Consider the following 115,343-nt stretch of genomic DNA (forward strand, 5'->3'; position numbering starts at 1 on the left):
CACCGGTTGCAAGCCAAGTTTGCGTTTCCCTTTCACTTCCATACGATAAATGCCGACGTTCTGCTTTCCGAAGTTATCCGGATCCAGCGGATCGCGCGACACCACGCAGGCTTTATCGAGATAGAATCCCCCATCGCCATCATTCAGGCGAAACAGCGGCAGAATATCAAACAGGTTGATCTCCTCACCATCAACACTGTTTTCAGCCCAAGCCGGATTGGCACGACGCTCCGGCGTAACCGGAAATTTATCCCAACGACGGATAAACTCATCAATTTGTTTTTTCACCGGCGTATTGGGCGGCAGGCCTAATGAAATGGCATGATTCTGCCACGAGCCGATGGTATTCATCGCCACGCGGGCGTCAGTAAAACCACGAATATTGTCAAACCACAGCGCTGGCGCACCGTCGCCAATACGCCCGGTCGCGTTAGCCGCCGCAGCCAGATCCGGCTCAGCGTTGACCTCTTCACTGATTTTCAGCAATTGTCCCTGGTCGTCCAGCGCCTGTAAAAAGCTGCGCAAGTCATCAAATGCCATTATTCATTCTCCTGTGCAAAATTCTGCGCCTGTCGTAATCCCTGCCAGCGACGGGCGTTGGGGTGTTCCAGACCAAACTGATCGAGCACGCGAGCCACAATGTGCTGCGTGATGTCATCAACCGTTTGCGGGTGGTTATAAAACGCAGGCATCGGCGGGACCATCGCGACGCCCATGCGCGAAAGCGCGAGCATATTTTCCAGATGAATAGTGCTAAGCGGCATTTCACGCGGAACCAGTACCAGCTGGCGCCCTTCTTTCAGCACCACATCAGCGGCGCGCCCCACCAGTCCTTCCGCATAGCCAGCACGAATACCGGCAAGGGTTTTCATACTGCAGGGGATAATGATCATGCCGTCAGTACGAAACGATCCGGAGGAGATGGTCGCCGCCTGGTCCGCCGGGTTGTGGCAATAATCGGCTAACGCTGACACATCACGGACGCTGTATGGTGTTTCCAGTTCAATGGTGGTTTTGGCCCACTTTGACAGCACCAGATGGGTTTCTACCCCCGGCATTGCCCGCAGCGCCTGCAGTAGCGACACACCAAGCGGTGCGCCGGTCGCCCCGGTCATTCCTACAATCAGTCTCATTTCGCCCTCAATTTTGTTCGTGTACGAACATTTTATTAAAATACTCCCTCGATGCATTCCGGACAAGAGCACCTCGCACAGATTGCTAAAGCAGCAATGGTTAAACTATGACGCGTTACCCGTTAAGATAGAGACTGACAGATATTCCGGAGCTCTCATGCCGTTAAGAAACACAGCCTTCCACCTTTTACGTCAGCTTTTTCAGCAGCATACGGCTCGCTGGCAACATGAATTACCGGATCTGACCAAACCGCAGTATGCGGTGATGCGCGCCATTGCCGAACAGCCCGGAATTGAACAGGTTACCCTGACCGAGGCAGCAGTCTGTACCAAGGCGACGCTTGCGGAAATGCTGAGCCGAATGGAAAAACGCGATCTGGTCAGGCGTGAGCACGACCCGGCAGATAAGCGTCGGCGGTTTGTTTATTTGACCGCGCAAGGAGAAGCGTTACTGGCCAGCGCAACCCCACTGGGAAATGACGTAGATGATGAGTTTTTGGGGCGGTTATCTGATGAAGAGCGTGAGCAGTTCACACGTCTGGTGCGTAAGATGATGGGGTAATTTATCGGATTGCGGCTATTCCTTACCCGGCCTGGACACATCGTCAAAGAAAAAGGCCAGTCCCAATGAGACTGGCCTTTCTTGATAGAACTAGTGCTTACTCGCGGAACAGCGCTTCGATATTCAGCCCCTGAGTCTGCAGAATTTCACGCAGACGACGCAGACCTTCAACCTGAATCTGGCGGACACGTTCACGAGTGAGGCCAATTTCACGGCCCACATCTTCCAGTGTCGCAGCTTCGTACCCCAGCAGACCAAAGCGACGTGCCAGCACCTCACGCTGTTTGGCGTTCAGTTCGAACAGCCATTTGACGATGCTCTGTTTCATATCATCGTCTTGCGTGGTGTCTTCCGGACCGTTTTCCTTTTCGTCGGCCAGAATATCCAGCAACGCTTTTTCGGAATCGCCACCCAGCGGGGTGTCTACCGAGGTAATACGCTCGTTGAGTCGGAGCATACGGCTGACGTCATCAACCGGTTTGTCCAGTTGTTCAGCAATCTCTTCTGCGCTCGGTTCGTGGTCCAGTTTATGCGACAACTCACGCGCGGTACGCAGATAGACGTTCAGCTCTTTTACAATGTGAATGGGCAGTCGGATCGTACGGGTTTGGTTCATAATTGCCCGTTCGATCGTCTGGCGGATCCACCAGGTTGCGTATGTTGAGAAGCGGAACCCGCGTTCCGGGTCAAACTTCTCGACTGCACGGATAAGCCCCAGATTGCCCTCTTCAATCAGGTCCAGCAATGCCAGACCACGATTGCCATAACGACGAGCAATCTTCACCACCAGACGCAGGTTACTTTCAATCATGCGACGGCGAGATGCGACATCTCCACGCAGTGCGCGACGCGCAAAATAAACTTCTTCTTCGGCTGTTAACAGTGGTGAATAACCAATCTCACCAAGGTAAAGCTGAGTCGCGTCCAACACACGCTGTGTGGCCCCCTGCGATAACAGCTCTTCTTCAGCCAGGTCGTTATCACTGGGTTCCTCTTCACTCAAGGCTTTTTCATCAAAAGCCTCTACTCCGTTCTCATCAAATTCCGCATCTTCATTTAAATCATGAACTTTCAGCGTATTCTGACTCATAAAGGTGGCTCCTACCCGTGATCCCTAACGGAACTAGCACGTGAAAGCCTGGTTCCGCCGAATTATCGCTGCGGTAAATAGCGCAGCGGGTTTACGGATTTCCCCTTGTAACGAATTTCAAAATGCAAGCGTGTTGAACTGGTTCCGGTACTACCCATGGTAGCTATTTTCTGCCCCGCCTTGATTTCTTGTTGTTCCCGGACCAGCATTGTATCGTTATGGGCGTAGGCACTCAGGTAATCATCGTTATGTTTGATGATAATAAGATTACCGTAACCACGCAGCGCGTTACCGGCATAGACGACGCGTCCATCTGCGGTCGCGACAATAGCCTGTCCTTTGCTGCCTGCAATGTCGATTCCTTTATTGCCACCTTCGGTAGCCGCAAAGTTTTCGATCACTTTGCCGTCAGTCGGCCAGCGCCAGGTAGAGATTGGCGAACTGGTTGACGTTGAGCTTGCAGTTGATTCGGTTGCGCTAACTGCCGGAGCCGTTACAGGCGCTGTGACTACAGTCCCAGCAGGCTTGTTGTTCGGCAACATTTTATTAGCACTTTGTTCACCTGAATCCTCAGAATACGTAATTGTTGGTTTCGAAGCAACAGCAACGGTGGAATTTTGTGCAGGGTTGGTCACAACTCCTTGCTGTGCTGCATCCGCCTGGGTGATGGCATTACCACCAGTAATCGGTGCGCCAGACGCGTTGCCCACTTGCAGAGTTTGACCGACATTCAGGCCATACGGGGCCGGAACGTTATTGCGTTGTGCGAGGTCACGGAAATCGTTCCCGGTGATCCAGGCAATATAGAAAAGGGTATCGCCTTTCTTAACAGTATAAGTACTGCCGCCCGTGTAGCTACCTTTCGGAATATTCCCATACTTACGATTGTATACAATACGACCGTTTTCCATCTGTACAGGTTGCTCTGCTACAGGCTGAATTTGTGTTGGCTGTGTGGTTGGCCGCTGCACCGGCTGGATCTGTGGCGTCTGCTGTACCGTCGACGTCGAGCCCATTTTTGGTGGAGGCGTAATCAGCATGCCGGAGCTGGTATTCGTTGATGCAGCGCCGTTAACCGAGCTGACCGGTGCTGGTGGATTCGAGGTATTTGAACAACCTGCCAGCCATAATGAAACCAGTGACAATGCCGCAATACGGCTAACGGTAAATTTGTGGCTTCCCGCGCTCATTTATCCCCCAGGAAAAAAATTGGTTAAAACCCATGACGTAATCACCGTGCAAGGCATCGTCACAATACGCTTACCTGTTCCAGAATATCCAGGAAAACTCCAGGTATTCACAGCCGATATCTACGCAAGCTCCCCTTTTACTAAGGGAACGAAACGTACGGCCTCCACGGTATCGATAATAAATTCGCCTCCCCGACGACGCACCCGTTTCAAAAACTGGTGCTCATCGCCCACGGGTAAGACGAGAATGCCGCCCTCATCCAACTGCATCATCAATGCGGTTGGGATCTCAGGCGGCGCAGCCGTTACAATGATAGCGTCAAACGGGGCTCGCGCCTGCCAGCCTTGCCATCCATCACCATGACGGGTCGAAACATTATGTAAATCAAGCTGCTTCAGGCGACGACGCGCCTGCCACTGCAAACTTTTAATGCGTTCAACGGAACACACATGATGCACCAGATGCGCCAGAATCGCCGTCTGGTAGCCAGAGCCAGTTCCAATTTCCAGCACCCGAGACTGCGGCGTTAACTCCAGCAGTTCGGTCATCCGCGCTACCATATAAGGCTGCGAAATCGTCTGCCCCTGACCAATCGGCAGGGCAATATTGTCCCAGGCCTTATGTTCAAACGCCTCATCAATGAATTTTTCACGCGGCACGGCGGCGAGCGCATCGAGAACAAGCTCATCTCTGATGCCCTGCGCACGTAATTGTTCAAGAAGAGTGTGTACGCGTCTGCTTACCATTGCGTGTCGACTCCCACGCTGTCTAACCAGTCAGAAACCACTTCATGTGCGCCGTATGCGGTTAAATCGACATGCAGCGGCGTGATGGAAACATAGCCTTCATCGACCGCGGCAAAATCCGTATCCGGCCCGGCGTCGCATTTTTCGCCCGGTGGCCCGATCCAGTACAGCGTATTGCCGCGCGGGTCCTGCTGTGGAATAACCAGATCCGCCGGATGACGACTGCCGCAGCGGGTGACGCGGATCCCTTTAATCTCATCCAGCGGTAAATCCGGCACGTTGATATTTAAAATGCGTCCGGTGCGCAGCGGTTCACGACTCAGCGCCCGTAAGATACGGCAGGTGACCGCCGCAGCGGTATCGTAGTGTTTATGACCATCAAGTGAAACAGCCAGCGCAGGGAACCCGAGGTGACGACCTTCCATCGCCGCCGCAACGGTACCGGAATAGATGACATCATCACCCAGATTTGGACCCGCGTTAATACCAGAAACGACAATGTCCGGACGCGGACGCATTAATGCGTTCACACCCAGATAGACGCAGTCGGTAGGCGTACCCATTTGTACGGCAATATCGCCGTTATCATAGGTAAACGTGCGAAGTGAGGACTCCAGCGTCAGCGAGTTAGACGCGCCACTGCGGTTACGATCCGGGGCAACCACTTGTACATCAGCAAACTCACGCAGCGCTTTCGCCAGCGTTTGTATACCGGGTGCGTGGACCCCATCATCGTTACTCAGCAATATACGCATAATCACCCATTGTGTTAATAAGTTCCCTTACAACACTGGTGGCGAAGCTACCTGCCGGTAGCCAGAAACGTAACTCAACGGTTACGTCATCCCACCAGTTCCAGCTTAATTGTTGTGGATACAGCAACATAGCGCGACGCGACGCGTCGACTTTCTCGCGCAATAACAGAGACTGCAGCGCGGTTTCATCAGCAACAGCGGCTTCTTCAAACGCCAGTGCGTCGCGTTGAGTTCCCCACTCACCGCAGCCCGGCAATGCCGCTGTTATCATCAATTCTTTCTCATCGACGCGACGCTGTAATTCAGTTTGTTCTTCCTGTGTGGCGACAAACCAGCTTCCGCGCCCCGATAATTGTAGCGCATCGCCGTCAACAACTTGATTAAAGTCTGTTTTTTTCAGGCGTTCACTGGCTATCTGATTAAACAACGCGCTACGGGCCGCCGACAACCAAAAACTGCGTTTATTGCGATCGCGCACCGGCGCATCGCTTTGCGCCCAGCGCAACGCTCCTTGCAGGTTGCTGCCGCCGATACCAAAACGTTGAGTGCCAAAATAGTTCGGTACGCCGCGCTCGCTAATCGCCTGCAAACGCGCTTCAACATCATTTCGCTCACTCACCTCACGCAGCACCAGCGTAAATTCGTTGCCTTTCAGCGCCCCTAAACGCAGCTTACGCTTGTGGCGCGCGTACTCCAGCACTTTACAACCTTCAAGCTCAAATTTGCTTAAATCAGGCATCGCATTGCCCGGCACGCGCGCGCACAGCCACTGTTCCGTGACCGCATGCTTATCTTTCTGCCCGGCAAAGCTGACTTCACGAGCGTGAATTTTCAGGAACTTCGCCAATGCGTCAGCGACAAAACGGGTGTTACAGCCGTTTTTCAGGATACGCACCAAAACATGCTCGCCTTCGCCATCCGGTTCAAAGCCTAAATCTTCGACGACGACAAAGTCTTCCGGGTTTGCTTTCAGGACGCCATGGCCCAGTGGTTTGCCATGGAGATACGTCAGATCTTCAAACGCAGTCATTTCGTTGCCTTAATGAGTAACGCCACCGCTTCGCAGGCAATCCCTTCCCCACGCCCGGTAAAACCGAGTTTTTCCGTGGTGGTCGCTTTCACGTTAACATCTTCCATATGGCAGCCGAGGTCTTCGGCAATAAACACACGCATTTGCGGAATGTGAGGCAGCATCTTCGGCGCCTGAGCAATAATCGTCACATCCACATTACCAAGCGTATAGCCTTTGGCCTGAATACGCCGCCAGGCTTCACGCAATAATTCACGACTATCTGCACCTTTAAAGGCCGGGTCGGTATCCGGGAAGAGTTTACCGATATCCCCCAGCGCGGCCGCGCCAAGCAGAGCATCGGTTAGCGCATGTAACGCCACATCGCCATCAGAATGCGCCAGCAATCCTTTTTCATACGGAATGCGCACACCACCAATGATAATTGGGCCAACGCCGCCAAAAGCGTGTACGTCGAAACCGTGTCCAATTCGCATTATGTCTTCTCCTGGTATACACATCATCCTTCAAGCTGCCTCGTTGCAGCGTGAAGGATAAAGTGTCTAGATAGTTCGGGTCAGATAAAATTCCGCCAGCGCCAGGTCTTCCGGGCGGGTGACTTTGATGTTGTCAGCACGTCCTTCAACCAGCTGTGGATGAAAGCCGCAATATTCCAGCGCCGAGGCTTCGTCCGTAATGGTTGCGCCTTCATTGAGCGCACGCGTCAGGCAGTCGTGCAACAGCTCGCGTGGGAAAAACTGCGGCGTCAACGCATGCCATAAATCGTTGCGATCGACCGTATGCGCTATGTCTGTTCGCCCCGGCTCCGCGCGCTTCATTGTGTCGCGTACCGGTGCGGCAAGGATCCCACCGGTACGGCTGGACTCGCTGATTGCCAGCAAACGGGCCAGATCATCCTGGTGCAGACACGGACGCGCGGCATCATGCACCAGCACCCAACGGGCCCCCCCTGCGGCTTGCAAACCGGCAAGGACAGAATCGGCACGCTCGTTGCCGCCATCCACCACGGTAATTTGCGGGTGCGCAGCAAGTGGAAGTTGGGCAAAGCGGCTGTCGCCTGGGCTGATAGCGATGACGACTCGCGTCACCCGGGGATGCGCCAGCAGCGCATCAACCGAGTGTTCGAGAATGGTTTTATTGCCTATAGAGAGGTACTGCTTAGGACACTCTGTTTGCATTCGGCGGCCAAACCCGGCAGCCGGCACCACGGCGCAAACGTCCAATAAAGTGGCTGCCATGTTAAATCCCTGGACGGTTTATCGATTGTTTTGCCCTACAGTCTGAGCGCGTTTAGACGCGTCAGGCACCAGACGATAAAAGGTTTCGCCCGGCTTAGTCATACTAAGTTCGTTGCGCGCACGCTCCTCAATAGCCTCTTGTCCGCCATTGAGATCGTCAATTTCGGCAAAAAGCTGATCGTTACGCGCTTTAAGTTTCGCGTTTGTAGCTTGCTGCGCAGCAACATCATCGTTGACGCGACTATAGTCATGTATGCCGTTCTTACCGAACCACAGCGAATACTGCAGCCAGACTAATAAAGCCAGCAACAGCAGCGTTAGTTTACCCATCCTGCCCCCTGAAAAACGGCATTAACATCCCATAATTTCCGCAGACAACTTTACATCAACGGTCGGGAATGCCGCGACAACGCGGGCAAATGTACCACATTTGCCCATTGTTACGTATACCCCGTGTAAGGAGAACATAATCTCATTGTTGGTTACGGTTTGAATTATGACCAGAGAGTGAACAACGTGGCGATTGTTAAAAAAGGGCGTTTACCTAACCCAGCAACCATAGAAATAGTGCGCCAAACATCGCCCCAACCACCAACAGGGTGCAGATAATGCTCAGCAGCAACCGTCCCTTCAATAGCGAGTGCAAAGCAATACCCGCGACAATCGCCACGGGCAGCAATGCGAGGAAAAAGGGCCAGGTATAAATGAAGAAAAACAGTGTATTAGGGCCATACATCAGACACGGGAATCCCAGCGCCAACAACCACGCGATAAAACCGACCACGGCCCCCGGTAGTGACCAGGTGGTTTCGTCGTCGGCGGCGAAGGTATCCGACTCTGTAATAGTAATGTTATGGCTGTTACGCATATCTAATCCTGTGACCGTGACTGACCGGGCATGTGAGCTCGGGTGTCTCAGGATCTGATAATATCTTCCTGCCTCAGCAGGTCTAATAATTGGGGTACCAAATTTGTTACCAATTGTTCACCATTAAGATGAATCTCTGGCGATTCAGGCGCTTCGTATACTGAATCAATTCCGGTGAAATTGCGCAACTCACCCGCCCGCGCTTTTTTATACAGCCCTTTTGGATCGCGTGCTTCACACGTTGCTAATGGCGTATCGACAAAAACCTCAATAAAACGCCCTTCGCCAACCCGCTCGCGGACCATTTTGCGCTCGGCGCGATGCGGCGAGATAAAGGCGGTCAACACCACAAGACCCGCATCCACCATCAGGTTAGCCACTTCACCAACCCGACGAATATTCTCCTTACGATCGGCATCACTAAATCCAAGATCGCTGCACAGACCGTGACGCACGTTATCGCCATCCAAAAGATAAGTACTCACCCCCAGCTTATGCAACGCTTCTTCCAGCGCCCCTGCTACCGTGGATTTACCGGAACCTGACAGCCCGGTAAACCACAGCACAACACCACGATGACCGTGGCGTTGTTCCCGCTGTTGCGGTGTAACAGGATGGGCATGCCAGACGACGTTTTCGTCATGCAGCGCCATTATTGTCCTCCCAGCAGATCGCGCGCGTCCCAGTGTGGGAAGTGGCGACGCACCAGCGCATTAAACTCCAGCTCAAACGCGCTGAACTGAGAAGCCGCCGCGTGCTCCTGAATGATTGGCTCACGTACTAACCCCGCGCCAACGGTAACGTTGGTCAGGCGGTCAATAATAATCAGCCCGCCCGTTACCGGGTTCTGTTGATAGGTATCCAGCACCAGCGGCTCATCAAAGGTGAGATTAACCAGACCGATGCCGTTTAGCGGTAGCGCTTCAACGTCACGTTGGGTAAGGTTATTAATATCGACCTGGTACTGCACGCTATCAACGCGTGCGCGGGTCTTCTTGCCTGCAACTTTGATGTCGTAACTCTGTCCAGGCGACAGTGGTTGTTCCGCCATCCAAACCACATCAATGGCAGCGCTTTGTACCGCCGGCAAAGCCTCGCCGGCATCAAGCAGCAGATCGCCCCGGCTGATGTCGATCTCATCTTTCAATACCAGGGTTATCGCTTCTCCCGCATGCGCTTCCTGCAAGTCGCCATCAAACGTGACGATCCGCGCTACGCTGGACTCAACGCCGGACGGCAGCACTTTGACGCGCTGCCCGACCTTCACGCTACCGGAGGCCAGCGTTCCGGCATAACCACGAAAATCCAGATTCGGTCGGTTCACATACTGCACCGGGAAACGCATCGGTTGCGTATCAACACTACGTTGAATCTCAACGGTTTCAAGCACTTCCAGCAGCGTCGGACCGCTGTACCACAGCATGCTGTCGCTTTGCGAAGCCACGTTGTCGCCTTCCAGCGCAGAGAGCGGCACAAACCGGATATCCAGGTTGCCCGGCAACTGTTCAGCAAAAGTAAGATAATCTTCGCGAATGCGGTTAAATGTCTCTTCGCTAAAGCCCACCAGATCCATTTTGTTGATCGCCACCACCAGATGTTTGATCCCAAGTAGCGTGGAGATAAAGCTATGACGACGAGTCTGATCCAGCACGCCTTTACGCGCATCGATCAGCAGGATCGCCAGGTCGCAGGTCGACGCACCGGTGGCCATGTTACGGGTGTACTGCTCATGACCCGGGGTATCCGCAATGATAAATTTACGCTTCTCGGTAGAGAAATAACGGTAAGCCACGTCGATGGTGATGCCCTGCTCACGCTCGGCCTGTAAGCCGTCAACCAATAACGCCAGATCGAGCTTTTCGCCCTGGGTGCCGTGACGTTTGCTGTCGTTGTGCAGCGATGAAAGCTGATCTTCGTAAATCTGACGCGTGTCATGCAGCAGGCGACCAATCAGGGTACTTTTCCCGTCATCCACGCTACCGCAGGTTAAAAAACGCAGCAGACTTTTATGTTGCTGGGCGACCATCCAGGCTTCAACGCCGCCTTCATTAGCAATTTGTTGTGCAAGTGTCGTATTCATGGCGGCTCCTTAGAAATACCCCTGACGTTTCTTCAGCTCCATGGAGCCCGCCTGGTCGCGGTCAATCACGCGGCCCTGACGTTCACTGGTGGTTGAGACCAGCATCTCTTCGATAATTTCCGGCAGCGTCTGCGCATGCGACTCCACCGCCCCCGTCAGCGGCCAGCAGCCGAGCGTGCGAAAACGTACCATGCGTTTTTTAATCACTTCCCCAGGTTGCAGATCGATTCTGTCGTCATCAATCATCATCAACATGCCGTCGCGTTCCAGCACCGGACGCTCCGCCGCCAGGTACAGCGGTACGATGTCGATGTTTTCCAGCCAGATGTACTGCCAGATATCCTGTTCGGTCCAGTTGGAGAGCGGGAATACGCGAATACTTTCACCTTTATTAATTTGTCCGTTGTAGTTGTGCCACAGTTCCGGACGCTGGTTTTTCGGGTCCCAGCGATGAAAACGATCGCGGAAAGAATAGATGCGTTCTTTAGCGCGCGATTTCTCTTCGTCACGGCGAGCGCCACCGAACGCGGCGTCAAAACCGTATTTGTTCAGCGCCTGCTTCAACCCCTCGGTTTTCATAATGTCGGTATGTTTGGCGCTACCGTGGACAAACGGGTTGATGCCCATCGCCACCCCTTCCGGGTTTTTATGCACCAGCAGTTCGCAGCCATAGGCTTTCGCCGTACGGTCACGAAATTCGTACATCTCGCTGAATTTCCAGCCGGTATCAACGTGCAGCAAAGGAAACGGCAGCGTGCCAGGATAAAACGCTTTACGCGCCAGATGCAGCATTACGCTGGAATCTTTGCCGATGGAATACATCATCACCGGATTAGAAAACTCGGCGGCCACCTCACGAATGATATGGATGCTTTCCGCTTCCAGTTGCCGCAGGTGGGTAAGTCGTTTTTGATCCATAACCGTTCCTATGTAATGCCGTTATTTTGCTAACGATGCTCAGATAACCTGACTATAGGGAGGGCAAGAGGGCGAATGAAATTACGAATTGGAATGAGTAGTTCCTCAAAGGAATAACGATCCGGAAAAGCAAATATCAAAAAGTGCTTAAGCTACCGGATTTCGGGCATTTAGGAGCAAATGAAATTGTTTTACCTCGATCACAGTTTCATACTAGCGGCTGAAAATTTCTGCTTGGTATTTAAGGACTCATTATGTTTTCCGCAACGCGCCACCTTATTGCTGCCATGGCGCTCGGCGCGTGTTTTATCCTTCCAGCACAGGCAACATCCTCCAAACCTGGAGATATCGCAAATACCCAGGCTCGATATATCGCAACGTTTTTCCCGGGCCGCGTGACGGGATCTCCGGCTGAAATGTTATCTGCTGATTATATACGTCAGCAATTCCAGCAGATGGGCTACAGCAGTGATATTCGGACGTTTAATAGCCGTTATGTTTATACCGCCAAAAATAACCGTAAAAACTGGCATAACGTAACGGGAAGCACCGTTATTGCAGCACATGAAGGTAAAGCGCCGCAGCAGATTATTATCATGGCGCATCTCGACACCTACGCTGCACAAAGCGACGCCGATTCAGATGCCAATCTGGGTGGGTTAACCCTGCAAGGTATCGACGACAACGCTGCAGGCGTTGGCGTAATGCTGGAACTGGCGGAAAAACTCAAAGACGTGCCGACGCAGTACGGCATCCGATTTATTGCCACCAGCGGCGAGGAAGAAGGCAAACTCGGCGCAGAAAACATTCTGAAACGAATGAGTGCCGCCGAGAAGAAAAACACGCTGCTGGTGATTAACCTCGATAACCTGATCGTCGGGGATAAACTCTATTTCAACAGCGGTAAGAAAACCCCGGAAGCAGTTCGAAAACTGACGCGCGACCGGGCGCTGGCTATCGCGCATAGTCGCGGCATTGTAGCCAGCACCAATCCGGGCCTGAACAAAGACTATCCGAAGGGAACAGGATGTTGTAACGATTCGGAAGTCTTCGACGACGCGGGTATTGCCGTGCTCTCCGTTGAAGCGACCAACTGGAGCCTGGGCAAGAAAGATGGCTACCAACAGCGCGCCAAAAGCGCCTCGTTCCCGGCTGGCAACAGCTGGCATGATGTGCGACTGGATAACCAGCAGCATATCGATAAAGCCTTACCGGGCCGGATAGAGCGCCGTAGCCGCGACGTGGTACGCATTATGCTGCCGCTGGTAAAAGAACTGGCGAAAGCAGATAAATCCTGAAGAAGCAGCCCGGTAATATGTAAACGTTACCGGGCTGCTAGCTGTCATCCTTCGTGCAGCCCGCACTCGCGCTTGAGCCCAAAGAACCGCGTCTCTTCTTCCGCCATTCCCGGCTCCCATTTGCGGGTGGTATGCGTATCGCCGACTGACAGATAGCCCTGGTCCCACAGCGGATGGTATTTCAGGCCGTGCTTTTGCAGATACTGGTAAACCGTACGGTTGTCCCAGTCGATAATCGGCAGCACTTTAAACACGCCACGCTGAATAGCCAACACCGGCAAATGCGCACGACTGCCGGACTGTTCGCGACGCAAACCAGCAAACCAGGTTTGCGCGTCGAGTTCCTGTAGCGCCCGGTTCATCGGCTCGACTTTGTTGATGTCATTGTATTTCTCAATGCCTTCAACGCCCTGTTCCCACAGCTTACCGTAACGTGCTTCCTGCCAGGCGGCGCTCTCTTTCGCGCGATAAACCTGGAGATTCAGCTTGAGTTTGTCCGTTAACTCGTCAATAAACTGGTAGGTTTCAGGGAACAGGTAGCCGGTATCGGTCAGGATCACCGGGATATCCGGGCGGATCTGATTCACCAGATGCAGACTCACTGCTGCCTGAATACCGAAGCTTGATGACAGCACATATTCACCTGGCAGGTTTTCCAGCGCCCACGCCACGCGATCCTCGGCACTCAGTTTTTCCAGTTCGGCGTTGGTTTCGGCCAGCGCCAGCACGCGCTCGACTTTTGGCAGGTCGTTCAACGCGTTGAGATCGAGTTTGGACATAAGTTCCTCGCTGTTTGCCTTGCCAAATGGCGCGCGTAGCAGGTCTGTAGGTCTGATAAGCGCGCCATCCGGCAATTCACATTATTCCCAGAAATCCCGCGCTGGATCGAGCACCGGGCGAATAATGCCCGCACGCACCGTAAAGTCACCGAAGCCTTCACCCGCTTCGCGCTCTTTCGCCCAGCGCCCGACAAGCTCATCGATGGAATCAAGAATTTCCGGCTCGGTGATGTTCTCGCGGAACATACGCGGAATACGTGTGCCGATACGGTTACCGCCCAGATGCAGGTTATAGCGACCCGGCGCTTTCCCCACCAGCCCCAGTTCTGCCAGCATCGCGCGACCGCAGCCGTTCGGACAACCGGTAACGCGCATCACGATATGCTCGTCGGGAATGCCGTGTTTTTCCAGAATCGCTTCCACTTTATCCGTGAACGATGGCAGGAAGCGTTCGGCTTCGGCCATCGCCAGCGGACAAGTCGGGAACGACACGCAGGCCATCGAGTTTTCACGCTGCGGTTTTACCGCATTCATCAGTCCATGATCGCGCGCCAGCTTCTCTACCTTCGTCTTCTGGCTTTCCGGTACGCCAGCGATGATCAAGTTCTGGTTGGCAGTGATGCGGAAATCGCCTTTGTGGATCTTCGCGATCTCCAGCAGCCCCGTTTTCAGCGGACGGCCTGGATAATCCAGAATACGGCCATTTTCAATAAACAACGTCAGGTGCCAGTTATTGTCGATCCCTTTCACCCAACCGATGCGATCGCCGCGGCCAGTGAACTCGTACGGGCGGATCGGCTCAAATTTGATCCCCGCGCGACGCTCAACTTCTTCCTTGAAGGTATCGACGCCGACGCGCTCAAGGGTGTATTTGGTTTTAGCGTTTTTACGGTCGGTACGGTTACCCCAATCGCGCTGAGTCGTGACCACCGCTTCTGCCACCGCCAGGGTGTGCTCCAGCGGCAGGAAGCCGAATTCGCTCGCGGTGCGGGCATAGGTTTTCTTGTTGCCGTGCTCGATTGAGAGACCGCCGCCGACCAGCAGGTTAAAGCCTACCAGCTTGCCGTTTTCGGCAATCGCCACGAAGTTCATGTCGTTGGCGTGCAGATCGATATCGTTCTGCGGCGGGATCACCACCGTGGTTTTAAACTTACGCGGCAGATAGGTCGCCCCGAGGATCGGTTCTTCATCGGTAGTAGCAACTTTTTCCTGATCGAGCCAGATCTCCGCATAGGCGCGCGTGCGCGGCAGCAGATGTTCAGAAATTTTCTTCGCCCACTCGTAGGCTTCCGCATGCAGCTGCGACTCATATGGGTTAGAGGTGCACAGCACGTTACGGTTCATGTCGTTGGCGGTCGCCAGTGCGTCCAGCCCGACCGAATGCAGCATCTGATGCACCGGCTTGACGTTCTTCTTCAGAATGCCGTGAAACTGGAAGGTCTGACGGTTAGTCAGACGGATGCTGCCGTAAATGGTGTTATCCGCGGCAAATTTGTCGATGGCTTTCCACTGGGTTGGAGTGATCACCCCGCCCGGCAAACGGCAGCGCAGTAGCATCGCGTGGCGCGGCTCCAGCTTCTGCTCGGCACGTTCGGCACGAATATCGCGGTCGTCCTGCTGGTACATACCGTGGAAACGGATCAGCAGGAAGTTATCGCCGTGGAAACCGCCGGTGAGACCGTCGTTGAGATCTTCCGCGATGGTGCCGCGCAGGAAATTACTTTCACGCTTCATGCGCTCGGCGTCAGTCAGTTTGCCTTCGACCACCAAAGGCCCTGGGTGTTTTTCGCTCATTAGTAGACATCTCGCTGATAACGGCGCTCAATGCGCAGCTCACTTAAAAATTCATCCGCCGCTTCGATATCCATTGCACCGAATTCAGCAATCACTTCCAGCAACGCCTGCTCAACGTCTTTCGCCATGCAATTGGCGTCGCCGCAGACATAAATGTGGGCACCGTCGTTAATCCAGCGCCACAGTTCCGCGCCCTGTTCGCGCAGTTTGTCTTGTACGTAGATTTTTTCTTTTTGATCGCGAGACCAGGCGAGATCGATCCGGCTCAACACGCCCTCTTTGACGTAGCGCTGCCATTCAACCTGGTAGAGGAAATCTTCGGTGAAATGCGGGTTGCCGAAGAACAACCAGTTTTTACCTTCCGCGCCATCGGCCGCACGCTGCTGCATAAAGGCGCGGAACGGTGCAATTCCCGTACCCGGGCCAATCATAATCACCGGTGTCTGCGGGTTTGCCGGCAAACGGAAGTTGTCGTTGTGTTCAATGAACACGCGAACTTCACCTTCTTCTTCCACGCGGTCGGCGAGGAAGCTGGAGGCACCGCCAGCGCGGGCGCGCCCCTCAATGTCGTAACGCACTACGCCGACAGTCACATGCACTTCACTTTCGACTTCCGCCTGGGAGGAAGCAATGGAGTACAAACGCGGGGTCAGCGGGCGCAAAAGATCAACTAACGTCTGAGCGTCCAGTTGTGCCGGGGAGAAACGCATCATATCAACGATTGGCGTGGTCGCGGCGTAATGCTGCAATTGCGTTTTATCGCCCACCAGCGGCAGCAGCGACTCACTGCGCGTCAGCGTGGCGTAGTTTTCCACGATATTTGCAGTGTTGACCGTCAGCTCGAAATGCCACTGCAACGCTTCGGCCAGAGGCAGCGTTTTGCCATTAACCGTTACCGGTTCATCGCCCTTCAGCCACAGCAGTTCAACCAGCTCTTTGACCAGCGCGGGATCGTTCTGATACCACACGCCCAGCGCGTCGCCGGGCTGATAGCGCAGACCGGAATCGCCGAGATCGATTTCGATATGGCGCACATCTTTTAGTGAGTCGCGACCGGTGATTTTCTGATTCACCGCAAGTGACGCCGCCAGCGGCGCTTCTTTGGTATATGGGCTGGTGTGAACTTCGTTTACCGCACCGCTCGCCGCAACTTGCACAGACGGTACAGCCGGCGCACGCGCTTTCAGAACCTCAACCAGACGCTCGCGCCACTGCGCGGCAGCGGCCTGGTATTCGACATCAGCATCCACCCGATCCAGCAGACGCTCACCGCCCAGTTCAGCCAGTTTACTGTCGAAATCTTTACCGGCCTGGCAGAAGAATTCATAGGAGGTATCGCCCAAACCAAACACGGCAAAAGCAGTGTTCTCAAGCTTCGGCGCTTTTTTCGAGAACAGATATTTATGCAACGCCACAGCTTCTTCCGCCGGTTCACCTTCCCCTTGCGTCGATGCCACCACGATCAGCAGTTTTTCATTGGCGATTTGTTTGAATTTATAGTCGCCAGCGTTGATCAGAGTGACATTGAGCTTCGCAGCGATAAGATCATCACGCAGGGCTTCCGCCACTCGACGCGCATTACCGGTTTGCGAGGCGGAGATAAGCGTAATACCAGGCATTTGAGCGGCAGGCGCTGGTGCCACCGCATTGCTGCCTGGCTGCTGATTCAGCACGCCCCAGAAATAGCCAGAAACCCACGCGAGCTGTGCGGGAGTGAAGTCAGTCGTGGCTGCCTGAAGGCGTGCCAGTTGCTCCGGGTTTAGCGGTAGCAAAGCGGAAGGTGAGGCCTGTGTCGTCATGCGTTGTCATGTTCCAGTAAGCAAAGCGGATTTCAGCAATAAAACCCAAACTGAAGATAAGGTTAACGGCGGGGATAGTAACAATTAAAGAAGGGATAGAAATAACAAATAACCAAATGGACTAACCTGTTTTAGTTATAGTCATTAACGACAAAAACGATTTAATAACTATATGATATTTAAAAAGTTATTAAACATTAACAGCGTAAATATAGCGTTCTGATGCTTAGCGCCCTTTTAACTAATGATAAAAATTGTACTTTACGGTACCCTACGGCGGTTTTTCGCATTCTTGAGAGTAAAAAATGTCCACCACCTTGTTTAAAGATTTCACCTTCGAAGCCGCTCATCGCCTGCCACATGTACCAGAAGGGCATAAATGTGGTCGCCTGCATGGTCACTCATTTATGGTGCGTCTTGAAATTACCGGTGAAGTCGATCCGCATACCGGTTGGATCATGGATTTTTCTGAGTTAAAAGCGGCGTTTAAGCCGACCTACGACAGACTCGATCACTATTATCTGAACGATATTCCTGGCCTAGAAAACCCAACCAGTGAAGTGCTGGCAAAATGGATTTGGGATCAGGTTAAACCGATTGTCCCTCTGCTGAGTGCCGTAATGGTGAAAGAGACCTGCACAGCGGGCTGCGTGTATCGCGGCGAGTGATTGTAGTATTACCGGATAGGGACGCATCGCGGTCTTATCCGGTCTGTAATGACCAGCAAACTGTGGCCGGGTAAGTGAAATCCCCCGGCAGAATTATCAGGCTATATTCAGATACTTATGAGTCTGCATCGACAGACGCCAGTTGCGCGCAATACAGGTTTCAATACATAAACGCGTCGCATCTTCTTTCTGACTGATTGGCTGCAAGGCAATGATGCGCGGTTTGTCGTCGCTCAACGTTGCCAACAGTTCATCCAGCGCTTCAATATCGCGAACGCGACCAACCGGATGTTTGATTTCATTCGCGCGCTCCAGCGCCTGTGACAGCACATCATAGCCGCCACGCATATTTACCTTCGGTGATACAGTCACCCAGGTATTCGGCGTACAGCGCACTTCGTGGGTACCGCTGGTTTCAATCTGGCAACTAAAGCCGTTCTTTTCCAGCAGATCAGTCAGCGGCATCAGGTCATGAATGCAGGGCTCACCACCGGTTATCACCACATGACGGGCGGTATAGCCCTGGCGCTGAATGACCGCCAGCAGATCTTCACTGCTCGCCGCCCCCCATTTATCGCTCTCTTTGGTCTTAGCCAGGATGCTGTACAGGGAAACTTCCCGATCCTCAAGCTTATCCCAGGTGTGTTTGGTATCGCACCAGGCACAGCCAACCGGGCATCCCTGTAAACGAATAAAAATGGCGGGGACGCCGGTAAAGTAACCCTCACCTTGCAGGGTCTGGAACATCTCGTTAATCGGGTACTGCATAGCGCTCTCAATATGGGGATAAACGATAATTATCGCAGATCCCCGCCAAAGTATCATGCCCCATCGATGCTTTACGAGGCGATCGCCGCGACAAAGCGCGCCGTTATCTGCTGCGGACGCGTGATAGCCCCCCCAACCACTACGGTATGGGCGCCTAATGCCAGGCATCGTGCGGCACGTTCCGGAGTATCGACGTTTCCTTCTGCCACAACAGGCACGCTGACCGCCGCCAATACCTCACGCAAAAAACCGCAGTCGTTTTCCGCCAGCACATGTCCGGCAGTGTCTGCGGTATAGCCATAGAGCGTGGTGCCGACGCAGTCAAAACCCAAACGTTCGGCTGTCGCAGCCTCGTCTACTGTGGCGATATCCGCCATCAGCAGCACAGACGGGTAGCGAGCGCGGATTTGCATAACTAATTCTTCCAGCGTTTGTCCACCAGGGCGCAGGCGCGCTGTCGCATCCAGAGCAATAATCTCCGGCTCAACGGTCATCAGCTCGTCCACTTCCTGGAGCGTGGCCGTGATAAACACATCACTGCCCGGATAATCGCGCTTGATAATCCCAATCACCGGCAGGGAGACGCTCTCTTTGATCGCGCGAATATCCACCACGCTGTTCGCACGAATACCTACCGCGCCGCCCTGCGCTGCCGCCAGCGCCATACGCGACATAATAAACGGACTGTGCAGGGGCTCATTTTCTAGCGCCTGGCAGGAGACGATTAATTTACCTTTCAGGGAATCCAGTACAGTTTTCATTACGATAAGATCTCTTCGACTTCGTTTTTAATGATGGTGACATGCGGGCCATAAATCACCTGAACACCGTTGCCGCGAATAATTACACCACGCGCTCCGGTCGCTTTCAGCGCAGCTTCATCGACCTTGCTGCTCTCTTTCACCGTCACACGTAAGCGCGTGGCGCAACAGTCCACCTCTTCCAGATTCTCTTTGCCTCCCAGCCCGGCGATGACTGCCGCTGCGCGTTCAGTTTGCGTCAGACCGGATTCAATCGGGGTTACGTTTTCACGGCCAGGCGTCAGCCAGTTAAAGCGGTTAATCAAATAGCGGAAGGTGAAGTAGTAAAGGAAGAACCACGGGATCCCCACCAAGGGGACGTACATCCAGTTGGTTTTAGCTTCCCCCTGTAGTACGCCAAAAAGTAGGAAATCGATAAGTCCACCCGAAAAGGTTTGCCCGATGGTGATATGTAAAATATGCGCCATCATAAACGCCAGACCATCGAAAAAGGCGTGAATGACGTATAACACGGGGGCGACAAACAGGAAGGAGAACTCGATAGGCTCAGTGATCCCTGTCAGGAAAGAGGTCAGCGCCGCTGACAGCAATAGTCCAGCGACAAGCTTTCTATTCTCTGGTTTTGCAGTATGGTACATCGCAAGACATGCGCCAAGCAGGCCGAACATCATTGTGATAAAGCGCCCGGACATAAAGCGCGAGGTACCCGCATAGAACTGCTGCGTATTCGGATCGGCAAGTTGGGCAAAGAAAATTCGCTGCGTACCTTCAACCAACTGGCCGTTGACGATTTCACTCCCGCCAAGCGCTGTAGTCCAGAACGGCAAATAAAAGATATGGTGTAACCCCAGTGGGCCAAGCATACGCAAGATGAAGCCGTAAAGTAATGTGCCCAGATAACCGGTCGCATCCACCAGACCACCCAGTCCAAAAATGAGTTTCTGGAAATGCGGCCAGACCACCGTCATGATGGCGCCCACGACTATCGCAGCAAGGGAGCTAATAATCGGTACAAAGCGTGAGCCGCTGAAGAAACCAAGAAACTGAGGCAGCGAGACTTTATTGAAACGGCTATGCAGCGCGCAGGTGACAAGCCCAATCACCACCCCACCAAATACGCCCGTTTCCAGCGTCTGAATACCCAACGTCATCCCCTGGCCTACGGCACCTGGATTCTCGTGTGCCAGCGTTCCGTTAAGCGTCAATAAGGCGTTGATGGTGGCATTCATCACCAGAAATGCCAGCAACGCCGCGAGCCCGGCAGTGCCTTTATCTGTCTTCGCCAGCCCCACCGCGACACCCACCGCAAAGAGCACCGACAGATTGGCAAACACAATGGAACCGGCACTGGTCATGATTGTGAAGATTGCCTGCAACCAGTCGACATCCAAAAACGGATAAGCCGTTAATGTATTTGGATTCGACAGCGCACCACCAATCCCTAACAACAATCCGGCAGCGGGCAATACCGCAATCGGCAGCATGAACGATTTGCCAAACCGTTGCGCTTTTTCAAACCATGCCCCTGATGAGGCGCCGCTAAACATTTGCATCATTTTTTCATCTCTCCCGATTAATGATGAAAATTTTTACCATATTTATTTTTAAAAATGAAAATTACCATCAAAAACCAGGAAGCCGATCATACTTTTTTAAAATGACTGGCATCTCTCCCCTGCTTTCCGCCACACTATCAGCAGAGAAACGCATTAAGGATTTTGCATGTCAGAAAATGAAAACCTGCTGCTAAGATTGCGCCAGAGCGTTGATGGATATAGCCGAACACAGCAAAAGCTGGGTGAGTTCGTGCTCAGCGATCCGGCAAAAGTTGTCTACCTGACGATTACCGAACTGGCGCGCGAAAGCGATACCAGCGAGGCAAGCGTTACGCGCCTGTGCCGTACGCTGGGGTGTAAGGGTTACAACGAATTTAAGATGGCGCTCGCGCTCGATCTCCAGCAAGAACAGCCGGTAGAGCACAGCGGTGATGAAATTGACAATGTAGTCAATGAATCCGTACAAGCGCTGCAGGACACAGCAAAATTACTCGACAGGACATTACTGGAAGCTGCCGCTCTGGCGCTACATCAGGCTCAGTCGGTACAGATTTATGGCGTGGCTGCCAGCGCCATTCTGGGGGAGTATTTACATTACAAGCTCCTGCGTCTGGGCAAACCCGCGCAACTGTTCAGCGACATGCACCGCGCAGCCATGAATGCCACTACGCTTAGCAAAAACACGCTCGTGGTAGCGATATCCAGTTCTGGCTCCACCCGCGATCTGCTGCATGTCGTAAAACTGGCGCGTAAGCAAGGCGTGCGCGTGCTGGCACTGAGTAATACGCCACGCAGTCCGCTGGCCTCGCTGAGCGATATTCAACTGGTCGCAGCCAAACCAGAAGGTCCATTGAGTGCTGGCGCGCTAAACGCCAAAGTGGGAGTAATGCTGTTGGTAGAACTGCTCACCACATCGCTGATTGCGCTGGATGAAAAGTACAGTGATGTGAGCCAGCAAACCGCCAGCGCGACCTTACCGCTACTGCTTTAAAGACATAAAAAAACCCGCCGCAGCGGGTTTTTACGTTAAGAGCTAAAGAACAGGATTAAGCCTGACCTTTGATCTCTTTACGACCGTTGTACGGTGCTTGTTCACCCAGAGCTTCTTCGATACGAATCAGCTGGTTGTACTTAGCAACGCGGTCAGAACGGCTCATAGAACCGGTTTTGATCTGGCCTGCAGCGGTACCAACAGCCAGGTCAGCGATGGTAGCGTCTTCAGTTTCGCCAGAACGGTGAGAGATGACAGCGGTGTAGCCAGCGTCTTTCGCCATTTTGATCGCAGCCAGAGTTTCGGTCAGAGAACCGATCTGGTTGAATTTGATCAGGATGGAGTTAACGATGCCTTTTTCGATGCCTTCTTTCAGGATCTTGGTGTTGGTTACGAACAGGTCGTCACCAACCAGCTGGATTTTGTCGCCCAGTACTTTAGTCTGGTATGCGAAACCATCCCAGTCAGACTCGTCCAGACCATCTTCGATGGACACGATCGGGTACTGTTTGGTCAGTTCTTCCAGGAAGTGAGTGAATTCTTCAGAGGTGAATGCTTTGTTGCCTTCGCCAGCCAGAACGTATTTACCGTCTTTGTAGAATTCAGACGCTGCACAGTCCATCGCCAGAGTGATGTCTTTGCCCAGCTCGTAGCCAGCTGCTTTAACCGCTTCAGCGATTACGGACAGAGCTTCAGCGTTGGAACCCAGGTTCGGCGCATAGCCGCCTTCGTCACCCACTGCAGTGTTCATACCTTTGGCTTTCAGAACTTTAGCCAGGTTGTGGAACACTTCAGAACCCATACGTACAGCTTCTTTCAGGGTTTTAGCGCCAACAGGCTGAATCATGAATTCCTGGATGTCGACGTTGTTGTCAGCGTGCTCACCACCGTTGATGATGTTCATCATCGGAACCGGCATGGAGTATTTGCCCGGAGTGCCGTTCAGTTCAGCGATGTGAGCATACAGCGGCAGGCCTTTAGCGGCGGCAGCAGCTTTAGCAGCAGCCAGAGAAACAGCCAGGATGGCGTTTGCACCGAAGTTGGATTTGTTTTCAGTACCGTCCAGATCGATCATGATCTTGTCGATGCCAGCCTGATCTTTAGCATCTTTACCCAGCAGAGCCTGAGCAATCGGGCCATTCACAGCTGCAACAGCTTTCAGTACGCCTTTACCCATGAAACGGGATTTGTCGCCATCGCGCAGTTCCAGTGCTTCGCGGGAACCAGTAGAAGCACCTGACGGAGCTGCTGCCATACCAACGAAACCACCTTCCAGGTGTACTTCGGCTTCAACAGTCGGGTTACCACGGGAGTCGATGATTTCACGACCGATGATTTTAACGATTTTGGACATTAGATTTTCCTCAGTACAAGTTAAACTAAAACTCCAGACAAACAATGCACCCTGAAGGGTGCATTGCCGTTCTAACTTATTTACTTCTTACTTCGCCTGACGCTTCTGATGTTCACTGGCGGCTTTCACAAAGCCGGCAAACAGCGGGTGTCCATCACGTGGCGTGGAAGTAAATTCCGGGTGGAACTGACAGGCCACGAACCACGGATGATTCGGTACCTCAATGATCTCGACCAACTGATCATCACCGGAACGGCCTGCAATACGCAGACCCGCAGCTTCAATCTGTTTCAACAGCATATTGTTGACTTCGTAGCGGTGGCGATGGCGTTCAACAATTGTCGGCGCGCCGTACAGTTGACGAACCAGGCTATCGTCGCTCAACTGACACTGCTGCGCGCCAAGGCGCATTGTGCCGCCCAGATCGCTCTTCTCGGTACGGACTTCGACGTTACCGTCTTCATCGCGCCATTCGGTAATCAGAGCTACCACCGGATACTTACAGTCTGGCACAAATTCCGTGGAGTTGGCGTTGTCCATACCCACTACGTTACGTGCAAACTCAATCAACGCAACCTGCATACCCAGGCAAATGCCCAGATAAGGAATATTGTTCTCACGCGCAAAGCGCGCTGTCGCGATTTTACCTTCAACACCACGGTAGCCGAAGCCGCCTGGGATCAGGATTGCATCAAGACCTTTCAGGATCTCAACGCCGCGCGTTTCGACATCTTGCGAATCGATCAGCTTGATGTTGACGGTGACACGATTCTTCAGACCACCGTGCTTCAGTGCCTCGATAACTGACTTATAGGCATCCGGCAGTTCAATGTACTTGCCGACCATACCGATAGTCACTTCGCCTGCCGGATTCGCTTCTTCGTAGATAACCTGTTCCCATTCTGACAGATTAGCTTCCGGACAGTTCAAGCTGAATCGTTTACAAATATAATCGTCAAGGCCCTGGGATTTCAACAGGCCCGGAATTTTATAGATGGAATCGACATCTTTCAGAGAAATCACCGCTTTTTCCGGAACGTTACAGAATAATGCAATTTTTGCACGTTCATTAGCCGGAACTGCGCGATCGGAGCGACAAATCAGGATATCTGGCTGAATACCGATAGAAAGCAACTCTTTTACCGAGTGCTGAGTCGGTTTAGTTTTGACTTCACCTGCCGCCGCCATGTACGGAACCAGCGTCAGATGCATAAACAGCGTGTGCTCGCGGCCAATTTCTACGGCCATCTGGCGAATCGCTTCAAGGAACGGCAGAGATTCGATATCCCCAACGGTTCCGCCGATTTCAACCAGAACAACATCATGACCTTCACCGCCTTCCAGAACGCGTTCTTTAATGGCATTCGTGATGTGCGGGATAACCTGAACGGTAGCGCCCAGGTAGTCGCCACGGCGTTCTTTACGCAGAACGTCGGAGTAAATACGACCCGTGGTGAAGTTGTTGCGGCGACTCATTTTAGTACGAATGAAACGCTCGTAGTGACCCAGGTCCAGGTCGGTTTCAGCGCCGTCTTCGGTAACGAACACTTCCCCGTGTTGGATTGGGCTCATAGTACCTGGATCAACGTTGATGTACGGATCCAGTTTCATCATGGTCACATTGAGGCCACGGGCTTCAAGAATGGCTGCCAGGGAGGCTGCGGCAATGCCTTTTCCCAGAGAGGATACGACCCCGCCGGTCACAAAAATATAGTTCGTTGTCATGCTGGACCTGAGAAGTTAGGGTGAAACGATGGAATTACCAAGACGGGAAAGTAGTATACCCGAACATGACGAGCGCCACAAACTTTCATTATTCCTCCTCTTCACCAGGCTCACATTAACATCGGGAGTGAGAAAATAGCCCCTTTGGGGTAAATGTTTTTGACGTAAATCAAGCGCTTGTTATTTAAAAAATCACACAAATCGCCCTTGACCGACGAAATCCCTTAGAGATCAATTTCCTGCCGTTTTACCTGTTGCCAGACTTCTTCCATAGTTTCCAGATCAACACCAGTCATTTCCAGACCTCGAGCCGCCACAATTCGTTCAACCTCACGAAAACGTCGCTCAAATTTCTCGTTCGCTTTTTGCAATGCGGTCTCTGCTTTAGTGCCTAAATGGCGCGCCATATTGACCGTGGCAAACAGCAGATCGCCCATTTCCTCCTCCAGTTTAGCCTGGTCGACAACAGCCTGCCTCGCCTCAAACATGACTTCATCGATCTCTTCGTAAACCTTGTCGACAACCGGTCCTAATGTTTTCCAGTCGAAGCCAACATTTGAGCAGCGTTTCTGGATTTTTTGTGCACGCATTAACGCCGGTAAACTACGGGGAATATCGTCGAGTGCGGAATGCTGTGCCTTCTCAGCGCGCTCTTCGGTTTTGATTTGCTCCCAACGGGTTAGCACCTCGGTGCTGTTACTGGCAGAAACATCAGCAAAAACATGCGGGTGGCGACGTTCAAGCTTATCGCTTATCGCTGCACAGATATCATCAAAGTTGAAGCGCCCTTCTTCCTGCGCCATCTGGGCATAAAATACCACCTGAAACAGCAGGTCACCCAGTTCTCCACGCAGGTCATCGAAGTCTTCACGCGCAATCGCGTCCAGCACTTCATAGGTTTCTTCGAGAGTGTAAGGGGCAATAGTGGCGAATGTCTGCTCTTTGTCCCACGGACAGCCGTTTTCCGGATCACGCAGGCGCTGCATTATACCGAGCAGCCGATCGATTTGGTTCATGTGACAATCCTGGAGATTTGAGTAACTGTAGGCCGGATAAGGCATTTATGCCGCCATCCGGCCTACGTTCGTATTAATTACCGTGCAGACGGCGTGCGTCGATCACATCCGGCACCTGGTTAAGCTTGCCGAGCACGCGTCCGAGCACCTGCAGGTTGTAGATTTCGATGGTCATATCGATGGTGGCAAGCTGTTGTTTGGTATCACTCCGGCTGGCAACGCCCAGCACGTTCACCTTCTCGTTGGCAAGAATAGTGGTGATATCACGCAACAAGCCGCTGCGATCGTTAGCCTGGACGCGAACCACCAGCGAATATCCTGCCGAGTAGCTTTCGCCCCAAACCGCGTCAACAATACGTTCCGGCGCATGCGAGCGCAGTTCATTCAGCTGTTCGCAATCCGCCCGGTGGACCGAAATACCACGTCCTTGAGTGATAAACCCGACAATTTCATCACCTGGAATCGGCTGGCAACAGCGAGCGATGTGGTGCATCAGATTACCCACCCCTTCAACCACCACGCGACCATCGTCTTTACGGCGGCTCTGCGGCGCTTGCGTTTTCTGCTGAAGCTGTTTCAGCGCGGCGGCATCCTGCTCTGCAGCGCTTGGCTTATTAAACTGCGCCTGCAGGAAGTTCACCATCTGGTTAAGGCGGATGTCGCCTCCACCAATCGCCGCCAGAAGCTCATCCAGTTCATTGAAGCTGTAGCGCGGCAGCAGGTGCTTTTCCGCTTCTTTCAGGCTAATACCTAAATGTGCCAGCTCATCGTCGAGGATCTGGCGACCCGCCAGGATATTTTTATCGCGATCCTGTTTACGGAACCAGGCGTGGATCTTCGAACGCCCACGACTGGTGGTCACGTAGCCGAGGTTAGGATTCAGCCAGTCACGGCTTGGGTTTGGCTGTTTCTGGGTGATAATTTCAATTTGATCGCCCATCTGCAGTTGGTAAGTAAACGGTACGATGCGCCCGCCAATTTTCGCGCCAATGCAACGATGGCCCACATCGCTGTGGATGTGATAAGCAAAATCGAGCGGCGTGGAGCCTGCAGGCAGATCTACAACGTCGCCTTTCGGCGTAAAGACGTAAACCCGGTCATCAAAGACCTGGCTACGGACTTCATCCAGCATTTCGCCGGAATCAGCCATCTCTTCTTGCCAGGCGATCAGTTTACGCAGCCATGCGATACGATCTTCATGACCGGAGCGTGCCGCGCCTGAGGCTGTGCCCTCTTTGTATTTCCAGTGCGCAGCAACGCCCAGTTCGGCATCTTCGTGCATCTGTTTGGTGCGGATCTGAATTTCAATGGTTTTCCCGCCCGGCCCCAGCACAACCGTATGGATTGACTGGTAGCCGTTGGGTTTCGGGTTCGCGACGTAGTCATCGAACTCATCCGGCAGATGGCGATAGTGAGTATGTACTATTCCGAGCGCGGCGTAGCAATCCTGTAAACGCTCCGCCACGATACGCACCGCGCGCACATCGAACAGTTCATCAAAGGCTAACTGTTTTTTCTGCATTTTGCGCCAGATGCTGTAGATGTGCTTCGGACGTCCGTAAACTTCGGCTTTGACGCCTTCCGTTTTCATCTCTGAGCGCAAATGACCGACGAATTCATCAATGTAGTGTTCGCGATCGATACGACGTTCATGCAGCAGCTTGGCAATACGTTTGTATTCAGCCGGGTGCAGATAACGGAAGCAGTAATCTTCCAGCTCCCATTTTAACTGCCCAATACCCAACCGGTTAGCCAGCGGGGCATAGATATTGGTGCACTCTTTTGCTGCCAGAACGCGTTCATCTTCCGGTGCGTCTTTCACTTCACGCAGATGTGCAATCCGCTCCGCCAGCTTGATGACCACACAGCGGAAATCATCCACCATAGCCAGCAGCATGCGGCGGACGTTATCGACCTGCTCGGAAGAGACTGAATCGGTATGCGTGGCTTTAAGCTGGCGTATCGCCGCCATGTCACGCACACCGTGGATAAGATGAACAATGGATTTGCCCACGCTCTCGCGCAGGATGTCTTCACTGACGACGTTGGCATCAGCCAGAGGGAAAAGCATTGCTGCGCGCAACGTGTCGATATCCATGCTCAACATAGAGAGGATTTCTACCATCTCCACGCCACGCCACAGCAGCAGCTCTGCATCCGGATGCCCCTGTGTTTGCTGCAGGCAGTACGCCCAGGTTTCGGCTAAGCGTTCACACGACTGCTGGCTGGAGATCCCCAGACTCGCGATCCATTTCTTTGGATCAAACTCACCAGCTTTATTTAAATGTGCACTTCTTACCGCAACCATCGTCCTCTCCTTAAGGGGCATGGCCTGTCGAAGTCGACAAGCCGAACCCATTGTTTTTCACACAACATTACAACCCGAAATCCAATGGGTATTAAGTTCATTACAAACGCTCAAACAGGACCATTGATTCCAGGTGTCCTGTGTGCGGGAACATATCGAGCATCGCCAGCCGCCGGATGGCATATCCCGCATTGAGCAAAGCATCGCTGTCACGAGCCAGCGTTGCCGGGTTACAGGATACATAAACAACGCGTATAGGTTCTAATTTTATAATATGTTGCATCACACCAGCAGCACCCGCACGCGCAGGATCGAGCAAAACTTTGTCGAATCCGTTTTTAGCCCAAGGCTGCCGGGTAACATCTTCCTCAAGGTTTTCATGAAAGAATGTCACATTGTGTAATCCGTTATTCAGCGCATTTTCCCGGCCTTTTTCCACCAGCGCCGGTACCCCTTCCACGCCGACCACGCTTGCAGCTCGGGTCGCCAGCGGCAGAGTAAAATTGCCCATTCCGCAGAACAGATCGAGCACACGCTCTCCCGGTTGAATATCGAGCCATTCCAACGCTCGGGCCACCATTTGCTGGTTTACCCCTTCATTGACCTGAATAAAATCACGCGGGCTGAAGGTTAACCGTAGTCCATTTGAATCATACCAGGGCGATTCTTCTGATATTGATTCCAGTATCTCGCTTTGTGGGGCCAGAAACAAAGACAGCCCCTGAGAATGCGAAAAGCATTCCAGTTTTTCTTTATCCACAGCACTTAATGGCGCCGTGTGGCGCAAAATCATCAGGGTTCCGCTCCCTGCCTGCACCAGTTCGACATGCCCAAGATGGCGTAACCCTTGTAGACTTTCCAGGCACGCCCTGATGTGGGGCAATAGCGCCTCAAGCTGGGGCACCAAAACAGGGCATTGTTTGACATCGATAATGTCGTTAGAGCCGGATTTGCGAAAACCCATCTGCAATTTTTGCTCTTTTGGCCGATAGCTCAGGCTCAAACGTGCACGGCGACGATAGCCCCACGGCGTATCAGCTATAACATCCGACACTTCACATTTCATTAAACGCGACAACGCCGCGCTTTTACTACGCTGCTGTAGCGAGATGCTGGCATGCTGTTGCTGGCAGCCACCGCACACGCCAAAATGCGGGCAACGAGGCACTTCACGCTCAGGGCTGTTGTTCAAACGTCGTTTTACTTGCGCGCGGGCGAACTGTTTTTTATCTTCGGTAATCACCACCTCGGCGCTTTCCTGAGGTAGCAATTCCGGTATGAACAACGCCTTTCCGTTATGGCGAGCAACACCCTGACCAAAAGGATCGAGGTCATTGACGGTAACGGTTATGATCTGACGCGTCGTCACGCGTCGTTTTGCAGAGTAGAATTGCGCCATCGACGAGATATGTCTCTTTTTAACAGTGTGACCCTAATTGTCCCATAACGGAACTCCATGACCAACTACAGCCTGCGCGCACGCATGATGATTCTGATCCTGGCCCCGACCGTCCTGATTGGTTTGCTGCTCAGTATCTTTTTTGTTGTGCATCGCTATAACGACTTGCAGCGTCAACTGGAAGATGCTGGCGCCAGCATCATTGAGCCACTCGCGGTCTCCAGCGAATATGGCATGAACCTGCAAAACAGGGAATCCATCGGCCAACTGATCAGCGTACTGCATCGTCGCCATTCTGATATCGTGCGGGCAATTTCTGTCTATGACGAAAATAACCGACTGTTTGTCACATCCAATTTTCATCTCGATCCGTCTGAAATGCAGCTGGCTACCGGGTCACCGTTTCCCCGTAAGCTGAGCGTCACGCGACTCGGAGATATCATGATCCTGCGCACCCCGATTATCTCGGAAAGGTATTCGCCGGATGAATCTGCCTTAAGCGACGCGAAAAATGACAAAAATATGTTGGGGTACGTGGCGCTGGAGTTAGACCTTAAGTCAGTAAGATTGCAGCAGTATAAAGAGATTTTTATCTCCAGCGTAATGATGCTGTTTTGTATCGGGATTGCGTTAATTTTTGGCTGGCGTCTGATGCGCGACGTGACCGGCCCGATTCGCAATATGGTGAATACCGTTGACCGAATACGACGAGGACAGCTCGATAGCCGCGTGGAGGGTTTCATGCTGGGCGAGCTGGATATGCTCAAAAATGGCATTAACTCGATGGCGATGTCACTTGCGGCCTACCATGAAGAGATGCAGCACAACATCGATCAGGCCACCTCTGATCTGCGCGAAACGTTGGAACAGATGGAAATCCAGAACGTCGAACTGGATCTGGCTAAAAAGCGCGCCCAGGAAGCGGCGCGTATTAAGTCTGAGTTTCTGGCTAACATGTCGCACGAGCTGCGAACCCCGCTCAATGGCGTGATTGGTTTCACCCGTCTGACACTAAAAACCGAGCTCAACACCACGCAGCGCGATCACCTGAATACGATTGAACGCTCGGCCAACAATCTGCTGGCCATCATCAATGATGTGCTCGACTTCTCCAAACTTGAGGCGGGCAAGCTGATTCTGGAAAGTATCCCATTCCCGCTGCGCAGCACACTCGATGACGTCGTCACGCTGTTAGCGCACTCATCCCACGATAAAGGGCTTGAGCTGACGCTGAATATTAAGAATGACGTACCGGACAACGTCATCGGCGATCCGCTGCGCTTACAGCAGGTGATCACTAATCTGGTCGGCAATGCCATCAAATTTACCGAAGGCGGTAATATCGATATATTGGTCGAGAAACGCGCGCTCAGTAATACAAAAGTACAAATTGAAGTGCAAATCCGCGATACCGGAATTGGTATCCCCGAGCGCGATCAGTCACGCCTGTTCCAGGCCTTCCGCCAGGCGGATGCCAGTATTTCCCGCCGCCACGGCGGTACCGGACTGGGCCTGGTCATTACGCAAAAACTGGTCAATGAAATGGGCGGAGATATTTCCTTCCACAGTCAGCCGAACCGGGGATCCACGTTCTGGTTCCATATCAGCCTCGATCTCAACCCTAACGTTCTCATTGATCGCTCAACCACGCTTTGTCTGGCCGGTAAGCGACTGGCTTACGTCGAACCTAACGCCACTGCAGCACAATGCACATTAGATATCTTGAGTGAAACGCCGCTGGAGGTGATTTACAGCCCTTCATTCTCTGGGCTGCCGAAGGATCACTACGATATTCTGTTGCTTGGCGTACCGGTCACGTTACGCGAACCGCTCACCATGCAGCATGAGCGCCTGGCAAGCGCAGCGGCGATGACCGACTTTTTGTTACTGGCCTTGCCTTGTCATGCGCAAATTAACGCCGAGAAATTGAAACAGGGCGGCGCGGCGGCGTGCCTGTTGAAACCGCTCACCTCAACCCGTTTACTGCCTGCATTGACAGAGTATTGTCAACTGAACCACAGCATAGATCCGCTGTTGTCAGACGAGAGCAAAATCGCGATGACCGTCATGGCAGTGGACGACAACCCGGCGAACCTCAAGCTTATTGGCGCACTGCTGGAGGATAAAGTGCAGCAAGTTGTGCTCTGCGACAGCGGGCACCAGGCAGTGGATCGCGCCAAACAGATGCAGTTTGATCTGATCCTGATGGATATTCAGATGCCAGACATGGACGGTATTCGCGCCTGCGAGCTGATCCACCAGCTTCCTCATCAACAACAGACGCCGGTCATTGCGGTCACCGCGCATGCTATGGCCGGGCAGAAAGAGAAGTTGCTCAGCGCCGGGATGAACGATTACCTGGCGAAGCCTATCGAGGAAGATAAGCTACATAATCTGCTGTTACGCTATAAACCCGGCGCAAGCGCAGCGCTTAGGGCGCTCGCCGTTGACCCCGTTGAGCCGATCGTCAATCCGAATACCACGCTCGACTGGCAGTTGGCATTAAGACAAGCCGCAGGTAAAAACGATCTGGCGCGGGATATGCTGCAAATGCTGCTCGATTTTCTGCCCGAGGTACGTAATAAAATTGAAGAACAGCTGGTCGGTGAAAACCCTGAAGGGCTGGTGGATATGATCCATAAGCTGCACGGTAGCTGCGGTTATAGCGGCGTTCCCCGCATGAAAAACCTGTGTCAGCTTATTGAGCAGCAATTACGTAGCGGGACCAAAGAAGAAGAGCTGGAACCTGAGTTTTTAGAGCTTCTGGATGAAATGGATAACGTTGCCCGTGAAGCAAAGCGCTTATTAGGGTAAAAATCGCCGGATGCGGAATGAGCACCGCATCCGGCCTGAAAATTCAACGTAATTGCTGCCCTGCTTTGAGCGTCGCAGCCACGTTTCGCGCTGTCATTCGGACATTCTCACTCGCGTTCTTCAACGCCTCATCCAGCGTACAAATGGTATAGATAACGCTGAAAACTGCATCCAGCCCATGCTCATGCACAACACCGACATCGGCCGTCAGGCTACCAGCAATACCAATCACCGGTTTGTTGTAACGCTTTGCAACTTTTGCCACGCCAACCGGAACCTTACCGTGAATGGTCTGGCTGTCGATGCGTCCTTCACCAGTAACCACTAAGTCCGCATCCGCAACGCAGGCGTCAAGATGTAACGCATCCGTCACTATCTCAATACCGCAGCGTAGCTGTGCGCCACAGAAGGCATACAGCGCCGCCCCCATACCACCAGCAGCACCACCGCCGGCCAGATCCAGCACGTTGACGTCCAGATCGCGAGCGATCAGCTGCGCATAGTGCGAAAGCGCCCGATCGAGGCGGGTAATCATCTCCGGCGTCGCCCCCTTTTGCGGGCCAAAAACCGCAGAAGCGCCCTCTTCACCGGTCAACGGGTTGGTGACATCGCAAGCCACTTCAATACGACACGCGGCAAGGCGCTGGTCTAACTGAGAGATATCAATCCGCGAGAGCGATTCGAGGCCAGCACCGCCATGGCCAATATCGTTATCTTGCGCATTCAGCAATTTTGCTCCCAGCGCTTGTACCATCCCCGCGCCGCCATCATTGGTGGCGCTGCCGCCAATCCCGATAATGATATGCTCAACGCCAGCGTCCAGCGCATGACGGATTAACTCCCCTGTTCCCCAGGAAGTGGTTTTCAGCGGATCGCGTAACCCCACGGGAACTTGCTCCAGCCCACTGGCGGCAGCCATTTCGATAAACGCCGAACGCTCATCACCAGATAAACCGTAAAATGCCCGAATCGTGTTGCCCAAAGGGCCGGTAACATCAACATGCACAAGGTGACCTTGTGTTGCGGCAACCATCGCTTCGACCGTTCCCTCACCGCCGTCGGCGACCGGGAGCTTCACGTAATTCGCGTCAGGCCAGATCTCACGAAATCCCATCTCAATAGCCGTTGCCACTTCAAGCGCACTCAAACTTTCCTTATAGGAATCCGGTGCAATTACTATTTTCATAAAGCATCCTTACGCATGTTGACTGTGTTAAGCATACACCAGGAGAAAAACCGCCCACCGATTGGGAGCGGTCCCAGATCACTTAGCGTACCATGCACGGACGCTTATTATCAAACGTCCAGTTAGGGATCAGATACTGCATGCCCATCGCATCATCACGCGCCCCCAGCCCATGTTGCTGATACAGCTCGTGGGCTTTCATCACCTGATCCATATCCAGCTCCACACCCAGACCCGGTTTTGCCGGTACCTGCACCATGCCGCCTTTAATCTCAAACGGCTCTTTGGTCAGGCGTTGGTTACCTTCCTGCCAGATCCAGTGGGTATCGATCGCGGTAATTTTGCCCGGAGCCGCCGCCGCAACATGCGTAAACATCGCCAGTGAAATATCAAAGTGGTTGTTAGAGTGCGAGCCCCAGGTTAACCCGAATTCATGGCACATCTGCGCCACGCGGACAGAACCCTGCATCGTCCAGAAATGCGGGTCCGCCAGCGGGATGTCCACTGACTGCAATGACAGGGTATGCCCCATCTGACGCCAGTCGGTGGCGATCATATTGGTGGCGGTCGGCAGGCCAGTGGCACGACGGAATTCCGCCATGACTTCACGACCGGAGAAGCCCTGCTCGGCGCCACAAGGATCTTCCGCATACGCCAGCGATCCTTTCAGGTACTTACCAATTTTAATCGCTTCATTTAGCGACCACGCGCCGTTCGGATCCAGCGTCACGCGGGCCTGCGGGAAACGCTTCGCCAGCGCAACGATAGATTCCGCTTCCTCTTCCCCGGCCAGCACGCCGCCTTTCAGTTTAAAGTCGTTGAAACCATACTTCTCATACGCAGCTTCCGCCAGGCGCACTACCGCATCCGGAGTCATCGCCTCTTCATGACGCAGGCGATACCAGTCGCACTTCTCATCCGGCTGACTCTGGTACGGCAGCGGCGTCGCTTTACGGTTGCCGACAAAGAACAGATAACCCAGCATTTCAACTTCGCTACGCTGTTGTCCGTCACCCAGCAGAGAGGCGACGTTAACGCCCAAATGCTGACCCAGCAGATCCAACATGGCCGCTTCGATCCCGGTAACCACATGAATAGTGGTACGTAAATCGAAGGTCTGCAAACCGCGACCGCCCGCATCACGATCGGCAAAAGTATTGCGTACCGCATTCAGCACGTTTTTGTATTCACCTAACGTTTTGCCTACCACCAGCGGGATCGCATCTTCCAGCGTTTTGCGGATTTTTTCTCCGCCGGGAATTTCACCCACGCCGGTGTGGCCGGAGTTATCTTTGATAATCACAATATTACGCGTGAAGAATGGGGCATGTGCGCCGCTCAGGTTCATCAGCATACTGTCATGACCCGCAACCGGGATCACCTGCATCGCGGTCACGACTGGGGTAGTAAATTGTGCACTCATCATTAAGTCCTTATTCAAAATTAGTGGCGGCCGAAAACGGGACGTTTACGGTCAAAAGTCCATCCGGGGATCAGATACTGCATTGGACCCGCGTCATTACGCGCACCACCGGGCAGTCTCTTGTAGGCTTCATGAGCCTTGTTAACCTGATCCCAGTCCAGCTCTACGCCCAGTCCAGGCGCGTCAGGAACAGCAATTTTCCCGTTCTTAATCTCCAGCGGATTTTTGGTCAGACGGCAATCGCCCTCCTGCCAGATCCAGTGGGTATCGATAGCCGTCGGGGTGCCCGGCGCAGCGGCGCCAACGTGGGTGAACATCGCCAGCGAAATATCAAAATGATTGTTAGAGTGGCAGCCCCAGGTCAGTCCCCAGTCATCGCATAACTGTGCCACGCGTACCGCGCCGGAAAGGGTCCAGAAGTGCGGATCGGCCAGCGGAATATCGACTGAGTTCAGCATCACCGCATGGCCCATCTCACGCCAGTTGGTGGCTATCATGTTCGTTGCTACCGGTAAACCAGTTGCACGGCGGAACTCGGCCATCACTTCGCGCCCGGAAAAGCCCTGTTCAGCGCCGCACGGATCTTCGGCGTAGGTCAGCACATCGTTCAGGCCTTTACACAGGGAGATGGCCTCATCCAGCAACCAGGCACCGTTGGGATCAACCGTAATACGCGCATCCGGGAAGCATTTTTTCAGCGCACGAGCGGTGTCGATTTCCTGCTCGCCAGGCAGTACACCGCCTTTGAGTTTGAAGTCTTTAAAACCGTAGCGATCCTGAGAAGCCTGGGCCAGACGTACCACGGCTTCGCTATTCATTGCGTGCTGGTGACGCAGGTGATACCACTCATGGTTTCCCGGCGTGCTTTCCAGATACGGTAAATCGGTCTTTGTGCGATCGCCCACGTAGAACAGATAGCCGAGCACGGTGACCGCATCGCGCTGCTTGCCCGGCCCTAAAAGTTCACAGACCGGTACGTTGAGCGCCTTGCCCAACAGGTCGAGCAGCGCCGCTTCCAGCGCTGCCACCGCGTTTACCCGTAGCTCAAACGTCCAGGCGCCTTTGCCAAAGGTGTCAAAATCAGCGGCCTGATTACCTTTGTGCACCTGCTGAACCACCTTATTCAGGCGCGCGACTTCCTGACCCAAAACAATCGGAATAGCGTCAACCAGCGTCTGATAAATCACTTCGCCGCCCGGCGCTTCACCGACGCCGGTATTGCCGGCGTTATCGGTAAGAACCACAATATTGCGGGTGAAATATGCATTGTGCGCACCGCCAATATTTAGCAGCATGCTGTCATGACCGGCCACCGGGATGACCTTCATATCGGTAATAACGGGGCTTGATTGTGTTGTCATCATCATTGTCCTGCGACAGGTTTCAGTTCGATACGTTTAATATCACCCACCAGCACCAGATAGCTCACCACCGCAATCAGCGCATGCACCCCGACATAAATCAACGCGCCATTAAACGAGCCAGTGGTCCCTACGATGTAGCCGATAGCAATTGGCGTGACGATGCCGGAGATGTTGCCAAACATGTTGAACAAACCGCCGCTCAGACCGCTGATCTCTTTAGGCGCGGTATCGGCCATCACGGCCCAGCCCAGGGCACCGATACCTTTGCCGAAGAAGGCCAGCGCCATAAAGCCGATGATCATCCACTCCACGTTGACGTAGTTACAGAACACCATCACCATCGACAGCAGCATGCCGAGTACGATTGGCGTTTTACGGGCGATATTCAGCGAACCGGTACGACGCATCAGCCAGTCGGAAATAATGCCCCCGAGCACGCCGCCTGCAAATCCGCAAATGGCCGGAACCGAAGCGACAAAACCGGCTTTCAAAATCGACATACCGCGAGCCTGCACCAGATAAACCGGGAACCAAGTGATAAAGAAGTAGGTCAGCGCGTTAATGCAGTATTGCCCGATGTAAATACCGATCATCATCCGTGAGCCCAGCAGCTGTTTGATTTGCCCCCACTTCACGCTGAACGGCACTTTAGCTTTGGCGGCCGCCTGATCCATGTTGATCAGCGCCCCGCCTTCAGCAATGTACTCCAGCTCTTTTTGGTTTACGCCCGGGTGCTGGTTTGGTTCATGAATCACCTTCAGCCAGATAAAGCTGATAACAATCCCGAGGCCGCCCATAAAGAAGAACACATGCGACCAGCCCACTTCGTGGGTCAGCCACCCCATGATTGGCGCAAAAATAACGGTGGCAAAGTACTGCGCAGAGTTAAAGATTGCGACTGCCGTGCCCCTCTCCTGTGCCGGGAACCATGCCGCAACTATCCGACTATTGCCAGGGAAGGAAGGTGCTTCAGCTAAACCGACAAGGAATCGCAACGTAAACAGCGCAACGATAATGCCGAAGCCGCTAAAGATATCGACGAAGCCCTGCAGCAGGGTAAACATGGACCAGATAAAGATGGACCAGAAATAAACACGTTTTGAACCGAAGCGGTCGAGCAACCAGCCGCCAGGGATCTGACCGATAACATAGGCCCATGAGAATGCGGAGAAGACGTACCCCATCCCGACGGCATCCAGGCCAATGTCTTTGGCCATCTCCGAACCGGCAATAGATAAAGTGGCGCGATCGCCGTAGTTAAAGGATGTGACGATAAACAACATCACCACTATCCAGTAGCGAGCGTTAGTGCGTTTTTCCGCGCTGCTCGCCGCCTGACTTAATGAACTCATTGTTGCACTCCTGAATCTTGGCTGTCGCCAGTTCATTCTGTACAGCACCTGTAGGGTGATCAGAATGAGAGGTTAGTGTGTGGCAGTTTTGGTACAGCTCAGGGCCGTTTTATTCTGACTCGCTGCCTTTCCGGGAACTGACGGGAAAAGTATATGAAGGAGTGGCTCTTACCCTCACCGTGCATGAACACAACATTAGAGAGGCAGTAAGAATTTGTTTGGGGCATAAGCCCAAAGCAGTGGAAGTTAGTTCACGTAATTGGGGTTTTATTGCCGGGTGGCGGCTTCGCCTGACCCGGCCTACGGTTCAAATGGGGGTTGTATGCCCGTACGGGCGAGAGATTATTTGAGCAAGGTTCCCCAGTTTTCTACCCAGGGGTTGGATTCGCTTTCTGGTTCAGGATGTTCGCTGGCGTCAATCAGCAACATTTCACCCACGCGCTGTGCGCTTTGCTCCTGTAACAGCGCATCAAACTGTTTGCCACCATTGCAGAAATTAACGTAGCTGCTGTCGCCCAGCGCAATGACTCCGTAATGCAGATTTGGCTGGAAACCGAGATTATCTTTGATCCCCTGAAACAGCGGCACGATGCTATCGGGCAGATCGCCCTGCCCGGTCGTTGAGGTCACCACCAGCACATATTTATCCTGATATACCTGCCAGTCGCTGAGCTCCGGATCTTCAAACACCGTGGCTTTATGACCCTGTGCCGTCAAAATTGCCTCGGCCTCTTCAGCAACCAGCAGTGCGTTTCCGTACATCGTGCCGACAAAAATTCCAATTTCCGCCATAACCGTAATCTCCTGGGACTTAAGAATCTATCTGCTCATCCTGACCTGACCGCTCGACGAACTCAACCCTTTCATTCTCAGGGAGAAGTCCACGCCAGCCAAATTGTGACAATGCCTGCATCCAGACGTCATCCAGCCCGGCGCGAATAACCAGCGGTTCGCCGGTGAAAGGATGGGTCAGCGCAAGCTGGCTGGCATGCAGCATTAATCGCTGACAACCGAAATGCTCCGCGGCGCTGCGGTTTTGCCGTAAATCACCGTGCTTGCTGTCGCCAATAATCGGATGGCGCAAGTGCGCCAGATGGCGTCTGAGCTGGTGTTTTCGACCGGTTTTAGGATCCAGCTCCACTAGTCCATAACGGGTGGTCGGATAACGTCCGGTCGCCACCGGCATTTCTACCGTTGCCAGGCCGCGATAATGGGTGACGGCAGGCTGTGGGCCTTTATCATCACGGGCAAACTTATCGGCGATCTTATCCAGCTCTTCTACCAACGGGTAATCCAGCACGGCCTCATCCATCAACCAGCCACGCACAATCGCATGATAGCGCTTGTGAATTTTATGCTCTTCAAACTGCTGGGACAGCAACCGTCCGGCTTCGCTGGATAGCCCCATCAGAAGTACGCCGGAGGTTGGTCTGTCGAGTCGATGGGCGGTAAAAACGTGCTGACCAATCTGGTCGCGCACCGTTTGCATCACCACCACTTTTTCATCCCGGTCGAGCCAACTGCGGTGAACCAACCAGCCAGATGGTTTATTGACTGCAACCAGCCATTCGTCCTGATAGAGAATCTCCAGCATCAGGCGTTATCACTGGTAAACAGCGCATCCAGCTCCTGCAATGCCGCCAGGAGAATTTCGCGTTGCGGGTGATCGGCAGCCAACGCCATTTCGTAATACGGTGCGACGGCAAAAGCCTGCGGAAGCGGCTGCGCGTTATCGAGCAGCATATGCATGCGCGGAATCAATACCCATTGCAGCCACTCAACCGGCTCCATGGTATCCATACAAAAAGGCTGCGTGCTGGTAAACAGATGCTCTGCGGGCTCATCCATCCGCCAGTGATGATGTTCACGCAGTAGCGCTTCAAGCGTGTGTAACTGCTGGCGCACACGGTCATGAGTCGTCATGAAATTAACCTCAATGATGAAAAAATCTGGCGCGAAGAATAGCACTAGTGAAGGGAAATAAAAAAAGGGAGCACTGTAAAAACAGTGCTCCCGGTTCGTTTCGCAGCATTCCAGCTACTTTTAGTGCTCCCTGCTCATCCGTGACAACTTTTCCTGTGGTCTTGCGACCGCGTTCATCCTGAACTTTTGCATCCTGCTCACATCACCCCGATATGAAAACTTCATCCTGAAGTGTCCTGGCCATCCTGACCCGCCGAACATCCTGACCGGCTCTCATTCTCCATCCTGGAGGTGTCCTTTAACGCATCCAGCGTTTTCCTCTTTGCTTCGTCCTGAAGCCTGTCCTTGCAACACCATCCTGGTGTGTCCTGCCGAAAAGCCATCATCCTGATGTTCTCTTCGTTGTACGACTCCTTGTCGACAGGTATAGAATCGCCTGTTTCGCCTTATCTTACAAGACGCTTATAGACATACCCTTAAGATTATTTTCGTATGAAAGCGGAAAATAAAACATTAACAACATGAATAATAAGGAATTAAATTTTTACCCATTCGTTAAGTCTTCACTCATTATCTGACAATGTCCTACAGGGTTTGTAAGAGATCTCTCACAAGGTTCAGAGTAAACTGGATTACAGAACTGGCTTAAGTTGAGTGAGGAATTCCGCAAGTGAGGCCGCAAGTACCGTCCGTTTACGGGTTCCCAGCGTTTCTTTGCACACTTCACCGGACAGATTGCACACCGAAATGACGTCAAGCTCATTGTCCTGTGTGGCAATAAAAAGCGTAGGAGAGAGCTTAAGGCGTTTTTGCGTAACCAAGTGGCCAATCAGGTTTTCCTGTACGCGTCTGAAGTCATCTTCAGACCAGGTTTGCAGAAGAGTAAGTTTCTCATCCGCAAATTGTGCGTGCATGTCCCCGGCAAACTGAGTGGTATAAAAAGCGTGAATGGCAGGTTGTATCACAATATCAAAAGCGCGTTCAACCGCACTGACGTTTTCTTCGCCAACAAAAGGCTGTGGTTGCCAGAAAACCGCATCGCCTGTGGAAGAAATGATACACGGAGAGGGTACGCCATACAGCTCTTCGCTGAGCGGCCAGCTGTCATTTTTCTCATGCCACGCGTCGCAATAACGCGTCGTAAAGGCTGTTAACGCCTGCGCTGTCAATTCGTCCACTGATTTCTCTCTTCACAAAAGCCAGGATACACTTGTCGCATAGTGTATCTGGTTTATGACGGTGAAACATGTCCTCTTATGAAAATCATCAGGCGCTTGACGGCCTGACTCTCGGTAAATCAACAGATTACCGGGATAATTACGATGCCAGCCTGCTTCAGGGCGTGCCACGCAGCCTGAATCGCGATCCGTTGGATTTAAAAGCTGACAATCTGCCTTTTCACGGTGCCGATATCTGGACGCTGTATGAGTTGTCATGGTTGAATGCCAACGGTTTACCACAGGTCGCGGTCGGTCATGTAGAACTGGATTACACCAGCGTCAACCTGATTGAATCGAAAAGCTTTAAGCTTTACCTGAACAGTTTTAACCAGACCCGTTTTGACTCCTGGGAAGCGGTACGCCAGACGCTGGAAAACGACCTGCGCGCCTGTGCTCAGGGCCATGTCAGCGTAGCGCTGTTCCGCCTTGACGAAATGGAAGGGCAGCCGATAGCCCACTTTAACGGCACCTGTATCGACAATCAGGATATCGTCATCGATAACTACCAGTTCAGCACTGAGTATCTGGAAAATGCCGTAAGCGGTGAAAAAGCGGTGGAAGAGACGCTGGTCAGCCATCTGCTGAAGTCCAACTGTTTAATCACCCACCAGCCAGACTGGGGCTCCATACAAATTCAGTATCGCGGACGTAAAATCGACAGAGAGAAGCTGCTGCGTTACCTGGTCTCCTTCCGCCACCATAATGAGTTTCATGAACAGTGCGTGGAACGCATTTTCAATGACATTCTGCGCTTCTGCCAGCCGGAGAAACTGAGCGTCTACGCGCGCTACACGCGACGTGGCGGCCTGGACATTAACCCATGGCGCACTAACACCGATTTCACTCCGGCAACCGGTCGTCTGGTACGTCAGTAATCTTTTTTCTCAATTTTGCGTGTCGAATTCCGCGCGCAAGGTTGTGAAAGGTCATAAGCCAGGGCTATTGTAATCAATAGAGGATGATGTCTCTCGTCCCGTAAGGAGTTTACTTGATTACACATATTAGCCCACTTGGCTCAATGGACATGTTGTCGCAGCTGGAAGTCGAATTGCTTAAACGCACGGCCAGCAGCGACCTGTATCAACTGTTTCGTAACTGTTCGCTTGCCGTTCTGAACTCCGGCAGTTTGACCGACAACAGCAAAGAGCTGCTGTCACGCTTTGAAAGTTTCGACATAAACGTGCTGCGCCGCGAACGGGGCGTGAAGCTGGAACTGATCAACCCGCCTGAAGATGCGTTTGTTGATGGACGCATTATTCGCGCGCTGCAGGCCAACCTGTTCGCCGTGCTGCGCGACATTCTGTTCGTCAATGGCCAAATCCATAACGCCGGCCGTTTTCAGCATCTGGATCTCGAAAGCTCGGTGCATATTACCAACCTGGTATTCTCGATCCTGCGTAATGCCCGCGCGCTACACGTTGGTGAAGCGCCTAATATGGTCGTCTGCTGGGGCGGTCACTCAATCAACGAAAATGAGTACCTGTACGCTCGTCGCGTCGGCACCCAGTTAGGCCTGCGCGAACTGAACATCTGCACCGGCTGCGGTCCGGGGGCGATGGAAGCGCCAATGAAAGGCGCTGCTGTCGGTCACGCCCAGCAGCGATACAAAGACAGCCGCTTTATTGGTATGACCGAACCGTCAATCATTGCCGCTGAGCCACCTAACCCGCTGGTTAACGAACTGATCATCATGCCGGACATTGAAAAACGTCTGGAAGCATTCGTACGTATCGCCCACGGTATTATCATCTTCCCGGGCGGCGTAGGGACAGCAGAAGAGCTGTTGTATCTGCTGGGGATCCTGATGAACCCGGCGAACAAAGATCAGGTGTTGCCGCTGATCCTGACCGGACCAAAAGAGAGCGCCGACTACTTCCGCGTGCTGGACGAATTTATTGTGCACACGCTGGGAGAAGACGCACGTCGCCACTATCGCATTATCATTGACGACGCTGCGGAAGTGGCGCGCCTGATGAAAAAAGCGATGCCGCTGGTGAAAGAGAACCGCCGCGACACCGGTGATGCCTATAGCTTTAACTGGTCGATTCGTATTGCACCTGATTTGCAGATGCCGTTCGAGCCGTCCCATGAAAACATGGCTAACCTGAAGCTGTACCCGGATCAGCCCGTTGAAGTACTGGCGGCCGACCTGCGCCGTGCATTCTCGGGGATTGTGGCGGGTAACGTGAAGGAAGTTGGGATCCGCGCCATTGAAGAGTTTGGCCCGTATAAAATCCACGGCGACCGCGAAATGATGCGCCGCATGGACGATCTCCTGCAGGGCTTTGTCGCACAGCATCGCATGAAGTTACCAGGCTCTGCGTATATCCCTTGCTACGAGATTAGCGCCTGACCACCTACATCCGCGAGCAGTCGCTTTTGCGGTGACAATTTTGTCCATACCGAAGCCGGGGCTGGCGCATCAGCCACCCGGCTTTTTTTAGTGATACCAGTCACATAGCTCGGAACATTATATAGATATCAGTGATTTTTCTTTAAAAATGACACGCAAGGCAAACGATTGCCTACAAAATCCAACCGTGATTTATCTTAGGAAATTATTATCAATCGCTAAATTCCTCTAAAAACAACATCTTTTGTAGCGTAACCCTCGTATCCCCGCACCTTCGCTTTCATGATATATGTCGTTAATGTTAGCCTTCGCGCCAGTAAATTCGCTTTGACTATTTTTTAACAGCTTAATGGTCCAAATTTATCCACATAAAAGGTGGATTATTGCATTTGAGATCGCGATCACTGATAGATTCATTACTTAAATGTATCTTTCCGCCCGCAAATTATTACGGCGAAAAATTACATAAAAAATCGCTCAACGAATTTTGATTTACAGTCGGGTTCTTTTTCATTGGATTGACCCAAAACCCGACTTTTTAAGCTTCCTCCAGGAGAAATAGATGGAAAACACTCAAACCAGCACTATCGTTACGGGCCAGACCCGCAGCGCATGGCGCAAGACAGACACCATGTGGATGCTGGGCCTTTACGGCACGGCGATTGGCGCGGGTGTATTGTTCCTGCCAATCAACGCAGGCGTAGGCGGTATGATTCCGCTGATCATCATGGCGATCCTTGCTTTCCCGATGACCTTCTTTGCACACCGCGGCCTGACTCGCTTTGTGCTGTCCGGTAAAAATCCGGGTGAAGACATCACTGAAGTAGTAGAAGAACACTTCGGTGTTGGCGCGGGTAAACTGATTACTCTGCTCTATTTCTTCGCTATCTACCCGATTCTGTTGGTTTACAGCGTAGCAATCACCAATACCGTGGAAAGCTTCCTGACCCACCAGTTGGCCATTACGCCGCCACCGCGCGCAATTCTGTCTCTGATCCTGATTGTCGGCATGATGACCATCGTGCGTTTCGGCGAGCAGATGATCGTGAAGGCGATGAGCATCCTGGTATTCCCGTTCGTTGCAGCCCTGATGCTGCTGGCGCTGTACCTGATCCCTCAGTGGAGCGGCGCGGTTCTGGAAACCCTGTCCTTTGACTCTGCAGCAACCACCGGCAACGGTCTGCTGTTGACCCTGTGGCTGGCAATTCCGGTAATGGTGTTCTCCTTCAACCACTCACCGATCATCTCCTCTTTCGCCGTGGCGAAACGTGAAGAATACGGTGATGAAGCTGAGAAGAAATGCTCCAAGATTCTGGCATTCGCTCACATCATGATGGTACTGACCGTTATGTTCTTCGTCTTCAGCTGCGTATTCAGCCTGACCCCGGCGGATCTGGCTGCGGCGAAAGAGCAGAACATCTCTATCCTGTCTTACCTGGCGAACCACTTTAACGCACCGATCATTGCCTGGATGGCACCGATCATCGCGATTATCGCTATCACCAAATCCTTCCTCGGCCACTACCTGGGCGCGCGTGAAGGTTTCAACGGTATGGTGATTAAGTCTCTGCGTGGTAAAGGCAAATCCATCGAAATCAACAAACTGAACAAAATCACTGCGCTGTTCATGCTGGTCACCACCTGGATTGTGGCAACGCTGAACCCGAGCATCCTCGGTATGATTGAGACCCTGGGTGGCCCAATCATCGCGATGATTCTGTTCCTGATGCCGATGTATGCCATTCAGAAAGTACCGGCAATGCGTAAGTACAGCGGCCATATCAGCAACGTCTTCGTTGTCATTATGGGCCTGATCGCTATCTCCGCTATTTTCTACTCTCTGTTCAGTTAATTCCCCTGCGCCGCTCCTTGGGGCGGCGCACCTCGATACACAATGGACGCCTCATGATTAGCGTATTCGATATTTTCAAAATCGGCATTGGCCCTTCCAGCTCCCATACTGTTGGCCCGATGAAAGCAGGCAAACAATTCACGGATGACCTGATTGCACGCGGAATTCTCACTGACGTAACCCGCGTAGTGGTTGATGTCTATGGCTCCTTGTCTCTGACGGGGAAAGGTCACCATACCGACATCGCGATTATTATGGGCCTGGCGGGTAATCTGCCGGATACCGTCGATATTGATGCCATCCCGGCCTTTATCCAGGATGTGAATACTCATGGACGTTTGCTACTGGCGGACGGCCAACATGAGGTCGAATTCCCGGTCGACAAGTGCATGAACTTCCATACGGACAATTTGTCTCTACACGAAAACGGGATGCGTATTACCGCACTGGCAGGCGAAAAAGCCATTTACAGCCAGACATACTATTCCATTGGCGGTGGGTTCATCGTTGATGAAGAACATTTTGGTTTACCGAATAACTCTCCGGTAAACGTGCCGTATCCGTATAAATCTGCGGCTGATTTACAACGTCATTGCCAGGAAACCGGCCTGTCGCTTTCCGGTCTGATGATGCAAAACGAACTGGCGCTGCACAGCAAAGAAGAGCTGGAACAACACTTTGCCAACGTTTGGGAAGTCATGCGCAGCGGCATTGAGCGCGGCATCACCACCGAAGGCGTATTGCCGGGCAAACTGCGCGTTCCTCGTCGTGCGGCGGCGCTGCGTCGTATGCTGGTTAGTAGCGATAAAACCACCACTGATCCGATGGCGGTTGTTGACTGGATCAACATGTTCGCACTGGCCGTAAATGAAGAAAACGCAGCCGGTGGACGCGTAGTCACTGCGCCAACTAACGGTGCATGCGGGATTGTTCCTGCCGTGCTGGCTTACTACGACAAGTTTATCCGCGAAGTGAACGCTAACTCGCTGGCACGCTACATGCTGGTCGCGAGCGCCATTGGTTCACTGTACAAGATGAACGCCTCTATCTCTGGCGCCGAGGTTGGCTGTCAGGGTGAAGTCGGCGTGGCCTGCTCCATGGCAGCGGCCGGTCTGGCTGAACTGCTTGGCGGTAGCCCAATGCAGGTGTGCATCGCGGCGGAAATCGGTATGGAACACAACCTGGGTCTGACCTGCGATCCGGTTGCCGGCCAGGTACAGGTACCGTGCATTGAGCGTAACGCGATTGCGTCCGTGAAAGCGGTTAACGCCGCACGTATGGCGCTGCGCCGTACCAGTGAGCCGCGCGTGTGCCTCGACAAAGTTATCGAGACCATGTACGAAACCGGTAAAGACATGAACGCCAAATACCGCGAAACCTCTCGCGGCGGTCTGGCAATGAAGATTGTCACCTGCGATTAAGTCCCCTGAAGAGGTCTCTTTTGCGAGGCCTCTTCCTGTTTTGCTGCCAACTATTCGCCTCCACCCGCCGTGAATGTTACCCTACAGACTGATTTGTTAGGGAGAACACTGTGGCCGTCCACCTGCTCATTGTCGATGCACTGAATCTTATCCGCCGCATTCACGCCGTACAGGGTTCACCCTGCGTGGAGACGTGTCAGCACGCGCTCGATCAGCTGATTGTGCACAGTCAGCCTACCCACGCCGTGGCGGTATTTGATGACGAAGCGCGCAACAGCGGCTGGCGTCATCAACGATTGCCTGACTATAAAGCCGGCCGCCCGCCGATGCCTGATGAATTGCACCAGGAAATGCCCGCCTTACGGGCCGCTTTTGAACAGCGTGGCGTCTGCTGCTGGGTGTCGAGCGGTAATGAGGCCGATGATTTAGCCGCCACACTGGCGGTAAAGGTGACTCAAGCCGGGCACCAGGCCACGATTGTCTCCACTGATAAAGGCTATTGCCAGTTGCTCTCCCCTACGCTGCGCATTCGCGACTACTTCCAGAAGCGCTGGCTGGATGCCCCATTCATTGAGAAAGAGTTCGGAGTGCTTCCGCAACAATTGCCGGACTACTGGGGACTGGCAGGAATAAGCAGCTCAAAAGTGCCCGGTGTCGCGGGCATTGGTCCGAAAAGTGCGACCCAGCTACTCGTTCAGTTTCAGCATCTGGAAGGGATTTACGCGCATCTTGATGAGGTACCGGAGAAGTGGCGCAAGAAACTGGAGATACACCACGAGATGGCGTTTCTGTGTCGTGATATCGCACGGCTGCAAACGGACTTACATATCGATGGAAACCTACAGCAGCTACGGCTAGCGCGGTAGTCTTATTGCCGGATGGCGCTGCGCTTATCCGGCCTACTTATCGTCCCCTGTAGGCCAGATAAACGCCAGGTGATTACCAGGCAGTATGGTACAGCTCGACGATATCACCAAGACTCGCTTCACGCGGGTTTCCACCGGTACAAACATCGTCTAATGCCGCTTGCGCCAGCGCAGGTATATCCTCTTTACGTACACCAACGTCGCGTAAGTGCAGGGGGATCCCTACATCGCGGTTAAGCGCAAAGACGGCATCCACTGCTGCTTTCCGCGCTTCTGTCAACGTTAATCCTTCAACCTTAACCCCCATCACCCGGGCGATATCGCGGAATTTATCTCCGGTGAATTCGGCGTTGTAGTGCATCACGTGCGGCAGCAAAATAGCATTCGCTACGCCATGCGGCGTGTTATAAAACGCACCTAACGGATGTGCCATGCCATGCACTAGCCCCAGACCGACGTTTGAAAAGCCCATCCCGGCTACGTACTGGCCCAGCGCCATTGCTTCACCTGCCTGGCTCTCACCTGCAACCGAACCGCGTAATGCCCCGGCAATAATTTCAATGGCTTTGATGTGCAGCGCATCGGTCAACGCCCACGCCGCCCGCGTGATGTATCCTTCAATAGCATGCGTCAGTGCATCCACGCCGGTCGCGGCTTTTAACGCAGCAGGCATGCCGTCCATCATGTCAGCATCGATGAACGCCACCTGTGGGATGTCATGTGGATCAACACAAACAAACTTACGCCGATTTTCTTCGTCAGTGATCACATAGTTAATGGTCACTTCTGCCGCCGTTCCCGCGGTGGTTGGGATAGCCATAACCGGCACACTCGGGCTACGCGTCGGTGATAACCCTTCAAGGCTGCGTACATCGGCAAACTCAGGGTTATTATTGATAATGCCAATCGCCTTACAGGTATCCTGCGGGGAGCCTCCGCCGATGGCAATCAGATAGTCTGCGCCACTTCGCTGAAAAACCTCCAATCCTTCCTGCACCACTGCAATGGTTGGATTAGGAATAACGCCAGCATAGATTTCCCAAGCCAGACCTGCAGCATCCATTCGGGAAGTCACCTTATCGACAACGCCGCACTGCAGCAGATTTTTATCTGTCACAATCAACGCTTTGCGATAACCGCGACGGATAACTTCATCGGTTAATGCGCCAACAGCTCCCCGGCCAAACCATGCCGTTTCGTTCAGAATCATTCTGTTCGCCATCGTATTTATCTCCTATTCTTCAATACGCAATCCATATGTTTTGAATTTTTCCAGCACAATAGCAATAGCCTCGTCGTCCAGCACTGGAACCGGATCGGTGATCGCCAGCGTACTGAGATAAAGCTGCGCCAGCACTTCCACTTCATGGGCTAACCACAGAGCTTTTTCCAGATTTTCTTCACAAGCGATCAGACCATGATGTTGCAACAGCGTCGCTTTACGGTTTTTCAACGCTACCGCAACGTGCTCTGACAGCTCTCGTGTGCCAAACGTCGCATAAGGCGCACACGGAATAGAGTTTCCCCCCGCCGCCGCAATCATGTAATGGATTGCCGGGATTGGACGATTGAGAATAGAAACAGCCGTGCAATGTACGGCGTGGTTATGAACCACCGCCTGAGCATCCGGACGTGTTTGATAGGCTGCCATATGGAACCGCCACTCGCTGGAAGGTAACTTCCCTTCTTCGTGCTGTCCCTCAGCATTGATATAGACAATGTGGGATTCAGTGAGTTTTTCATATGGAATGCCCGTCGGGGTAATTAACATCCCGTCCTGAAAGCGCACGCTTACGTTACCCGCAGTCCCCTGATTCAACCCCAGACGGGTCATTTCCAGGCAGGTATCGATAATCTGCCGTGCCAGCGTATTTCGTTCCATTACTTACCTCTCTCAGTGAGTCAAAATGCGACAACAGAACATTGCTAATACCTCGGCGCTCTGTTGAATTAGGCGGCTATTTGCTAACTATCATCATGCTGAATAAAGAGAAGGGAATTTTTAGCACTGGATTTTGTGACCTTCATCAACTAATAACACAGAATAAAAAAAAGCAGGATAAATATCATATTGTAAAAATGTCCGTTCTTAATGAAAGCATTATAAAACGGTCATTTGCGAATAATTTGTTAAAGCTGCCCGTTTTCTTCCCAACTAATTAATTCGGGCATTTACTCTGTGGGTTTTAATAACTTATTTCTCAAACGGTCATTGTTTTACAGAAATTAAAGTGATGATAATCACATAAACTCGCGCCCTGAGCATAAGTGTGACCGTCATCATATTAATAGCCGTTTTTTATTTGAAAATGAATTCATGAGTTCATTTGTGAAGGCCAATTCTGGCTGGCAGATTACCGGAACTCACCTGGATTAGCAGGTTGGTGAAATCACCCGCCTTACTCTTAAGCTGTTGAACATGCTTATGAACTGATGAGGATGCTATGGGAAACACATCAATACAAACGCAAAGTTTTCGTGCAGTAGACCGGGGGCAGACAAAAAATTATGTCATTCCCTTCGCGTTACTCTGCTCTCTGTTTTTTCTTTGGGCTGTTGCTAATAATCTTAATGACATCTTATTACCACAGTTTCAGCAAGCTTTTACACTGACTAACTTTCAAGCTGGCCTGATTCAATCTGCTTTTTATTTTGGTTATTTCATCATTCCAATCCCGGCAGGGATCCTGATGAAAAAATTAAGTTACAAAGCAGGGATTATTACCGGACTATTTTTATACGCCGTCGGCGCGGCATTATTCTGGCCCGCAGCCGAGGTAATGAATTACACCCTGTTCCTGATTGGTTTATTTATTATCGCTGCTGGTTTAGGTTGCCTTGAAACTGCAGCCAACCCGTTTGTAACGGTACTGGGCCCGGAAAGCGGCGGCCACTTCCGACTCAATCTGGCACAAACTTTTAACTCATTTGGTGCCATTATTGCGGTCGTTTTTGGGCAAAGTCTTATTTTGTCTAATGTGCCGCATCAATCTCAGGACGTACTCGATAAAATGGCTCCGGAACAACTGAGTGCCTACAAGCACAGCCTGGTTTTATCGGTACAAACCCCTTATATGATCATCGTCGCGGTCGTTTTACTGGTCGCCCTGCTGATTATGTTTACAAAATTTCCGACCCTGCAAAGTGACGACCACAGTGACAACGCTCAGAGTTCATTCTCCGCATCCCTTTCCCGTCTGGTGCGTATTCGTCACTGGCGTTGGGCTGTGCTGGCGCAATTCTGCTACGTCGGCGCGCAAACTGCCTGCTGGAGCTACCTGATCCGTTACGCTATCGAAGAGATCCCTGGCATGACCCCAGGTTTCGCCGCTAACTATCTGACCGGCACCATGGTGTGCTTTTTTATCGGTCGTTTCTCCGGCACATGGCTTATCAGCCGCTTCGCGCCGCATAAAGTGCTGGCCGCTTATGCCCTGCTCGCCATGGTCTTGTGCCTGATTTCCGCCTTCACCGGTGGTCAAATCGGCCTGTTGGCTCTGACGTTATGCAGCGCATTTATGTCGATTCAGTATCCAACCATTTTCTCTTTGGGGATCAAAAACCTGGGACAGGACACCAAATACGGCTCGTCTTTTATTGTCATGACCATTATTGGCGGCGGCATTGTGACGCCAGTAATGGGTTTTGTCAGCGACGCCGCTGGCAATATCCCTACAGCAGAACTGGTCCCAGCACTTTGCTTCGCCATCATCTTTATTTTTGCCCGCTTCCGCTCACAAACGGCAGCCAACTAAATATTTATCCGAATAACGTGAGGAATCTGTGATGAAAAAAATCAGCTTACCAAAAATTGGTATTCGCCCGGTTATTGACGGACGTCGTATGGGTGTACGTGAGTCTCTCGAAGAACAAACCATGAATATGGCTAAAGCCACCGCCACGCTGATCACGGAAAAACTTCGGCATGCCTGTGGCGCACAAATTGAATGTGTGGTTGCCGACACCTGCATCGCCGGGATGGCTGAATCTGCCGCTTGTGAAGAAAAATTCAGCAGTCAAAACGTAGGCGTGACAATTACCGTTACCCCATGCTGGTGCTACGGGAGCGAAACCATCGATATGGATCCGATGCGCCCGAAAGCTATCTGGGGCTTCAACGGCACGGAACGTCCGGGGGCCGTTTATCTGGCGGCCGCGTTGGCAGCCCACAACCAGAAAGGTCTTCCTGCGTTCTCCATTTATGGTCATGACGTACAAGACGCGGACGACACCTCGATTCCTGCTGATGTTGAAGAAAAACTGCTGCGCTTTGCCCGCGCGGGTTTAGCCGTTGCCAATATGAAAGGCAAAAGCTATCTGTCTGTCGGTGGCGTGTCTATGGGTATTGCAGGTTCTATCGTCGACCATAACTTCTTTGAATCCTGGCTGGGCATGAAGGTGCAGGCGGTGGATATGACCGAGTTGCGTCGTCGTATTGACCAGAAAATATATGATGAAACCGAGCTGGAAATGGCGCTGGCGTGGGCGGACAAAAACTTCCGCTACGGCGAGGATCAGAACGCGCAGCAATATAAACGCAATGCAGAACAGAGCCGCGCGGTGCTGAAAGAGAGTCTGCTGATGGCCATGTGCATTCGCGACATGATGCAGGGTAACCAGAAGCTGGCAGACAAAGGTCTGGTCGAAGAATCTCTGGGTTACAACGCGATTGCCGCAGGCTTTCAGGGTCAACGTCACTGGACGGATCAATATCCGAATGGTGACACCGCCGAAGCGCTGCTCAACAGCTCTTTTGACTGGAATGGGATACGTGAACCGTTTGTTGTCGCCACCGAAAATGACAGCCTGAACGGTGTAGCGATGCTGTTCGGTCATCAACTTACTGGCACGGCGCAGGTCTTTGCCGATGTGCGTACCTACTGGTCGCCAGAGGCGGTTGAACGCGTCACGGGTAAACCGCTGACCGGCCTTGCTGAGCACGGCATCATTCACCTGATTAACTCCGGATCCGCAGCGCTGGACGGCTCCTGCAAACAGCGCGACGGCGAAGGGAAACCAACCATGAAACCGCACTGGGAAATCTCGCAGAAAGAAGCGGATGATTGCCTGGCGGCAACCGAATGGTGTCCTGCTATTCACGAATACTTCCGTGGGGGCGGCTACTCTTCTCGCTTCCTGACCGAAGGCGGCGTGCCGTTCACCATGACCCGCATCAACATCATCAAGGGCCTGGGACCGGTGCTGCAAATCGCCGAAGGTTGGAGCGTGGAATTGCCGAAAGACATGCATGACCAGCTTGATGCGCGCACCAACTCCACCTGGCCGACCACCTGGTTTGCCCCGCGCTTAACCGGTAAAGGTCCATTCAGCGATGTCTATTCCGTGATGGCTAACTGGGGCGCAAACCACGGCGTACTGACGATTGGTCACGTGGGTGCGGACTTCATCACTCTTGCCGCCATGCTGCGTATCCCGGTGTGTATGCACAACGTGATCGATGAGAAAATTTACCGCCCTTCCTCCTGGGCTGCCCATGGTATGGATACTGAAGGCCAGGATTACCGCGCCTGCCAGAACTATGGCCCGCTTTATAAGCGTTAATGCGACTCAGCCCGGTGGCGCAAGCTTACCGGGCCTTACAGCAGTGGCTTTTGTAGGCCGGATACGGCTTTAACCCCATCATCCGGCAACGTTTCAGGAGTTTTTATGAAACAAGACGTTATCCTGGTCCTCGACTGTGGCGCGACCAACGTACGGGCTATCGCCGTTGACCGACAGGGAAAGATTGTCGCTCGTGCGTCGACCCCAAACGCCAGTGACATCGCTGCTGAAAACAGCACCTGGCATCAGTGGTCGCTGGAGGCCATTCTGCAACGTTTTGCCGACTGCAGTCAGCGGCTCTCTGCGCAACTGGCCGCCTGCCAGGTTCGTGCGATCGCCGTCACCACCTTTGGCGTAGACGGCGCGTTGGTTGATAAAAATGGCAAACAACTCTATCCGGTGATCAGCTGGAAATGCCCACGCACCACGGCGGTAATGGAGAATATCCACCGCTACATGTCACCGCAGCAGCTGCAGGAAATTTCCGGCGTCGGCGCGTTTAGCTTCAACACACTGTATAAACTGGTTTGGCTAAAAGAAAACCATCCGCAACTACTGGAACAGGCGCACGCCTGGCTATTCATCTCGTCGCTCATTAACCACCGTTTAACCGGCGAGTTCACTACCGATATCACCATGGCGGGCACCAGCCAGATGCTGGACATCCAGCAGCGCGATTTTAGTCATGACATCTTACAGGCAACGGGTATACCGCGTCGTCTGTTCCCACGTTTGGTTGAAGCGGGAGAACAAATAGGCGTTCTGCAACAGGAGGCCGCCAGCCTGCTTGGGCTTACGGCGGGTATTCCGGTCATATCTGCCGGACACGACACGCAGTTTGCGCTATTTGGCGCTGGAGCCCAGCCAAATGAACCGGTGCTCTCCTCCGGTACATGGGAAATTCTGATGGTGCGCAGCGCGCAGGTGGATACCTCCCAGCTTAGCCATTATGCGGGTTCAACCTGTGAACTGGATAGCCAGCCCGGACTGAATAATCCCGGTATGCAGTGGCTGGCTTCCGGTGTCCTCGAATGGGTACGCAAGTTGTTGTGGACTGCTGATACCCCATGGCAAACCCTGATTGACGAAGCCAGGGCAATCCCGGCAGGTGCCGAAGGCGTGAAGATGCACTGCGACCTGCTGGCCTGTCAAAATGCGGGCTGGCAAGGCGTCACCCTCAATACTACCCGCGGACACTTCTATCGCGCCGCGCTGGAAGGGCTGACAGAACAACTGCAGCGAAATCTGCACACGCTGGAAAAAATCGGTTACTTCCAGGCGACCGAGCTGCTTTTGGTTGGCGGGGGAAGCCGCAACGCATTGTGGAATCAGATCAAAGCGAACGTGCTCAAAATGCCGGTCAAAGTGCTGGATGATGCCGAAACCACCGTAGCGGGCGCCGCGATGTTTGCCTGGTCAGGCATCGGGGAATTTTCCTCTCCCGAACAGGCGCGCGCGCAGGTGCGGTATCAGTACCGTTACTTTTATCCGCAAACCGAATCCGAACTCACAGGAGTCGAGTAACATGCTCAAAACGATATCTCCCTTAATTTCGCCCGACCTGCTGAAGGTGCTGGCTGAAATGGGCCACGGCGATGAGATTATCTTTTCCGATGCCCACTTCCCGGCCCACAGCATGGGGCCGCAGGTTATTCGCGCTGACGGCCTGATAGTCAGCGACCTGCTGCAGGCGGTTATTCCACTCTTTGAACTGGACAGCTATGCCCCACCGCTGGTGATGATGGCCGCTGTTGAAGGAGACACCCTCGATCCTGACGTTGAGGCTCGCTACCGTCAGGCGCTTTCACTACAGACCCCTTGCCCGGACATTACGCGTATTGATCGCTACGCCTTCTATGAACGCGCACAAAAGGCGTTTGCGATCGTTATCACAGGAGAGCGGGCAAAGTACGGGAATATTCTTTTAAAAAAAGGGGTAACGCCGTAATCTCTGGTCAGAATGCCCGTCTGGTACGGGCATTCATCATATAATGAGGATCAGAACATGAAAGCGGCGCGCCAGCAGGCAATCGTAGATCTGCTTACTAACCATAAAAGCCTGACAACCGAAGCTCTGGCGTTGCAACTGAACGTCAGCAAAGAGACCATCCGCCGCGATCTCAGTGAGTTACAGACCCAGGGAAAAGTGCTACGTAATCACGGGCGGGCGAAAGTTATTCACCGGGAAAACAAGGACAGCGGCGATCCGTTTCATATGCGACTCAAAAGCCACTATGCCCACAAAGCGGATATTGCCCGCGAAGCGCTGGCATGGATCGAAGAAGGTATGGTGATAGCCTTAGACGCCAGCTCAACATGCTGGTACCTGGCGCGACAGCTACCGGACATCAACATTCACGTTTTTACCAACAGCCAGCCCATTTGCCAGGAATTGGCTAAGCGTGAACACATTCAACTCATCAGCTCCGGCGGTCGCCTTGAGCGAAAATACGGTTGCTACGTTAACTCCTCGCTCATCTCGCAGCTCAAATCTCTTGAGATTGACCTGTTTATTTTTTCCTGTGAGGGGATCGACAACGACGGTGCGCTCTGGGACTCCAATGCCACCAACGCCGACTTCAAGTCCATTCTGCTTAAGCGCTCAGCACAATCTTTATTGCTGATCGATAAAAGTAAGTTTAATCGTTCGGGGGAGGCCCGGATTGGGCATCTGGATGACGTGACGCATATCGTTTCAGATACGCCGCTGATTGAAACAATTCAGGCCGAATAAGACGTTGACGCTTCATCCGGCCTGCAATGTTAACTTATCGCTCGTCGCGACGACCACCGACGGCAGCCCACAGACGGCGCACGTGTACGGTTACTTCTTCACGATCATGGTACAGCTGACGCGCCTGAATCTGGGCATTTACGCCATGCTCGTCAAGCTGAGCCTGAATGTAAGCCAGGTTTTGCGACACCTCTTCGTAGCGTTTTTTCATCGGCAGTTTGAGGTTAAAGATCGTCTCACGACACCAGCCGTTGACCAGCCACTGCGCCATCAGGGCGGCAACCTTTGCGGGTTTCTCCACCATGTCGCACACCATCCACGAAATGTTGTTGCGGTTTGGGCGATACTTAAATCCGTCTTCACGCAGCCAGGTAACTTGCCCGGTATCCATCAGGCTTTGCGCCATCGGGCCATTATCCACGGAATAAACCCACATGTTGCGTTTAACCAACTGATAAGTCCAACCGCCAGGACACGCACCTAAATCCACCGCATACATTCCGTTAGCCAGACGCTCATCCCACTCATCGGCAGGGATAAACACGTGCAGCGCTTCTTCCAGCTTCAGCGTTGATCGGCTCGGCGCATCCGCCGGGAACTTCAGACGCGGAATCCCCATGTAGAACGGAGAGTTATTGTCAGGCCAGGAATAGCCGGTATAGCAACAGCCAGGTGCGATAAAGAAGACGTGAACCACCGGACGTTTTGGCGTTTCATACTTTGCCAGCACGCCCGCTTCGCGCAGTGCCGCACGTAGCGGTACGGTAAATTTACGGCAAAATTTCACCAGCTCTTTGCTTTCATTGGTGTCAGCAACTTCGACACGCAGATCACCACCTTTCTCCACCACGCCCTGCAACATGCCGACAATCGGCGTAATGCGGTCTTCCGGCGGCAAATATTGCAGCAACTCTCCCACCACAAACATTTGACGGGCAAAAATCAGCGAGCTAAACGGCAACTCTTTCACGAGCTTTTCGGCATCGTCCTGCTGATAACATTCGAAGATGACGTAACCCGCATTATCTTTCACCCGGGCAAACCCGAAGATTTCCCGACGTCCTGCTTTATCCGTAATTTCTGCGGCGCACTCTTTTTCAAAACCCGGGCGACACAACAGTACTACCTTATTCATGGCTAACGCCCTTACGTTTCAATCGAATAGCACCCACTAGCATCAGCGCCCAACCCACAAGGAAACTGAAGCCGCCAACGGGGGTAACAAACGCCCACAGGCGTAAATGAGAGAGCGCGAGGCAATAAAGGCTGCCGCTAAACAGCACCGTCCCTAATGCCAGAAACACGCTACTCCAGTAAAACCAAATGCTAATGCGTCGCTGCATGGCGACGGCCAGGCCAAAGATGGCCAGCGTGTGAAAAGCCTGATATTCGAGGCCTGTCTGGATCCACCCCATTTCAACGACACCGAGGGTTTTACTCAGAACATGTGCCCCAAAGGCGCCCAGCGCCACAAAGATAAAGCCACTGATGGCGGCAAAAATCAGCATAAAACGGCTGGTCATGTGAATACCCTACGTAAAATTATTGTTCATAACGAAAGCGGAATTTTTCTTGTTCCGTGGCCGCTTTCGCCAGAATCCACTGACGAAAGGCGGCTATTTTACCCAGTTCTGCCTGACTGTCATGACAAACCAGATAAAATGCGTTTTTGCTGACCAGAACATCATTAAACGGACAGACCAGACGTCCGGCTTCAATCTCGGACTGCGCCATGACGTTATTAGCCAACGCAATTCCCTGTCCATGGATAGCAGCCTGGAGCACCATGGCGCTATGGCTGAAGATGGGTCCCTGCTGTACGTTAATGTGGTTCAGGCCAAGCTGGCGCGTATAAGCCTGCCAGTCGCGGCGCGAGGCATCGTGCAACAGTGTGTGTTTTGCCAAATCTTCGGGTGTCTTTAACGGTTTATCACCGGTAAGTAATAGCGGCGAGCAGACCGGCAATAAATATTCTGCGTACAATTTTTCAACGCGCAGACCCGGCCAGTTGCCTCGTCCGTAGAAAATCGCCACATCAACATCATCAGCCAGTTTGTCTTCCTGACGGTCCACCGCCTGGATCCTGACATCGATTCCCGGATAAGCTGAATTAAAGCTAGAGAGTCTGGGCACCAGCCATTGGATCGCAAAACTGGGCAATAAACTGACGGTAAGCGCACCTTTTGCACTGCGTGCCTGAAGTTTACGCGTCGCGTCGGTTAATTGCGAAAAAATCTCTTTGATGTCGAGGAAGTAGCTTTGGCCTTCTTCCGTTAACAGTAAAGATCGATTGCGTCGACGAAACAGCTTCAGCCCCAGGAAATCCTCGAGTGACTTGATTTGATGACTTACTGCGGCCTGCGTCACAAAAAGCTCTTCTGCTGCGCGCGTAAAGCTCAAATGACGCGCTGCAGCATCAAAAACACGCAACGCATTTAAGGGTGGTAATCGTTTTGACATGACTTTTAGGCTTTGATGTTAAATCAATTTAACAATTAGCTAACAGGGTGTAACCTATTAGTTTTTTTTATCTGAGCCATTATAAATTGTCCGTTGAGGTTCTACCAGCAAATACCTATAGTGGCGGCACTTCCTGAAGCCGGAACGAAAAGTTTTATCGGAATGCGTGTTCTGGTGGGCTTTTGGCTTACGGTTGTGATGTTGTGTTGTTGTGTTTGCAATTGGTCTGCGATTCAGACCATGGTAGCAAAGCTACCCTTTTTCACTTCCTGTACATTTACCCTGTCTGTCCATAGTGATTAATGTAGCACCGCCAAATTGCGGTGCTTTTTTTTGTCAGACGCTTTGTCGATGGACGACGACCGGTTAGTTATCCAGCTCAACCATCTCTTTCACATCGGTGCGGTTAATCTGCTGTTTGTTGCCATTAGCGTCTTTATACGAAATCATCCCCGTATCATTATCGGTCTGTGGCTTACCATCAGATACAATCGTTCGACCATCGTTGGTGTGCATCACGTAATTCGAACCGGAACAGGCGCTCAGGGCAAAAGTCAGCATACAAGCAGAGATAATTGCGGCAGTCTTTTTCATCTTCTTCTCCTTAAAGCGATTTATGCTATTAAAAACACACTCCGTAACAGGCTAAATTGCTAGCCTAACGCTAATTAGCATAAGACACTACGCAGACTTTGCCAGGATATCCAGAGTATTCCGATGGTTAGCACAACCCTTGTATCAGCGCCCTTTTTGCGCCACGATCGGGTTACTGAACTGAGGAATACCATGAACGCTTTTAACCCCGCGCAGTTTCGCGCACAATTTCCCGCACTCAACGATGCAGGCGTTTATCTCGACAGCGCTGCCACAGCGCTGAAGCCGCAGGCGGTAATTGAGGCTACCCATCAGTTTTATAGCCTCAGCGCCGGGAACGTCCATCGCAGCCAGTTTACCGAAGCACAGCGCCTGACCGCTCGCTATGAAGCCGCGCGGGAAAAAGTCGCACGGCTGATTAACGCGCCGGATGACAAAACAATCGTCTGGACCCGTGGCACGACGGAAGCTATCAATATGGTTGCCCAAAGCTATGCGCGGCCGCGTTTACAACCGGGCGATGAAATTATCGTTAGCGTGGCGGAACATCATGCCAACCTCGTTCCCTGGCTAATGGTTGCGCAACAAACGGGGGCTAAGGTCGTCAGACTGCCGCTCAACGCCCAGTTCTTGCCAGACGTTGAGCGCCTCGCGCAACTCATCACCCCACGCAGCCGCATTCTGGCGCTCGGACAGATGTCGAACGTCACCGGGGGGTGTCCGGACCTGGTCCGCGCCATTACGCTCGCCCATGCGACTGGGATGGTGGTGATGGTCGATGGCGCTCAGGGGATTGTCCATTTTCCCGCCGACGTTCAGCAGTTAGATATTGATTTCTATGCGTTCTCGGGCCACAAGCTGTACGGCCCCACTGGCATTGGCGTGCTGTACGGAAAACCGGAACTGCTGAAAGCCATGTCCCCCTGGCTCGGCGGCGGTAAGATGATTAGTGAAGTCAGTTTTGACGGTTTCACCACTCAGGCTGCGCCATGGAAGCTTGAGGCCGGGACGCCTAACGTTGCTGGCGTTATCGGGCTAAGCGCAGCGCTCGAATGGCTGGATGACATTGATGCTGCACAGGCTGAAAACTGGAGCCGTGGTCTGGCGACGCTGGCAGAAGATGCGCTGGCGAAACGCCCCGGTTTTCGGTCCTTCCGCTGCCAGGACTCCAGTCTGTTATCCTTTGATTTCGCAGGTGTTCATCACAGCGACATGGTGACGTTGCTGGCCGAATATGGTATTGCGCTGCGTGCAGGACAACACTGCGCTCAGCCTCTGCTGTCAGAACTGGGCGTATCCGGGACGCTACGCGCCTCATTTGCACCTTATAATACGCAAAATGATGTGGAAGCGTTGGTCGCAGCCGTTGACCGCGCCCTGGAAATATTGGTGGATTAATGACAAGCCCTCTGTTCGCCGGACACCCGTTTGGCACAACCATAACTGAAGAGACATTGCGCAATATCTTTATCCCGCTCACCCAATGGGAAGATAAATATCGCCAGTTGATTCTGCTGGGGAAGCAGCTTCCTGCGCTTCCGGATGCGCTAAAGGCTCAGGCCAAAGAGATTGCGGGCTGCGAAAACCGCGTCTGGCTGGGGCATAGCCTTCATGAGAATGGCACTCTGCATTTCTTCGGCGATAGCGAAGGTCGCATTGTGCGCGGGCTGTTGGCCGTCTTACTCACGGCCGTCGAAGGTAAAACGGCCACCGAGTTACTGGCGCATTCGCCAATGGCATTATTTGACGAGCTGGGTTTACGCACGCAGCTCAGCGCCTCGCGTAGCCAGGGGCTGCATGCCCTGAACGAGGCGATTTTTGAGGTTGCCCGACAAATTTGAGGGTTGTTTGCCGGAGAGCGAAGTCACCATCCGGCATATCAAACTCAATGCTGACGCGCCGCTTTCGCCATCATCTTCTTCAGTGCGTGTGAAACGGCAACAAAACCAAAGGTAGCGGTCACCATCGTGGCCGCGCCAAATCCGGATGCACAATCCATACGTTTCGGCCCTTCAGCCGTCGCTTTCATCGCACATACAGAGCCATCTGCTTGCGGGTAAACCAGCGCTTCGGTCGAGAACACACAATCCACGCCCAGTTTGCCTTTGCTGTTTTTCACCACGCCAAAATCGCTTTTCAGCCGCTCACGTAGTTTGGCCGCCAGCGGATCCTGGATGGTTTTTGCCAAATCAACGACCTGTATTTGTGTCGGGTCGATCTGCCCGCCCGCACCACCGGTCGTCACCAGCGGGATTTTGTTACGCCGGCAGTAAGCGATCAGCGCCGCTTTTGGACGCACGCTATCAATCGCATCAATGACATACGAAAATCCCGCGTTCATATATTCTGCAACGTTGTCCGGCGTAACAAAATCATCGACCACGTTAACCCGGCACTCTGGGTTAATCTGGCGGATACGTTCCGCCATCACCTCAGCTTTTGCTAAACCAACGTTATCGCGTAGAGCATGGATCTGGCGGTTAGTATTGGTGACGCACACATCATCCATATCAATGAGCGTAATGGCGCCAATGCCGGTGCGCGCCAGTGCTTCCGCCGCCCAGGATCCCACGCCGCCAATCCCGACCACACAAACGTGCGATTGGGCAAACAGTTGCAGCGCATTTTCGCCATACAGACGCGCCGTACCGCCAAAACGCTGACGCCAGGCATCACTTATAACCACAGACATAACACCTCAAATTCATTAATACCGAGCAATATGACTGCCTGATGGCGGCTGCGCCTTATCAGGCCTACTTAATAATCCAGGCCGGATAAGCACAGCACTATCCGGCAATTAACCGCTGAACACGTTACCCGCACCCGGCGCGGTTTTCAGTACCCACACACGACCGTAGTGATTATACCACCCCGCACGATGTCCAGCGTCGGCTCCAATGCCCTGGTAAATATCGAAGTGTTGCCCTTTAATCGCCCCGCCCACATCCAACGCCACCATCAGGCGCAGTTCGTACTGGCCGGTAAACTTGCCGTTATTGTCCAGTAAGGGGACTTCCGCGAGTAACGTTGTGCCCGCAGGAATGATGCTGCGGTCAGAAGCCACGGATGCGCGACCAATCAGCGGTACCGCGCTGGCCCCTTTGACCGGCGCAAAAGATTGCGGTTTAAAGAAGACAAACGATGGGTTCTGCTCCAGCAGCTCACGCACTTCGGCTTCGCTGTGGGTTTCACCCCAATGACGAATGGCCTGCATCGACATATCTTCTTTTTTCACTTCACCACGGTCGATAAGTACCTTCCCGATACTGCGATAGGCGTGACCGTTTTTCCCGGAATAGCTAAAGAAGTTCAGCGGGCTGCCATCGCCAAAATCGATGTAACCACTGCCCTGAACATCCATAATGAAGTTATCCATCAGGGAGTTGCTGTACGCCAGAATATAATTGTCGCTCAGGGCACCCGCATAAATCTCGGCACGGCTGGGTAAGCGCCCACGTTTTGGCGGCATGCGATAGATAGGGTACTGAAATTCGCCCTGACGCGTATGGCGCGCCTGGATTACCGGCGTGTAGTAGCCCGTAAACTGGACGTTACCGTAGTTGTCCGCCCCTTCCATTTGCCAGGCATCGATACCAAACTGGCGCATACTGCGCGTATCGCCGCCCGCACGTAGCCATTGCTGGATAGCGTTGTAAACGTTGCTCTGGTTACCGTACAAACGTGGCGATGCGCTGCGAATTTGATTAACCTGCTCGGCGAAATCACCGGCATTAATTGGCGCACCAACCGCATCAGGCTGATTCACCAGTGAGAAAGGCTGGGTAAATTTCCCGTCTTTATACTGCTGCCCACGATCGGTGGGTTTTGAGGAACACGCGGCGAGCATCGCGACTACTACTCCCGCCAGAAGATATTTTGCCCAACGTCCTTTCATTGTTCTCGTCTTATGTTGCCTGAATGCGAGACGAAGATAACAAACCCCCGAACCTAATGAAATGCGTATACCTATCCGAACGCAAATTTTGCGCAAAAAACAATCCAGAATGCGTTGTTTTTGTTCATTTTCACCCTAAAAACGTGATCAGGGTGAAAAAAGGGTTGCATGAAATCATTAGCAGAGTATAGTGCGCATCCACGGACGCGGGGTGGAGCAGCCTGGTAGCTCGTCGGGCTCATAACCCGAAGGTCGTCAGTTCAAATCTGGCCCCCGCAACCAATTAAAATCAGAAGCAGTAACGTTACTCGATGGAAGAGTAATGACGGACGCGGGGTGGAGCAGCCTGGTAGCTCGTCGGGCTCATAACCCGAAGGTCGTCGGTTCAAATCCGGCCCCCGCAACCAATTAAAATCTGATGTAATATTTTTGCAAAGTAGTTCAAATCACAGCAAGGCGGCGACGCAGTGAATCCTTAGGAGCTTACTCCAGTAAGTGACTGAGGTGAACGAGGAAAGCCAACGCAGATGTGGTTTGAAATACGAAGCAAAAAGACGGACGCGGGGTGGAGCAGCCTGGTAGCTCGTCGGGCTCATAACCCGAAGGTCGTCGGTTCAAATCCGGCCCCCGCAACCAACACATTAAACACCTTAACGGGTGTTTTTTTGTATCTGCAATCCGTAAAAAAAGCGCTTTTCAGCGCTTTTTTGTTATCCCCTTCTCGCCAGCGTCGCCCCATCGGCAAAGTAGGCTTTAATCCCCGCCAGAATCGACTCTGCAACTTCCTGCTGGAAGGTCGCCGTTTTGAGTTTGCGCTCTTCCTCAACGTTACTGATAAACGCTGTTTCTACCAGAATGGACGGAATATCCGGCGCTTTTAGCACCGCAAACCCGGCTTGTTCAACCTGGTTCTTATGCAGATTGTTGATTTTACCAAGCTTATTTAATACCGCTTTACCAAACTTCAGGCTGTCGGCGATGGTCAGGGATTGCACCATGTCGAACATAGTATGGTCGACGTAGCGGTCGCCGCTCTTGCTAACGCCACCGATGAGATCCGAGGCGTTCTGGGTTTGCGCCAGATATTTCGCAGCGGTACTGGTTGCGCCTTTGGTCGAGAGCGCAAACACCGACGAACCGCTGGGCTGTCGACTGGTAAAGGCATCGGCGTGAATAGAGACAAACAGGTCTGCGCGCTGCTTCTGCGCTTTCGCCACGCGGACTTTAAGCGGAATGAAGATATCTTCATTTCGCGTCATAAAGACCTTCATGTTGCCCTCTTTCTCTATGAGGGCTCGCAGGCGGCGGGCAATCTGCAGCACCACATCCTTTTCACGCGTCTTGTATTTCCCCACCGCACCGGAGTCTTCTCCGCCGTGGCCTGGATCCAACATAATGACAATGGGACGATCGCGCCCCGCTTTACCCGGCTGCGGGCCACTTTGTGCAGGTGGCACCTGTTTATCCAGATCGCCCTTGTTGTAATCTTCCAGCAATGCCAGCAGCGGATCCTGGACATCCTGAGCATTTGCAGGATAGAGGTCCATCACCAGACGTTCTTTAAAGCCCGCCACCGGCGCAAGCGCAAAAAGTTGCGGCTTCACATTCTGTTTCAGCTCGAACACCATCCGCACGGTCTTTGGATCAAACTGGCCTACGCGCGCCGACTTAATATACGGATCGTCAGGACGAATCTGTGCTCCCATACCCTTGAGCACCGAGTTCAAATTAACGTCTTCAATATCCACAACCACACGCTCAGGATTACTCAGGGCAAACTGTTTGTATTTCAGCAGACGGTTAGATTCCACCGTGACGCGGGTATAGCTGGACGCAGGCCAGATACGTACGGCAACGACCTGACTCGCGGCAGCCAAACCAACCTGGCTGACGCTTAAAAGCCACATAGCACCCGCACCTTTCAGTAAACGGCGGCGACTGATTGCTGAGTTGGATCCCGACATGCTTCTCCCGAGCAAAAGAAATCTGTATTGAGTAATACGTAAAACGTCCGAATTGACCGGAAACTTTAGCGAATGACGCATAATCTGTCATCTATAAAAGGGTAAACATTCTTTTTATATTCACGGTATTACTGATAAAAATCTTCAGCATGAGTAAAAATTACGCTTGCGCACAGGACTAAAACAGAATAAAAATACACAAATTACGAATAATCATGCAATGAGGGTGTACCGTGGTGAAGGAGCGTAGAACCGAACTGGTACAGGGATTCCGCCATTCTGTTCCCTATATCAATACCCATCGGGGAAAAACGTTTGTCATTATGCTGGGCGGTGAAGCCATCGAGCATGAAAACTTTTCCAGTATCGTCAATGACATTGGTCTTCTTCATAGCCTCGGCATCCGCCTGGTCGTGGTCTATGGCGCACGCCCGCAGATTGATGCCAATCTTGCGGCGCATCATCATGAGCCGGTGTACCACAAAAACACGCGCGTCACCGATGCGAAAACGCTGGAGCTGGTCAAACAGGCTGCGGGGCTACTTCAGCTTGATATCACCGCCCGCCTGTCGATGAGCCTGAATAATACGCCGTTGCAGGGGGCGCATATCAATGTGGTCAGTGGTAATTTTATTATCTCCCAGCCGCTGGGCGTTGATGACGGCGTAGATTACTGCCATAGCGGGCGTATTCGTCGTATTGATGAAGATGCTATTCACCGCCAGCTGGACAGCGGCGCGATTGTGCTGATGGGCCCGGTCGCCGTTTCCGTCACTGGTGAGAGCTTTAATCTGACGTCAGAAGAGGTCGCCACGCAGCTGGCTATCAAACTGAAGGCAGAGAAAATGATCGGTTTTTGCTCGTCTCAGGGTGTCACCAACGATGATGGCGATATTATTTCCGAGTTGTTTCCTAACGAAGCTCAGGCTCGCGTTGAGTTGCAGGAAGAGAAAGGCGATTACAGCTCCGGTACGGTGCGTTTCCTGCGCGGAGCAGTGAAAGCCTGTCGCAGTGGCGTACGCCGCTGCCATCTGATCAGCTATCAGGAAGATGGCGCCTTGCTGCAGGAACTGTTCTCCCGTGACGGCATCGGGACGCAGATTGTAATGGAAAGCGCCGAGCAGATCCGTCGCGCTACCATTAACGATATCGGCGGGATTCTGGAGCTTATCCGCCCGCTGGAACAGCAAGGTATTCTGGTCCGCCGCTCGCGCGAACAACTGGAAATGGAGATCGACAAATTCACCATTATTCAGCGCGATAACCTGACTATCGCCTGCGCCGCTCTGTACCCTTTCCCGGAAGAGCGGATTGGTGAAATGGCATGCGTGGCTGTGCATCCCGACTACCGTAGTTCGTCCCGCGGGGAAGTGTTGCTGGAGCGGATCGCCGCGCAGGCCCGGCAAATGGGGCTGAGCAAGCTGTTCGTGCTGACCACACGCAGCATTCACTGGTTTCAGGAGCGAGGCTTCACGCCGGTGGATATCGACCTGCTGCCGGAAAGTAAAAAAGAGATGTACAACTATCAACGGCGGTCAAAAGTGCTGATGGCGGATTTAGGGTAGTGATCGTTGCCGGATACGGCATAACTGCCTTATCCGGCCAGCAAATGTTATTGATTAAACAGCGCCGACAATCCGCTGCGTCGTTCAGTGCGGGTGGCAATGGCGCCACTCAATATCCGCTCATCGGCATACAGCGACAAACGACGACGCGCGCGGGTAATGGCGGTATAGACCAGCTCGCGAGTCACCACAGGTGAATGCTGGTTGGGCAAAATCAACGCCGCGTGGTCAAACTCAGATCCCTGCGATTTATGTACGGTCATTGCCCAGGTGGTTTCATGTTCAGGCAAGCGACTGGGCTGAACCGATTTGATAGAACCGTCCGGCAGCGCAAACCATACCCTCAGACCCTGCCCACGATCGAGGGCAATGCCAATATCACCGTTAAATAATCCCAACGAACTGTCATTGCGCGCGATCATCACTGGCCTTCCCTCATACCAGCGGCTATGCGTCGCACGGTGAATTTTGCGTTTTTGCGCCATCACCTGCTCAATGCGTTCATTCAAACCACTCACGCCAAACGGACCTTCCCGCAGGGCGCACAATAGCTGATACTCATTGAAGGCCTGAATGACAGCATCCGGCTCGGCGCGCTCGCGCAATAAATCCAGATAGTGACCATAACCCGTCAGCGCTTCCTCCAGCATCGCAGAGTAATCTTCGCTGCTGTGCAGAGAGCGTTTTTCGATGTCGCTAAATCCCTGCTGGAAGACCGTTTTTATCGCGGCTTTGTCACCACGATTAATCGCTGCAGCCAACTGACCGATTCCGGAATCGCTACCGAAACGGTAGCTCTTTTGCAGCAGGCACAAACTGTCACGCAGAGCAGCCGCCTGAGTTCCCGAACCGGCCGGAATAGTGGTTTCAGTCAGACGACTAAGCTGGCGGGCACGCTCCGGGGTAAAACCATCACCGACGAAAGCACAGATATCTCCCAGTACTGCCCCCGCTTCAACAGAAGCGAGCTGGTCGCGATCGCCTAGAAATATCACCCGCCCATGTGGCGGCAGCGCATCGATAAGGCGCGACATCATCGGCAAATCGATCATAGAGGCTTCATCCACTACCAGCACGTCCAGATGCAACGGGTTTCCTGCATGATGCCGCAGGCGTTGGCTACCAGGCTGAGCCCCCAATAAGCGGTGCAACGTACTGGCGTCATCGGGAATGCGCTTCTTTTGCTCATCGGTCAGCGGCAGTTCACGCAACGCCGCGCCCAGCGAGGCGGTCAGACGTGCTGCTGCTTTTCCCGTGGGTGCCGCCAGACGAATACGACAGCGTTCACCGTCCGCCATCTGAATCAACGCCGCCAGAAGCCTCGCCACCGTTGTTGTTTTTCCGGTCCCCGGTCCGCCGGAGATAACCGATATACGGCGGGTCAGCGCTACGGCAGCAGCCACTTTTTGCCAGTCAACGCCTTCAACGGGTGGAAACAGCGCCGCCAGCGTGTGAGTCAGCCGTTGTTCATCCACCTCAATGGCGTGGTTAACTTCACCGAAAAAGCGCGCCACCGCGCGTTCGTTATGCCACATCCGGTTCAGATACAAACGATCGCCGTACAGCACCAGCGGCGTCGGCTGATCGCCACGGCTTACCGCCCCGGAGGTCAGCAGGCATTCAGTCCAGTCTTCAGGCTCTCCCGCTTCAGCGAGCCAAGCGCTTAATAGCGGATGCGCGTCCTCGCTTCGGGATAGACGCGAAAGCGGTAAGCAGACGTGCCCTTCTCCAGCTTCACGGCTGAGCAACGCCGCTGCCAGTGCAACGGCAGGGTTATCATTTCCGGCAACCGCCAGTGCAAACTGGGCATCCAGTGGCCGGAGCTGCTTTTGCTCAACGGCTTCCAGTAATCGTTTCTGGATTGTCATGACATCTCCTCCAGCGGCACACCGGCAAACAACTCGTCCATCAAGGCGATCAACTCCCCCTCTGGTCGGGTCACGAAAATTCCCTGCTGCGGATTTTCACGGTCAACACCACGCAGGAAGAGATAGATAACGCCGCCAAAATGGCGTTCATAATCGTAATCAGCAATGCGATGGCGCAAGTAGCGATGCAGCGCGAGGGTATAAAGTTGATACTGCAGGTCGTAGCGATGCGCCTGCATGGCAGAGGCCATCGCCTGCTGTGTATAGGCTGAGCTGTCTTCGCCCAGCCAGTTCGATTTGTAATCGAGCAGGTAATAACGTCCCTGATGGCGGAATACCAGGTCAATGAACCCTTTTAGCATGCCGCGCACCTGCATAAAATCAAGCGCAGGGCACCCTGCCGAGAGCGGATCGTATTGGCGGATCAACGCATCAAGTTGGCTGGCCATCAGGGGCTGCGAAATCGGCAGATAAAACTCCATCTCCACCTGTTTTTCACGCGCGGAAAGCTGACTCAGGCTCACGCCGTTCTCATTGAGAGGCGCCTGCAAAATAGCGTCCAACCATGCGGTCAAAACCGGCGTCCAGTGTGCGTCATAACCGCCCAACGCCAATTTTTCTTCGACCCAATCTGGCTCTACTGGTTGGGTAAAGTCGAGATCTTCAAACAAGCTATGCAAGAATGTACCCGGCGAAGCGCCACGCGGGAACTGATGCGGCGTGAGTCCTGATTCTTCAATAACCTCACCGACGCCTGCGGCATCGATATCCAGTCGCGGGATCAGATCCTGCGCAATACCATGTCCACGCTGTTGCAGACCGGAATAACTGGTCACGCGCCAGCTGTCGCCGGGCGTACGCTGCAGTATTTTCGCACTCAGTTCACCGCTGACGTTCTGCGCAACCTGCCAGGGTTCACCGTCAGGCTGTGCTGGCGTCTGGCAGGCAATATCATCGCAGCACAGCGCTTCAATCGCGCCACGCAGACCCGCGGCATCCATCGGTTCGCCTTTTTGCAACAGGCGGCCAAGCGCGCTCTGATGCACATCGGTATCCCCTTTTTTATCGCCCCGACGGCGCACCAACGGCGCAACGCCAAGACTGCAGTGCCATACCGAACGGGTCAGTGCGACATAGAGTAAGCGCAGATCCTCCGCCAGACGTTCCGCTTCGGCCAGCTCAACGCTCTCCGCGGCATCGCTGAGATCCAGCACCGCTTCAAAGGAGCTGCGATCGTGATAGAAAGCCTGATCCTGGACGCGGAAATTGGTGATAAACGGCAGCCAGACCAGCGGATATTCCAACCCTTTCGATTTGTGGATAGTGACGATTTTGACCAAATGCTTGTCGCTTTCGAGCCTGAGCTGCTGACTGGAGGCATTGCTGTCGGGTTCAAGAATATGCTGAGATAGCCAGCGCACCAGCGCATGCTCGCTTTCGAGTTGCGAGCCGGCTTCCTGTAACAGTTCACTGATGTGTAAAATGTCAGTCAGGCGACGTTCGCCCCCCGCCGTCGCCAGCAAGTTTTCCGCAATCTGGCGGGCCGACATCAGCGCGCGCAGCATCGGCATCACGCCGCGTTTATGCCAGATCTGACGATAGCCATCAAACTCTTCAACCACCGCATCCCAGGCATTTTCGTCGTTATTTAACGCTTCAAGATCCTGCGCATTCAGGCCCATCATTGAGCTCGCCAGCGCGCTACGCAGCGTGTTCTCACGCTCCGGCGTCATCACCGCCTGCAGTACCCACAGCAGTTCCTGCGCTTCGAGCGTTTCAAACACGCTGTCACGGTTGGAGAGATAAACAGAGGGAATGGCCAGTTGCGTCAGCGCATCACGGACCAGCGCCGCCTCCTGGCGGCTACGAACCAGTACGCTGATGTCCGAGGCGCGTACCGGCCTGGACGCTTTACTGCTGACCAGTTGCGCAGCCCCAGAATGCCCGGCCTTAAGCCAGTCGCGAATGTGCGTGGCGCACACCTGCGCCATATAGTTCTGATAGTCGCCTACGCCACAGCTTTCCCCTTCCATCAGCCACATACTCATGGCTGGCTGCGTTTCACCGTGTATAACAAACTGAAGCGACTGGTTTTTTTCTGCGAATTTGACCGGGCTGAAGGGGATTTCGCGGAACATAAAGGCGTCATTCATCTGGCTGAAAATCGTATTCACGCTATTGACCATGCCAGGAGCCGAACGCCAGTTAGTATCAAGCGTATAGTGTGCGCTGACTTCGCTACGCGCCTTCATGTAGGTAAAGATATCCGCACCACGAAACGCGTAAATGGCCTGTTTCGGATCGCCAATCAGCAGCAGCGCGGTATCCGGCTGATGTTGCCAGATCCGGCGAAAAATACGGTACTGCTGCGGGTCGGTATCCTGGAATTCATCGATCATCGCGACCGGAAAACGGGTACGAATCGCCGTTGCCAGCGCATCACCACTTTCACTGCGCAGCGCCGCATCCAGACGGCTGAGCATATCGTCAAAACCCAGCTCGCCTCGGCGGCGTTTCTCCTCGGCAACCGCCAAACGGATCTCCGCCAGCGCCCGGGTGATCACCAAATCGCGGAGAGTTAACGGTTCGCTAAGCAGTTCATCAATTGCGACAAACAGCGGGTGCTGAGGCGTTACGCCGCCCGCTTTGGTTCGCTCTTCTAAAAAGCGCTGGGAGAATTTCTCCAGCGCATCAGGCAGTTGATAGCTTTGTGTTTCTTCCTGCGCCCATGCGCTGATCTTTTCGATCCACTTGCCCTGGTTACCGCGATTAAATTTACGCCGGTCAATCCCGGAGGCCTCCAGCAGGCCATCAAGCTCATCAACGGCATCGCGCCATTGCTGCTTAATTTGATTAATACGCGCGAGAATGTGTTCGTGCCGGGTTGCCAGCGTTTCATCATCGGGCGGCGGAGCCTTAATAACCGGCGCTTCCCCTTGCAGATAGCGATCGATATCCCTTAACAGCGCCTGCGGCCCTTTCCACGTTTCAAAAATCACCTGCGCAATATCGCGGGGCAGCGGATAGCAGTGTCGACGCCAGAAATCCGCGCAGGCCTGATAACGCAGTAGTGATTCATCTTCGATCAGCTGTTGTTCAAACAGCATGCCTGATTCAAAGGCGTTGAGGCTGAGCATACGCTGGCAAAAACCATGAATGGTAAACACCGCCGCTTCATCCATCTGCCTTTCAGCCAATAGCAGCCACTGGGCTGCCTGTTTTTTATCGGCGATTTCATCTAACAGACGGGCGTATAGCGGGTTGTCAGTGGTTTCACGCAGGCAGGCAATGCGCAGTTCATGGATGTTGCTACGGATACGACCGCGCAACTCTTCAGTAGCCGCCTCGGTGAAGGTGACCACTAACAGTTCTTCGACGGTCAGCGGACGGGGAAAGGCGGCAGAGCCGCCCAGTCCAAGCAGCAAACGTAAATACAGGGCGGCGATGGTAAAGGTTTTACCGGTGCCCGCAGAGGCTTCAATCAGGCGCTCGCCCGTCAGGGGCAAGCGGAGAGGATCAAGGGACTCAGCGGCATCATTCATTCTTATCACTCATCAGGGGTAAGGTTTGCTGCAACGCGCTGACGGTCTGCCACACTTTCCAGCCTTCCGGGTGCACATATTCTGCTTTCCCGTTCTGACTGCCGGAAATCTGTGACAGTATCGCCATGCCTTGCGGCTCAACCACCGCCTGATGGAAGAAGTCGGCAAGTTTTTGCGGCGTCAGCAGTTTAATCTGAGCCACTATTTTATCACGTGAATCGAAGCGCATATTGCCGCGATCAAAATCTTTGCTTAACTGCGAGGCTTCTTCCCCCAGCGTTTGCGGCGCCTGCAGCATTTGCGCAATAATTGCCTGCTGAATTTGCGCGAACTCTTCAGGTTTCATCGCCCGCAATTTCGCTTCCGCCGTCGGGAAAAACGCTTTATAACGCTCCCAAAGGTAAGATGGTTGCTTATCGCTGCTTTGCAACAGGAACCCCATTCCCCACTGACGTCCAACGCTCATCGGGAAAGCAAATACAGCGTAGCCTAATTGCTCTTCAGTACGCAGTTGATTGTAGAACCACGGTTGAACAATCTGCCCTAACATGGCGCTATAGGCTGAACTGGTGTATTCGTCGTAGCCAGTTGGCACAAATACCGCCGCCAGCGCGGAATCCGTGCTGCTGCCCGCTTTTTCAAAGATGACGGACTGCTTCTTGTTTACAACCACATCTTTATTGCGACACCACTGTGACCCGTTAGCGCCAAGCTGTTTTTGGATATCCCGCGCCATGGTCGTCGCCTGAGCTTCGCTCATATTGCCAATGACCAGGAATTCAGGCCGCGCCCCGGTTTTCAAGGCATCGCGATAGGCCATTACCTCTTTCAGGGTGATGGAAGGCAGCAGCTTACGGCGCTCATCGCGTGAGAAGTACGGCACCTGAGAAAGCATCTGTACCGGCATAATAGCCTGATCGTAGGCTTTCCCCTTCTCTGCGGAATCCATCATCTGGGCATACCAGGATTTTGCCTGTTCCAGTTGTTCATCTGTTGAACTGTAGCTGAAATAGCCACTCAGCAGCGCCTGAAAAAGCTGCGGCAAACGTTGGGTGTAGCCGTTAGCATTTAGCATCAAACCATTATTAGCGTTGGTAGAGAAACCAATCCCCCCCACTGATGCCTGGTTGCTTAACTGATCGAGCGCAACGCCCGCCAGGTAATCGTTAAGTGCGAATAATACCTGATTGCGGGCGCTGTCCATCGCTTTCGGGTTACGCAGGATCACGCTGACATCGGCTTTCGGCTCACTGGCAAAATACTGGCTCGGCGCATACACCACGCGTAAATCCGGCTCATCAACGATCAGTTCCGGGTGAGCGTATTTTTTATCCGCCTTAATCAGCGTGAAATCATCAGGAATGTAGGGGTTCAACTCCGGTAATGACAACGCAATGCCTTGCGCTTTTTGCTGCCAGTCGGCAAAGGTTTTGTCGCTGATTTTATCTACCTGATAAGGTGCATCGACAAAGTAAGCCGTTTTATTATGCGGCTCTTTCGCGCTGATATACCAGATACGCGCATTCTGCGGCGTCATCATTGCCAGACGTTGCTCAACGGCCTTCGCATCGTATTGATCGGCAATATTCACCGCATCCAGAGTATGCTCGACGGGAACGCGGATCATGGTGTCTGCCAGCCATTCCACGTAGTCCATATCACGCGTGATGGAAGGATAACGGAAATCGAGATCCAGCACGTGCGCCAGTTCGTCAAAATAGCGTTTGTCTACGCCTTTCTCGCGTAACAGATTGAGATAGCTAAAGATTGCAGCAACAACCTCATCGCGGTTCGCAAGACCTTTGTCGGTTAACGTCGCGGAAATGGCTAACACGCCGCTATTCCCATTGACTACCGGATCGGAGTCCGCACGAATACCTTCTACCAGCCCCTGCTTTTGCAACCAGTCAGACAATGTGCCCGGGCTACGATTGCCAATCAGGTAGGTCACCAGCTCATCGGTTTTACTGCGGAATTGCGCGCTATTGTTATCAATACGAAACTCGACGCGCAGCACTTTACGCGGCATTGCCGGAACATAGTGGATGATGACGCCCTTTTGCGCGTCAGTGACTACCGGTACGGTAATTTCAGGCTTGTCGATATTTCTGTTCGGCACGCGTCCAAAGGTGTCAGCCGCTATCCGCGCCAGCTCTGGCAATGGTTTATTGCTATAAATCACCGCCTTCATCAGGTTCGCGGAGTAGTACTTTTCATGAAATTTTTGTAAAGCCTGCACCACCGGGTTGCCCGGTTTATCGCTTAATGTCTCAAGATTTCCGCCAGAGAAACGCGAGCCAGGGTGCGCCGGGTTAATGGTTTCAGCACTCACCTGCGCCATACGCATCCCGTCTCGGGTACGCGCCAGCGTCAGCTCGGAGTTAACCGCGTTACGCTCGCGATCGGCATATTTTTTATCCAGTAACGGATCGGCAATAGCGTCCGCCAGGCGATCTACCGCCCCCACCAGCGCGTCGTTTTCAACCTCAAGATAGAAAGCCGTACGATAAGGCGCGGTGCTGGCATTATGGCTGCCGCCGTGCATTTTCAGGAATTCAGACAGACTGTCCGGCTGTGGATATTTTTTCGACCCCATTAAACACATGTGTTCGAGATAATGCGCCAGCCCCTGATGATCGTCCGGATCTTCCAGTGAGCCCACGGGGACCACCAGCGCAGAAAGGGATTTCACGGCCTGCGGATCGGATACCAGCAATACGACCATACCGTTATCAAGGCGTACAGCCTGATACTGACGGGTGTCTTTATCGCTTTTACGGATGGTTTCAGCTAAAGGCTGCCAACCGGTATCTGCCTGACTTACGGGAACCCAAAGGGCGACGAACAACAGTAATGCGCTGAACCAGGTGCTGCGGGGCATTCACAAACCTCATCATTAACGTATTCACCTGTTCACTGCAAAACACGTATAAATACGTGATCTGAACAGGGCAAGACTCTGCGCTGAGCAAGTCAGCATCTTCTCTTTGTAAGAATCAGTCCGTGACAGAATGCGCATCATAGTGGAAGCCATTAAATTGCGCAATTTTTATACAACCATCATGACTGATTAAACCGAAAAATCGGTAACAGGTAGTGCTGCGACTGTAAGACAATAGTCTCCAGCGTACCTGCATCCAGTTGACGCCAAAGACGCTGATACCAGATGTCATCGCCTTCGCCACGTACCATCATGTTGCCTTCATAGGCCTGCAGAAACTTACTGCGCGCCTTTTGCAACGTTTCATCGTCATCTAACATGGCATCATTTGCGGCGTCATAACAGGTTTTTATCCATGCGCCTCCGCTTTCCGGCAATACCAGCAACGGTGATGACATGCCTTCCCGATAACCCTCAATGAGTTGCGACAGGTACAGCAGCGCCTGTTCTGCTTCCAGTGGTGGAAAACGCCATTCCCCGTCTTTACGCAGGAATAATCGGCTCTCTCCCGTACCGCCACTCGCACAATAGACAAGATGTTCCAGCCAAAGTTGCACGCCCTGCGCAATGCTGATCAAAGATGGGCGCCAGCGCAACAAACCGTCCTCTTGTACCTGCGGCAACCAACCGGTGATTTGCACGCCGTTACAGGTAAGATCGATTTCCATGCTCTGACAAGGCTGACGACAGGCGATAATGCGTTCAGCCAGCGTCTGCATCTCCTGACGCTGCGTATCCCACAGAATTTCGCCAAATGGCCCATAGGGAAGCACGCCCGCCGCACGAAAACGGCGAAACAGTCGTTCAGCGTCGTTCTCTTCAACCAGTGTATTAAGCAATTGCTGATTAAGCTGATAGCGGGTTAATCCCTCAAGGGTGAAAGGTTCCGTGTCCGGGATCTCACTCTCCTCAGAGCGGAAGTTGACCCTCAGACGCATCTGGAAAAAGGCCCGCACCGGATGAGCCCAAAATCGCTGCAGCGTTTCCAGCGTCAGTGTTTCAGGCATCTCAAAGGGAAGAGGCTGAACAAAATCCGTGTGCGCTTTTCCTGACAGGCTCGCCGCAGGTAGCCATTCCCGGGCATAGCTTTGCTGTTCCCCCGGGAGATAGTTTTGCGCGTCGAAGGGCATCCGGGTATGCAAACGAGTAATGTGCGCTTTGACCCTGGCTTCGCTTTCATCACAAGTGAGCGCTTCATCACCCGGTAAATAGTGGCTTTGCCCGATGTAGTCCAGCAACTCCTGCACCAGTACCGACGGGAAGCGTTCGCTGTTGTCCTGAATGGAGCGACCAATGTAGCTGATATAGAGCGTTTGCTGCGCTGAGATCAATGCTTCAAGGAACAGATAGCGGTCATCATCACGACGGCTGCGATCGCCCCGCATCGGTTTTTGACTCATTAAATCAAAGCCCAGCGGCGCAAGCTGGCGCGGATAAACGCCATCGTTCATACCCAGCAGGCACACCACTTTGAACGGAATGGAGCGCATCGGCATCAGCGTACAAATGTTAACGGGACCCGCCAGGAAGCGCTGGCTGATGCGTTCCTGATCAAGGCGCTGGGCCAGCTCATCACGTAACAGAGAGAGCGGTATAGCATCGCCGTACTCGGCCCCTAAACCTTCAGTGATAATAGCCTGCCACTGCTGTTCAATCAGCGTCATCGCCGCTTCGGTATCCGCGTCCGGCAGGAAGAAATCATTAAGCATGTCCCGGCATACGGGCAGCCACTCTTCCAGAGGTCGTTCCTGAGCTAACCCTCTGCGCCAGAGATTTAGCTGCATCAGCAAAGAGGCCAGATGCCCGACCAGCTCAGCAATCAAACCGCTGGACTCATCGTAAGGTAATACCGATTGCCACTCGCCCTGCGCACTTTCCATCGCGTAGCCGAGCAGCATACGCGTTAAACCAAATTGCCAGGTATGCTGACCTGTAGGCGGAAGTTCCAGTTCACGCACGTTATCGTCGTCAATTCCCCAGCGAATCCCGGATTCATTGACCCATAAGCGAAGATAGCGCAGCCCTTCTTCATCAATATTGAAACGCGCCGCCAGCACTGGAACATCCAGTAACGCCAGTACATCCTCAGAGACAAAACGGCTATCCGGCAGCGACAGCAGGCTGACAAAGGCTTGTAACACGGGATGGGACTGGCGCGCCCGACGGTCAGAAATCGCATATGGCAGGTAACGCTCGGCTGGCGCACTACCAAAGACCGATTGAATGAATGGACTGTAGCTGTCGATATCCGCCACCATCACGATAATATCGCGCGGCGTCAGCGTTGGATCCGCTTCCAGCATTGCCAGCAGGCGGTCATGAAGAACTTCCACCTCGCGCTGTGGGCTATGGCAGACATGAAAAGTCACGCTGGTATCGTTCAGATCCAGCCTTCGTTTATTGTCGCTACGGGAATATTCCTCCAGCGTAACGCCCGCCACAGCATGGTTTTCGAGTTCCAGAATATCCGATTGAATATTATGCAAAAGATTGTCAGGAGTAATGTCGACAAACGCATCCAGTTCCTGACTATTTTCCAGTTCTGCAAGCAGGTATATGTAGTCGCGCCCCAGTTTGCCCCACGAAGCCAGCATCGGGTTGCCCACGTCCTGCTCACCATCGCTTTTGAATAATCCTTCGACTTTCTCACTATCACGAAACAGCGGCAGGTGCCGTTCTTCAAAACTGTGTCGACGCTGACGTGCCACCAGCTTCGCCAGCCAGGCAGGATCTTTAATATCTCCCCAGTAGTAGCGACAAGGGTTGGTAAACAGCAGATGAATATCAATGTGCTTACCCAGCGCCTGCAGTGCCTGCAAATAAACCGGCGGCAACGCCGAAATGCCGCAAATAAATACGCGAGAAGGCAGCCCCTGGGGGCACTCGGACGCACTTTCCAGAGTCTGAATAAATCGTTGGTATAAATTGGCACGATGCCAGCGCGGCTGGCCCATTTCCTCGGTATATTCCACCAGCGCTTTCCACAACGGCGCCTGCCAGTCCTGAGACTCGCCAAGTCCTTCAACCCGTCTTCCCGCCTCCCACTGAGTCAACCAGTCAGGGCGGTAAACTAAATACTGGTCGAAAAGGTCAGCCGCGCGTGAGGAGAGCTGAAACAGCTTACGTTTATCAGTATCGTCCGTCAGATAGTGGCGCAGCAATGTAAAGTCATCGCCATCCAGCAATTGCGGTAACAGCGTCATCAACTTCCAGCTCATGCTCTGCTTGCTGAACGCGCTCTCTTTCGGGATGTCTGGTAGCACACGCACAAACATATCCCAGATAAAACTCGCGGGCAGCGGAAAATCGATGTTGGCGGCAATACTAAACTTCTGTGCAAGAGTCATTTGCAGCCACTGCGCCATGCCGGTGCTTTGAACCAGGATCATCTCAGGTTCAAAGGGGTCGTCCAGCCGCTCGCGCTCAACGATAAATTCCATTAACGCTTCAAGCACATCCAGACGATTGGAGTGGTAGACCCTTAACATAGCGACTCCTGACTACTGACGATTCGGGCAATGCAGACGCATCATCTGACCCTGCCTGCCCAAGGGTGAAGATATTTTAACGTTGATGCTGACACATCCCGCTCGCGTTGTCTGCATTCGGTTAACCTGCCAGTTCACAGGCGATGAAAACTGATACAACTGGGTTTGCTGCCAGGCGTGACGCCAGAGTTGTTGATACTGATTTCTGATGATAAAGCTGTTCATCAGTGCTCGCTGGTATCCCGACAACGCAGTAACAATCATAATCATCAGCGCCATTGCCAGCATCACTTCCGGCAGGCTAAAGCCACGCTGCCTGTTCAGGGGATCTGGCATAACGCTTGATCCTTTAGTGGACAAAAATCGCTCCAGCCATGCGCTAAAAATTCGAGGTTGCCCTCGGTGACAATACCCTGACGCCATAGCGATCCCCCTTCATGATGGGCAATGAGCAGCACGAAATTAATGCTCAGCAGTCGCAGGCAAACTACGGCATCTTGCGTGATATAGCGCCGACACTGCACGGCTTGTTGTATGCTCCAGGGCTGCATACGTCCCCATTCCATAGCAGATTGCAGCACCGCCTGGCGCTGCAAAGCCTGACTTTGCGTGGCCACTCGTGAAGCAAAACTGGCCTCCTGTCTGTTAACGCCTTGCAGCAGTAGGCTACCGAGCACCAGCAGCAACAGGACCATCCCCAGGGATGAAACGCCTCGCTCACGATTCACAGGTTAAATCCTGTCACGCTGTAGACTGCTTCGATAACCTTTTGTGGTTCGCCGTTGCTCACTCCGCGCAAACGCAGAGTAAGGAGTGGTGAATATCCGCTGAGATTCAGCCGTTCAACCTGAAATGCTTCAATCTGTATCGTGGCTGGATCGGTCATTTTCTCCCACCCTTTTCCATTACATCCAGTTGCTCCTCGCAAGGTCTCCAGCACCTTGTCCTGTAAACGAAATCCGATTACATCGGCCTCTTTCGCGGGACTGCTCTTCCAAACGCCGTTGCTGTTGGCATCCCAGCGAGCAATAACGCAGTCGCCCTTCGCCGATATCACCAACCCCTCTCCGACACAGTTTCCCCGGCAATACCCTGCCCGTTGAAGGTGCTTCGCTACGGTGTAGACCCGTTGCCATATTTCATCTTCCAGCGCTAACAGGCGTGTGTTGCGCAGAATCTCTTGCTGCAGTGCCGGTAAAAATCGTACTGAACTAAGCAGTAAAATGCTGCTAATCGCCATGGCGATTAGCACTTCCAGCAGAGAAAAACCTCGTTCGCTTACTGACATAATCTGGCCTCATCGCGCTCACAAAGCCTGATCCGCCCCCAGCCAGACACCACCACGCGCCATTCTCCTAGCGCATTTTTCAGGCGAATATGTCCGGTCCATGCCGTATTGCGCAGGCCAAAAAAGGCCAGTGAAGGGGTTATCTCTGCCATTTCAACATCGTCCCACAATGGCGTAAAAACCAAAGACGAAACAGGTCGACACGTGGTTTGCAAAGCCGCAGAGCTGACAAAACACCAGGATGTGCCATCCCGAACCACGCTGATGACATGATCTCGGTTACGCCAGTTAGCATCGTCACGCAGTTGCAGCAGGTAATCTCTTACCTGGCAGGCGGTCTGCCACAGTCGCTGTTGCTGCTGCCAGCCCTGCCAACCATACAGCCCCGATGCGCCAAGCGCCGCGATGATCAGCATCGCTATCAGGGTTTCAAGAAGCGTGTAGCCTTGTTGTTTTTTCATGCCGCCAGTATGGCGTGAGGAAAATGAATAACGAGCGGGAAATTCGGTTTCTACGGCGAGCTACGGGAAATATTTGTCGCGTTGCAGGCCGTTGCACTATTTCAGGAATCTACGCCGAAGAACGTGATTTTAGATAAAAAAAACCGACGCTTACGGGCGTCGGTTGTGTCAGCATGAAGCTGGTTAGATAGCCACCGGCGCTTTAATACCCGGGTGCGGATCGTAGCCTTCAATTTCGAAGTCTTCGAAGCGATAGTCAAAGATGGATTCAGGCTTACGTTTGATGACCAGCTTCGGCAGCGCGCGCGGTTCGCGGCTAAGCTGCAGATGCGTTTGTTCCATGTGATTGCTGTACAGATGCGTGTCGCCGCCGGTCCAGACAAAATCACCGACTTCCAGATCGCACTGCTGCGCCATCATGTGTACCAGCAAGGCGTAGCTAGCAATGTTAAACGGCAGGCCGAGGAACACATCGCACGAACGCTGATACAGCTGGCAAGAGAGCTTGCCATCCGCCACATAGAACTGGAAGAAAGCATGGCACGGCGCCAGCGCCATCTTATCCAGCTCACCAACGTTCCATGCGGAAACGATGATACGCCGAGAATCCGGGTCATTTTTGAGCTGGTTTAACACCGTAGTGATCTGGTCAATATGGCGGCCGTCGGGTGTAGGCCATGCGCGCCACTGTTTACCATAAACCGGACCTAAATTACCGTTTTCATCCGCCCATTCGTCCCAGATGGAGACATTGTTTTCATGCAGGTAGGCCACGTTAGTGTCGCCCTGCAAAAACCACAACAGCTCATGAATGATCGAGCGTAAATGGCAGCGTTTAGTCGTAACCAGCGGGAACCCTTCCTGCAGATTAAAACGCATCTGATGACCAAAAATGGAAAGCGTTCCGGTTCCGGTGCGGTCGTTTTTCTGTGTGCCTTCATCCAGCACTTTTTGCATCAGTTCTAAATACTGTTTCATGGTTCCTCAGGAAACGTGTTGCTGTGGGCTACGGCGATACGCCCAAACCATCATAATAATGCCTGCGACAATCATCGGGATTGAGAGAATCTGCCCCATGCTGATGTACTGTACCCAGGTGCCGGTAAACTGCGCATCCGGCTGGCGGAAGAATTCAACGATGATACGAAATGCGCCATAGCCAATCAGGAACAGACCGGATACCGAGCCCATTGGGCGCGGTTTGCGAATGTACAGGTTAAGAATGATAAACAGCACCACCCCTTCCAGCGCCATCTCATAAAGCTGTGAGGCGTGGCGCGGCAACGAGCCATAGGTATCAAAAATAGACTGCCATTGCGGATTAGTTTGCAGCAGTAAAATATCTTCGGTGCGAGAGCCAGGGAACAGCATGGCGTACTTGAAGTTCGGGTCAACGCGTCCCCACAGTTCACCGTTAATAAAGTTGCCCAAACGCCCTGCGCCCAGGCCAAACGGAATCAGTGGGGCAATGAAATCAGAAACCTGGAAGAACGAACGCTTGGTGCGTTTGGCGAAGATAATCATCACCAGGATCACACCGATAAGCCCACCGTGGAAGGACATCCCACCATCCCAGACACGGAACAGATACAGCGGGTTATCAAGGAATAACGGGAAGTTATAGAACAGTACATAGCCAATACGCCCACCGAGGAAAACCCCGAGGAAGCCGGCATACAATAAGTTTTCTACTTCATTTTTGGTCCAGCCACTGCCCGGACGATTAGCGCGGCGCGTCGCCAGCCACATCGCAAAAATAAAGCCCACCAGATACATCAAGCCGTACCAGTGAAGCGCGACGGGTCCGATTGAGAAAATGACCGGATCGAAATCCGGAAAATGCAGATAGCTACTGGTCATCTGTCACCACAAGTTCTTGTTATTTCGCTGAAGTCAGACAGCAATTGATAAGCGCGCCTGCATGATTCAGGCGCTCCAAAGGTGCGAATGATAGCACAAGGGGATCGCAGCGGATGCCGGGAAGATGTAAAAGATCTGTATAAGTAATCTTTACCCCCGTAATGCCTGATAGCGCTAAGCTTATCAGGCTTACAATCCTCCGCGAATCAGCCCCCCCATGCCACGGCGCTCCATAAAGGCCGCCACCTGATGGCGTACTTCTGTCGCCATCTGCGCTTCCAGGCTGCGCTGCGCCAGCGTTTGCGCCTCATCAAAATCGATGTGGCGCAGCAGATATTTAACGCGAGCCACCGAACGACCGTTCATCGACAAATGGCGAAAACCCAGGCCGATCAGAATGGCCACGCACATCGGGTCGCCCGCCATTTCACCGCACAAGCGCAAATCAATGCCGCTTCTTTCGGCTTCCTGTGCAATCATCGCCAGCGCGCGTAACATTCCCGGATGCAGACTGTCATAAATGCTGGCTACCCGCGTATTGTTACGATCGACAGCCAGAATGTACTGGGTGAGATCGTTGGTTCCGACCGAGATAAAATCGATCCGGTTTGTCAGATGCGGCAGCATGAACACCATCGACGGAACTTCCAGCATGATGCCAATGCGCGGTTTCGGGATCGCATAGCCGATCATCTCTTCCACTTCGCGTCCGGCGCGTTCAATCAAACGTCGCGCTTCGTCGACTTCATCAATGCTGGTTACCATCGGCAACAAAATGCTTAGGTTGCCGGTTGCCGCGTTGGCACGCAGCATCGCTCGAACCTGGATCAAAAAGATCTCCGGTTGATCGAGCGTGATGCGGATCCCACGCCAGCCGAGGCACGGGTTTTCTTCACTGATCGGCATGTAGGGCAGTTGCTTGTCGGCACCGACATCCAGCGTACGCAGGGTCACCGGCTTGTCGTTAAACATTTGCAGCATGCCCTGATACTGCGCAACCTGTTCTTCTTCTGAAGGAAAACCGCTTTGCAGCATGAACGGAATTTCGGTGCGATACAGGCCAATACCGTCGATCCGGCTACCCAGCTTCTCTTCATGCTCCGGGCTGAGACCCGCATTGAGCATCACCTTCACGCGCTCGCCGCTTTTTAACTGTGCAGGTTGGTTGACGTCGTCTTCCGCCAGGCGGCTCAGTTCAACTTCTTCACTGATAAGACGCTGGTATTCCTGGATCAATACCGGTTCCGGATCGACCAGCAGTTCACCGCGATAACCGTCCACCACCAACGTACGGCGATGCAACACCGACGGCTGGATATCGGCCCCCATGACGGTAGGGATACCCAGCGCGCGAACCATAATTGCCGCATGAGAGTTGGCTGCGCCATCCCGGACAACCACGCCGACTAAACGGTCCTGAGGAAGTTCCGCCACCAGCACAAAGCGTTCCGGCCAGGCATTCGGTCCCTGGACTGAATCGTCAAGATGGAACAGCAGACGCTGGCCCAGCGCGCGTAAATCACCGGCGCGCTCTTTAAGATAGTTATCGCTCAGCGCGGCGAACTGTTCGGCAAACTTTTCGATGATCGTTTTAACGGCCCATTCGGCCACCGAGCCATTATCCACTTCCGCAAATAGCTCTCGGCGCAAACGGGTATCGGAAAGCAGGTGCGAGTAGAGATCAAAGATCGCCGCCGTTTCTTTCTGCGCCCCGGCGGTAAAGCGTTTGCTGTAGCGGCGGAATTCGTTCGCCGCTTCCTCCAGCGCACCTGTGAGTCGCTCGCGCTCAAGCACCGGATCCAGCGTTGAAGCCTGATAGACCTGCTCCATCAGCGGCAGCGTCGCGTCCTGCCAGCCTTCGGCTATCGCCACGCCGGGGGCGGCAGGCAATGCACGAATGCGCGTTTGCCGATATTGACCGAACAGCGCATTTAGCTGCGATTGCGAAAGAATAGCCGCCATTTGCGTGGCGAGCGTGACGAGGAAAGACTCTTCACTTTCATCGTACTGGCGCAATTCGCGCTGCTGTACCACCAAAACGCCTAAAAGCTGGCGGCGCTGAATGATCGGTACACCTAAGAACGCCCGAAAACGCTCTTCTTTTACCGAAGGAATGTATTTAAAGCTGGGATGTTTTTGCGCATCAGCGAGGTTGATAGGTTCCGCCAGCCTGCCAACCAGGCCAACGATACCTTCATCAAACGCGAGTGCGACAGTGCGACCACGCGGTTTTTTTAGTCCCCGGGTCGCCATGAGGTAATAACAACGTCGATCGTGGTCAGCCAGATAAACCGAACAGACCTCTGTATCCATCGCAAGACAGATGTCAGTAACCAGAATATTCAGCGCTTCATTCAGACGCGGAGCACTGGCCACCTTTTCGACTATTTCGCGCAGGCGGGTGAGCATAATTTGCGTAGCTTAACCTCTTTTACGTCTGTACGCAGGTGCGCTTTGCGGCTTAGGAGTGCTCTCCTGAAGCGCCATGACAACACTTGCGAATTCTTTCATCACCCTGCGATAGACATCGCGTTTAAATGACACCACCTGTCGAACCGGATACCAGTAACTCACCCAGCGCCAGCCGTCGAACTCAGGTGTACTGCTGGTTTGCATATTAATTTCAGCATCGCTGCTGACCAATTGCAGAAGAAACCATTTTTGTTTCTGGCCGATACAAACCGGCTTCGTGTCCCAACGCACCAAACGTTTCGGTAACTTGTAACGCAACCAGTTACGAGTAGAAGCAAGGATCCGTACATCTTTACGGCTGAGCCCCACTTCTTCAAAGAGTTCCCGGTACATCGCCTGCTCTGCTGTCTCTCCTGCGTTTATCCCACCTTGCGGGAATTGCCAGGAGTGCTGACCAAATCGCCGGGCCCACATGACCTGCCCCTGGCGGTTACAAATTACTATCCCTACATTCGGGCGGTAGCCATCGTCATCAATCACCGGACTACCTCAACATAAACCTTATATACAAACGATTGTTTCACACTCCTGAGGGGCGGTAAACCACTCTGTTAAGGGTGCGATATTCTAATAACAATTGAATAACTCACAGTTAAGGGCAGAGTTATAAACAGAAGAAGGGCAACGAAGGCGATTTTATTCACCTTTTCTGTGGATATAGTTGTGAAGAAGTACGGAATTACTATGGGAAAACCCAGAACAGTCCGAATAAGACATTCGTCACAGAGTAAAAATAGTCTTCTATATTCATCAAGTTAAAACCATTCAGCGCAAATAAACGCATGGAAATGTGATATGCATCACGCACACGATCTTCAGGCTGATGAAAGATCGACCAGCGTCGGTTTTATCCACAGATTATGCCAATAAGTTAGGCACAATTTGTGTGAAAATTCGATTTTCGTCGCACGTCAAGGCTGTAAATTGAAACAGTAGTAGGGGTTTTTCACAGTTATCCCATCTTTCTGTGGATAACATGGTGTAAGATCCTGTTCATTGTCAGTGACCAGAATTGGAAAACCCGCTTCGCTGTTGCGCAACTCTGCGCAAGTGAATTTAAAAACCAATATAAATCATAGAATTGAATAAAGCATGTGGAAAAAGATAAACTCTATCCACACGGTATAAAATCATTGCTCATTTTTTCACCTAAGGGTCATCCCGATGTCAGAACTGCATCCGTTGCTTTCTCCACCTGAATCTGAAGCCCAATTGCTGAGCCAGGCGCGGCAGCTTTCAGGCTACACGTTGGGAGAGTTGGCGGCGATGGCGGGGCTCGTCACGCCAAAGGATCTTAAGCGCGATAAAGGCTGGATTGGCGTGCTACTGGAAATCTGGCTCGGCGCCAGCGCGGGCAGTAAACCGGAACAGGACTTCGCAGCGCTGGGCGTGGAGTTGAAGACAATCCCTGTGGACAATCTTGGCAGACCGCTGGAAACCACCTTTGTGTGCGTTGCGCCATTAACCGGCAATACCGGCGTCACCTGGGAAACCAGCCATGTGCGGCACAAACTTAAACGCGTCTTGTGGATCCCGGTAGAAGGCGAACGCAGCATCCCGCTGGCTGAGCGCCGCGTCGGTTCTCCCCTGCTATGGAGCCCGAGCGAAGAGGAAGACCAGCAATTGCGTCTGGACTGGGAAGAGTTAATGGACATGATTGTGCTAGGTCACGTCGAACGCATCACCGCTCGCCATGGGGAAGTACTGCAACTGCGTCCTAAGGCCGCTAACGCCCGGGCGCTTACCGAGGCCATTGGCGCCCATGGCGAACCCATCCTGACCCTGCCCCGTGGTTTTTACTTGAAAAAGAACTTCACCCGCGCATTGCTTGAGCGACATTTCTTATTCCAGGCGCAATAGCCTCCTCCGGCCTTTCACCCGCTGCGTTACGAGCCTATAATTACCGCTTCTTTTTTTTGGCAGGACTTTGTTCGATGTTATTTGCATGGATAACCGATCCTAACGCCTGGCTTGCGCTCGGTACGCTGACGCTGCTGGAGATCGTTCTTGGGATCGACAATATTATTTTCCTCTCTCTGGTTGTAGCTAAACTCCCGACAGCGCAACGCAATCATGCCCGACGTATTGGGCTTGCAGCGGCGATGATCATGCGTCTGGCACTGCTGGCCTCTATCGCCTGGGTAACGCGGCTGACAAACCCGTTATTCGAAGTGTTTGGTGAGGAGATATCCGCACGCGACCTGATCCTTCTACTGGGGGGATTGTTCCTGATCTGGAAAGCCAGTAAGGAGATCCACGAATCCATTGAAGGTGAGGAAGAGGGGCTGAAAACCCGCGTATCTTCTTTCCTGGGCGCAATTGTGCAGATCATGTTGTTAGACATTATCTTCAGCCTGGATTCCGTAATTACTGCGGTTGGCCTGTCTGACCATCTGTTTATTATGATGGCAGCGGTGGTGATTGCCGTAGGTGTGATGATGTTTGCTGCACGTCCGATTGGCGAGTTTGTCGATCGACACCCTTCGGTGAAAATGCTGGCACTCTCATTCCTGATTCTGGTCGGTTTTACGCTAATTCTGGAAAGTTTCGACGTCCACATTCCGAAAGGATATATCTATTTCGCCATGTTCTTCTCTATCGCGGTAGAGACCCTGAACCTGTGGCGTAATAAAAAAAATCCGCTCTGATAAAATTCATCGCTCCCCGCAAGGGGAGCGAATGCCCACCACACCTACCTCTTCTCACAGTTTAAGATTTTACTGCTTTCACCCTGCACAACTTCGCGTTATTACTAAACTATTGAAAGACGCAGGCCATGTGAGGATAAGCAGATGAAAAAATGGGCAGTTTTGATTTCCGCCGTAGGACTGGCTTTTGCCGTTTCCGGATGCAGCAGCGATTATGTAATGGCGACAAAAGATGGTCGAATGATCCTGACCGATGGAAAACCAGAAATTGACGATGATACCGGTCTGGTGAGCTATCACGACCAGCAGGGCAATGCGATGCAGATTAACCGCGATGATGTGTCTCAAATCATTGAACGCTGATGGTTGAGGTCAGCAGCGCGCTGGCCTTAACAATTTTACTTCCCTTTTTCTCTTCCCTCAGCCATTTTTATAATCCTTATGTCGTGATTATAAAAAGGAAACGGCTATGCAATATCACCGTATACCCCACAGCTCGCTGGAAGTCAGTACACTGGGGCTGGGCACAATGACGTTTGGTGAACAAAACAGCGAAGCCGACGCCCATGCACAGCTCGATTATGCCGTCGCTCAAGGCATAAATTTGATCGACGTTGCCGAGATGTATCCGGTTCCGCCGCGTCCTGAAACCCAGGGTCTTACTGAAACATACGTAGGTAACTGGCTTGCCAAACATGGCAGCCGTGAAAAGCTGATTGTGGCTTCTAAGGTCAGTGGACCATCACGTAACAACGACAGCGGCATTCGCCCGAATCAGGCGCTGGATCGTAAAAATATCCGTGAAGCGCTGCACGACAGCCTGAAAAGGCTGCAAACCGATTATCTGGATCTGTATCAGGTTCACTGGCCACAGCGCCCGACCAACTGCTTTGGTAAGTTAGGCTACAGTTGGACGGACTCCGCCCCGGTCGTTTCCCTGCTGGACACGCTGGATGCATTGTCAGAGTTTCAGCGTGCCGGGAAAATTCGCTACATCGGCGTGTCCAATGAAACCGCGTTTGGCGTAATGCGCTATCTGCACCTGGCGGACAAACACGATCTGCCGCGTATCGTCACCATCCAGAACCCCTACAGCCTGCTGAACCGCAGCTTTGAGGTTGGACTGGCGGAAGTGAGCCAGTATGAAGGCGTTGAACTGCTGGCATACTCTTGTCTGGGCTTCGGTACGTTAACCGGTAAATACCTGAACGGCGCGAAACCTGCCGGCGCACGCAATACGTTGTTTAGCCGCTTCACACGCTACAGCGGCGAGCAAACGCAAAAAGCCGTCGCTGCCTACGTCGATATCGCGAAACGCCATAATCTGGATCCTGCGCAAATGGCGCTGGCATTCGTGCGGCGTCAGCCGTTTGTCGCCAGCACCCTGCTGGGCGCCACGACGATGGAGCAGCTAAAAACCAACGTTGAAAGTCTACATCTGGAGTTGAGCGAAGAGGTATTGGCAGAGATTGAAGCGGTGCATCAGGTGTATACCTATCCTGCACCGTGATGATGTGTACCTGATGGCGCTGCGCTTATCCGGCCTCCATATCGTTCTTGCTGTAGGCCGATAAGACAACGCCGCCATCCGGCAATGTTACCGGCGGCGCTGCCAAATCCACAGCGCCGCAATCGCCAGCGCAAACAGCGCGCCAAACCCAATCCCAATCGCGACCGCCGGGATCCCCACCAGAACCGCCAGTGAGTAAATACCCAGCATCAGCAGCATCGCGCTGTTTTCGCCCAAGTTTTGCACCGCAATCGCATTGCCCGCACCGACGCTTTTCTTACCCCGCTCCTGCAGTAACGCATTCAGCGGCACCACAAAGAACCCACCACACACGCCGATAAGCAGCAGCAACGCGTAGGCCGGAAGCAGCGAATGTTGAAGAGAAAAAATCAGCACCACGACGCCGATCAGTATCCCCGCAGGCATACAGCGCGACACAGTTTCCAGCGTCACCAGTTTCGCAGCCGCCCCTGCGCCGACAACAATCCCGATCGCTACCATGGCATTGAGATAGGTAGGCGTGGCGTTATCGGTGATGCCGAGCGCCACCGGAACCCACAGCACCAGCAGAAAACGCAGCGTGACGCCCGCGCCCCAGAAAAGGCTGGTTCCGACCAATGAGAAACGCGTTTCACCATTGCGCCACAGTGAGGTTGCGGCACAGAAAAAACTGCGCGTCATTTTGCCCAGATGCCAGGACTGGCCTGGGCGAGCCGCGGCGAGCTTCGGAATATACACGTTAGCGACCACCGCGCCTGCATAGGCCAGTGCACAAGCAGAAAGCGCAGCAATCACGTGCCAGTCGGCCAGAACGCCGCCAGCGACGGACCCGAGCAAAATCGCAGCAATGGTGGAAGCTTCCATCAGGCCGTTGGCTTTCACCAGTTTGTCGCCGGTGGTCAGTTCACCGAGAATGCCATACTTGGCCGGTGAATACGCCGCCGCGCCAATCCCCACCAGCGTGTACCCGAGGAACGGATTAATGCCAAAGCAAATACTCGCCGCTCCCAGCAGCTTCAGGCCGTTCGCGAACATCATCACCCTGCCTTTGGCAAAGCTATCCGCCACCTGTCCAACAAAGGGCGCAAACAGAATGTAAGCGCCCACAAACACCATCTGGAGGATTGGCTGACTCCAGTCCGGATAAAATTGCTCCTTCAGCAGCGCCAGTGTAGCAAACAGCAACGCGTTATCGCCAAACGCCGACAGAAACTGCGCGGCGATCACGGACATCATCCCTTTGGACCAGATTGACGTGTTAGTGTGCACTGACTCACTCATGTTGTTTTTCCGCCTCGTCGACCCAGCTTTTCAGCGTAACAAAATCCGGCTTACCGCTGCCAAGTAATGGAAGTTGCTTCAGGTGGCGTATATCACGCGGTACGGCGAGTTCAGGTACGCCGTGCGCCCGCGCATACTGCTGTAGTTTTTCACGCGTGAGTTCGCTGTCGGTAGTGAACAGCACCAGGGCCTCACCTTTGCTGACATCGCTCTTGATCGCCGTGGCATGCATTTTGTCTGCAGACACCGCCAATGCCAGTTGCTCAACCATTTCCAGTGAGACCATCTCTCCGGCAATTTTCGCAAAACGTTTGGCGCGCCCCTGGATCTGGACAAAGCCGTTTTCATCAAAGCGCACAATGTCTCCGGTGTCGTACCAGCCGTGCTCAATCTCACCCTGCGCATTTTCTGCCGTCGGCACTTCCAGCACGCCCGGTTTTTCAACGCGCAGATAGCCGCTCATGATATTAGGACCTTTCAGTTGTAAACGCCCACCATCCTCAATGCCCGGCACGGCCAACAGTCGGGCATCCATACCAGGCAGGATACGCCCTACCGTGCCGGATTTTGCCGCCATCGGTACGTTGATCGACACCACCGGCGCACATTCCGTCACGCCATAGCCTTCAAGAACGCGCAGGCCAAATTTCTCCTGCCACAGCTGCTTTGTGCTGTCCTGCAGTTTTTCCGCTCCCGCTACCACATAGCGCAGGCGGTGGAAGTCATACGGATGCGCGAAACGCGCGTAGTTGCCGAGGAACGTTGACGTACCAAACAACACGGTGCAGTTCCGGTCATAGACCAGCTCCGGCACAATGCGGTAATGCAGCGGGCTGGGATAAAGAAACACTTCTGCGCCGGTCAGTAATGGCGTGAATAATCCCACCGTCAGGCCAAAAGAGTGGAACAGCGGCAGCGCCGACATAAAGCGGTCATCGGCGGTGAAATCGGCTATCGTTTTAATCTGCTCAACGTTCGCCAGAATGCTCTTGTGGCTGTGGACCACACCTTTCGGATGGCCTTCCGAACCAGACGTAAAGAGGATCACCGCAGCCTCTTCCGGCTGCTGCTTTACCTGTGCCAGATGCGGAGCCAGCAGATGTGAGAAGATCCACAGCTTATCGCTAAAGGTCACATCAGCTTTTAAGTCTTCCAGATAAACCCAGCGCACCTGGGTAAGCTGTTCAGGCAAGTGCCAGAGTTTGCCTTTATCGAGAAATTGTCGGGAAGTGAAGATCGTTTTGATTTCGGACGCAGTAATGGCGCTGGTCAATCCCTTCACGCCCGCGGTGTAGTTCATCATGGCCGGAATGCGTCGACGCGCAATCGCGCCAAAAATAACCGCTGCGCTGATCCCCGCATTTGGCAGCATCAGGCCGATTTTTTCGCCTTCGGCGCTATATTTCTCCAGAATACGGGCCACAAAGAGTGTCTTCGTCAGCAATTTGCGGTAGCTGTCCGGCGTAAAGTTAACATCTTCAATGCAGTTTTTGCCTGCGCCAAAACGGTATTTTGCCGCCAGTAGCGACTCGTACAGCGTTTCACGCGGGCGTACCGCCATGCGGGCTTCCATCATAATTTGATGCAGCATTTCACCGGCGATTTTACGGCGATCGCGAGCACGCGGCGCTTCCGGCATCGGCATTTGGGTCGGCGGCAAGATATGCAGTTGAATACGCGGGAAAAATCGCTGTTTAACCAGACCTTTCAGGCGGCTAAAGCGGGTAAGCTCTGCGCCCTCGATGCGTACAGGAACGACCATCGCTCCCGACTTAGCGGCAACAAACCCGGCACCATCATATATTTTCATCAACGAACCGGTGGTAGAAATACGCCCTTCCGGGAAAATAACCACCGGACGACCCTGTTCGACCAGGCGAACCAGATGCTTAATCGACATCGGTTTGGTTGGGTCTAACGGCACGAAATCAATCAGCGGGGTTAGCCAGCGCATATACCATTGCTGGCTGATCGAGGTGTAAACAGCAAAGACGGGACGAATCGGTAAAAAGAGTGCCAGCAGGATGCCGTCTATAAATGAGACATGGTTGGGAGTGATTAGAACGCGTTCTCCCTGTAGCGCGCTGACATCGCCCGTGACGCGAACGCGGAAAAGCACGCGAAACAGATTACGAAAAAGGCCAAATAGCATCTCAACTCCCTGTGCCATTAATTATATAACCATCAATGGTGGGAGAGTATACGAGTTGGAGAAGGGGCGCGACAGATTACTGGTAAATACAATCCGAAAAAAAACCTGCGCATCCGCGCAGGTCGGTGCAAGAGACAGGTACGAAGTGCGTACCGAATAATCTCACCAATCAATACCTCTGGGATCTTGATTGTGGTCGTCAGCAGCCAGATACGCCAGCGCGAAAACGCAAAGGAATGAACCCAAATGCAACGAGTTGTGTAAATTATCGGTTACTGTTACAGACAGGCTGAAAATAAAAAAAAACCTGCGCATCTGCGCAGGCTGGTGTAATTCTAGTGATCAACCCGAAAGTTGATTTCACCTATCAATACCTCTGGGATCCCAACTCTAGCAATCCGCTCCGTTCTCCCACCAGCTAACAATCGCAACAGCGCATCGCAAAGTGTAAGCAAAAATTAGCATTTCCTGTTTTTCTGTCTTGCCTCGCTCGCGCGCGCTCACATTTGCGACGTCCTGACGGGCAATCTGCTTGAACAGTCAGCCATTTTCCGTAACACTGACGGAATGTAAGCGTTTACCCACAACAGGTACTATCATGGCGACCATAAAGGATGTAGCCCGACTGGCTGGTGTATCAGTCGCCACCGTTTCTCGCGTGATCAATGACTCCCCTAAAGCCAGCGAAGCATCGCGTCTGGCCGTAACGAGTGCAATGGAATCACTCAGCTACCACCCCAATGCCAACGCGCGGGCGCTGGCACAACAATCAACAGAAACCATCGGCCTGGTGGTCGGTGATGTGTCCGATCCATTCTTTGGGGCAATGGTTAAAGCTGTCGAGCAGGTGGCCTATAACACCGGAAATTTTTTGCTGATTGGCAACGGCTACCATAACGAACAGAAGGAACGTCAAGCGATTGAACAGCTCATTCGCCACCGCTGTGCAGCACTTGTTGTCCATGCCAAAATTATCCCGGATGCTGAACTGGCTTCATTAATGAAGCAAATCCCCGGTATGGTTTTGATTAACCGAATTCTTCCGGGATTCGAACAACGCTGCGTTGCCCTCGATGACCGATTCGGCGCGTGGCTCGCTACCCGACACCTTATTCAGCAAGGCCATACGCGCATCGGTTATCTGTGTTCCAATCACACGATTTCAGATGCAGAAGATCGTCTGCAAGGCTATTACGACGCGCTGGCGGAGAGCAATATACCGGTAAGCGATCGGCTGGTGACATTCGGCGAACCGGATGAAAGCGGCGGTGAACAGGCAATGACCGAGTTGCTTGGCCGTGGCAAAAACTTCACTGCGGTAGCCTGCTACAACGACTCAATGGCGGCTGGCGCCATGGGCGTATTGAATGACAATGGCATTGATGTGCCGGGAGAAATATCGCTGATTGGCTTTGATGACGTGCTAATTTCCCGCTATGTTCGCCCACGTCTGACCACAGTACGCTATCCCATCGTGACGATGGCAACCCAGGCCGCCGAACTGGCACTCGCGCTGGCGGAGAAGCGTCCCGAGCCTGAAATTACCCACATCTTTAACCCAACTCTGGTGCGTCGCCATTCCGTTTCGACGCTGACAGAGCCAGGGAATTCAACGTCAAACGATTAACCAGGATTGCGTCATGACTACGATGTTGGACGTTTCACGACACGCAGGCGTCTCAAAAGCGACCGTTTCGCGCGTGCTGAATGGCACGGGTCAGGTAAAAGAGAGCACGCGCCAGAAAGTGTTTAAGGCCATGCAGGCACTCGATTATCGGCCCAACTTTTTAGCGCGCTCTTTGGCGAATCGCACCAGCAACAGCATTGGTCTGGTGGTTTCCACATTTGATGGCTTCTACTTTGGTCGCCTGCTGCAACAGGCTTCGCGCCAGACGGAGTCTCACGGCAAGCAGTTGATCGTCACCGACGGCCACGACACGCCGGAGCGGGAGCTGGAAGCCGTACAAATGCTGGCTGACAGGCAGTGCGACGCCATTATTCTCTATACCCGCTATATGAGTGAAAAGGCGATTTTGTCGCTGATGAACAGCATTGATATGCCCTTGCTGGTCATTAACCGGGATGTCAGTCAGGCCCGGGATCGCGCGATTTTCTTCGAACAAGAAGACGCCGCGTATCAGGCGGTTAATTATCTGATCTCGCAGGGACATCGCGATATTGCCTGCATCACCGTGCCAGGGCATACCCCTACCGGCAAATCACGTCTGATGGGGTATCGTAAAGCGCTGGAAAAAAACGGTATTCCCTGGGATCCGAGCAAGATCAAATACGGCGATTCCACGATGACACGAGGCTACGAAGCGTGTCTTGAACTGCTGGAGGAAGGGGTAAAATTCAGCGCCCTGTTCGCCTGTAACGATGACATGGCATTAGGTGCATCAAAAGCGTTACATCAGGCCGGACTGAGGATCCCAATGGACGTCTCACTGTTTGGTTTTGATGACGCACCCAGCGCCAAATGGCTGGAGCCGGGGCTGTCTACCGTTTATCTGCCGATTGATACCATGATAACTACGGCCATCGACCAGGCTATCCGGCTGGCCAACGGCGAAAGCGTGGAGCCGATCCCACCGTTTACCGGCAAACTGGTGTTGCGTGATTCAGTAACGCCCGGACCGTACTTTAAGTAATTAAATGCCGAATGGCAGGCAAGCGCCATCCGGCATTCAATCAAATAAGTTCCAGCGCTAACAGCTCATCAATAGTCTGACGACGGCGAATGAGTCGCGCCACGCCGTTATCGAACAGAACCTCCGGCAGCAGCGGGCGACTGTTGTAGTTTGACGACATTGAAGCTCCATACGCCCCGGTATCATGCAGCACAAGATAATCACCCGGCACCACCGCAGGCAGCAGACGAGTCTCCACATTTCCGCCTTCCTGCTGGGTAAACACGTCACCGGATTCACACAGCGGCCCGGCCACCACCGTCTCAATTTGCGCCGCATGATCCAGAGAACGTCCATCCCCCGGCAGCGCGGAGATATGGTGATAGCTACCGTACATGGCCGGGCGCATAAGATCGTTGAAACCCGCGTCGATCAACACAAAGTGACGACTGCCCATCTCTTTTACGCTACGCACCTGCGCCACCAACACGCCTGCTTCCGCCACCAGGAAGCGCCCGGGTTCGATCTCCAGTTTGACGGCGTGTCCCAGATGTTTAGCGATTTGATCTCGTGCGGCGCTCCACAAACCAAAGTAGTGATCGGTGTCGATCGCCTCTTCACCTTCGCGATACGGAATTGATAAACCGCCCCCCGCGGAGATCGCCTCCAGATCCTGACCAAATTCAACCACCTGGCGCACCATCGCGCCGCATACCTGCTCCAGATGCGCGTAGTCTACGCCGGAGCCGATATGCATATGAATCCCCACCAGCTTCAGCTTATAGCGCTGAATCACTTCCAGCGCCGCAGGGAGTGAGCTATACCAGATGCCGTGCTTGCTGTTTTCGCCGCCGGTATTGGTTTTTTGACTGTGCCCATGCCCAAAGCCTGGGTTTACGCGCAGCCACACGCGATGACCCGGCGAGACCTGGCCCAGTTGCTCCAGCATGTCTACCGACCCGGCATTTACCGGAATACTCAATTCATGTACCCGCGCAAGCGTCGCTTTATCAATCATATCGGCGGTAAAGACTATCTCATCTTTCCCCGGCACAAAGCCTGCCGCCAGCGCACGTTCAATCTCGCCAAGCGAGACGGAATCAACCTTCACGCCCTGCTCACGCATCAGGCGCAGAATATGAATGTTCGAACATGCCTTCTGGGCAAAACGCACCACGTCAAACTGTTTGAGTTTGGCAATCTGCGCCCGAATGATTTGCGCATCGTAAACCCATACCGGGCAGCCAAATTCTGCGGGCAGGCGTAACAGATTGTCGGCGGTCAGGTCGGTGTCTGTGCTGTTGAGTGGGCGTGGCATGCTGTGCTCCGATAGTGGCTTTTTTATGATTACGCCACAGCCCGAAAAGAATAAAAAATATCGTTTTATCGTGAGTCTATGCAAAAATGATATGGATTAGATCATTCGAGGATTAGCTATGCCCGCCGTTAACCTGCGTCACATCGAAATTTTCCACGCCATCATGACCGCAGGCAATCTGACGGAAGCCGCACGCATGCTCCACACCTCACAACCCACCGTCAGTCGGGAACTGGCAAGATTCGAAAAAGTGCTGGGGTTAACGCTGTTTGAGCGTAGCCGCGGGCGACTGCACCCAACGGTACAGGGGCTACGTCTGTTTGAAGAGGTGCAACGTTCATGGTATGGCCTGGACAGAATTGTGAGCGCCGCTGAGAGCCTGCGTGAGTTTCGCCAGGGAGAATTATCGATTGTTTGTCTGCCGGTATTCTCACAGTCCTTTTTACCGCCGCTGCTGCAGCCATTTCTCGCGCGCTATCCGCAGGTCAATATTCAGATAGTGCCGCAGGAATCGCCGCTGCTGGAAGAGTGGCTGTCGGCACAGCGCCACGATCTGGGGTTAACGGAAACGTTGCAAACGCCTGCCGGAACAAAACGCACCGAGCTGCTGGCGCTGGATGAAGTATGTGTACTGCCACAGGGGCATCCGTTGACCAAGAAAGCGGTATTAACGCCGCAGGATTTTCAGGGAGAGAACTACATCAGCTTGTCGCGGACCGACAGTTACCGCCAGCTACTGGATACCCTTTTCAACGAGCATCAGGTGAAGCGCCGTATGGTGATAGAAACCCACAGCGCCGCTTCGATTTGCGCGATGGTGCGGGCGGGTGTGGGGATCTCAGTGGTCAACCCACTCACCGCACTGGATTACGCCAGCAGCGGAGTCGTTATCCGCCGCTTCAGTATTTCAGTACCCTTTACGGTCAGTCTGATTCACCCACTTCATCGCCCCGCCTCAGCGCTGGTTGATGCTTTTACAGCACATCTGCAAGCCCATCTCCCTAGGCTTATCGATCCGCTGGAGGCTATTTTGCATCCACAGACGAAAGCATAAACGCCACCGCATCTTGCGCATGGATTGCCGCCGTGTCGAAAACCGGGAGTGGGCTTAGCTCGGCTGGAACTAACAGACCAATCTCGGTACAGCCAAAGATCACCCCTTGCGCGCCCTGTTTCGCCAACTGATCAATGACGCTCAGGTAATAGTCGCGGGAGGTTTCATTGAACTCACCGAGACACAATTCGTCGAAAATAATCTGGTTTATTCTCTGACGGTCATCAGCTTCAGGAGTAAGCGTGCTGATGCCAAATTCAGCCTGTAAGCGCCCGCGATAAAAATCCTGCTCCATGGTGTAACGCGTGCCCAGTAGCGCCACGTTGCGCATCTGCTGCTTTTGTATCGCCCGGCCCGTCGCATCGGCAATATGCAAGAACGGCACATCACAGGCAGTTTCAATCGCCTCAGCAACTTTGTGCATGGTGTTGGTACACAGCACGATCCCTTCCGCTCCGGCTTGCTGAAGTCCGATGGCGGCCTGCGCGAGGATCTCCCCAGCCCGCTGCCAGTCACCGCTTGACTGACAGGCTTCAATCTCCTGAAAATCCACGCTGTGCAACAGAATCTGCGCAGAGTGCAGACCACCCAAACGCTGTTTAATCCCTTCATTAATGAGTCGATAATAAGGAATGGTGGATTCCCAGCTCATACCACCTAACAGACCGATCGTTTTCATTATTTCCCCTTATTCGTTGTTGTTTTTTCAGTGGACCAAAGATGCGATCAACTTTCCACAACTATTAGTCAATATTTTCTTTTGATTTATTATGATATAAATTTAATGAAACGTTGTTTTATTATTTAACGGAGAGGCCGGATGTTTATTTTTCATAAAGAGACCACGCTTGAAGATCTGGGCAATGGCGTTACCCGGCGCATTCTTGCTCACGACGGTAACATGATGGCGGTTGAGGTAAACTTTGAGCAAGGTGCAATCGGCCCGATGCACAATCACCCGCACGAGCAGCTGACTTACGTGTTGTCCGGTGAGTTTGAATTTACCATCGATGACGAAAAACATATCGTTAGAGCAGGCGACACCCTGTATAAACAGCCCAATGTTATGCATGGCTGCGTCTGCTTAACACCGGGAACGCTGCTGGATACCTTTACCCCCATTCGCGAAGATTTTCTGCACGGGTAAAGTGCTAAATAAAAAAGCCGGGTATCGCTTACGCTTACCCGGCCTCCATGAGACGTCATCCGACATTCCGTCTCAACATTTACACCCCAATATCTCTTAACTTCTCGCCCGCCATTAACTTGCGTTCGATATGTTCCAGCGTGACGTTTTTGGTTTCAGGAATGAGCCAAAATGTAATCCCGATAAACGCGACGTTTAGCGCGGTGTAAAGCCAGAACGTACCGGCAGCGCCAATGCTGTCGAGCAGCGTCAGGAACGTTGCGCCAATGATCATGTTCGACACCCAGTTAGTGGTGGTGGAACAGGTAATACCGAAATCGCGGCATTTCAGCGGCTGAATTTCCGAACACAGGATCCACACGACCGGCGCGGCGCTCATTGCGTAACCTGCAATACACATCATCGTCATGCCAACCGAGAGCCAGGACAGCCCACTGGAAGCCGTGCCGTTATCAAATTGCATCAGGCAATAACCAAGCACCAGCGTCCCGATAGCCATTACGCTGAAACCAATTTTTAGCGCCGGTTTACGCCCTGCTTTGTCTACCGTAAAGACAGCGATAAAAGTAGCAAACATAAACGTTAAACCGACCACCAGTGTGGCAATCATCTGCTGCTCAGTGGTGGTAAACCCCGCCATTTTAAAAATGCGTGGCGCGTAGTACATGATAATGTTCATCCCAGTGAACTGCTGCATCGCCTGCAACAACATGCCGAGGAAAACCGCGCGACGCACGTTACGGTTAATTTTAAACAGCGCCCAACCGCCCTGCTTAAGCTTCAGGCTTTCACGAATTTCGTTCAGCTCATCGCGGGCTTTTTCTGACGTATCACGCAGCATACGCAATACTTCTTCGGCTTCGATATGGCGGCCTTTCTCCGCCAGCCAGCGCGGGCTGTTTGGCAGGAAAACAACCAGGATAATCAGTAACACCGCCGGAAGTGCCAGCACGCCCAGCATAGCGCGCCAGTTACCGCTGTAGCTGAACGCCGTATCAGATAAAAAGGCCAGCACGATCCCCAGCGTCACCATCAGTTGATACATGCTGATCATCTTGCCGCGCACGTTCTCACTGGCCATTTCGGAGAGATAGAGCGGCGCGGTGTAAGAGGCGATCCCCACCGCAACACCCAGCACCACGCGGGCAAAAATGAGCATTTCTACGCTGGACGCAAACGCCGAACCCAGAGATCCAACGACGAAAAGGATCGCGCCCGCCATCAGACTGTATTTGCGCCCCAGACGGAATGACAGCCAGCCGTTAAACAGCGCACCAATTGCCGCGCCCAGCATCATGCTGCTTACCACCCACTCCTGCAGACGGCTGGTCAGGACAAAGTGATCGGTGATAAAAGGCAATGCGCCGGCTATCACGCCAATATCCAGGCCGAATAACAACCCTGCGACGGCCGCAGAGATCGAAACAAACATATTCATACGTCGCGTATCGCGCGCAGTGCGCGGCGCTAAAGCAGCATCATTATTAATTGAGACCATTTTTTCCTGCCAGATACAGAGTAACCATGGCATTGAAAGTAAGGGATCCCTTACAGGAAGCGTCAGGCGGGAAACGGCAAAAACATGGATAAAATTGCTGCACCACATCGTTATGTGATGGATATTCCAATTTTAAAATTTATCGATAATCACTCAATTAAATTTAATTGATTGATATTAATGTATATTAAAAATAAAGGAACCATATACAGGGAAAGTAATATGGAATAATTTATAACCACAATATGGATTTTAATGATCCTAATATAAAAAAACCCTGCCAGATGGCAGGGTTTGTCGGTACAGGAAAGCTGATTAACGCGCCAGCCAGCCGCCGTCTACCGCTACGGTATAACCGTTGATGTAGTCAGAGGCGCTGGATGCCAGGAACACGACAGGCCCCATCAGGTCGCTCGGCAGCCCCCAACGACCCGCCGGGATACGATCGAGGATTTCTGCGCTACGCTGTTCATCAGCACGCAGCTGTTGAGTGTTGTTCGTCGCCATGTAACCCGGCGCAATTGCGTTAACGTTGATGTTATGTTTTGCCCACTCGTTCGCCATCAGACGGGTGACACCCATAACGCCGCTTTTAGACGCGGTGTAAGACGGTACACGGATGCCCCCCTGGAAGGAAAGCATAGAGGCGATGTTGATAATTTTGCCGCCATTACCCTGCGCGATAAAGTGCTTCGCCGCGGCCTGAGACATAAAGAACACGCTCTTAATGTTCAGGTTCATCACGTCATCCCAGTCTTTTTCGCTGAAGTCGATCGCATCGTCACGACGGATAAGCCCCGCGTTGTTGACCAGAATATCGATATGACCAAATTCCGCCACCGCGCGCTCCAGCAGCGCCGGAATGCCATCAATTTGACGCAGGTCAGCGGTCAGACTTAAAAAACGACGGCCCAGTGCGGTCACACGTTCGATGGTTTCCGTCGGTTCAACAATGTTGATACCCACGATATCGCAGCCCGCTTCAGCCAGGCCAAGCGCCATACCCTGACCCAGACCGGTGTCACAACCAGTCACAACAGCGACTTTACCTTCAAGAGAGAATGCATTCAAAATCATTGTAAATCCTTAATTTTTTATAATGCCCGCCACAGGCAGGCAAGGCTGTCGCCCGCTACTAGCGCAGATCTTTGACTGCAACATGGTCCATATCATCAAAGACCTGGTTTTCGCCGACCATGCCCCAAATGAACGTATACGCTTTTGTGCCAACACCGGAGTGAATTGACCAGCTCGGAGAAATCACCGCCTGCTCGTTATGCATCACAATATGACGCGTTTCCTGAGGCTGTCCCATCATGTGGAAGACGCAGGTATCTTCTTCCATATTGAAATAGAAATAGACTTCCATACGACGTTCATGGGTATGACACGGCATGGTGTTCCACAGGTTACCCGGCGCCAGTTCGGTCAGGCCCATGCTCAACTGGCAGGTTTCCAGCACATCTGGCACAAAGTATTTATTGATAGTACGACGGTTACTGGTGAGGTTATCGCCCAGCGTCACTGGCGCAACGTCTGCTGGCGTGACTTTTTTGGTTGGATAAGTCGTGTGGGCCGGCGCGCAGTTGTAATAAAACTTTGCCGGCTTCGCCGCATCGATGCTTGCAAAAACCACTTCTTTTGCCCCTTTCCCGACGTACAGCGCGTCACGATGGCCAATTTCATAGCACTGACCGTCAACGGTAATCGTGCCCGGGCCACCAATGTTGATCACACCCAGCTCACGACGCTCAAGGAAGTAAGTTACGCCCAGCTGTTTGCCAACTTCACCACCCACTGAGACGGTTTTGGCCACAGGCATAATGCCGCCAACAATGATGCGGTCAATGTGGCTGTAGACCATGGTGTATTCATCTGCGACAAACACTTTTTCGACCAAAAACTCATTACGCAGCCCCTGAGTGTCCAGGGTTTTCGCATGCGCACTATGGATGCTTTGTCTTACGTCCACATTTACCTCCAGTGATAAATTGACCGTGAATGCTTAAACGAATAACAAAACGCTGTTCCGTTTTATCTTATGCATTCATGATATCCCTCCCGGAATGGGTTTTCAATGATAAATAAAACGTTGTTTCACTTTTTCTGCGTCTTATTGTCAAAAGTGTAAGTGCGATCACGCCAGCGCGAATAAATAGCGAAGCCGTTTTAAATAAAATGATAAATAACAATAAGATAAGTTGAGTCATTCATTAAGAGTGGGGATAAAAATGGAAAATTCAGCCGAAATCATCGGTCGAAAAGACAACTTTTCTAACAAAGTGCGCAGTTAATCACATGAAATGAAACAACGTTTTGATAAGTTGAATGTGTTTAGAGTGTATGTTTCTGTAACTGGCCTTGCCCTCCTGCTGGAGGGCTTTTTTACAGGTGCAGCGAAACACTTAGAAAGGCGTTTAAGACGGTAAATCTAAGATCGTTAATCTCGTTCGATAGCAAGTGCCACACCCTGGCCGCCGCCGATACACAGCGTTGCCAGGCCTTTGTGCGCCCGACGTTTCACCATTTCATGAACCAGTGACACCAGAATCCGGCAGCCTGATGCGCCAATCGGGTGACCGAGCGCAATAGCTCCGCCGTTCACATTCACTCGCCGTTCATCCCACTCCAGCATTTTTCCAACGGATAACGCCTGCGCGGCGAAGGCTTCGTTAGCTTCAATAAGGTCAACATCAGCCAGTTGCCAGCCAACGCGCTCAAGGCAGCGCCGCGTCGCGTAGACCGGAGCAATCCCCATGAGCGCAGGATCGACCCCGACACTGGCAAAGGCGCGAATGCGCGCCAGTATGGGTAAATTCAGCTCCTGCGCCTTGGCTTCGCTCATCATCATCACCGCGGCAGCGCCATCATTGATAGATGACGCGTTACCCGCTGTGACCGAACCGAGTCTGTCGAAGGTAGGATCCAGGCGCGCCAGCCCTTCAGCGCTTGCATCGGTGCGCGGTTGTTCATCGGTATCCACTACCAACGATTGCCCGTTACGCTGCGTCACCACTGGCACGATTTCATCTTTGAAGCGTCCGGCGTCAATTGCCATCCGCGCCTTGTGTTGCGAATGCAGCGCGTAGGCATCCTGTAGTTCACGGCTGATGCCATATTCCCGCGCCAGATTTTCTGCGGTAACGCCCATATGGTAATCGTTGAAGGCATCCCACAGCCCGTCATGCACCAGACTGTCGACGAGTTGACTGTTACCCAGTTGCGCCCCGGTGCGACTATCAGTCAGGACATGCGGCGCGCGGCTCATATTCTCTTGCCCGCCCGCAATCACAATGTCGGCCTCGCCGCACTGGATAGCCTGAGTCGCCAGATGCAGCGCTTTCAGACCCGAACCGCAGACATCGTTTATGGTGATAGCTGAAACGGTATTGGGCAACCCACCATTGATGGCTGACTGACGCGCCGGGTTCTGCCCGGCGCCTGCGGTAAGCACCTGACCGAGGATCACTTCATCCACAGCGTGAACGTCCACGCCCGTGCGTTCCAGTAACGCCCTGACCACCATGCTGCCTAATTCAACGGCAGAGTGGCGCGCCAGCGTCCCCTGGAAGCAGCCAATCGGTGTCCTTAACGCCCCGACTATCACAACCTCTTTCATCACCACCTCAGCGCAAAATAACCTCGCAATAGTAGATGATTGTTAAAAATAGTTATCAAGGTTGTTTAAAAACGGTGATTTTTATCACAAAGGAAATTCGTATCATTTATTAGTCATCTGAACGCCACTCTGCTGTAAATGGTCGCGCAACCAACTTCCCGCCACGCCAGGCGGGGATTTCTTATTCCACAACAGATCGATAGAGATAGCCTTTGGCCAGCCGGGCAGCGTCAATTGAACCAACGGTTTTTCTGCCGCAAATTCTTCTACCAGTGCGCAAGGCAGCGCGCACCAGCCGAATCCCTGAACCGCCATACTCAGCAGCAACAAATAGTTGGGAGCAGACCATACGGGGCCGCGCGCCACGTTGGTACCGCTTTCCAGATAGGTATTCAGACGCAGCTCGCGCCAGGTGTGGAGCTGTTCCCACTGCAGTTTTTCCTGGCCCGCCAGCGGATGCGAAGCCGCAACATATAACCCCATCCATGATTGCATCGGCAGACGAGTGACCCCCATGTCGGTCGGGTAATCCTCCCGCGCTTCGATCAACCCCACCTGAGCACGTCCTTTTTGCAGCAGATCGATCACGTCTTCATCTTCGCCAATCAGACATTCAAACTCGGTATGAGGAAACTTGCGGTCAAACTGCACCATCAGTTCTTCCAGCACATCCGGGTGCAGCGTGTCTGACAACACGAAGGTCAGGCGCGCTTCCGTTTCACCCGACAATGAGATCGCCGCCTCATCAAGGCGCTCACTGGCCGTCAAAATTGCCTGCACATAGCCCAGCACCCGCTTACCTTCTTCGGTCAGCTTTGGCTGCCGGGATGAACGGTCAAACAGCGCAAAACCAAGGTCGGCTTCCAGATGCGCAACGGCTGTACTGATGGTGGACTGGCTTTTGCGTAGCCGACGGGCCGCAGCAGAAAATGAGCCGCAGGAAACGGTCTCTACAAATGCCGTTAACGCTTCAGGAGAGTAACGCATGAACTATCTACTTTATCGATGGATACTATCTTTTAGATATCACATAAAACGATAAAATTGCCACCATTCCGTTATCCAGGCATCAAAGAAGGTTTTAGGTTATGCAACACGATACAGTCCAACGTCGCTCGTTAATGGAGCGCATTTTTCATGCCGTCTGCTTTGAAGGCATTGCCACCGCGATCCTCGCACCAACCACCGCATGGTTGATGCAGCGCTCGGTGCTGGAAATGGGCGGACTGACCATTATTCTCGCTACCACGGCGATGATCTGGAATATCATTTATAACGCTCTGTTTGACCGCTTATGGCCGTCACATCTGGTGAAACGTACGGCGAAAGTACGGGCATTCCACGCCTTAGGTTTTGAGAGTGGTTTTATTGTGATCGGGGTGAGCATCGTGGCGTATGTGCTGAACGTCAGCCTGCTTCAGGCATTCACGCTGGAAATTGGTTTCTTCCTGTTCTTCCTGCCATACACCATGTTTTATAACTGGGCATATGACACGTTACGCGAGCGCGTTATGAAGCGCCGCCAGCAGCGCGTTACTGCCTGATAACTCAAACAATAGTCGGAATCTTCTTGGTTCCGGCTTTTCATCCAATCCCCCTCCAGCTTGTTCACACCTCCCCCAGCCCCTGCCATTTGTGGTAAATTGCGCTTCTTTTTGTTTATTTTATAGTTGATACGTTCAAATAATGTCGAAATTTTGGTCAAAAGAAGAGACTCTTTGGAGCTTCGCACTATATGGGACTGCCGTTGGCGCAGGAACCCTCTTCCTTCCCATACAGCTGGGTTCTGCAGGCGCGGTGGTGTTGTTTATCACCGCACTCGTCGCCTGGCCTTTAACCTACTGGCCGCATAAGGCGCTGTGCCAGTTTATCCTGTCGTCAAAAACCTCTGCAGGTGAAGGGATCACCGGCGCAGTCACCCATTACTACGGTAAGAAGATCGGCAGTCTGATCACCACCCTCTATTTTATTGCCTTCTTTGTGGTGGTACTGATCTACGCCGTGGCGATAACCAATTCACTCACCGAACAGCTGGCAAAACATTTCGAGATAGATCTTCGCGTGCGTATGCTGGTCAGTTTGGGCGTGGTACTGGTGCTGAATTTAATTTTTCTGATGGGTCGACAAGCTACCATCCGGGTGATGGGCTTTTTGGTGTTTCCGCTCATCGCATACTTTTTATTCCTTTCGCTCTACCTGACCGGAAGCTGGCAGCCAACGCTACTCACCGGCCAGATGTCTTTCGATCAGCACACGCTTCATCAGGTTTGGATATCTATTCCCGTGATGGTTTTCGCTTTTAGCCATACGCCAATTATCTCTACGTTCGCCATCGACCGTCGTGAGAAATACGGCGAGCAGGCCATGGGTAAATGCAAAAAAATCATGAAGGTAGCCTACGTCATCATCTGCCTGAGCGTACTGTTTTTCGTTTTCAGCTGTTTGCTTTCGATTCCGACAAACTATATCGAGGATGCAAAAAATGAAGGCGTGACCATTCTGTCAGCGCTTTCGATGATGCCAAACGCGCCGGCCTGGCTGTCGATTTCCGGGATCGTTGTCGCCGTTGTAGCGATGTCAAAATCGTTCCTCGGCACCTACTTTGGCGTGATTGAAGGGGCAACAGAAGTGGTAAAAACGTCGTTGCATCAGGTGGGAGTGAAGAAAAGCCGGGCTTTTAACCGCGCCCTGTCCATTATGTTGGTTTCGGCCATTACGTTTATCATCTGCTGCATTAACCCTAATGCTATTTCAATGATTTACGCGATAAGTGGACCGCTGATCGCCATGATTCTGTTTATCATGCCGACATTATCTACCTATCTAATCCCGGCGCTGAAACCGTACCGTTCAGTGGGTAACCTGGTCACGTTGATTGTCGGTCTGCTGTGTGTATCTGTGATGTTTTTTGGCTAGAACGTGTTGTTTAACGGTTCATTCCTCGGTAAGTGGATGAGCCGTTAAACTGATTTATTTGATGTACGAATCCAGTACCTTCAGAACTACATCTAAATCTTCTTCACGCTTAATTTCATCGCCCTGATGAACAATGTGCTCGGTCAGATGCCCCTTAATCACTTCGCGCATTAATCCGTTTACCGCCCCGCGAATTGCCGCTATCTGCTGCAATACTGCCGCGCATTCATGCGGTTCATCCAACATGGTTTTCAATGCCGCCACCTGCCCCTGAATCTTACTGGTTCGGGCTTTCAGCTTTTGTTTGTCGCGGATCGTATGTGACATAGCAATACCTTTTTAACGTCTGACTACAGCGACAATATCATTGTCGTTATACTGGAGGGTAGTATTTGATACTGGGGGGGAGTAGAATCAGGCGAAATTAAACAACTAAGAATCATTCTCATGAGTGAATTTTCTACGCTTCTTCAGCAAGGCAACGCCTGGTTTTTCATTCCCAGTGCGATCTTATTGGGTGTGTTACACGGCCTTGAACCGGGGCATTCCAAAACGATGATGGCGGCCTTTATTATCGCCATTAAGGGAACCATCAAACAGGCGGTGATGCTGGGACTGGCGGCAACGCTGTCGCATACCGCTGTGGTATGGTTGATTGCACTCGGCGGGATGTATATCAGCAAAGCGTTTACTGCCCAGACCGTCGAGCCCTGGCTGCAGTTTATCTCGGCAATTATTATTCTTGGTACCGCGTTCTGGATGTTCTGGCGAACCTGGCAGGGAGAGCAGAACTGGCTGGCCCAGACGCATCACGACCACGATCACGGGCATCACCACCACCATGATCATGACGACCATCACCACCATCATGACCACGATGACGATCATCACCATCATCATGACCACGATCATAACCATGCCGCGTTAGCAGGGCTGAGCGAGGGTTCGAAAGCGTATCAGGACGCCCACGAACGGGCGCATGCCACCGATATTCAGCGCCGCTTTGCGGGCAAAGAGGTCACCAACGGCCAAATATTACTGTTCGGTCTGACCGGTGGGCTGATCCCGTGCCCTGCTGCCATTACGGTGCTGCTGATATGCATCCAGCTCAAAGCCTTCACGCTGGGTGCCACCATGGTGCTGTGCTTCAGCCTCGGGCTGGCGATAACGCTGGTAACGGTGGGTGTGGCCGCGGCAATCAGCGTGCAACAGGCGGCCAAACGCTGGAACGGGTTTAACACACTGGCGCGTAAAGCGCCCTATTTTTCCAGCGCACTCATCGCGATGGTCGGCGTATATATGGGGGTTCACGGCTATCTGGGGATCGTCGGTTAACGGTAAGAGCGCGCAGCAGCGATTGCCGCTGCGCGGAAACCAAACTAGCTTGCGACATTCCCCCACACCAGTTGCCCTTTATGGAAGGTCGCGGTACGTGGAGAGATTCGCGCGACCGCTTCCGCTGAGCAGGAGGCATCCACCAGCACAAAGCTGGCTTCATCCTGCGCTTTCGGCCAGACGCGCTCACCTTTATCGTTAAGCGGCAGCACATCGCCGGTTGCAAGGAACAGCGCCCGCGACAGATTGAGTTCGTTCGGGCGAATATAGAGCTGCGCGTACAGATTCGCCTTTTCCAGCATATCCCCCAGGCCGTACGGCGACCAGTGGTCAATCACGCTGTCGGTCCCGGTAATCACTTCCACGCCTTTGTCGCGCAGCTGTTTTAGCGGCATGTGCATCGTGCCAATCGGCACCGTCGAAGCAATGGTAATCTGCTGCGCCGCCATGCGGGTTGCGAGTTCATCCACCTGCTGTTCGTTCAGCGTAGACAGCGCAAACGCATGGCTGATGGTCAGCTTGCCTTTCAGTTGCGGGGTTTTCTCAACCGTTTCCACCATGTAATTCACCGCCGCTACGCCTGCCGGACTGGTTTCATGCAGATGGATATCCACGCCTTTGTTGTAATCGAGCGCTATCTGGAACATGGTATCGAGTGATTTTTCCATCGCCCCATCCACGCTGGTTGGGTCCAGACCACCGACATAATGCGCCCCCGCCTGCATCGCTTCGCGCATCAGTGGTTCAGATTTTGATAACAGCAGGCCATGTTGTGGAAACGCCACGATTTCGCAGGCAAAACCCGACTGGCGACGCGCCAGCACCGCCTGCAGGTTTTCCAGGTTTTTCAGCCCGGAAACCGGTTCGATATTGCAATGGCTGCGGGCGATCGAGGTGCCTTTGGATTGCAGCAGATCGATGAGCTTTTCCGCGCGCTCCTGAGTATAAGGCTGGAGTTCAGGCAGCAGCTTTTGTTCCAGACGAATCATATCCTGAATGGTGGTGCCCGCTGGGCGGTTCAGTGAACGCCAGGGACCGCCGTAAAAGGTTTTATCCAGATGGATGTGCATGTCGCGCATGGCGGGCAACATCAGCTTTCCACCCGCATCGTAGTGCGGCAGCGTCGTATCCGGATGCTGCTTATTCTCGCGCAGCGCAACAATTTTCCCGTCCTGGACTTCAACAGTTTGCAGCGCGGTACGGGTATGCACCACCACCGAGTTTTCGTAATCAAACCCCACTTCCAGCAGGACGTTATCCAGGTAATAGTGCTTATCATTAATCGTCATTGTGCTCTTCGCCCCGCAGGTGTTCCCGACAGGATTAGCAGCATACGCGACCGGGGCCACTGCGCCAAACAGCGCGGCAGCGGTCACCATTTTTCCGCTCTGACTTAAAAATTCACGACGGCTGTTACTTTCCTTCATTCGCATCTCCTCTCAGGAATGGACAATATGGGTGCCCGTTTCACCGCGCAGTGCGGCGGGCAGGCATTCCGGCGTGGTGATGATTACCCGCTTACCGCCACGCGCCAGGAACGTCAGGCTGGCAACGATCTTGGGTAACATGCTGCCCGGCGGGAAATGCCCCTCCTGCATATAACGCGTCATCGTGGCGACATCCACCGTATCCAGCGCCTGCTGATTGGGTTTGCCAAAATGAATACAGACCTGCTCGACGCCGGTGGTGATCACCAGAATGTCGGCGCGAATCTCCTGCGCCAGCAGCGCCGTGGAGAGATCTTTATCAATCACTGCGTCCACGCTCTGGTAATCCCCCTGATCGCTACGAACCACCGGGATCCCGCCACCGCCCGCGCCAATCACCACAAAGCCTTGCTGTGTCAGCGTTTTGATCGCCTCTGCTTCAACAATACGTTTTGGTTCAGGGGAGGCCACAACCCGGCGGTAGCCGCGCCCCGAATCCTCCACAAAATGCCAGCCCGGGTTGACTCGCAGCAGCTCGTCACGCTGCGCTTCATTGAAGAACGCCCCGATAGGCTTGGTCGGGTTAGCAAAGCCCGGATCGTTTTTGTCGACCTCCACCTGCGTGACCACCGTGACCGCCTTTTGCTCGCCGCGTCGTGCCAGACGGTTGTTCAGCGCCTGTTGGATCAAATAGCCGATGCCGCCCTGCGTATCGGCAACGCAGTTTGCCAGTGGGGTAAGCGGCAGTCCTTCACGTTCGTGCGCGATTTCCGCACGCCGGAGATCCAGCCCTACCTGCGGCCCGTTACCGTGTGTCAGCACAATGTTGTAGTCCGATGCCAGCATCTCCAGCACCGTATCCGCCACTGCCTTCACCGCCTCAGCCTGGTGCTCAATCGACTGGCTGGCGTTATCTTTGATAATGCTGTTGCCGCCAATGGCAACGACCACAAGTTCTTTCATAGTGTTATCTTCCGCTTACAGGCGATTCAGGTCGTTTTTGACGGTTCCTGCTCAGGCGCAGTCACCGCTTCACGGCTATCAAGAACATGCTTGAGGACAAACATGCCGCTCATCATCAGGTAGGCCACAACAAACATCATCGAGCTGCCTTCAGCAAAGCCAACCGCCGGGGAGTGGATCACGCCAAACAGCGATAACAGCGCCCCAAAGGCTGCGGCAATCGACCCGCGTAACGGCTTATTCATAATGGCGAAGATAGCGACGCAGCCCCACAGCATACTGGCCAGCGGCGCGCCGCTACCCAGATGCACCAGTCCGTCGTAATAGACACCTTTGCTGTGCAGCAGATCACTCCCCAGTTTCCCCGCAGATGTTCCGGCAGCGCCCATCACGCTGTTGACGATGGTTAGCGCCCAGTTAGCGATCCACGGGAACAGGCAGATGAAGATCACGGGAACCTCGACTTTGGGCGTTTCTCGCACCACCTGATTGGCGGTCACTACGCCGATAAACACCAGAATCGGCACGATCGCAGTCATCGGAATAATGGCGAGCATAAACGCGCCCAGGCCAAACAGCGGCACCAGGAACATGGTGATACCAGATGCCAAGGTATAGCCGATGCTGGCGCCCATCGCTTTCCAGCCCGCATGCCCAACATACACGGTCACCGGGAACGGGTTGCCCAGCATGCAGCCAAGCATGGAGGCGAAACCGTTCGCCATCATCACCTTGCGGGTGTTGTACTCATCACCTGCCGCATGTGCGCTTTCAATGTTCTCGAGGTCAAAAATGTAGTTCGCCAGACCCAAAGGGACCGCAGAGGCCAGATACGGCAGCGCGTGCGGCAAACCTTGCAGGAAGCTGTCGACATGAATTTCCGGCGGATTGAAGCCAAAGGAAGACATCGAGGATTTAATCGCTTCCGGGCTTTGCAAACCGGAGATCCACGCCAGGGCCGTACCGGCAATTAGCAGCAGTAAGCCGGTAGGAATGCGGGCAAAAATCGGCTTCTTACCGAACCAGTTAATGAAGATCAGTAACAAGACGATGAAAGAGACGGTCGGCGCTTCAAATGCCTGCAGCATCGGGTTCATCGCCAGTAGCAGCAATCCCAGGCCGGACAGACAAGAAAGCAGTACCGTACGTGGGATCATCTTGCGGATGGTCTCGCCCAGGAAGGAGCCGCCCACCAGGATCAACGCTTCGACAAAACACCACACCAGCGCGATTTGGATCGCGAAGTTGGCATCTTTGGTTTGCTGATAAACCGGCATCAGTACCAGGAAGGTGACGGTAAAGATTGACGGTGCGCTCGGTCCGGACGGCAGTGCCGTCACGTCATTACGCCCTGTGTGCTTTGCCATCTGCAGGCCAAACCAGGCATAGCAGACACTGGCCACCAGCACCGCCAGACCAAAGGCAGGCGCAATGCGCCCATACACAATTTCGGTAGGGATCCCGACGACAAAAATGAGCAGCCCCATCATTGTCAGCAGGTTAGTCAGGTTGTTGGTCATCAGCCCGAAGTAAGCCGCCCAGTCACCACGTTTCCATTCTAGTTTTATGCTGTTCATGGAATATCCTTCACAGGTTAAGCATCGTTTGCGATCTCAGGGATCGCCCAGCCCTGCAGGTAAGCAACGTTTTGCGCTTTGCTACTGTGGGGCTAACGCCGTTAGCCCCGATTATTGTTATTAGCAGTAGCGGTCACGCCAGTTGAGGATCGCCTTTTCAAAACAGGCGAACGGCGGGTGGACTATTCCGGCGCCGATCATGCCGATCCCTGCGTCTTTGTGCGCAATTGCGGTGTTAATCACCGGCAAAATACCGGTGCTGCCTACGCGTGTAATATCTATCGCGGTCGGTACCCCCATAAAACCCAGCAGCGGAATCGTGACGTTGGGGTTTTCACCGAGGGTGATTTCGCGCATCTGGCGAGAGAAATCGACCGCCTCTTCGACCGTTCCCCCCACCAGCGCCACGATAGCCGGTGCCGTCGCCATGGCAAAACCGCCAATGCCGTAGGTTTCGGTAATCGCGCTATCGCCGATATCACGACCGGAATCTTCCGGCTTATAGCCCGCAAACATCGGACCTATCACCTGTTGCGCCGGACCGGTAAACCATTGCCCCGGCAACCCGCTGACGCGTAGACCGAACTCAACGCCGTTACGCGCCATCGTCGTCACCACGGTGCTGTATTCAATACCGTGGGCGGCGTCCATTGCCGCTTTACACATTGCCATCCAGGTCGGCCCGGAGAAGTAATCGCTGCTAAGGACGAATTCGAACACCTCACGCTGCTGCTCAACCGGATAACCGGTCTGAATAATCCACGGCGTCAGCGCCTGAATCAGCAGCGCCGTCCCGGCGTTGTTGCGGTTATGACACTCATCGCCCATGTGCAGCGCCTGTGCCAACATCAGGCGCAGATCGATTTCTCCCGCCAGCTTCATGGCATCGCGCAACATCGGTCCCATCACATCACGCATCCAGTTCAGACGATCGATAACGCTCTGATCGTTCGCTCCCATGCGCAGGATCTTCGCCATCTGCTCGCTCATATTGGTATATGCGCGGTTGCCGTAGGTTTTGTTCTCTACGATGTGCATAAACATCGACGCCGACGTCACACCCGCCATAGAACCAACGCAGTCATGCTCGTGGCATGGAGAGAAGATAATTTCGCCGGAGGCGGCAAGCTCGGCGGCTTCATCCAGATCTTTCGCCAGGCCTTCAAACACCAACGCCCCGGTTACCGCGCCCTTCATTGCGCCGCACATTTTTTCCCAGCGGATCGGCGGTCCGGCGTGCAGGATGGTGTTGCGGGTCATCCCCGGCACGACATTGATTGCCTGGTCATAGCCAATAAGCACCGGATGCGACTGGATAATACGTTCCAGCGCCTGCTGGTTAGCGGCAGCGATTTTGTCTGCCAGCGGCGAATCGGCAATCTCGTCCAGGGCGGCCACTACCTGCATGTTGCCCTGTCCCGGCGGCGTCCAGTCGAGCTGAGTCACGGGTACGTTCTGCTTTTTCAGGTCATCGCTGAACATCGCGATGCCGACATTAATCACATTCAGCGGCTGGTTAAACAGTGTCTGGCTCATCAGGCTTCCTCCCCTTTACAGATAAATTCACGCGCCAGCAATCCGGTGTTGGTGCTACTGCTCGCCCAGATGACGCCAGCATCGGTCAGCATCTGGCACTGTTTTTCCAGTGACGGCGTATCGAGGGAGGTGCCCAACACGTAGCCGAGGATCTCCAGCGGACGGTCGTCTGCGGCAGCGATCGCTTTGGCTTCAACGATCGCGTCGAGCATCACACCGACCGGATCTTCATGCGCTCCAAATCCAAGCACAAAGTCCATCACGATCACGCCGACTTCAGGATCGCGCGCTTCCTGCAACAGACGACTAATGCGGTTGGTGGGATCGATCATCGGGTGCGGTTTACCGTTGGTGAAATCATCATCACCGAAATCGAGGAAGGTATGCCCGACGCTGCGGTTGAGATCTTGCAGGCGGAACGCCGGATCCGGATGAATGTTGCTGTAAACTTCCGCGTGTTTTTCCATGGCGGCAAACATCGCCTCATCGCACAGCGTGCCACCGCAGAACAAGCCGCGAATATACTTTTGCTGCGGGGTCAGACGGGCGCGGACCTCTTCAATCAGCGGCCAGTTGAGCGGATGTAGATCCAAACTCTCTTTTTTAACGCCGGTCAGCAGCACCGCTTTCAGCGCCGCTTCTTTGGTGCCGCGTGCAAACAGCAGGCCTTTTTCATCCGCAGGAGCGGCTTCACGCCCAAGGAAACACACCACAACGGGCTTATGGCAAGCGCGCGCGCGTTCCAGCACCTTGCGCGCCACCGCTGGCGCAGGCGGTTTGGAGATCAGCGCAATGATCTCCGTTTGCGGATCAGCCTCCAGCATGCCAATCGCGTCAAGCATCATCAGGCCGCCAATCTTTTCACTCAGATCGCGTCCACCGGTACCAATCAGTTGGGAAATCCCGCCGCCAAACTCGTGAATGCGTACGCTCAGTTCCTGACTTCCGGTACCAGACGCACCGACAATTCCGATGTTGCCGCGACGCACCGCGTTGCCAAAACACAACGCCGCGCCGTTAATAATGGCGGTTCCGCAGTCTGGCCCCATCATCAACAGCCCTTTTTCATGCGCCAGCTGCTTGAGTGCCAGCTCGTCCTCAAGAGAGACGTTGTCAGAGAACAGCATCACGTTGAGGTTATTTTGCAGCGCCTGACGCGCTTCACGCGCAGCAAACAGTCCATTGACCGAGATCACCGCCAGGTTGCTGTCAGGAACATGTTTCTTCGCGCTGGCGAGCGTGGCATAGCGCGCTTCGTGCTGGCCGCCCTGCTCTTTATGCGTAAACAGTTCTTCAATCGCCACCAGCGTCTGGTCGTTCGCCGCTTCGCTGGCACCTTTAATGACAATCATCAGATCGCCACTTTTCGCCTCTTCCAGCTCAGGCGTGAGCAAGCCAAGATTCTTCAGCACGCCCTTATTCATTTCTGTCGCCATAGCTACGAACGCCTGCTCAACGCCATCGAGCTTATTTGCGCGTGTAGAGATAGACATCAGTGAGACAGAATCAAAATACGTATTCTTTTTAACAACTATCCTGATCGACATAATTCCCTCCGGACCTGTAGCTCAGGGCACAGGCATCCGCCATGCCATACAGCATGTCGCAGCCAGAACTTGAGCCAATATTTTTAATGTCAATAATATATTGTGTAGAAACGGGGTGTTGCTCAGTAATAATATGTTTTACCAGCCGCCCAACGCTTTCCCGAAAACGTTGATGAAAAGCTTCCTGCAGCGTTATTTTGCTGAGTAGCGTCGTATTATTTCCGGCACATTGTAAGGCCGCTAAAAAATCTTCGCGATATTTCCTCAGCGGATGTCCAGGAATAAATAGAATAGTGCTTAAGCCCACTAAATAATCATCAGATGAAGGCGTCAGACCAATCCCCAGACCAATTAAATAACTGACCGCTGTAGAGATATTTTCTCCTGTATGCAACGCCGTCAGTAATCTTTGTCGGCGATTGAGTAATTGACGGGTGATTTCCTGATAAAACGGGTTATCACCCTGGTACAGAAATAATGTGTCGTCGCTTGTTAGCTGTTGGCGGATAACCCCTTCCCAGCGCTGCCAGTAGACTGCAGCGAGGCTTACTGTATCTGGCGTCCACCGTGGTATGCGCCACCGCAGACAACCGGAGGTTTCTATCCATTTATCGTTGCCAACGGCTATCCCCGACTCGGAAAAACTGACCCATTCACCAGGGTGAAACAGGTCTTCACAATGCGTCAGCGCCAGCCGACAGCTGTTAGGCGCGTTATCACAATCTTCACTCAGTAACGTCAGCAGTTGCTGCTGTTCAGGTATTAACAGGTTTACTGCGCGGGAAAAAACCTGTTCAACCCGTGCCATTCCCCGGAAAGCGAGAAACGCGCCGTCTGCGGTTAACGCCCGTACACATCGCCGTGATGGCGTAGCGATAGTGGCGCTC

Annotated in this window: 99 protein-coding genes and 3 tRNA genes (1 of these 102 only partly in view); 32 read left to right on the plus strand and 70 right to left on the minus strand. The window is 53.1% G+C overall.

The genetic code is table 11. The features are described from left to right. On the minus strand, positions 1-540 hold the 5' portion of the coding sequence (locus tag OGY15_RS03335; RefSeq protein WP_187258912.1) for a non-oxidative hydroxyarylic acid decarboxylases subunit C. It extends 888 nt beyond the left edge of the window; 540 of the gene's 1,428 nt are visible here — the first part of the coding sequence; its start codon is at positions 538-540; its stop codon lies beyond the left edge, outside the window. Further along, a complete protein-coding gene (locus OGY15_RS03340) occupies positions 540-1,133 on the minus strand; it encodes a non-oxidative hydroxyarylic acid decarboxylases subunit B (protein ID WP_151224256.1) in 594 nt (197 codons plus the stop codon). The genes OGY15_RS03335 and OGY15_RS03340 overlap by 1 nt, the downstream gene beginning before the upstream one ends. Before the next feature lie 157 nt (positions 1,134-1,290). Here OGY15_RS03340 and OGY15_RS03345 point away from each other — a divergent pair, with 157 nt between their 5' ends. Beyond that, positions 1,291-1,695 (plus strand): MarR family winged helix-turn-helix transcriptional regulator, encoded by a 405-nt coding sequence (locus OGY15_RS03345; RefSeq protein WP_151224257.1) that lies wholly within the window; start codon positions 1,291-1,293, stop codon positions 1,693-1,695. 97 nt (positions 1,696-1,792) lie between these two features. Here OGY15_RS03345 and rpoS read toward each other — a convergent pair whose 3' ends face one another. The 12 genes from rpoS to cysD all read right to left on the minus strand — a co-directional run bounded on the left by rpoS (position 1,793) and on the right by cysD (position 11,611). Then, positions 1,793-2,785, minus strand: a complete 993-nt coding sequence (gene rpoS, locus OGY15_RS03350) for an RNA polymerase sigma factor RpoS (protein WP_000081498.1) — start codon at positions 2,783-2,785, stop codon at positions 1,793-1,795. A gap of 62 nt (positions 2,786-2,847) precedes the next feature. Then, entirely contained in the window at positions 2,848-3,975 is a 1,128-nt protein-coding gene (gene nlpD / locus OGY15_RS03355; protein WP_151218223.1) for a murein hydrolase activator NlpD, read from the minus strand. A 120-nt stretch (positions 3,976-4,095) separates the two neighbouring features. Continuing rightward, on the minus strand, positions 4,096-4,722 hold the full coding sequence (locus tag OGY15_RS03360; protein WP_151218224.1) for a protein-L-isoaspartate(D-aspartate) O-methyltransferase: 627 nt from the start codon (positions 4,720-4,722) through the stop codon (positions 4,096-4,098). Next, positions 4,716-5,477: a 5'/3'-nucleotidase SurE gene (surE, locus tag OGY15_RS03365; protein WP_151218225.1), complete on the minus strand. Its 762-nt coding sequence runs from the start codon at positions 5,475-5,477 to the stop codon at positions 4,716-4,718. The genes OGY15_RS03360 and surE overlap by 7 nt, the downstream gene beginning before the upstream one ends. Beyond that, positions 5,458-6,507 carry a tRNA pseudouridine(13) synthase TruD gene (gene truD / locus OGY15_RS03370; RefSeq protein ID WP_151224259.1) on the minus strand — a complete coding sequence of 350 codons (1,050 nt, stop codon included), beginning with the start codon at positions 6,505-6,507 and terminating at the stop codon, positions 5,458-5,460. The genes surE and truD overlap by 20 nt, the downstream gene beginning before the upstream one ends. Further along, positions 6,504-6,983: a 2-C-methyl-D-erythritol 2,4-cyclodiphosphate synthase gene (gene ispF, locus OGY15_RS03375; RefSeq protein WP_151224260.1), complete on the minus strand. Its 480-nt coding sequence runs from the start codon at positions 6,981-6,983 to the stop codon at positions 6,504-6,506. The genes truD and ispF overlap by 4 nt, the downstream gene beginning before the upstream one ends. 66 nt (positions 6,984-7,049) lie before the next feature. After that, positions 7,050-7,745 (minus strand): 2-C-methyl-D-erythritol 4-phosphate cytidylyltransferase, encoded by a 696-nt coding sequence (ispD, locus tag OGY15_RS03380; protein ID WP_151218227.1) that lies wholly within the window; start codon positions 7,743-7,745, stop codon positions 7,050-7,052. Positions 7,746-7,763: 18 nt separating this feature from the next. Further along, positions 7,764-8,075: a cell division protein FtsB gene (gene ftsB / locus OGY15_RS03385; protein ID WP_151218228.1), complete on the minus strand. Its 312-nt coding sequence runs from the start codon at positions 8,073-8,075 to the stop codon at positions 7,764-7,766. Positions 8,076-8,289: 214 nt separating this feature from the next. Beyond that, positions 8,290-8,613: a DUF3561 family protein gene (locus OGY15_RS03390; protein ID WP_151218229.1), complete on the minus strand. Its 324-nt coding sequence runs from the start codon at positions 8,611-8,613 to the stop codon at positions 8,290-8,292. A gap of 47 nt (positions 8,614-8,660) precedes the next feature. Next, positions 8,661-9,266 (minus strand): adenylyl-sulfate kinase, encoded by a 606-nt coding sequence (gene cysC / locus OGY15_RS03395; protein ID WP_187253121.1) that lies wholly within the window; start codon positions 9,264-9,266, stop codon positions 8,661-8,663. Then, positions 9,266-10,693, minus strand: coding sequence for a sulfate adenylyltransferase subunit CysN (gene cysN / locus OGY15_RS03400; protein WP_286538275.1), 1,428 nt, complete (start codon positions 10,691-10,693; stop codon positions 9,266-9,268). Before cysN ends, cysC begins: the two co-directional genes overlap by 1 nt. A gap of 9 nt (positions 10,694-10,702) precedes the next feature. Continuing rightward, positions 10,703-11,611: a sulfate adenylyltransferase subunit CysD gene (gene cysD, locus OGY15_RS03405; RefSeq protein ID WP_151218231.1), complete on the minus strand. Its 909-nt coding sequence runs from the start codon at positions 11,609-11,611 to the stop codon at positions 10,703-10,705. A gap of 254 nt (positions 11,612-11,865) precedes the next feature. On the opposite strand from cysD, the gene OGY15_RS03410 reads away from it, so the two are divergent. Continuing rightward, positions 11,866-12,909, plus strand: a complete 1,044-nt coding sequence (locus OGY15_RS03410; protein WP_151218232.1) for an aminopeptidase — start codon at positions 11,866-11,868, stop codon at positions 12,907-12,909. A gap of 44 nt (positions 12,910-12,953) precedes the next feature. On the opposite strand, the gene cysH is transcribed toward OGY15_RS03410, so the two are convergent. From cysH to cysJ, 3 genes are all read right to left on the minus strand, one after another. Beyond that, entirely contained in the window at positions 12,954-13,688 is a 735-nt protein-coding gene (gene cysH, locus OGY15_RS03415; protein ID WP_151218233.1) for a phosphoadenosine phosphosulfate reductase, read from the minus strand. Positions 13,689-13,769: 81 nt separating this feature from the next. Beyond that, entirely contained in the window at positions 13,770-15,482 is a 1,713-nt protein-coding gene (cysI, locus tag OGY15_RS03420; RefSeq protein WP_151218234.1) for an assimilatory sulfite reductase (NADPH) hemoprotein subunit, read from the minus strand. Beyond that, a complete protein-coding gene (cysJ, locus tag OGY15_RS03425; RefSeq protein WP_286538282.1) occupies positions 15,482-17,281 on the minus strand; it encodes an NADPH-dependent assimilatory sulfite reductase flavoprotein subunit in 1,800 nt (599 codons plus the stop codon). The genes cysI and cysJ overlap by 1 nt, the downstream gene beginning before the upstream one ends. 305 nt (positions 17,282-17,586) lie before the next feature. Between cysJ and queD the strand changes: the two genes are divergently transcribed. Beyond that, positions 17,587-17,949, plus strand: a complete 363-nt coding sequence (gene queD / locus OGY15_RS03430) for a 6-carboxytetrahydropterin synthase QueD (protein ID WP_151218235.1) — start codon at positions 17,587-17,589, stop codon at positions 17,947-17,949. 96 nt (positions 17,950-18,045) lie between these two features. Here the strand turns inward: queD and queE are convergent, their stop codons facing one another. The 3 genes from queE to OGY15_RS03445 form a co-directional block, all read right to left on the minus strand. Beyond that, positions 18,046-18,717, minus strand: a complete 672-nt coding sequence (gene queE, locus OGY15_RS03435) for a 7-carboxy-7-deazaguanine synthase QueE (RefSeq protein WP_187253124.1) — start codon at positions 18,715-18,717, stop codon at positions 18,046-18,048. Between the two features lie 71 nt (positions 18,718-18,788). Next, positions 18,789-19,478, minus strand: coding sequence for an N-acetylmannosamine-6-phosphate 2-epimerase (locus tag OGY15_RS03440; RefSeq protein ID WP_151224267.1), 690 nt, complete (start codon positions 19,476-19,478; stop codon positions 18,789-18,791). Beyond that, complete coding sequence (locus OGY15_RS03445; protein WP_286538290.1) at positions 19,478-21,034, minus strand: maltose/glucose-specific PTS transporter subunit IIC; 1,557 nt, start codon at positions 21,032-21,034, stop codon at positions 19,478-19,480. The genes OGY15_RS03440 and OGY15_RS03445 overlap by 1 nt, the downstream gene beginning before the upstream one ends. 166 nt (positions 21,035-21,200) lie before the next feature. Here OGY15_RS03445 and OGY15_RS03450 point away from each other — a divergent pair, with 166 nt between their 5' ends. Further along, on the plus strand, positions 21,201-22,025 hold the full coding sequence (locus OGY15_RS03450) for a MurR/RpiR family transcriptional regulator (protein WP_151218247.1): 825 nt from the start codon (positions 21,201-21,203) through the stop codon (positions 22,023-22,025). Between the two features lie 55 nt (positions 22,026-22,080). Here OGY15_RS03450 and eno read toward each other — a convergent pair whose 3' ends face one another. From eno to rlmD, 5 genes are all read right to left on the minus strand, one after another. Continuing rightward, complete coding sequence (eno, locus tag OGY15_RS03455; protein WP_151218248.1) at positions 22,081-23,379, minus strand: phosphopyruvate hydratase; 1,299 nt, start codon at positions 23,377-23,379, stop codon at positions 22,081-22,083. An 87-nt stretch (positions 23,380-23,466) separates the two neighbouring features. Next, positions 23,467-25,104, minus strand: coding sequence for a glutamine hydrolyzing CTP synthase (pyrG, locus tag OGY15_RS03460; protein WP_003034127.1), 1,638 nt, complete (start codon positions 25,102-25,104; stop codon positions 23,467-23,469). Between the two features lie 224 nt (positions 25,105-25,328). After that, positions 25,329-26,120, minus strand: a complete 792-nt coding sequence (gene mazG / locus OGY15_RS03465) for a nucleoside triphosphate pyrophosphohydrolase (RefSeq protein ID WP_151218249.1) — start codon at positions 26,118-26,120, stop codon at positions 25,329-25,331. Between the two features lie 73 nt (positions 26,121-26,193). Further along, positions 26,194-28,428 (minus strand): GTP diphosphokinase, encoded by a 2,235-nt coding sequence (relA, locus tag OGY15_RS03470; RefSeq protein ID WP_151218250.1) that lies wholly within the window; start codon positions 28,426-28,428, stop codon positions 26,194-26,196. Between the two features lie 100 nt (positions 28,429-28,528). Beyond that, positions 28,529-29,827, minus strand: coding sequence for a 23S rRNA (uracil(1939)-C(5))-methyltransferase RlmD (gene rlmD, locus OGY15_RS03475; protein ID WP_278238608.1), 1,299 nt, complete (start codon positions 29,825-29,827; stop codon positions 28,529-28,531). 57 nt (positions 29,828-29,884) lie between these two features. On the opposite strand from rlmD, the gene barA reads away from it, so the two are divergent. After that, a complete protein-coding gene (gene barA / locus OGY15_RS03480) occupies positions 29,885-32,641 on the plus strand; it encodes a two-component sensor histidine kinase BarA (RefSeq protein ID WP_278238607.1) in 2,757 nt (918 codons plus the stop codon). A gap of 43 nt (positions 32,642-32,684) precedes the next feature. On the opposite strand, the gene OGY15_RS03485 is transcribed toward barA, so the two are convergent. The 8 genes from OGY15_RS03485 to syd all read right to left on the minus strand — a co-directional run bounded on the left by OGY15_RS03485 (position 32,685) and on the right by syd (position 41,067). Next, complete coding sequence (locus OGY15_RS03485) at positions 32,685-33,827, minus strand: glycerate kinase (protein WP_286538305.1); 1,143 nt, start codon at positions 33,825-33,827, stop codon at positions 32,685-32,687. An 82-nt stretch (positions 33,828-33,909) separates the two neighbouring features. Then, positions 33,910-35,250, minus strand: a complete 1,341-nt coding sequence (gene gudD / locus OGY15_RS03490) for a glucarate dehydratase (RefSeq protein WP_151218254.1) — start codon at positions 35,248-35,250, stop codon at positions 33,910-33,912. A gap of 20 nt (positions 35,251-35,270) precedes the next feature. Then, entirely contained in the window at positions 35,271-36,611 is a 1,341-nt protein-coding gene (locus tag OGY15_RS03495; RefSeq protein ID WP_187253128.1) for an enolase C-terminal domain-like protein, read from the minus strand. Positions 36,612-36,613: 2 nt separating this feature from the next. Further along, positions 36,614-37,966 carry a galactarate/glucarate/glycerate transporter GudP gene (gudP, locus tag OGY15_RS03500; RefSeq protein ID WP_003034105.1) on the minus strand — a complete coding sequence of 451 codons (1,353 nt, stop codon included), beginning with the start codon at positions 37,964-37,966 and terminating at the stop codon, positions 36,614-36,616. A 342-nt stretch (positions 37,967-38,308) separates the two neighbouring features. Continuing rightward, the gene (locus tag OGY15_RS03505) at positions 38,309-38,758 is read right to left on the minus strand and encodes a flavodoxin (protein WP_003846536.1); all 450 of its coding nucleotides are present in this window, start codon (positions 38,756-38,758) and stop codon (positions 38,309-38,311) included. A 19-nt stretch (positions 38,759-38,777) separates the two neighbouring features. After that, positions 38,778-39,560, minus strand: a complete 783-nt coding sequence (gene truC, locus OGY15_RS03510) for a tRNA pseudouridine(65) synthase TruC (protein WP_151218256.1) — start codon at positions 39,558-39,560, stop codon at positions 38,778-38,780. Further along, complete coding sequence (locus OGY15_RS03515) at positions 39,560-39,889, minus strand: YqcC family protein (protein ID WP_151218257.1); 330 nt, start codon at positions 39,887-39,889, stop codon at positions 39,560-39,562. The genes truC and OGY15_RS03515 overlap by 1 nt, the downstream gene beginning before the upstream one ends. 632 nt (positions 39,890-40,521) lie before the next feature. Further along, positions 40,522-41,067, minus strand: coding sequence for a SecY-interacting protein (gene syd, locus OGY15_RS03520; protein ID WP_151218258.1), 546 nt, complete (start codon positions 41,065-41,067; stop codon positions 40,522-40,524). Between the two features lie 68 nt (positions 41,068-41,135). Here syd and queF point away from each other — a divergent pair, with 68 nt between their 5' ends. The 5 genes from queF to xni all read left to right on the plus strand — a co-directional run bounded on the left by queF (position 41,136) and on the right by xni (position 47,601). Further along, entirely contained in the window at positions 41,136-41,984 is an 849-nt protein-coding gene (gene queF, locus OGY15_RS03525) for an NADPH-dependent 7-cyano-7-deazaguanine reductase QueF (RefSeq protein WP_151218259.1), read from the plus strand. A 113-nt stretch (positions 41,985-42,097) separates the two neighbouring features. Next, positions 42,098-43,462, plus strand: a complete 1,365-nt coding sequence (gene ppnN, locus OGY15_RS03530) for a nucleotide 5'-monophosphate nucleosidase PpnN (RefSeq protein ID WP_151224277.1) — start codon at positions 42,098-42,100, stop codon at positions 43,460-43,462. A gap of 562 nt (positions 43,463-44,024) precedes the next feature. Beyond that, positions 44,025-45,314 (plus strand): HAAAP family serine/threonine permease, encoded by a 1,290-nt coding sequence (locus OGY15_RS03535; RefSeq protein WP_151218260.1) that lies wholly within the window; start codon positions 44,025-44,027, stop codon positions 45,312-45,314. A gap of 53 nt (positions 45,315-45,367) precedes the next feature. Continuing rightward, positions 45,368-46,735: an L-serine ammonia-lyase gene (locus OGY15_RS03540; protein WP_151218261.1), complete on the plus strand. Its 1,368-nt coding sequence runs from the start codon at positions 45,368-45,370 to the stop codon at positions 46,733-46,735. Between the two features lie 110 nt (positions 46,736-46,845). Beyond that, complete coding sequence (xni, locus tag OGY15_RS03545; RefSeq protein WP_187253131.1) at positions 46,846-47,601, plus strand: flap endonuclease Xni; 756 nt, start codon at positions 46,846-46,848, stop codon at positions 47,599-47,601. Between the two features lie 73 nt (positions 47,602-47,674). On the opposite strand, the gene fucO is transcribed toward xni, so the two are convergent. Both fucO and fucA read right to left on the minus strand, forming a co-directional pair. Beyond that, complete coding sequence (fucO, locus tag OGY15_RS03550) at positions 47,675-48,823, minus strand: lactaldehyde reductase (RefSeq protein WP_151218263.1); 1,149 nt, start codon at positions 48,821-48,823, stop codon at positions 47,675-47,677. 12 nt (positions 48,824-48,835) lie between these two features. Further along, a complete protein-coding gene (fucA, locus tag OGY15_RS03555; protein ID WP_151218264.1) occupies positions 48,836-49,483 on the minus strand; it encodes an L-fuculose-phosphate aldolase in 648 nt (215 codons plus the stop codon). Positions 49,484-50,045: 562 nt separating this feature from the next. Here fucA and fucP point away from each other — a divergent pair. From fucP to fucR, 5 genes are all read left to right on the plus strand, one after another. Next, positions 50,046-51,356 carry an L-fucose:H+ symporter permease gene (gene fucP, locus OGY15_RS03560; RefSeq protein ID WP_151218266.1) on the plus strand — a complete coding sequence of 437 codons (1,311 nt, stop codon included), beginning with the start codon at positions 50,046-50,048 and terminating at the stop codon, positions 51,354-51,356. Between the two features lie 31 nt (positions 51,357-51,387). Beyond that, positions 51,388-53,163 carry an L-fucose isomerase gene (fucI, locus tag OGY15_RS03565; RefSeq protein ID WP_151218267.1) on the plus strand — a complete coding sequence of 592 codons (1,776 nt, stop codon included), beginning with the start codon at positions 51,388-51,390 and terminating at the stop codon, positions 53,161-53,163. A gap of 105 nt (positions 53,164-53,268) precedes the next feature. Next, positions 53,269-54,687, plus strand: coding sequence for an L-fuculokinase (gene fucK, locus OGY15_RS03570; protein ID WP_286538317.1), 1,419 nt, complete (start codon positions 53,269-53,271; stop codon positions 54,685-54,687). Position 54,688: 1 nt separating this feature from the next. After that, positions 54,689-55,111 carry an L-fucose mutarotase gene (gene fucU, locus OGY15_RS03575; RefSeq protein WP_151218269.1) on the plus strand — a complete coding sequence of 141 codons (423 nt, stop codon included), beginning with the start codon at positions 54,689-54,691 and terminating at the stop codon, positions 55,109-55,111. Positions 55,112-55,168: 57 nt separating this feature from the next. Further along, positions 55,169-55,897, plus strand: coding sequence for an L-fucose operon activator (gene fucR, locus OGY15_RS03580; RefSeq protein WP_151218270.1), 729 nt, complete (start codon positions 55,169-55,171; stop codon positions 55,895-55,897). 34 nt (positions 55,898-55,931) lie between these two features. On the opposite strand, the gene rlmM is transcribed toward fucR, so the two are convergent. The 4 genes from rlmM to OGY15_RS03600 form a co-directional block, all read right to left on the minus strand. After that, positions 55,932-57,032 carry a 23S rRNA (cytidine(2498)-2'-O)-methyltransferase RlmM gene (rlmM, locus tag OGY15_RS03585; protein WP_003034040.1) on the minus strand — a complete coding sequence of 367 codons (1,101 nt, stop codon included), beginning with the start codon at positions 57,030-57,032 and terminating at the stop codon, positions 55,932-55,934. After that, entirely contained in the window at positions 57,025-57,420 is a 396-nt protein-coding gene (locus OGY15_RS03590; RefSeq protein ID WP_005130969.1) for a DUF423 domain-containing protein, read from the minus strand. Before OGY15_RS03590 ends, rlmM begins: the two co-directional genes overlap by 8 nt. A 19-nt stretch (positions 57,421-57,439) precedes the next feature. Further along, on the minus strand, positions 57,440-58,357 hold the full coding sequence (gene gcvA, locus OGY15_RS03595) for a glycine cleavage system transcriptional regulator GcvA (protein WP_151218271.1): 918 nt from the start codon (positions 58,355-58,357) through the stop codon (positions 57,440-57,442). Between the two features lie 366 nt (positions 58,358-58,723). Further along, positions 58,724-58,951 (minus strand): YgdI/YgdR family lipoprotein, encoded by a 228-nt coding sequence (locus OGY15_RS03600; protein ID WP_151218272.1) that lies wholly within the window; start codon positions 58,949-58,951, stop codon positions 58,724-58,726. Between the two features lie 192 nt (positions 58,952-59,143). Between OGY15_RS03600 and csdA the strand changes: the two genes are divergently transcribed. Continuing rightward, positions 59,144-60,349, plus strand: a complete 1,206-nt coding sequence (csdA, locus tag OGY15_RS03605) for a cysteine desulfurase CsdA (RefSeq protein ID WP_252838639.1) — start codon at positions 59,144-59,146, stop codon at positions 60,347-60,349. Further along, positions 60,349-60,792 carry a cysteine desulfurase sulfur acceptor subunit CsdE gene (gene csdE / locus OGY15_RS03610; protein ID WP_151218274.1) on the plus strand — a complete coding sequence of 148 codons (444 nt, stop codon included), beginning with the start codon at positions 60,349-60,351 and terminating at the stop codon, positions 60,790-60,792. The genes csdA and csdE overlap by 1 nt, the downstream gene beginning before the upstream one ends. A gap of 44 nt (positions 60,793-60,836) precedes the next feature. Here the strand turns inward: csdE and tcdA are convergent, their stop codons facing one another. Next, positions 60,837-61,643, minus strand: a complete 807-nt coding sequence (tcdA, locus tag OGY15_RS03615) for a tRNA cyclic N6-threonylcarbamoyladenosine(37) synthase TcdA (RefSeq protein ID WP_151218275.1) — start codon at positions 61,641-61,643, stop codon at positions 60,837-60,839. 108 nt (positions 61,644-61,751) lie between these two features. Next, positions 61,752-62,849 (minus strand): murein transglycosylase A, encoded by a 1,098-nt coding sequence (mltA, locus tag OGY15_RS03620; RefSeq protein WP_187253140.1) that lies wholly within the window; start codon positions 62,847-62,849, stop codon positions 61,752-61,754. Between the two features lie 205 nt (positions 62,850-63,054). Between mltA and OGY15_RS03625 the strand changes: the two genes are divergently transcribed. The 3 genes from OGY15_RS03625 to OGY15_RS03635 all read left to right on the plus strand — a co-directional run bounded on the left by OGY15_RS03625 (position 63,055) and on the right by OGY15_RS03635 (position 63,485). Continuing rightward, positions 63,055-63,131, plus strand: a tRNA-Met gene (locus OGY15_RS03625). A 48-nt stretch (positions 63,132-63,179) separates the two neighbouring features. Continuing rightward, positions 63,180-63,256 (plus strand) — tRNA-Met (locus OGY15_RS03630). Between the two features lie 152 nt (positions 63,257-63,408). Continuing rightward, positions 63,409-63,485, plus strand: a tRNA-Met gene (locus OGY15_RS03635). Positions 63,486-63,559: 74 nt separating this feature from the next. Here OGY15_RS03635 and amiC read toward each other — a convergent pair. Then, positions 63,560-64,813 (minus strand): N-acetylmuramoyl-L-alanine amidase AmiC, encoded by a 1,254-nt coding sequence (amiC, locus tag OGY15_RS03640; protein ID WP_032937467.1) that lies wholly within the window; start codon positions 64,811-64,813, stop codon positions 63,560-63,562. A gap of 233 nt (positions 64,814-65,046) precedes the next feature. Between amiC and argA the strand changes: the two genes are divergently transcribed. Then, positions 65,047-66,378: an amino-acid N-acetyltransferase gene (gene argA / locus OGY15_RS03645; RefSeq protein ID WP_008785703.1), complete on the plus strand. Its 1,332-nt coding sequence runs from the start codon at positions 65,047-65,049 to the stop codon at positions 66,376-66,378. Positions 66,379-66,425: 47 nt separating this feature from the next. Here the strand turns inward: argA and recD are convergent, their stop codons facing one another. The 12 genes from recD to rppH all read right to left on the minus strand — a co-directional run bounded on the left by recD (position 66,426) and on the right by rppH (position 84,778). Then, positions 66,426-68,246, minus strand: coding sequence for an exodeoxyribonuclease V subunit alpha (gene recD / locus OGY15_RS03650; RefSeq protein ID WP_286538328.1), 1,821 nt, complete (start codon positions 68,244-68,246; stop codon positions 66,426-66,428). Further along, positions 68,243-71,788 carry an exodeoxyribonuclease V subunit beta gene (gene recB / locus OGY15_RS03655; protein WP_286538330.1) on the minus strand — a complete coding sequence of 1,182 codons (3,546 nt, stop codon included), beginning with the start codon at positions 71,786-71,788 and terminating at the stop codon, positions 68,243-68,245. The genes recD and recB overlap by 4 nt, the downstream gene beginning before the upstream one ends. After that, positions 71,781-74,669, minus strand: coding sequence for a pitrilysin (gene ptrA / locus OGY15_RS03660; RefSeq protein ID WP_286538332.1), 2,889 nt, complete (start codon positions 74,667-74,669; stop codon positions 71,781-71,783). The genes recB and ptrA overlap by 8 nt, the downstream gene beginning before the upstream one ends. 179 nt (positions 74,670-74,848) lie before the next feature. Then, the gene (gene recC, locus OGY15_RS03665) at positions 74,849-78,217 is read right to left on the minus strand and encodes an exodeoxyribonuclease V subunit gamma (RefSeq protein ID WP_286538335.1); all 3,369 of its coding nucleotides are present in this window, start codon (positions 78,215-78,217) and stop codon (positions 74,849-74,851) included. Between the two features lie 12 nt (positions 78,218-78,229). Then, a complete protein-coding gene (locus tag OGY15_RS03670) occupies positions 78,230-78,553 on the minus strand; it encodes a prepilin-type N-terminal cleavage/methylation domain-containing protein (protein ID WP_151218282.1) in 324 nt (107 codons plus the stop codon). Beyond that, positions 78,538-78,945 carry a DUF2509 family protein gene (locus tag OGY15_RS03675; protein WP_151218283.1) on the minus strand — a complete coding sequence of 136 codons (408 nt, stop codon included), beginning with the start codon at positions 78,943-78,945 and terminating at the stop codon, positions 78,538-78,540. Before OGY15_RS03675 ends, OGY15_RS03670 begins: the two co-directional genes overlap by 16 nt. Next, positions 78,942-79,505, minus strand: a complete 564-nt coding sequence (locus OGY15_RS03680; RefSeq protein WP_286538340.1) for a prepilin peptidase-dependent protein — start codon at positions 79,503-79,505, stop codon at positions 78,942-78,944. The genes OGY15_RS03675 and OGY15_RS03680 overlap by 4 nt, the downstream gene beginning before the upstream one ends. Further along, a complete protein-coding gene (locus OGY15_RS03685) occupies positions 79,496-79,966 on the minus strand; it encodes a prepilin peptidase-dependent protein (RefSeq protein WP_286538342.1) in 471 nt (156 codons plus the stop codon). The genes OGY15_RS03680 and OGY15_RS03685 overlap by 10 nt, the downstream gene beginning before the upstream one ends. A gap of 183 nt (positions 79,967-80,149) precedes the next feature. Next, positions 80,150-80,944, minus strand: coding sequence for a thymidylate synthase (thyA, locus tag OGY15_RS03690; protein ID WP_151218286.1), 795 nt, complete (start codon positions 80,942-80,944; stop codon positions 80,150-80,152). Between the two features lie 6 nt (positions 80,945-80,950). Further along, positions 80,951-81,826, minus strand: a complete 876-nt coding sequence (lgt, locus tag OGY15_RS03695; RefSeq protein ID WP_003825606.1) for a prolipoprotein diacylglyceryl transferase — start codon at positions 81,824-81,826, stop codon at positions 80,951-80,953. Between the two features lie 189 nt (positions 81,827-82,015). Further along, positions 82,016-84,235, minus strand: coding sequence for a phosphoenolpyruvate--protein phosphotransferase (gene ptsP / locus OGY15_RS03700; RefSeq protein ID WP_286538344.1), 2,220 nt, complete (start codon positions 84,233-84,235; stop codon positions 82,016-82,018). Positions 84,236-84,247: 12 nt separating this feature from the next. Further along, positions 84,248-84,778, minus strand: a complete 531-nt coding sequence (gene rppH / locus OGY15_RS03705; RefSeq protein ID WP_003825602.1) for an RNA pyrophosphohydrolase — start codon at positions 84,776-84,778, stop codon at positions 84,248-84,250. A gap of 684 nt (positions 84,779-85,462) precedes the next feature. Between rppH and mutH the strand changes: the two genes are divergently transcribed. The 4 genes from mutH to OGY15_RS03725 all read left to right on the plus strand — a co-directional run bounded on the left by mutH (position 85,463) and on the right by OGY15_RS03725 (position 88,456). After that, positions 85,463-86,158: a DNA mismatch repair endonuclease MutH gene (mutH, locus tag OGY15_RS03710; RefSeq protein WP_151218288.1), complete on the plus strand. Its 696-nt coding sequence runs from the start codon at positions 85,463-85,465 to the stop codon at positions 86,156-86,158. Between the two features lie 74 nt (positions 86,159-86,232). Beyond that, a complete protein-coding gene (locus tag OGY15_RS03715) occupies positions 86,233-86,946 on the plus strand; it encodes a TerC family protein (RefSeq protein WP_286538346.1) in 714 nt (237 codons plus the stop codon). Positions 86,947-87,090: 144 nt separating this feature from the next. Then, positions 87,091-87,309 (plus strand): lipoprotein YgdR, encoded by a 219-nt coding sequence (gene ygdR / locus OGY15_RS03720; RefSeq protein ID WP_000758660.1) that lies wholly within the window; start codon positions 87,091-87,093, stop codon positions 87,307-87,309. Positions 87,310-87,415: 106 nt separating this feature from the next. Next, on the plus strand, positions 87,416-88,456 hold the full coding sequence (locus OGY15_RS03725) for an NADP(H)-dependent aldo-keto reductase (protein ID WP_151224285.1): 1,041 nt from the start codon (positions 87,416-87,418) through the stop codon (positions 88,454-88,456). Between the two features lie 87 nt (positions 88,457-88,543). Here OGY15_RS03725 and lplT read toward each other — a convergent pair whose 3' ends face one another. Continuing rightward, positions 88,544-89,737: a lysophospholipid transporter LplT gene (lplT, locus tag OGY15_RS03730; protein WP_151218290.1), complete on the minus strand. Its 1,194-nt coding sequence runs from the start codon at positions 89,735-89,737 to the stop codon at positions 88,544-88,546. Continuing rightward, a complete protein-coding gene (aas, locus tag OGY15_RS03735) occupies positions 89,730-91,889 on the minus strand; it encodes a bifunctional acyl-ACP--phospholipid O-acyltransferase/long-chain-fatty-acid--ACP ligase (protein ID WP_286538349.1) in 2,160 nt (719 codons plus the stop codon). Before aas ends, lplT begins: the two co-directional genes overlap by 8 nt. A gap of 598 nt (positions 91,890-92,487) precedes the next feature. On the opposite strand from aas, the gene galR reads away from it, so the two are divergent. Both galR and OGY15_RS03745 read left to right on the plus strand, forming a co-directional pair. Continuing rightward, positions 92,488-93,516: an HTH-type transcriptional regulator GalR gene (gene galR / locus OGY15_RS03740; protein ID WP_187253150.1), complete on the plus strand. Its 1,029-nt coding sequence runs from the start codon at positions 92,488-92,490 to the stop codon at positions 93,514-93,516. Positions 93,517-93,529: 13 nt separating this feature from the next. Beyond that, positions 93,530-94,540: a LacI family DNA-binding transcriptional regulator gene (locus OGY15_RS03745; RefSeq protein ID WP_151218291.1), complete on the plus strand. Its 1,011-nt coding sequence runs from the start codon at positions 93,530-93,532 to the stop codon at positions 94,538-94,540. A 40-nt stretch (positions 94,541-94,580) separates the two neighbouring features. On the opposite strand, the gene lysA is transcribed toward OGY15_RS03745, so the two are convergent. After that, complete coding sequence (gene lysA, locus OGY15_RS03750; RefSeq protein WP_286538358.1) at positions 94,581-95,837, minus strand: diaminopimelate decarboxylase; 1,257 nt, start codon at positions 95,835-95,837, stop codon at positions 94,581-94,583. 118 nt (positions 95,838-95,955) lie between these two features. Here lysA and OGY15_RS03755 point away from each other — a divergent pair, with 118 nt between their 5' ends. Next, positions 95,956-96,891, plus strand: a complete 936-nt coding sequence (locus tag OGY15_RS03755) for a LysR family transcriptional regulator (protein WP_151218293.1) — start codon at positions 95,956-95,958, stop codon at positions 96,889-96,891. Here the strand turns inward: OGY15_RS03755 and OGY15_RS03760 are convergent. After that, entirely contained in the window at positions 96,863-97,570 is a 708-nt protein-coding gene (locus OGY15_RS03760) for an aspartate/glutamate racemase (RefSeq protein WP_286538361.1), read from the minus strand. The two genes, OGY15_RS03755 and OGY15_RS03760, sit on opposite strands and share 29 nt — an antisense overlap. 141 nt (positions 97,571-97,711) lie before the next feature. Between OGY15_RS03760 and OGY15_RS03765 the strand changes: the two genes are divergently transcribed. Next, positions 97,712-98,038, plus strand: a complete 327-nt coding sequence (locus OGY15_RS03765; protein ID WP_278238351.1) for a cupin domain-containing protein — start codon at positions 97,712-97,714, stop codon at positions 98,036-98,038. A gap of 79 nt (positions 98,039-98,117) precedes the next feature. Here OGY15_RS03765 and araE read toward each other — a convergent pair whose 3' ends face one another. The 5 genes from araE to OGY15_RS03790 all read right to left on the minus strand — a co-directional run bounded on the left by araE (position 98,118) and on the right by OGY15_RS03790 (position 104,142). After that, positions 98,118-99,536, minus strand: coding sequence for an arabinose-proton symporter AraE (araE, locus tag OGY15_RS03770; protein ID WP_151218398.1), 1,419 nt, complete (start codon positions 99,534-99,536; stop codon positions 98,118-98,120). Between the two features lie 315 nt (positions 99,537-99,851). Then, on the minus strand, positions 99,852-100,613 hold the full coding sequence (gene kduD, locus OGY15_RS03775) for a 2-dehydro-3-deoxy-D-gluconate 5-dehydrogenase KduD (protein ID WP_003033923.1): 762 nt from the start codon (positions 100,611-100,613) through the stop codon (positions 99,852-99,854). A gap of 58 nt (positions 100,614-100,671) precedes the next feature. After that, on the minus strand, positions 100,672-101,508 hold the full coding sequence (gene kduI / locus OGY15_RS03780) for a 5-dehydro-4-deoxy-D-glucuronate isomerase (RefSeq protein ID WP_151218295.1): 837 nt from the start codon (positions 101,506-101,508) through the stop codon (positions 100,672-100,674). A 468-nt stretch (positions 101,509-101,976) separates the two neighbouring features. Beyond that, complete coding sequence (locus OGY15_RS03785; RefSeq protein ID WP_151224288.1) at positions 101,977-103,155, minus strand: acetyl-CoA C-acetyltransferase; 1,179 nt, start codon at positions 103,153-103,155, stop codon at positions 101,977-101,979. Positions 103,156-103,257: 102 nt separating this feature from the next. Next, positions 103,258-104,142 carry a LysR family transcriptional regulator gene (locus tag OGY15_RS03790; RefSeq protein ID WP_210905335.1) on the minus strand — a complete coding sequence of 295 codons (885 nt, stop codon included), beginning with the start codon at positions 104,140-104,142 and terminating at the stop codon, positions 103,258-103,260. A 101-nt stretch (positions 104,143-104,243) separates the two neighbouring features. Between OGY15_RS03790 and OGY15_RS03795 the strand changes: the two genes are divergently transcribed. Both OGY15_RS03795 and OGY15_RS03800 read left to right on the plus strand, forming a co-directional pair. Further along, entirely contained in the window at positions 104,244-104,699 is a 456-nt protein-coding gene (locus OGY15_RS03795; RefSeq protein WP_040232158.1) for a multidrug/biocide efflux PACE transporter, read from the plus strand. 142 nt (positions 104,700-104,841) lie between these two features. Beyond that, positions 104,842-106,071: an amino acid permease gene (locus OGY15_RS03800; RefSeq protein WP_187253155.1), complete on the plus strand. Its 1,230-nt coding sequence runs from the start codon at positions 104,842-104,844 to the stop codon at positions 106,069-106,071. Positions 106,072-106,125: 54 nt separating this feature from the next. Here OGY15_RS03800 and rcnR read toward each other — a convergent pair whose 3' ends face one another. Further along, positions 106,126-106,398, minus strand: coding sequence for a Ni(II)/Co(II)-binding transcriptional repressor RcnR (rcnR, locus tag OGY15_RS03805; protein WP_003825567.1), 273 nt, complete (start codon positions 106,396-106,398; stop codon positions 106,126-106,128). 120 nt (positions 106,399-106,518) lie between these two features. Between rcnR and OGY15_RS03810 the strand changes: the two genes are divergently transcribed. Further along, entirely contained in the window at positions 106,519-107,406 is an 888-nt protein-coding gene (locus OGY15_RS03810; protein WP_151218298.1) for a nickel/cobalt efflux protein RcnA, read from the plus strand. A gap of 44 nt (positions 107,407-107,450) precedes the next feature. On the opposite strand, the gene OGY15_RS03815 is transcribed toward OGY15_RS03810, so the two are convergent. From OGY15_RS03815 to OGY15_RS03840, 6 genes are all read right to left on the minus strand, one after another. After that, the gene (locus tag OGY15_RS03815) at positions 107,451-108,833 is read right to left on the minus strand and encodes an amidohydrolase family protein (RefSeq protein ID WP_151218299.1); all 1,383 of its coding nucleotides are present in this window, start codon (positions 108,831-108,833) and stop codon (positions 107,451-107,453) included. A gap of 12 nt (positions 108,834-108,845) precedes the next feature. Then, entirely contained in the window at positions 108,846-109,796 is a 951-nt protein-coding gene (locus tag OGY15_RS03820) for a carbamate kinase family protein (protein WP_151218300.1), read from the minus strand. Positions 109,797-109,822: 26 nt separating this feature from the next. Further along, positions 109,823-111,373, minus strand: coding sequence for a permease family protein (locus tag OGY15_RS03825; protein WP_286538377.1), 1,551 nt, complete (start codon positions 111,371-111,373; stop codon positions 109,823-109,825). Positions 111,374-111,493: 120 nt separating this feature from the next. Next, positions 111,494-112,909 carry a YlbE family protein gene (locus tag OGY15_RS03830; RefSeq protein ID WP_151218301.1) on the minus strand — a complete coding sequence of 472 codons (1,416 nt, stop codon included), beginning with the start codon at positions 112,907-112,909 and terminating at the stop codon, positions 111,494-111,496. After that, positions 112,909-114,456 carry an acyl-CoA synthetase FdrA gene (gene fdrA, locus OGY15_RS03835; protein WP_151224291.1) on the minus strand — a complete coding sequence of 516 codons (1,548 nt, stop codon included), beginning with the start codon at positions 114,454-114,456 and terminating at the stop codon, positions 112,909-112,911. Before fdrA ends, OGY15_RS03830 begins: the two co-directional genes overlap by 1 nt. After that, positions 114,434-115,264, minus strand: a complete 831-nt coding sequence (locus tag OGY15_RS03840; protein WP_286538380.1) for an oxamate carbamoyltransferase subunit AllH family protein — start codon at positions 115,262-115,264, stop codon at positions 114,434-114,436. The genes fdrA and OGY15_RS03840 overlap by 23 nt, the downstream gene beginning before the upstream one ends. Between the last annotated feature and the right edge of the window lie 79 nt (positions 115,265-115,343).

The organism is Citrobacter sp. Cu231, from assembly GCF_030332265.1.
Classification (GTDB): domain Bacteria; phylum Pseudomonadota; class Gammaproteobacteria; order Enterobacterales; family Enterobacteriaceae; genus Citrobacter; species Citrobacter meridianamericanus.

Excerpts from the sequence above, each read along its gene's own strand:
- OGY15_RS03360 (WP_151218224.1), bottom strand. The coding sequence starts at position 4,722 with ATGGTAAGCAGACGCGTACACACTCTTCTTGAACAATTACGTGCGCAG.
- aas (WP_286538349.1), bottom strand. The coding sequence starts at position 91,889 with ATGCTATTTGGCCTTTTTCGTAATCTGTTTCGCGTGCTTTTCCGCGTT.
- ygdR (WP_000758660.1), top strand. The coding sequence starts at position 87,091 with ATGAAAAAATGGGCAGTTTTGATTTCCGCCGTAGGACTGGCTTTTGCC.
- OGY15_RS03440 (WP_151224267.1), bottom strand. The coding sequence starts at position 19,478 with ATGAAAACTGTACTGGATTCCCTGAAAGGTAAATTAATCGTCTCCTGC.
- rlmD (WP_278238608.1), bottom strand. The coding sequence starts at position 29,827 with ATGGCGCAATTCTACTCTGCAAAACGACGCGTGACGACGCGTCAGATC.
- csdE (WP_151218274.1), top strand. The coding sequence starts at position 60,349 with ATGACAAGCCCTCTGTTCGCCGGACACCCGTTTGGCACAACCATAACT.
- lgt (WP_003825606.1), bottom strand. The coding sequence starts at position 81,826 with ATGACCAGTAGCTATCTGCATTTTCCGGATTTCGATCCGGTCATTTTC.
- pyrG (WP_003034127.1), bottom strand. The coding sequence starts at position 25,104 with ATGACAACGAACTATATTTTTGTGACCGGCGGGGTCGTATCCTCTCTG.
- queD (WP_151218235.1), top strand. The coding sequence starts at position 17,587 with ATGTCCACCACCTTGTTTAAAGATTTCACCTTCGAAGCCGCTCATCGC.
- OGY15_RS03765 (WP_278238351.1), top strand. The coding sequence starts at position 97,712 with ATGTTTATTTTTCATAAAGAGACCACGCTTGAAGATCTGGGCAATGGC.
- nlpD (WP_151218223.1), bottom strand. The coding sequence starts at position 3,975 with ATGAGCGCGGGAAGCCACAAATTTACCGTTAGCCGTATTGCGGCATTG.
- OGY15_RS03795 (WP_040232158.1), top strand. The coding sequence starts at position 104,244 with ATGCAACACGATACAGTCCAACGTCGCTCGTTAATGGAGCGCATTTTT.
- truC (WP_151218256.1), bottom strand. The coding sequence starts at position 39,560 with ATGCTGGAGATTCTCTATCAGGACGAATGGCTGGTTGCAGTCAATAAA.
- OGY15_RS03515 (WP_151218257.1), bottom strand. The coding sequence starts at position 39,889 with ATGACGACTCATGACCGTGTGCGCCAGCAGTTACACACGCTTGAAGCG.
- araE (WP_151218398.1), bottom strand. The coding sequence starts at position 99,536 with ATGGTCTCAATTAATAATGATGCTGCTTTAGCGCCGCGCACTGCGCGC.
- ptrA (WP_286538332.1), bottom strand. The coding sequence starts at position 74,669 with ATGCCCCGCAGCACCTGGTTCAGCGCATTACTGTTGTTCGTCGCCCTT.
- cysN (WP_286538275.1), bottom strand. The coding sequence starts at position 10,693 with ATGAATACGACACTTGCACAACAAATTGCTAATGAAGGCGGCGTTGAA.
- OGY15_RS03785 (WP_151224288.1), bottom strand. The coding sequence starts at position 103,155 with ATGAAAGAGGTTGTGATAGTCGGGGCGTTAAGGACACCGATTGGCTGC.
- OGY15_RS03450 (WP_151218247.1), top strand. The coding sequence starts at position 21,201 with ATGTCAGAAAATGAAAACCTGCTGCTAAGATTGCGCCAGAGCGTTGAT.
- OGY15_RS03410 (WP_151218232.1), top strand. The coding sequence starts at position 11,866 with ATGTTTTCCGCAACGCGCCACCTTATTGCTGCCATGGCGCTCGGCGCG.
- recC (WP_286538335.1), bottom strand. The coding sequence starts at position 78,217 with ATGTTAAGGGTCTACCACTCCAATCGTCTGGATGTGCTTGAAGCGTTA.
- ispD (WP_151218227.1), bottom strand. The coding sequence starts at position 7,745 with ATGGCAGCCACTTTATTGGACGTTTGCGCCGTGGTGCCGGCTGCCGGG.
- fucP (WP_151218266.1), top strand. The coding sequence starts at position 50,046 with ATGGGAAACACATCAATACAAACGCAAAGTTTTCGTGCAGTAGACCGG.
- OGY15_RS03505 (WP_003846536.1), bottom strand. The coding sequence starts at position 38,758 with ATGGCGGAAATTGGAATTTTTGTCGGCACGATGTACGGAAACGCACTG.
- cysH (WP_151218233.1), bottom strand. The coding sequence starts at position 13,688 with ATGTCCAAACTCGATCTCAACGCGTTGAACGACCTGCCAAAAGTCGAG.
- eno (WP_151218248.1), bottom strand. The coding sequence starts at position 23,379 with ATGTCCAAAATCGTTAAAATCATCGGTCGTGAAATCATCGACTCCCGT.
- OGY15_RS03340 (WP_151224256.1), bottom strand. The coding sequence starts at position 1,133 with ATGAGACTGATTGTAGGAATGACCGGGGCGACCGGCGCACCGCTTGGT.
- queF (WP_151218259.1), top strand. The coding sequence starts at position 41,136 with ATGTCCTCTTATGAAAATCATCAGGCGCTTGACGGCCTGACTCTCGGT.
- surE (WP_151218225.1), bottom strand. The coding sequence starts at position 5,477 with ATGCGTATATTGCTGAGTAACGATGATGGGGTCCACGCACCCGGTATA.
- OGY15_RS03445 (WP_286538290.1), bottom strand. The coding sequence starts at position 21,034 with ATGATGCAAATGTTTAGCGGCGCCTCATCAGGGGCATGGTTTGAAAAA.
- OGY15_RS03390 (WP_151218229.1), bottom strand. The coding sequence starts at position 8,613 with ATGCGTAACAGCCATAACATTACTATTACAGAGTCGGATACCTTCGCC.
- ftsB (WP_151218228.1), bottom strand. The coding sequence starts at position 8,075 with ATGGGTAAACTAACGCTGCTGTTGCTGGCTTTATTAGTCTGGCTGCAG.
- lysA (WP_286538358.1), bottom strand. The coding sequence starts at position 95,837 with ATGCCACGCCCACTCAACAGCACAGACACCGACCTGACCGCCGACAAT.
- OGY15_RS03745 (WP_151218291.1), top strand. The coding sequence starts at position 93,530 with ATGACTACGATGTTGGACGTTTCACGACACGCAGGCGTCTCAAAAGCG.
- OGY15_RS03830 (WP_151218301.1), bottom strand. The coding sequence starts at position 112,909 with ATGAGCCAGACACTGTTTAACCAGCCGCTGAATGTGATTAATGTCGGC.
- recB (WP_286538330.1), bottom strand. The coding sequence starts at position 71,788 with ATGAATGATGCCGCTGAGTCCCTTGATCCTCTCCGCTTGCCCCTGACG.
- csdA (WP_252838639.1), top strand. The coding sequence starts at position 59,144 with ATGAACGCTTTTAACCCCGCGCAGTTTCGCGCACAATTTCCCGCACTC.
- OGY15_RS03760 (WP_286538361.1), bottom strand. The coding sequence starts at position 97,570 with ATGAAAACGATCGGTCTGTTAGGTGGTATGAGCTGGGAATCCACCATT.
- OGY15_RS03680 (WP_286538340.1), bottom strand. The coding sequence starts at position 79,505 with ATGTCAGTAAGCGAACGAGGTTTTTCTCTGCTGGAAGTGCTAATCGCC.
- gcvA (WP_151218271.1), bottom strand. The coding sequence starts at position 58,357 with ATGTCAAAACGATTACCACCCTTAAATGCGTTGCGTGTTTTTGATGCT.
- fucK (WP_286538317.1), top strand. The coding sequence starts at position 53,269 with ATGAAACAAGACGTTATCCTGGTCCTCGACTGTGGCGCGACCAACGTA.
- OGY15_RS03755 (WP_151218293.1), top strand. The coding sequence starts at position 95,956 with ATGCCCGCCGTTAACCTGCGTCACATCGAAATTTTCCACGCCATCATG.
- rcnR (WP_003825567.1), bottom strand. The coding sequence starts at position 106,398 with ATGTCACATACGATCCGCGACAAACAAAAGCTGAAAGCCCGAACCAGT.
- rpoS (WP_000081498.1), bottom strand. The coding sequence starts at position 2,785 with ATGAGTCAGAATACGCTGAAAGTTCATGATTTAAATGAAGATGCGGAA.
- fucU (WP_151218269.1), top strand. The coding sequence starts at position 54,689 with ATGCTCAAAACGATATCTCCCTTAATTTCGCCCGACCTGCTGAAGGTG.
- fucA (WP_151218264.1), bottom strand. The coding sequence starts at position 49,483 with ATGGAACGAAATACGCTGGCACGGCAGATTATCGATACCTGCCTGGAA.
- relA (WP_151218250.1), bottom strand. The coding sequence starts at position 28,428 with ATGGTTGCGGTAAGAAGTGCACATTTAAATAAAGCTGGTGAGTTTGAT.
- ispF (WP_151224260.1), bottom strand. The coding sequence starts at position 6,983 with ATGCGAATTGGACACGGTTTCGACGTACACGCTTTTGGCGGCGTTGGC.
- fucO (WP_151218263.1), bottom strand. The coding sequence starts at position 48,823 with ATGGCGAACAGAATGATTCTGAACGAAACGGCATGGTTTGGCCGGGGA.
- rlmM (WP_003034040.1), bottom strand. The coding sequence starts at position 57,032 with ATGAATAAGGTAGTACTGTTGTGTCGCCCGGGTTTTGAAAAAGAGTGC.
- OGY15_RS03815 (WP_151218299.1), bottom strand. The coding sequence starts at position 108,833 with ATGAAGGAAAGTAACAGCCGTCGTGAATTTTTAAGTCAGAGCGGAAAA.
- queE (WP_187253124.1), bottom strand. The coding sequence starts at position 18,717 with ATGCAGTACCCGATTAACGAGATGTTCCAGACCCTGCAAGGTGAGGGT.
- OGY15_RS03685 (WP_286538342.1), bottom strand. The coding sequence starts at position 79,966 with ATGAAAAAACAACAAGGCTACACGCTTCTTGAAACCCTGATAGCGATG.
- OGY15_RS03670 (WP_151218282.1), bottom strand. The coding sequence starts at position 78,553 with ATGCCAGATCCCCTGAACAGGCAGCGTGGCTTTAGCCTGCCGGAAGTG.
- thyA (WP_151218286.1), bottom strand. The coding sequence starts at position 80,944 with ATGAAACAGTATTTAGAACTGATGCAAAAAGTGCTGGATGAAGGCACA.
- fucI (WP_151218267.1), top strand. The coding sequence starts at position 51,388 with ATGAAAAAAATCAGCTTACCAAAAATTGGTATTCGCCCGGTTATTGAC.
- kduD (WP_003033923.1), bottom strand. The coding sequence starts at position 100,613 with ATGATTTTGAATGCATTCTCTCTTGAAGGTAAAGTCGCTGTTGTGACT.
- galR (WP_187253150.1), top strand. The coding sequence starts at position 92,488 with ATGGCGACCATAAAGGATGTAGCCCGACTGGCTGGTGTATCAGTCGCC.
- gudD (WP_151218254.1), bottom strand. The coding sequence starts at position 35,250 with ATGAGTGCACAATTTACTACCCCAGTCGTGACCGCGATGCAGGTGATC.
- gudP (WP_003034105.1), bottom strand. The coding sequence starts at position 37,966 with ATGAGTTCATTAAGTCAGGCGGCGAGCAGCGCGGAAAAACGCACTAAC.
- OGY15_RS03820 (WP_151218300.1), bottom strand. The coding sequence starts at position 109,796 with ATGAAAGAACTTGTGGTCGTTGCCATTGGCGGCAACAGCATTATCAAA.
- OGY15_RS03840 (WP_286538380.1), bottom strand. The coding sequence starts at position 115,264 with ATGGCACGGGTTGAACAGGTTTTTTCCCGCGCAGTAAACCTGTTAATA.
- barA (WP_278238607.1), top strand. The coding sequence starts at position 29,885 with ATGACCAACTACAGCCTGCGCGCACGCATGATGATTCTGATCCTGGCC.
- mutH (WP_151218288.1), top strand. The coding sequence starts at position 85,463 with ATGTCAGAACTGCATCCGTTGCTTTCTCCACCTGAATCTGAAGCCCAA.
- OGY15_RS03715 (WP_286538346.1), top strand. The coding sequence starts at position 86,233 with ATGTTATTTGCATGGATAACCGATCCTAACGCCTGGCTTGCGCTCGGT.
- recD (WP_286538328.1), bottom strand. The coding sequence starts at position 68,246 with ATGACAATCCAGAAACGATTACTGGAAGCCGTTGAGCAAAAGCAGCTC.
- ptsP (WP_286538344.1), bottom strand. The coding sequence starts at position 84,235 with ATGCTCACCCGCCTGCGCGAAATAGTCGAAAAGGTGGCCAGTGCTCCG.
- OGY15_RS03790 (WP_210905335.1), bottom strand. The coding sequence starts at position 104,142 with ATGCGTTACTCTCCTGAAGCGTTAACGGCATTTGTAGAGACCGTTTCC.
- tcdA (WP_151218275.1), bottom strand. The coding sequence starts at position 61,643 with ATGTCTGTGGTTATAAGTGATGCCTGGCGTCAGCGTTTTGGCGGTACG.
- truD (WP_151224259.1), bottom strand. The coding sequence starts at position 6,507 with ATGACTGCGTTTGAAGATCTGACGTATCTCCATGGCAAACCACTGGGC.
- mltA (WP_187253140.1), bottom strand. The coding sequence starts at position 62,849 with ATGAAAGGACGTTGGGCAAAATATCTTCTGGCGGGAGTAGTAGTCGCG.
- cysI (WP_151218234.1), bottom strand. The coding sequence starts at position 15,482 with ATGAGCGAAAAACACCCAGGGCCTTTGGTGGTCGAAGGCAAACTGACT.
- OGY15_RS03810 (WP_151218298.1), top strand. The coding sequence starts at position 106,519 with ATGAGTGAATTTTCTACGCTTCTTCAGCAAGGCAACGCCTGGTTTTTC.
- mazG (WP_151218249.1), bottom strand. The coding sequence starts at position 26,120 with ATGAACCAAATCGATCGGCTGCTCGGTATAATGCAGCGCCTGCGTGAT.
- OGY15_RS03345 (WP_151224257.1), top strand. The coding sequence starts at position 1,291 with ATGCCGTTAAGAAACACAGCCTTCCACCTTTTACGTCAGCTTTTTCAG.
- OGY15_RS03495 (WP_187253128.1), bottom strand. The coding sequence starts at position 36,611 with ATGACAACACAATCAAGCCCCGTTATTACCGATATGAAGGTCATCCCG.
- cysC (WP_187253121.1), bottom strand. The coding sequence starts at position 9,266 with ATGGCGCTGCATGACGAAAACGTCGTCTGGCATGCCCATCCTGTTACA.
- fucR (WP_151218270.1), top strand. The coding sequence starts at position 55,169 with ATGAAAGCGGCGCGCCAGCAGGCAATCGTAGATCTGCTTACTAACCAT.
- OGY15_RS03725 (WP_151224285.1), top strand. The coding sequence starts at position 87,416 with ATGCAATATCACCGTATACCCCACAGCTCGCTGGAAGTCAGTACACTG.
- OGY15_RS03825 (WP_286538377.1), bottom strand. The coding sequence starts at position 111,373 with ATGAACAGCATAAAACTAGAATGGAAACGTGGTGACTGGGCGGCTTAC.
- OGY15_RS03600 (WP_151218272.1), bottom strand. The coding sequence starts at position 58,951 with ATGAAAAAGACTGCCGCAATTATCTCTGCTTGTATGCTGACTTTTGCC.
- cysJ (WP_286538282.1), bottom strand. The coding sequence starts at position 17,281 with ATGACGACACAGGCCTCACCTTCCGCTTTGCTACCGCTAAACCCGGAG.
- amiC (WP_032937467.1), bottom strand. The coding sequence starts at position 64,813 with ATGTCGGGATCCAACTCAGCAATCAGTCGCCGCCGTTTACTGAAAGGT.
- OGY15_RS03590 (WP_005130969.1), bottom strand. The coding sequence starts at position 57,420 with ATGACCAGCCGTTTTATGCTGATTTTTGCCGCCATCAGTGGCTTTATC.
- OGY15_RS03535 (WP_151218260.1), top strand. The coding sequence starts at position 44,025 with ATGGAAAACACTCAAACCAGCACTATCGTTACGGGCCAGACCCGCAGC.
- cysD (WP_151218231.1), bottom strand. The coding sequence starts at position 11,611 with ATGGATCAAAAACGACTTACCCACCTGCGGCAACTGGAAGCGGAAAGC.
- OGY15_RS03485 (WP_286538305.1), bottom strand. The coding sequence starts at position 33,827 with ATGAAAATAGTAATTGCACCGGATTCCTATAAGGAAAGTTTGAGTGCG.
- OGY15_RS03540 (WP_151218261.1), top strand. The coding sequence starts at position 45,368 with ATGATTAGCGTATTCGATATTTTCAAAATCGGCATTGGCCCTTCCAGC.
- OGY15_RS03800 (WP_187253155.1), top strand. The coding sequence starts at position 104,842 with ATGTCGAAATTTTGGTCAAAAGAAGAGACTCTTTGGAGCTTCGCACTA.
- lplT (WP_151218290.1), bottom strand. The coding sequence starts at position 89,737 with ATGAGTGAGTCAGTGCACACTAACACGTCAATCTGGTCCAAAGGGATG.
- fdrA (WP_151224291.1), bottom strand. The coding sequence starts at position 114,456 with ATGTCGATCAGGATAGTTGTTAAAAAGAATACGTATTTTGATTCTGTC.